Origin of the sequence: Mycobacterium montefiorense (assembly GCF_003112775.1) — a bacterium.
Classification (GTDB): domain Bacteria; phylum Actinomycetota; class Actinomycetes; order Mycobacteriales; family Mycobacteriaceae; genus Mycobacterium; species Mycobacterium montefiorense.
Map to the genome: position 1 here is coordinate 62,083 of NZ_BFCH01000011.1, position 113,071 is coordinate 175,153.

A 113,071-nucleotide genomic window follows, 5' to 3' on the forward strand; every position below is an offset into this window, starting at 1 on the left:
GGCGGGGGCGGCGGCTTGGTCGTGGTGATTTCGTCCTGCACCGGCTGCGTGGACGGCGTGCTGGTGCCCGGGTTGGCGAGTTTATTGGCGTCGGTGCGCGCAAACAGCAGTGACACCGAAACCACGAGCGCAATCGCCGCCACGATGGCCGCAACCCCGACCACCCAGGGCCAGCGCGGGGTGCCGTCGTCGTCATCGTCATCGTCGTCGTCGGGTGTCTCGTAGTTCTCGTAGTCGTAGAGCCTCAGATCGGCCGGCACATACGGGCCGCTGAGGAAATGCTCGGACTCGGGTGCGGAGTAGGCCTGCGAATACGCGTCCGTCTCACCGGTCTGGTCGGCTGCACCTATTGCGCCGCTGTCGGCGAAGGGTTCGAGTTCGTGATGGGAATGCAATTCGCCGTCGTGCTCGTCGACGGGCCCCAATTCATCGCCGGGCTCGCTGCTCGAATTCGGTTCGCGGCTGAGCTCACTGGCGGAATCGGATTCGTCAGGATCGGATCCCGGGGGTTTCGGCCCGCTCATGTCTGCCTGCCCTGTTCAACTGCATTACCTGCGCACGGGGCTTCAGGCGTACCTCGTGTCGCGCGTGCTCGGGAGATTCTCATGTGCCTGCGCAAACCCTACCGAACCGAGTGACGCAAAGAAGTCTTGGCAAACGGGCGGCGGCTCAACTGATGCCCGGATTGTTACCTTCGAGACGCAATTCAGTGCTTCTCCGGGCCCACGTAGTACTCAAAGACCAATCCGGCGGCCGAAGCCAGGATGAACACCACGCCGGCGACGATCAGCCACGGCAGCCATAGCGCGATACCGACCGCGGCCACCGAGCCCGACAACGCGACCAGCAGCGGCCACCAGCTGTGCGGGGCGAAGAATCCCAATTCGCCTGCACCATCGCTGATTTCAGCACCCTCGTAGTCCTCGGGCCGAGTATCGAGACGACGCGCGACGAACCGGAAGAAGGTGGCCGTGATCAACGCCAAACCGCCGGTGAGCGCCAACGCCGTGGTGCCGGCCCACTCTTCGCCGCCGGTGGCGAACATCGCTGTCAGTACCCCGTAGAGCACCGCGGTGACGACGAAGAACGCTGCGATGAACTCGAACAGCCTCGCCTCGATATGCATTGCGTGTCCTAACCTACTGGCTGCGTCAGTTCGCCGCGGCGGGTCTCGAACGGATGAGTGGTCACCGCTAGCGGGGACTGGGCAATCGCCTGCAACGCTTGGGCGTTCGTCTTTCCGTCGATCCGCTGCTGCAAATACGCCTTGAAGTCGTTGGGCTCGACCACCCGAACCTCGAAGTTCATCATCGAGTGATAGGTGCCGCACATCTCCGCGCAGTGGCCGACAAACGCCCCGGTCTTGGTGATCTCTTCCACCTGGAACACATTGACCGAGTTGTTTTGCTTCGGCCAGGCCATCACGTCACGCTTGAAGAGGAATTCCGGCACCCAGAATGCATGGATGACATCGGCTGAATTCAATTGGAATTCGATGCGCTTGCCGGCGGGCAGCACCAGCACCGGGATTTCGGTGGGCGTTCCCAGGGTTTCGACCTTGTCGAAGTTCAGGTAGGTCCGGTCCTCGGTGTTGAGCCCGTGCACCGGCCCCACGCGCTCCTCGCCGTGTTCGTCTTTGCCCTCCGGCTTGGAGACCATCGCCTTCTTACGGGCCTCGTCGGCTCCGTCGTAGCTCAGCGTGCCGTCCTTGAAGTTGACGCGCTGATAGCCGAATTTCCAGTTCCACTGAAAAGCCGTGACGTCGATCACAACCTCAGGGTTCTTGTCCAGGTGCAGCATTCTCTCCTGGACCACGACGGTGAAGTAGAAGAGCACCGAAATGATCAGGAACGGCGTGACGGTGAGCACCAGCTCCAGCGGCATGTTGTAGCCGAACTGCCGGGGCAGTTCGGTGTCGGTCGCCTTCTTCCGGTGGAAAACCGCCGACCAGAAGATCAGGCCCCACACGATGACCCCGACGACCAGCGAAGCGATCACCGCGCCGATCCACAGCTCCCGGTTGAGGTGGGCCTGCGGGGTGATGCCCTCAGGCCAACCCAGGGCAAACACCGTTTGCCAGCTGCAGCCGCTCAAAGCGAGCGCCAATACTGCCAGCGTCCCGGCCAGCGCCAGCGGTCGAAGACGACGCGAAAGACCCCGCGATGCATCTGACGAACGGCGCTGAAACATGCCCTGCGACAAACGCTGCGAACGGAACTGCCCGCCGGGTGTCACGTTGGCGCCTCCCTGCTCGAATGTCGAATACTACGCAGCGTAGACCACGCCGCTCAGCCCGGCGACGAAACCCCGACCGGCGCGGTGCGGCGCGCCCAAGCATTGGCGAAGTGCGGCATACTGAGGCGCCGTGTGTGGACTGCTGGCCTTTGTCGCGGACCCGGCCGGCCTGGACGACCAGGCGGCCGGCCCCGGCGCAAACGGGGACGACCACGCCGCTGCCGCGGCGCATGCCGCCCGAGCCGACACCGCAATCACCCGCGCTTCGCATCAGATGCGCCACCGCGGGCCCGACGAGCCGGGCACCTGGACGGATCCGGGCGCCGACGGGTCGGTCGTGTTCGGTTTCAACCGGCTGTCCATCATCGACATCGAGCACTCACATCAGCCGCTGCGCTGGGGGCCGCCCGAGGCGCCGGATCGCTACGTCCTGGTGTTCAACGGCGAGATCTACAACTACCTGGAGCTGCGCGCCGAACTGACCGCCCAGCACGGCGTCGCCTTCGCCACCGATGGCGACGGCGAGGCCATCGTCGCCGGCTACCACCACTGGGGCACCGCGGTGTTGACCAGGCTGCGCGGCATGTTCGCCTTCGCACTGTGGGACACCGTTACCCGCGAATTGTTCTGCGCCCGAGACCCTTTCGGTATCAAGCCGCTGTTCATGGCGACCGGTACCGGCGGCACGGCGGTGGCCAGCGAGAAGAAATGCCTGCTGGACCTGGTCGATCTGGTGAGGTTTGACACCGCGATCGACGAGCGCGCCGTGCAGCACTACACCGTCCTGCAGTACGTGCCGGAACCCGAGACGCTGCACCGCGGGGTGCGCCGGTTGGAATCGGGCTGCTACGCGCGGATCCGGCCCGGGCTGGCGCCGCAGATCACCCGCTATTTCGTGCCGAGGTTCGCCGCGGTGCCGATCAGCCGCGGCACCGAGCAGGCTCGCTACGACGAGATCACCGCGGTGCTCGAGGACTCGGTGGCCAAACACATGCGCGCCGACGTCACCGTCGGGTCGTTCCTGTCCGGCGGCATCGACTCCACCGCGATCGCGGCGCTGGCCATCCGGCACAACCCGCGGCTGATCACCTTCACCACCGGTTTTGAGCGTGAAGGATTCTCCGAGATCGACGTCGCGGTGGCCTCGGCCGAAGCCATCGGTGCCCGCCATATCGCGAAGGTGGTCAGCGCGGGCGAGTTCGTCACCGCCCTGCCCGAGATCGTCTGGTATCTCGACGAGCCGGTTGCCGACCCGGCGCTGGTCCCGCTGTTCTTCGTCGCGCGCGAGGCCCGCAAGCACGTCAAGGTGGTGCTGTCCGGGGAGGGCGCCGACGAGCTGTTCGGCGGGTACACGATCTATCGAGAACCGTTGTCGCTGAGGCCCTTTGACTACTTACCGCGGCCGCTGCGGCGTTCGGTGGGCCAGATGAGCAGACCACTGCCCGACGGCATGCGCGGTAAGAGCCTGCTGCATCGCGGTTCGCTGACGCTCGAGGAGCGTTACTACGGCAATGCCCGCAGCTTCTCGGATTCCCAGCTGCGCGACGTACTGCCCGGATTCCGCGAGGAATGGACGCATACCGATGTGACGGCTCCGGTGTACGCCGGATCCGCGGGCTGGGACCCGGTGGCCCGCATGCAGCATGTCGACCTGTTCACCTGGCTGCGCGGCGACATTCTGGTCAAGGCCGACAAGATGACGATGGCCAACTCGCTGGAGCTTCGGGTGCCGTTTCTGGACCCGGAGGTGTTCGCCGTCGCGTCCCGGTTACCCGTCGAGGCGAAGATCACCCGCACCACCACCAAGTACGCGCTGCGGCGCGCACTGGAACCTATCGTCCCCGCGCATGTGCTGCACCGGCCCAAACTCGGGTTCCCGGTGCCGATTCGGCATTGGTTGCGCGCCGGCGAGCTGCTGGAGTGGGCGTATGCGACGGTGGACGCCTCGCAAGCCGGTCATCTGGTCGACCTCGCCGCGGTACGCCGAATGCTCGACGAACACCGCAGCGGCACCAGCGATCACAGCCGCCGGCTGTGGACGGTGCTGATCTTCATGCTCTGGCACGCGATCTTCGTCGAGCACAGCGTGGAGCCGCAGATCAGCGAGCCGGTGTATCCGGTGCAGCTGTAGCGAATCAGTCCGCGGCCGGCCGTGCGCCTGTTAGGCGAACACCGCGGCGATCTCGGCGGCGGCCTCGTCACCGTAGGCATCGGCCAGCCGCGTCTTGGCGACGGCGCTGTCCCAATTCCACTCCTGCGTGCCGGTCGACTCCAGCACCAGCACGGCCACCAGGGAGCCCAGCTGCGCCGCACGCTCCAGGCTCAGCCCGGCGCTGCGGCCGGTGAGGAAACCGGCGCGGAACGCGTCGCCGACGCCGGTCGGGTCGGTGAGGCTGTTCTCCGGCACCACGCCGACGTGCGTGGTGGTGCCGTCGCGATCGACGATGTCGACGCCCTTGGCGCCGAGCGTGGTCACCCGCAGGCCGACCTTTTGCAGCACGTCGGACTCTGACCAGCCGGTCTTGTTGAGCAGCAGCTCCCACTCGTAGTCGTTGGTGAACAAGTAGGCCGCGCCGTCGACCAGCTTGTCTATCTCTTCCCCGGACAGGCGGGGCAGCTGCTGGGACGGGTCGGCGGCAAAGTCCAAGCCGAGCTTTCGGCACTCCTCGGTGTGCACCACCATGGCGTCGGGGTCGCTGGCCCCGATGATGACCAGATCCGGCTTACCCACCGACGAGACGACGTCGGCGAGCTTGATGTTGCGGGCTTCCGACATGGCGCCGGGGTAGAACGACGCGATCTGGGCCATGTCCTCGTCGGTCGTGCAGGTGAAACGGGCCGTGTGCGCGGTCTTGGAGATCAGCACGTTCTCGCAGTTGACGCCGTGCCGCTCGAGCCATTCGCGGTATTCGCCGAAGTCGTCGCCGGCCGCGCCTACCAGCGCGACGTCGCCGCCCAGCACGCCGATCGCGAAGGCGATGTTGCCCGCGACGCCACCACGATGAATCACCAGGTCGTCAACGAGGAAGCTGAGCGAAACCTTCTGCAAGTGCTCGGCGAGCAGATGCTCGGAAAACCGGCCAGGAAAACGCATCAAGTTATCGGTCGCAATCGAACCAGTCACCGCGATCGTCACGAAATCTCCACCCTTCATCGGTAAGCCCGTCCAGCCTACCCACGCGTTTCGGCCGTGCAGCCGACACCGCCAGCGTCCGCAGCCGCCGAAAGGTTGTGCGCTAGCCTGCCTAGGGAACTCACTCAAGTCGCCGGGACCGAAGACGCGGGCGGTACCCGCTCGTGGTCGGCGTCTACCACTGTAGGAGAACCACTATGGGCGGTCCGCACATGCCGAACCACACTGTCGGCGGCGACGGACCCGTGCCCTATACCGAACCGGTGGACTTCCCGCACGACCCTCCGCCCGGCGATGCAGCCTTCGCGCCCAGGTCAGCCAACGAACGGCCGCCAGGCGCATACCCCGGGCCGACGCCACCGGGTTATCCGAAGCGGCGATCACCGCGGCGGACGATCATCGGGGTTCTGTTGGCCATCGGGTTAGTGGCCGCGATGACAGCGGCGATTGTCTATGGCGTTCGCACCAATGGAGCCAACACCGGGGCCGCGTTCTCCGAAGCATCGGCGAGAACGGCGATTCAGGGCTACCTGAACGCACTCGAGAACCGCAACACCGACGAGGTCTCCCGCAACGCGCTCTGCGGCCTGTACGACGGCGTGCGCGACAAGCGGTCCGACCTTGCGCTGGCCAAATTGAGCAGCGACGCCTTCCGTAAGCAGTTCTCGCAGGTCGAGCTGACCTCGATCGACAAAATCGTGTACCTGTCGCAGTACCAGGCTCAGGCGCTGTTCACGATGCAGGTGTCGCCGGCCACCGGCGGAGCGATGCGCGGGCAAGTCCAGGGCGTGGCGCAGCTGCTATTCCAGCGCGGTGATGTATTGGTGTGCTCGTACGTGCTGCGTGCCGGGGGCTCGTACTAGCCCCCGGCACTAGCCGCTGAGGCTCAGTTGAAGGAATCCCCGCAAGCGCAAGAACCAGTGGCGTTGGGGTTGTCGATGGTGAAACCCTGCTTCTCGATGGTGTCCACGAAGTCGATCGACGCGCCTTCGACGTAGGGCGCACTCATCCGGTCCACCGTCAGCGTCACACCGGCAAAGTCGACAGTCAGGTCACCGTCCAGCGCGCGGTCGTCGAAGAACAGGTTGTAGCGCAGGCCGGCGCATCCGCCCGGCTGAACCGCGATACGCAGTGCCAGGTCGTCGCGGCCCTCTTGGTCCAGCAGAGACTTCGCCTTGGTAGCGGCGGCCTCGGTCAGGATTACGCCATGAGTCGTGGCGGTCGGCTCGTTTTGCACCGTCATTACTTCTCCTACATGCCTGTTGTTGGGTAGGTGCCCGGGCACCCGAACTACTCGGGTAGAACCCAATGCCTCAACGGTACCTCGCAGGACCGCTATTCCCGAGTCGCGCCGCCACCTGTGACGCTAATCCCATCAGCTGGTTCGCCGCGTCGGCCAGCGCCAATCCGACCGAGCCGGCATAGTCGGCCATCGACAGCGCCGACATGATGCCCGCCGTGCGCACCGAGGTTTTCTCCAGACCAACCTGCCCGGCCAGCACGATTATCGGAATCCCCAGCGGGCTGGCCGCAGCTGCGAGCGAGCCGACGACTTTTCCGTGCAGAGACTGCTCGTCGAATTTCCCTTCCCCGGTGATGATCAGCTCGGCAATCTCGAGGGCGTCCTCCAAGTGGGTGTGCTCGGCGATGATCGCCGCGCCGGACTCGCAGCGGCCCCCAAGCGCCAGCAATCCCGCGCCGATACCGCCCGCGGCGCCGGCCCCGGGCTCGGAGCTCACGTCTCGTCCGGCTGCCGCCTCCAGTTGCAGCGCCCACGCCTCAAGTCGGACTTCCAGCGCGGCGACCGTGACGGTGTCCGCGCCCTTCTGCGGCCCGAACACCCTGGCCGCACCCCAGGGCCCCACCAGCGGATATTCCGTGTCCGAAGCGGCGATCAGCTGCACAGCGGCCAGTTGCCGGCGCGCCACTTCCAGGCCGCCGAGCTCGGCGATCATGCCTTGCCCGCCGTCGGTGCACGCGCTGCCGCCCAGCCCGACCACGATTCGCTTCGGCCCGGACCGCAGCGCCTCGACGATCAGCTGTCCGACTCCCCGGCTGTGCGCCGCCAGCGCGGTCTCCGGGTCGGGCGGACGGCCAAGCCGCCCCAGGCCACACGCCTGCGCACATTCCAGGTAGGCGGTCGCGGACTCCGGGTCCCACACCCACTCGGCTTCCACGGTCTCGTCCAATGGCCCGGCCACCTCGATGGACCGCTTCTCCCCCAGCCGATTGATCAGCACGTCGAGGAAACCGGGGCCGCCGTCGGACTGCGGCGCCACCAGGAATTGGTCGCCAGGGCGTGACCGGACCCAGCCGGTGGCGATTGCGGCGGCAGCTTCTACCGCCGAGAGGCTGTCGCCGTAGCAATCCGGGGCCACCAGGACGCGCATGGCCGGCAACTGCAGACGACCCGGAGAAACGCCAACGGCACCTTCGTCCGAGGCCATCGAGCCGTCGTCCATCACCCGTAGCCGTTCATCACCGTTAAGGGTAGGTCCAAGTATCGCGCGGCCGCAGAGCTATCGCGATGCCTGACGGGCCCATTCGGGAAACGGGCCGGTCGCGAAGTAACCTGGCCCATGTGAAGTTGTTGGGCCGTAAGAAAACCCAAGCGGAGTTCCTGGACGGGGATCTGGTGACACCGGCTGCCGCCGATGCCGCCCCGGATGCAGAGACTCGCGCGACGCGCAGGACCGACCCCAAGGGCCGGCCCACACCCAAGCGCGAAGCCGCCCGACGAAATGCGAAGAAGGGCCCCGTCGCGCCGGCACCCAAGACCGCCGCCGAGGCGCGGGCACGCCGCAAGACTCTGGCCGGCCCGAAACTCAGCCGCGAAGAGCGCAAGGCCGAACGCACCGCCAGCCGAGCCCGGATGACCGACCGCCGGGAACGCATGATGGCCGGCGAAGACGCATACCTGCTACCCCGCGACCAGGGGCCGATACGCCGTTACGTGCGCGACGTGGTGGATTCCCGGCGCAACATGCTCGGCATGTTCATGCCCTCGACGCTGGCTCTGATGTTCGTCATGTTCGCGGTTCCGCAGCTGCAGCTCTACATCTCTCCCGCGATGCTGGTGATCACCGCAATCATGGGCGTCGACGGCGTGATCCTGGGCCGCAAAATCAGCAGGCTGGTCGACGCGAAGTTCCCGAGCAACACCGAAAGCCGGTGGAAGCTGGGCCTTTACGCTGCCGGACGGGCTTCCCAGATCCGCCGGATGCGGGCGCCGAAGCCTCAAGTCGATCGCGGCGCCAGTGTCGACTGACCGTCGCCGGAAAGCCATCTGACCCCAGTGCGTACCCTGGTGCTCGGCGGGATTAGGTCGGGCAAATCCCGATGGGCCGAGGAAGCGATCGCCACGTCACTGCTACCCGGCCAGCCGGTCCGCTACCTGGCCTCCGGGCGCAGCTACCAGGCCGATACGGACTGGTCACAGCGCATCGCGAAACATCGCGACCGCCGGCCCACGCACTGGTCAACGGTCGAAACCCAGGACCTCACAACCGAATTGCGGCAATCACCGGATACCCCGACCCTCGTCGATGACCTCGGCGCCTGGCTAACCGGCACGCTGGATCGCCACCAGGCCTGGGAGGACGGATCGATAGCCACTCCGGTCGAAGCGATGATCGGCGCGGTCGGCGCGTTTGAAGCCACGCTGGTGCTGGTCAGCCCCGAGGTCGGGTTGACCGTGGTGCCCGCCACCGCGTCCGGCCGCCGCTTTGCCGACGAGCTTGGTTCGCTCAACCAGCGCGTCGCGGCACTGTGCGAGCGGGTCGTGCTGGTGGTGGCCGGTCAGCCGGTATCGATCAAATCGCCAGGGACGTGATGGAATTCACGCCGGTCTCGCCGCCTGATCCTGCCGCCGCCGCGGCCGCCCGCGCGCGCCAGGACACCCTGACCAAGCCGCGCGGCGCACTGGGCCGTCTCGAGGATCTGGCCGTCTGGATCGCGTCCTGCCAGGGGCACTGCCCGCCACGGCAGTTCGAACGGGCCCGGGTGGTGGTGTTCGCCGGTGACCACGGCGTGGCCCACTCCGGGGTGTCGGCGTACCCGCCTGAGGTGACGGCCCAGATGGTCGCCAACATCGACGGCGGCGGGGCGGCGATCAACACCCTGGCCGGGATCGCCGACGCGACGGTACGGATCGCCGATTTGGCGGTGGACGCCGAGCCGCTATCCGAGCAGATCGGCGCCCACAAGGTGCGGCGTTCCAGCGGCGATATCGCCGTGCAGGACGCGCTGACCGACGAAGAGACCGCTAGCGCGATCGCGGCGGGCCAGCGGATCGCCGACGAAGAGGTCGACGCCGGCGCCGACCTGCTCATCGCAGGCGACATAGGCATCGGAAATACCACGGCAGCAGCGGTTTTGGTGGCTGCGCTGACGAACGCCGAGCCGGTCGCGGTGGTCGGTTTCGGATCCGGAATCGACGACGCGGGTTGGGCGCGCAAGACAGCCGCAGTCCGCGACGCCCTGTTCCGGACGCGGCCGGTGCTGCCCGACCCGCTGGCATTGCTGCGCTGTTGCGGTGGGGCGGATCTGGCCGCGATGGCCGGCTTTTGCGCACAAGCCGCGGTGCGGCGCACCCCGCTGCTGCTCGACGGCGTGGTGGTGACGGCCGCCGCTCTGGTCGCCGAACGCCTCGCACCAGGTGCGCGGCAGTGGTGGCAAGCGGGCCATCGCTCCACCGAACCCGCCCATACGCTGGCCCTGACCGCTCTGGACCTGGATCCGATTCTGGACCTGCGCATGCGGCTGGGCGAGGGCAGTGGCGCGACGCTGGCGCTGCCGGTGCTGCGCGCCGCGGTGGCCACATTGTCGTCGATGGCGACGTTCACCGAGGCCGGTGTCTCCGATCGGCTCGACGACGTTGCACCGTCCCCGTGATCCGTTCGCTGGCAACGGCTTTCGTATTCGGAACGGTGTGGCCGGTGCCGGCTTCCGGTAACGTGCCGATGGGCCGCGGCGCCATGACCGCGCTGCCGGTAGTCGGCGCAACCCTGGGAGCACTGGCCGCGGGCATCACCTGGGGCGGCTCGCTGGCATTCGGGATGTCCAGCCCGGTGCCGGGATTTCTTGCGGTGGCAGCGCTTTTGCTCGCGACCCGGGGACTGCACATCGACGGCGTCGCAGACACGGCCGACGGGCTGGGTTGCTACGGGCCGCCACCGCGTGCACTGGCGGTGATGCGCGACGGGTCGACCGGACCTTTCGGTGTCGCGGCCGTCGTGCTGGTGATCCTGTTGCAGGGGTTGGCATTTTCGGCGCTCGGCGTGACCTGGCAGCACGGGGTCGTCGCGATCATCGTGGCGGTCGTCATCGGGCGGGTGGCCGCCGTGCTGGCCTGCCGCCGCTCCGTGCCGGCGGCCGACGGCAGCGCCCTGGGTGTCCAGGTCGCCGGCAGCCAACCCATCGGCGTGGTGGCGGGCTGGATCGCCGTGCTGCTTGGGGTTTCGCTGCTGGCGGGTCCGCGACCGTGGCAGGGCCCGGCCGCGGTGGTGCTGGCGCTGTGCTGCGGCTCGGTGTTGGTGGCGCACTGCGTGCGCCGCTTCGGCGGGATCAGCGGCGACGTGCTGGGCGCCGCAATCGAACTCACCACGACAGTCAGCGCCGTGACGCTTGCAGCGCTGGGCCGCTTCTAACCCAGCCGGGACATCCAGCCGTGAGTGTCGGCGAAGGTGCCACGCTGAATACCGGTCAGCGTGTCGCGCAACGCCATCGTGACTTCACCGGGCTGACCGTCGGCGATGGTGAACTCGCTGTCGGCGTACTTCACCCGCGCGACCGGTGTGATGACGGCGGCAGTGCCACAGGCGAATACCTCGGTGATCTCCCCCGAGGCGGCCTTCTTCTGCCACTCGTGGATATCGATCTTGCGCTCTTCTATGGTGAATCCGGCATCGAGCGCCAACTGCAGCAACGAATCCCGCGTGATGCCCGGCAGCAGTGAGCCGGACAGTTCCGGGGTGACCAGCCGCGAGGTGCCGCCGCTGCCGAGCACGAAGAACAGGTTCATGCCACCCATCTCTTCGACGAAGCGACGCTCGACGGCATCCAGCCAAACCACTTGGTCGCAACCGTTTTCCGCGGCTTCGGCCTGAGCCACCAGCGACGCGGCGTAGTTGCCGCCGAACTTGGCCGCGCCGGTACCGCCGGGGCAGGCTCGCACGTAATCCGTTGACACGTAGACGTCGACGGGGTTGATGCCGTTTTTGAAGTATGCGCCCGCCGGTGAACCGATCAGCAGGTACCGGTAGTGCTTGGCCGGCCGTACCCCCAATCCCGGCTCCGTCGCGAAGATGAACGGCCGCAGATACAGCGCCTCTTCGCCGCCCGCCCGCGGCACCCATGCGTTGTCGACAGCGATGAGCTGACGCAGGGATTCGAGGAAGAGCTCGTCGGGCAGCTTGGGGATCGCGATCCGCCGGGCCGACGAGCGCATCCGGGCGGCGTTGGCGTCCGGGCGAAATGACACCACCGAGCCGTCGGCCCAGCGGTATGCCTTGAGCCCCTCGAACACTTCTTGCGCGTAGTGCAGCACGATCGCCGACGGGTCGAGCTGAATCGGGCCATATGGAATGACCCGTGCGTCGTGCCAGCCCTGGCCCTCGTCGTAATCGACCGAAACCATGTGGTCGGTGAAGAATTTGCCAAAGCCGGGGTCGGCCAGGATGGAGTCACGTTCTACGCCACTAGCGGGATTAGACGCGCGTTGAACGGTGAACTCGAGAAGGCCGCTCGTCATGCGGAGATTGTATATGCGCGTGCCAATGGCTTTTTGCCGCGTGAACGCGCGGCGGCTAGCGGGTTTTCAGCTCGACGAACGGCGGACGCACCACTTCGCATTCCGCAGCACGGCCACGCACGTCGACGGTGATTTGCTGACCGTCTTCCACGCCCGCGTCGGTGTCGATCAACGCGAGTGCGATGCCGGCCTGCACGGTCGGCGAAAACGTCCCGGACGTGGTGATCCCGACCGGCTTGTTCCCAGCGAGCACCGTCAGCCCGGGCCGCAAGACACCACGGCCCTGCATCCGCAAGCCCCGCAGCAGCCGTCGCGGCCCCGCCGACTTCTCGGACAGCAGCGCATTGCGACCGAAGAACGCGTCCTTCTTCCAGCCGATTGCCCAGCCGCAGCGGGCCTGCAGCGGCGAGATGTCGAGCGACAGTTCGTGGCCGTGCAGCGGGTAACCCATCTCGGTGCGCAGGGTGTCGCGGGCACCCAGGCCGGCCGGTTCGCCGCCCGCGTTCGACACCGCCGTCACCAGCGCGTCGAACACTACGCCCGCGGTGTCCCAGGGCGGCAGCAGTTCGTAGCCGTGCTCGCCGGTGTACCCGGTGCGGCAGACCCGCACCGGAACTCCCGAGAAGGAGGCGTCGGCGTAGGCCATGTAATCCATGTCGGTCGGCAGGCCCAGCTCGCCGAGCACATCGGTCGATCGCGGCCCCTGCACCGCAAGCACCGCGTAGGAGCGATGCTCGTTGGTGATCGTCAGGCCGGCGGGGGCGGCGGCCGCCAGCGCCTCGACCACTGCGGTGGTGTTGGCGGCATTGGGCACCAGAAAAATCTCGTCGTCGTCGACGTAGTAGGCGATCAGGTCGTCGATAACGCCACCGGATTCGGTGCAGCACAACGTGTATTGCGCCTTGCCCGGCGCGATCCGGCCCAGGTCGTTGGTCAGCGCGGAGTTGACGAACTGCGCGGCGCCCGGCCCGCGGATCAGCGCCTTACCGAGGTGACTGACGTCGAACAGACCCACCGCATTGCGCGTCGCGTTGTGCTCGCTGACGGTGCCGGCATACGACACCGGCATCAGCCAGCCGCCGAACTCGGCGAAATTGGCACCCAACTCGCGATGACGATCTTCCAGCGGTCCCTTGAGTGGCTCCGTCGCTGCGCTCACGACGACCAACCCTAATCGGCTCCGCACCTGGCAGACTTCTGTAGGTGTCCGATTCGCCCGACTTCGAAGCGCTTGCGGCCGCCGGAATCGCGGATCCGCGCGAACGGGCCGACCTGATCAAGTATCTGGACGACCTCGGGTTCACCGTCGAGGAGATGGCCGAAGCCGAACTCCGCGGCCGGCTGTTCGGACTGGCCGGGGACGTTCTGTCGTGGTCGGGCCGGCCGATCTACACGTTGCAGACCGCGGCCGAGGAGCTCGGGATCACAGCCGACGAGGTCGCACGCGCCTGGGCTTTGCTCGGCCTCACCGTCGCCGGTCCCGAAGTTCCGGCGCTGAGCCAGGCCGACGTCGACGCCCTGGCCACCTGGCTCGCGATCAAGGTGGTGGTCGGCCAGGACGGCGCATTGGGACTGTTGCGGGTGCTGGGGGCCGCGATGGCCAGGCTGGCTGAAGCCGAGTCGACGATGATCCGTGCCGGAACGCCGGACATCCAGATGACCCACACCCGTGACGAACTCGCCACTGCGCAGGCATATCGCTCGGTCGCCGAGTTCGTCCCCCGGATCGGGGCGCTGATCGACATCGTGCACCGCCACCATCTGTCCAGTGCTCGCACCCACTTCGAGGGTGTCCTTCGCGACACCTCGGCCTCCGTGGTGTGCGGTGTCGGTTTTGCGGATCTTTCCGGCTTCACCGCGTTGACTCAGGCACTGACGCCGGCGCAGTTGTCGCATTTGCTCAACGAATTTGCCGGCACCGTCTCCGACGTGGTGCATGCGGACGGCGGCCGGGTGATCAAGTTCATCGGCGACGAGGTGATGTGGGTGAGCTCGTCGCCCCGGCAACTGGTGCGGGCGGCGGTTGATCTCGTCGAGCACCCCAAGGCGCGCGAGGAAGGACTCCAGGTGCGCGCCGGCCTCGCCTACGGCACGGTCGTGGCCATCAACGGCGACTACTTCGGCAACCCGGTCAACCTGGCCGCCCGACTCGTGGCGGCGGCGACGCCGGAACAGATCCTGGCCACACCCGCACTGCGTGACGAGCTGCCCGACTGGCCCGCCGTCGCCTATGGCCCGTTGACCCTCAAAGGGTTTGAGGACCCGGTGACCGCGTTCGACCTACACGCCCGGACGCTGCCGAGCTAAGGACCACTCCCGGTGACTAGGGTGACTACGCGTGAGTACCGAACCGGGATACCAGGCTCCTTCCGTCACTGTCGCCGCGTCGCTGCCGAAACGTGCTGCGGGATCGTCGGTGTTACTCGTGCCGGTCGTCTCGACCGGTGACGAAGACCGGCCGGGCGCGACGCTGCTGGCCGCAGAGCCCTTCCTGTCCGCCGAGGCGGTCGCCGAGATAGAAGCCGGCCTGCGGGCGCTGGACGCGACCGGCGGCAGCGAGCAGGCGCACCGCCTGGTGGTGCCGTCACTTCCGGTCGCCAGCGTGCTCACGATCGGCCTGGGCAAGTCGCGATCCGAATGGCCCGCCGACACCATCCGGCGTGCCGCCGGGGTGGCCGCACGCTCGCTGAGCGGAGCCGAAACCGTGATCACCACCCTGGGCGAGCTGCCCGGTGAAGATGTCGCCGCCGCCGCGGTCGAGGGACTGATCCTGGGCAGCTACCGGTTCACCGCTTTCCGCAGCGGCAAGACCGCGCCCAAAGACAAAGGGCTGAGCAAGATCACCGTGCTGGCCTCGGAAAAAGTCGGGGCTAAGGAAGCCAAGAAGCAGAGCGCGCACGGTGCGGCCGTCGCCACCGCCGTCGCCACCGCGCGCGACTTCGTCAACACCCCACCCAGTCACCTCTTCCCCGCCGAATTCGCCAAGCGGGCAAGGGCTTTGGGCGAATCCGTTGGCCTCGAGGTGGAAGTGCTCGACGATAAGGCACTGCAAAAGGGTGGCTACGGCGGGATCGTCGGCGTCGGGCAGGGCTCGTCGCGGCCACCGCGGCTGGTGCGGTTGATCCATCACGGTTCGAAGCTGGCCAAGAAACCCAAGCAGGCCCGCAAGGTTGCGCTGGTCGGCAAGGGCGTCACGTTCGACACCGGCGGCATCTCGATCAAACCGGCTGCCTCGATGCACAACATGACCTCGGACATGGGCGGTGCCGCCGCGGTGGTCGCCACCGTCACGCTGGCCGCGCAGCTCGGGCTGCCGATCGACGTGATCGCCACGGTGCCGATGGCCGAGAACATGCCGTCGGGGACTGCGCAGCGGCCGGGCGACGTGCTGACGCAGTACGGCGGAATCACCGTCGAGGTGCAGAACACCGACGCCGAGGGCCGACTCATCCTGGCCGACGCCATCGTGCGGGCGTGCGAGGACAACCCCGACTATCTGATCGAGACGTCGACGCTGACCGGCGCCCAGACGGTGGCGCTGGGCGCCCGCATCCCCGGGGTGATGGGCAGCGACGAGTTCCGCGACCGGGTCGCCGCGATCTCGCAGCGGGTCGGCGAGAACGGCTGGCCGATGCCGCTGCCCGATGAGCTCAAGGACGACCTGAAGTCGACGGTGGCCGACCTGTCCAACATCAGCGGGCAGCGCTTCGCCGGCATGCTGGTGGCCGGGGTGTTCCTGCGCGAGTTCGTCGCCGACGGGGTGGACTGGGCGCACATCGACGTGGCCGGCCCGGCCTACAACACCGGCGGCCCGTGGGGGTACTCGCCGAAGGGGTCCACCGGTGTGCCGACCCGGACAATGTTCGCGGTGCTCGAAGACATCGCCGAGAACGGCTGAGCCTGCCTAGATCACCCGGAACCGCGCTGTGCTGCGCAGTGCCTGCGGCAGCAGCCGCGAAACACCATAGAGCGCATAGGCTTCCGGCGCCACCGGGCGAATCGGCTTGTTTTTCTGGACCGCCGACAAGATTGCGTCGGCGACCTTTTCGGGCCCGTACCGACGCAGTGCGAACATCTTGCCCAGCTGACCTCGCCGACCGTCGACCTGCCCGTCCTGTTTGCCGGAGGGCGCGTCGAACCGGGTGGCGTTGATGATGTTCGTATCGATGACGCCGGGGCAGATCGTGGTCAGCCCCACGTTGGCGGCGTCGAGTTCGGCGCGCAGGCAGTCGGAGAACATGTAGGTCGCCGCCTTGGACGTGCAGTAGGCGTTCAGCGACTGCAGCGGGGCGTAGGCAGCCATCGACGACACGTTGACGATGTGCCCGCCGGTGCCCCGCTCGACCAGGCGCCGCCCGAACGCCCGGCTGCCGTTGACGACGCCGCCGAGATTGACGTCGAGCACCCGGTCGAACTGTTCGGCAGGGGTGTCGAAGAACTGCCCCGCCTGCCCAATGCCCGCGTTGTTGACCACGATGTCGGGCACGCCGTGTTCGGTGCTGACCCGTTCGGCGAACGTTTCGACTGCGGCGGTGTCCGACACGTCGAGGACGTAAGCGTGCGCGACGCCGCCCCGCGCGGTGATCGCGGCAGCAGTCTCCTTGACCGCGGCTTCGTCGATATCGCTGACGACCAGCTCGGCGCCCTCCCGGGCGAAGGCGTAGGCGGTCTCGCGCCCGATTCCGCTGCCGGCGCCGGTGACCGACACCAGGGTGTCGCCGAACGCCCCGCGGGGACGGCCTATCTGCGCGCGCAGCAGCGCCCGGCTGGGCGGTTTGCCGTCGGCCAGGTCGGCGAACTCGTGCACCGCGGCCGCCATCACCTGCGGGTGCGACATCGGCGAAAAATGACCGGCCCTGATGTCGCGCCGCCACAGCCGCGGCACCCACCGTGCCGTCTCGTCGTAGCCGTACGGCCGGACGTATTTGTCGCGGGTGTTGACGATCAGCTGCACCGGCACATCGACGACGTGGATAGCCTGGCCCCGCTCGGAGAACGAACGAAAGTAGTTGGCGGGATAGGTTTTAACCGAGCTGGCCGCATCCGCGGCGATGCTCGCGGAGTGATGGATCTGCTCATCGGGAATATTATCGACGACGCTGCGCCGCACCGCGCGCGCCGAGAATGCGGCCCGAATCAGCAGCGGAGCCAGCACCGGGATCGAGAAGAAGACCATGTAGGTCAGCCGCAGCGCCTGACTGATCGAGCGGGCAAACCTGCGCGGGCGCCACGGTTGACGCAGACCACTGAAGATGTATTCGACCAGTTGCTGCTGGCTCGGCCCGGACACCGACGTGAACGAGGCAACCCGGTCGCCGGCACCAGGCCGTTTCAGGTACTCCCAGATGCCCACCGAACCCCAGTCGTGGGCCAGCACGTGCACCGGCTGGCCGGAGCTCAGTTCGCTTGTCACCGCCGCGAAGTCGTCGGCGAAGTGCGCCATCGTGTACGCCGAGACCGCCTTGGGCGCCCCCGACAGCCCGACTCCGCGGTTGTCGTAGCGCAGGATCCGGAACCGCTGCTCCAGCTGCGGCACGACGCCGTCCCACAGCACGTGCGAGTCCGGCCACCCGTGTACCAGCACGACCGTGGGGCCGTCGGGGTTGCCTTCTTCGTAGACCGCGATCCGGACACCGTCCGCACTGTCGACGAACTTCTGGGGTGCCTGTGTTGTCGGCATTGAACCTCCGCCTCCCCGCGGTTTCGCTCTGACTACCAGCGGCCACACTATGGCGAGCCGGGTCAGCCCTGGCTGTGTGCCGACGCAGAGGCAATGACAGGATAGTTTTGACGTCAACTTCCAGTACACCGCGGTGTGGTAAGTCAGATGTCGACCTGCGCCGGCCCACGAGCAATCGAGGAGTCAAAAGAGATGGCCTTCTCTGTCCAGATGCCGGCACTCGGTGAGAGCGTCACCGAGGGGACGGTCACCCGCTGGCTCAAGCAGGAAGGTGACACGGTCGAACTCGACGAACCGCTCGTCGAGGTGTCGACCGACAAGGTCGATACCGAAATCCCGTCGCCTGCGGCCGGTGTGCTGACAAAGATCGTCGCCCAGGAGGACGACACCGTCGAGGTCGGCGGTGAGCTGGCCGTCATCGGCGACTCCGCCGCGGACGGCGCCCCCGCGGCGCCCGCCCAGACGCCCAGCCAGCCGGCGGCCGAATCCGCACCGCCGCCGGAGCCCGAGCCCGCTCCCGCCGCACCGGCCCAACCGGAGCCCGAGCGTCAGCCCGAGCCCGCGGCGCAGGCCGCACCGGCGAGTTCCGGCGCGGGCAGTGCGACGCCGGTGCTGATGCCCGAACTCGGCGAGTCGGTCACCGAGGGCACCGTGACTCGCTGGCTCAAGAAGGTCGGCGATTCGGTTCAGGTCGACGAAGCGTTGGTGGAGGTGTCCACCGACAAGGTCGACACCGAGATTCCGTCACCGGTGGCCGGCGTGCTTCTCAGCATCACCGCCGACGAGGACGACATCGTGGCGGTCGGCGGCGAACTGGCCCGGATCGGCTCCGGTTCCGCCGCTCCGTCCGCTCCGCCGCCGCCCGCGCCGAAACCGGAGCCCACGCCCGAACCGGCACCTCAGCCCAGGGTCGAGGCTTCACCGGCGCCCGCCGCCAAACCCGCTCCTGCACCCGAGCCCGCGCCGCAACCCAAGGCCGGTGCCGCACCGGCTGCTGCGGCACCGGCGCCGAAAGCCGAACCGGCACCGCCGGCGGCAGCCCAGGGTGACGGCGCTCCGTACGTGACCCCGCTGGTGCGCAAGCTCGCCACCGAAAACAACATCGACCTTTCCCAGTTGAAGGGCACCGGTGTCGGTGGCCGCATCCGCAAGCAGGACGTGCTGGCCGCCGCGCAGCAGAAGCAGGAAGCCGCGAAGGCGCCCGCTGCCGCCGCACCGGGTACCGCCGCGCCGGCTGCCAAGGCCGCGGCGGCACCGACGCAGGCTCCCGCCCTGGCCCACCTGCGCGGCACCACGCAGAAGGCCAACCGCATCCGCCAGATCACCGCGAAGAAGACGCGCGAATCCTTGCAGGCCACCGCGCAGCTCACTCAGACCCACGAGGTCGACATGACCAAGATCGTGGGGCTGCGGGCCCGAGCCAAGACGGCGTTCGCTGAGCGCGAGGGCGTGAATCTGACCTACCTGCCGTTCATCGCCAAGGCGGTGATCGACGCGCTGAAGACGCACCCCAACGTCAACGCCAGCTACAACGAGGACTCGAAAGAGATCACCTACTACGACGCCGAGCACCTCGGCTTCGCCGTCGACACCGATCAGGGCCTGCTCTCCCCCGTGATCCACAATGCCGGCGACCTGTCGCTGGCCGGGCTGGCCCGCGCGATCGCCGACATCGCCGAGCGCGCCCGGTCGGGCAACCTGAAGCCCGACGAGTTGTCCGGTGGCACCTTCACCATCACCAACATCGGCAGCCAGGGCGCCTTGTTCGACACCCCGATCCTGGTTCCGCCGCAGGCCGCCATGCTGGGCACCGGCGCGATCGTCAAGCGGCCGCGCGTGGTGGTTGACGACAGCGGCAACGAGTCGATCGGGGTGCGCTCGATTTGCTACCTACCGCTGACCTACGACCATCGGCTGATCGACGGGGCCGACGCCGGACGATTCCTCACCACGGTCAAGCATCGGCTTGAAGAGGGAGCGTTCGAGGCCGACTTAGGGCTTTAGAAGGGGCTTGAGCAAATTGGCCAAGCCCGTCATCGCGATCGCGGGCTCGTCGGGCCTGATCGGCTCCGCCGTGGCTGCCGCCCTGCGCGCCGCCGACCATCGGGTGCTGCGCATCGTGCGTCGGACACCGTCGAACTCAGATGAACTGCACTGGAATCCAGAAAGCGGCGATTTCGATGCCGAGGCACTCACCGAGGTCGACACCGTCGTCAACCTGTGCGGCGTCAACGTCGGCCGGCGCCGGTGGTCGGGAGCCTTCAAGCAGAGCCTGCGCGACAGCCGCATCGCTCCGACGGAGGTGCTGGCCAGCGCGGTCGCCGACGCCGGCGTCCAGACGCTGATCAACGCCAGCGCGGTCGGTTTCTACGGGAACACCAGAGACCGCGTGGTCGACGAAAATGATGGGGCCGGAACGGGTTTCCTAGCCCGACTCTGCGAGGACTGGGAGGCTGCGACGCTGCCGGCTCAATTCGGCGGTACCCGGGTGGTGCTGGCCCGCACCGGCCTGGTGATGGCCGCGGCCGGCGGCGCGTTGCGCCGGATGCGACCGTTGTTCTCGGTGGGCCTCGGTGCCCGGCTGGGCAGTGGCCGTCAGTACATGTCGTGGATCAGCCTGGAAGACGAGGTGCGGGCCTTGCTGTTCGCGATCGCGCACCCGACGCTGTCCGGCCCGGTGAATATGACCGGACCCGCGCCCGTCACCAACGCCGAGTTCACCACGGCCTTAGGCAGCGCGATCAACCGTCCGACCCCGATGATGCTGCCTGCCTTCGCGGTGCGGGCCGCGTTCGGCGAATTCGCCGACGAGGGGCTGCTGACCGGTCAGCGGGCCATCCCGTCCGCGCTGGAGCGCGCCGGTTTTCAGTTCCACCACAACACAATTGGCGAGGCGCTCGGCTACGCCACCGCCCGGCGAGATCAGGACTAGACATGTATTTGATTACCGGTGCGGGCGGCGGCATTGGCGGCGTAAGTCGCATGGTGGTCGAAGAGTTGCGCTCGCGCGGTGAGCAGGTGCGCGCCATGGTGCACCGCGATGACGAACGAGCCGACGCGCTGCGCGCGTTGGGCGCCGAGGTGGTGGTCGGCGACCTGACCGAACCGCGCGACGTCGTCGACGCGATGGCCGGAGTCGACCGGATGTTCTTCTCGATGAGCGTCTCGCCCGACTACCTGCAGGCGACGGCGGTGGTGTGCGCGGCGGCGCTGGAATCTGGTCGGCTCGAAGTGATTGTGAACATGTCGCAAATGACGGTGTCGCAGATGACGCTGACGAGCACCGACGAATCTCGTCAGCATCGCCTGCACTGGCTCGCTGAGCGGGTGACGAATTGGTCGGGCGTGCCGGCAGTGCACATCCGGCCGACGACGTTTTTGGACAACCCGATCTTCACCGCCCTGGCCGCGCCCGCCTTGCGGGAACGGAATGTCTTGCAGCTGCCGTTCGGGACCGGCCGGACCTCGCCGATCGCCGCCAGCGACGTGGCCCGCGTGGTTGCCGCGGTGCTGCTGAATCCGGCGGATCGCATCGGCGCTGTCTACGAGTTGACCGGCCCGGCAAGTCTGGACATCGACGAGCTGGCCGCCCAGTACGCCCGCGCTTTGCACCGCCCGATCACCGGCGCCGACGTCGCGCACGACACCTGGGTCAAGGAGGTTCTGCAACCCCTGGGCCTTCCCGCACACGTCGCACAACACCTCGCGACAATGGCGAAGTTGCACCGCGCGGGCCGCTACGACCGGTCCACCGACGACGTCCGGCAGATCACCGGCCAACCCGCGTTGAGCGTCGAGCAGTACGTCGCGGCGAATCCACAGCTGTTCGCGTAGCGTTGACCAGCGTGATGAGCTCCATCCGGTCGCAGACCACCGCGATCGACGTCCGTCAGCTGGGAACCGTCGAATACCGCACCGCCTGGGAACTCCAGCGTGATCTGGCCGACACCAGGGTGGCCGGCGGCAACGACACGCTGCTCCTGCTGGAGCACCCCGCGGTCTATACCGCCGGACGGCGCACTGAGCCGCACGAACGACCGGTGGACGGCACTCCAGTCGTCGACACCGACCGCGGCGGCAAAATCACCTGGCACGGTCCCGGACAGCTGGTCGGCTACCCGATCATCGGCCTGGGCGAACCCCTCGATGTGCTCAATTATGTCCGGCGCCTTGAGGAATCGCTGATCAAGGTGTGTCGCGATCTGGGCCTGGACGCGGGCCGGATCGACGGCCGCTCCGGTGTTTGGCTACCCGGCCGGCCGGCGCGCAAGATCGCCGCGATCGGAGTACGGGTGTCGCGGGCCACCACGCTGCACGGCTTCGCACTGAACTGTGACTGCGACTTGGCCGCGTACTCCTCGATCGTGCCCTGCGGCATCACCGATGCCGGAGTGACGTCGTGCTCCGCCGAATTGCGGCGCACCGTCACCGTCGACGAGGTCCGCGCGGCCGTCGCCGAGGCGGTGTGCGATGCCCTCGACGGCGTCTTGCCGGTGCGGGAGCACGACGCCGCCCGCGTAGCATCAGCGATGTGACTGTCGTACCCGAAGGCCGCAAACTGCTGCGGCTGGAAGTGCGCAACGCGCAGACCCCGATCGAGCGCAAGCCACCGTGGATCAAGACGCGGGTCCGAATGGGACCGGAGTACACCGAGCTCAAGAGCCTGGTCAAGCGCGAGGGTCTGCACACCGTCTGCGAAGAAGCCGGCTGCCCCAACATCTTCGAATGCTGGGAGGACCGGGAAGCCACCTTCCTGATCGGCGGCGACCAGTGCACCCGCCGCTGCGACTTCTGCCAGATCGATACCGGTAAGCCCGCCGAGCTGGACCGTGACGAGCCACGGCGGGTGGCCCAGAGCGTGCAGACGATGGGGTTGCGCTATGCCACCGTCACCGGCGTCGCCCGCGACGACCTGCCCGACGGCGGGGCGTGGTTGTACGCGGAGACCGTGCGTGCCATCAAAGAGCTCAACCCGTCGACCGGTGTCGAACTGTTGGTCCCCGACTTCAACGGCGAGCCCGCGCGTCTTTCGGAAGTCTTCGAGTCACGCCCGGAAGTGTTGGCGCACAACGTCGAAACGGTGCCGCGCATCTTCAAGCGGATCCGGCCGGCGTTCACCTACCAGCGAAGCCTGGGCGTGCTCACCGCGGCGCGCGACGCCGGCCTGGTCACCAAGAGCAACCTGATTCTCGGCCTGGGTGAGACCCCGGACGAGGTGCGCACCGCGCTGGCCGACCTGCACGACGCCGGCTGCGACCTCGTCACCATCACCCAGTACCTGCGTCCGTCGGCGCGCCATCACCCGGTGGAACGCTGGGTGCGGCCCGAGGAGTTCGACGAATTCGCGCAGCACGCCGAGGCGCTGGGCTTCGCGGGCGTGCTGGCCGGGCCGCTGGTGCGCTCGTCGTACCGCGCGGGCCGACTGTATGCGCAGGCCGTGCGCAGCCGCGCCTCGGACGCCCTGGGGTAACTCGGGCCATTGCCGGCCCGGCGCGTACGTATTCTTAGTGATTATGGCTAAACCCCGCACCACCGCCGAGAACAAGGCCGCCCGGGCAGCGGCGACCGCCGCCCGCAAGGCCGCGGCCAAGGAGCGCCGCGGCCAGCTGTGGCAGGCGTTCAACATGCAGCGCAAGCAGGACAAGCGCCTGCTCCCCTACATGATCGGCGCCTTCGTCGCGATCGTGGCCGTCTCGGTGACGGTTGGCGTGCTGGTCGGCGGGTTCACCATGATCATGCTGATTCCGCTCGGCGTGGTGCTGGGCTTGCTGGTGGCGTTCATCATCTTCGGCCGCCGTGCCCAGAAATCCGTCTACCGCCAGGCCGAGGGGCAAACCGGCGCGGCGGCCTGGGTGTTGGACAACCTGCGCGGCAAGTGGCGTGTCACTCCAGGTGTTGCGGCCACCGGCCACTTCGACGCGGTGCATCGGGTGATCGGCCGCCCGGGCGTCATCTTCGTCGGTGAGGGATCGACGGGCCGGGTGAAACCGCTTCTGGCCCAGGAGAAGAAGCGAACCGCGCGGCTGGTCGGCGACATCCCGATCTACGACATCGTCGTCGGCAACGGCGACGGCGAGGTTCCGCTGAGCAAGCTCGAGCGGCATCTGACCCGGCTTCCGGCCAACATCAGCGTCAAGCAGATGGACACCCTGGAGTCGCGGCTGGCCGCGCTGGGGTCACGGGCCGGGGCCGCCATCATGCCGAAGGGCCCGCTGCCTAACGCCGGCAAGATGAAGGGCGTGCAGCGCACCGTCCGCCGCAAGTAGCCGCTTTAGCGGCCGGGATCAGCGGCGCACCACGGCCGTATTGGTCACCCGGTCTTGGATTCCTCGCCCGTCCCAGTCGGTGAACAACGCCGGGATCACCAGGGCAACCAGCAGCCCGCGCGCGATTGCCCGGCCAATGCCGAGGTGCCCGTCCAGCGCCACGACCCCAAGGCCGAGCGCCAGCTGGCCCGGTGTGAATGCGAACAGCCGCACCGCCACCAGGCCGAGCAGAAACCAGATCACCAACACCGCCGTCGACAACACCCGCTCGGAGAACAAGCCGAACACCATGGCCAGCGCCGCCAGGCCGTAGGCGATCAGCCAGTCGATCGACAGTGCCGCCAGGCGGCGGCCCATCGACGCCAACGATCCCGGCCCGCTTTGCGGCAGGCCGAGCGGCTCACCGGGGTATGTCGGACGCGACTGGGCCATCAGCGGCCTTTCGCCGGGTCGGGAGCCATGTCGGCAGCCATGAAGCCCACCTGCATCGGGGGCCGGGACTGTCTGCTGCGCCCATATGGCAGACCAGATACGATCTTGCGATCCATGGGCCTCACAATAGAACCCGCCGTTGCTCCACTTGAGATCTGTGGGACGCGTGGTCACGTAACCTCCGCGCAACACGGGGTTGACGGGCGGGCAACATCATCTCCATAGCGTCAGGCCGCGGATTATCAAGCAAAGGAGCAATTCAGTGACGGAAAAGACGCCCGACGACGTCTTCAAGCTGGCTAAGGACGAGAACGTCGAATTCGTCGACGTCCGGTTCTGTGACCTGCCCGGCATCATGCAGCACTTCACGATTCCGATTTCGTTCTTCGACCAAAGCGTTTTCGACGACGGTTTGGCCTTCGATGGCTCGTCGATTCGCGGATTCCAGTCAATCCACGAGTCGGACATGCTGCTCCTCCCCGACCCTGCCACCGCGCAGATCGACCTTTTCCGTGAAGCCAAGACGCTGAACCTGAACTTCTTCGTGCACGACCCGTTCACCCTGGAGGCCTACTCGCGCGACCCCCGCAACGTCGCGCGCAAGGCGGAGAACTACCTGATCAGCACCGGTGTTGCCGACACGGCGTACTTCGGCGCCGAGGCCGAGTTCTACATCTTCGACTCGGTGAGCTTCGACTCTCGCACCAACGGCTCGTTCTACGAGGTGGATGCGATCTCGGGTTGGTGGAACACCGGCGAGCCGACCGAGAACGACGGCACCCCCAACCGCGGCTACAAGGTCCGTCCGAAGGGTGGCTACTTCCCGGTTGCCCCCGTCGACCACTACGTCGACCTGCGCGACAAGATGTTGCAGAACCTGATCACTGCGGGCTTCAGCCTGGAGAAGGGCCACCATGAGGTGGGCACCGGCGGTCAAGCCGAGATCAACTACAAGTTCAACACGCTGCTGCACGCGGCCGACGACATGCAGCTGTACAAGTACATCGTCAAGAACACGGCCTGGCAGAACGGCAAGACCGTCACCTTCATGCCCAAGCCGCTGTTCGGTGACAACGGCTCCGGCATGCACTGCCACCAGTCGCTGTGGAAAGACGGCAGCCCGTTGATGTACGACGAGACCGGATACGCCGGCCTGTCGGACACGGCTCGCCACTACATCGGCGGCCTGCTGCACCACGCGCCGTCGCTGCTGGCGTTCACCAACCCGACGACGAACTCGTACAAGCGCCTGGTGCCCGGCTTCGAGGCCCCGATCAACCTGGTCTACAGCCAGCGCAACCGATCGGCATGTGTGCGTATTCCGATCACCGGCAGCAACCCGAAGGCCAAGCGGCTGGAGTTCCGCTGCCCGGACTCGTCGGGCAACCCGTATCTGGCGTTCGCGGCCATGCTGATGGCCGGCCTGGACGGCATCAAGAACAAGATCGAGCCGCAGTCTCCGGTCGACAAGGACCTCTACGAGCTGCCGCCCGAAGAGGCCGCCAACATCCCGCAGGCACCCACCCAGCTGTCCGCGGTGATCGACCGGCTGGAAGAGGACCACGAATACCTCACTGAGGGAGGCGTTTTCACGCCCGACCTGATCGAGACGTGGATCAACTTCAAGCGTGAGAGCGAGATCCTGCCGGTCCAGATCCGGCCGCACCCGTACGAGTTCGCGCTGTACTACGACGTGTAACCACGTCGAAAACCACTAACGGCCACCCGGTCGGCGATCAGGCCCACGATCGCTCACCGGGTGGCCTATTGGTATCCGGTCCTGCCCAGCATCGCGGCGAGCTGCCGGAGCAGCGCGGTCCGGAAGCGATCCGCCGACGGGCTGGGAAAGCGCAACACCCGGGGAATCATGGCGCCGACGAGCGTGGCGAACAGCAGATCGACGACGTCCTCGGGCGACACCACCGGCGTGAAGACGCCGGCGTCCCGGCCCTCGATCACTGTTCGCACAAACGGCGCCCGGTAGCGAAACCAGCCTTCTTCGCCGCCGTCACGCAACTCCGCGTCACGGATGCCGGAGCGCCAGAACTCGATCAGCAACTGGTGGTTGCGAACGGAGGTGTTCAGGTTGCGGTCAACCATCGCTACCAGGCGATTCCACGGGTCACCCTCGGCATCGGCCACCGCCTCGAAAGCGGCAACCTCCACCTCGGTCGCGTGCTGCATCGCCTCGATCAGCATGTCCTCGCGCGAGCCGAAGTAGTTCTGCAGCGTGCTGATGGCCGTCCCGCTGGCTCGTGCTACATCGGCAAAACGGGAGTTTTCGTAACCCCGCTCGGCCAGCACCCCGGCGGCCGCTTCGACAACCGCAGCCCGCCGCGTACCCCCGGCGCGACGCGTTCGACGTTCAACAGGCATTTTTGTATGGTACGCAGATACTGACATCGAGCAACCTCCTCACGCCAGGAATCGACCCGCGGCCTTACGCGGCGACGATCGGCGGGATGTTGTGGTTGAGCCGAAATCTGTTGTACGGGTCGTAGATCGCCTTGGCCGTCCGCAATTTCTCGTAGACGGTGGGATCATAGGCCTGCCTGGTGCGATCCTCCGGCGTGTCGGCGGGGCCGACAAAGCTTGGATTGGACCTGTCATGCAGCCAAGGGCTCAGTGCCGCAAGAAGTTCCCGCCCGGAGTCGCGGTAGGTCGCGACATCTTGCCCGGGCGGCACGACGGTCAGGCCGAACATGGCATAGGCGGCATCGCGCGCGCCCACCGCGTTCGGGAAAGGCGCGGGCTTGCTGAAAGCTCCTTGCAGATGGCGGATGTCGACGATGTTGATCGTGCTGCCGGAATCGGGGCCGACTGTGTCGACGATGTTGATCGTGCTGCCGGAATCGGGGCCGACTGTGTCGACGATTGCCTTCGCGGTGTCTTCGTTCAATTCGCGTAGCAACCCGAAATGCTCGACGGCCGGCGCGGGATCGGTGGGATCGTTGCTGATGGTCGCGAACTGGGTGTACGGGATGCTGGCGACGCTGTCGGCCAGCATCGGAGCCGCGGTGCGCAGTGGGTCGATCAATTGGGCGCCTACGTGGGCGTCACCGACATAGGAGACCCGGACCGATACGGTCAACTTCCCCTGCATGAATGGCGGAAGGCCGGGCAGCGGCGGAAAGTTCAGCAGCGCGAATCCGGTTGTCAATTCGTCGGGCGCCGACGCGGTGAGTTCTCGGTAGGCGTCCAGCACTTGCCGGGTGTGCTCGCCGGAGTAGAAGAGCGCACCGGCGTACAACCACGTCACCGGGAAGAGCGCGAACTTCATCGCCACCACGACACCGAAGTTACTCTTCCCGCCCAGTAGCGCACTGAAGAGATCCGCTTCATATTCGGCTGATACATAACGTAATTGGCCATCCGCGGTCACCACGTCGATGCCCGTGACATGATCGGAAGCCCAGCCGTACTTGCGTCCCATCGTCGAGCTCGCCCCACCGCCGAGGGTGTAGCCGACAACGCCAACCCCGGGCGAGGAACCGGGCAGCGGAGCCAGCCCGTACATCGCGGCGGCATCCACCAGACGACCGAAGCGAACTCCGGCATCGACTTTCGCACAAAGGTTTTCGGCGTCAATCGTAAGGCCGGACATCCGCCCAGTCGTGATCATCAACGTGTCCGCATCCGCAGCGACGGTCGGCCCGTGGCCGGTGTTGAGGACGGCGATGTTCAGATTGTGGCTGCCGGCGAACCGGACTGCCTCGGACACGTCCGTGGCGTTGGCAGCGCCGACCACGACCGCGGGGCGGTGCCGCACCGCCATGTTGAACACCGCCACTTCCTCGTCATAGCCCGGGTCGTCCGCCGTTATGACAGGTCCGTGCACAACGCCCCGAAGCTCCGAAAGTTTGTCACGCCACGATTCCATAGCCGGTACCCCTCGGTCTGATCAGAAGATTGATCGGTATGTTTATATGGTATGGAAATACCGATTATTTGGGCACGAATATGGGCAAAATCACAGAGGTATGCGCTGCGGCGCCGGGCAACGTCCCCGGCCGCCTCTACCGGTGGTGGCCGCAGTCCGGATTGGCCGGCTTGGCCGGCCACGCGCACGCGTCGATATCGGTGGTGCCGCCGTAGCCGCCGCCGGAGAACACTCCGTAGGAGTTGCCATTGGTCCCGGTGTAGGTGGCGCCGCCGCCTTCCCCGCCGCCACCCGAACTCACCACGGTCACCACCCAGCTCGCGCCCTCCAAAGCGGATTTATAGCCGCCCATGGCGTCGCTCGGCGACCCGTTGACCAGGAAGTGCAGATGGATGCCGTTGTCCGCGATGGAATCGGGGCCGTCGGTGCGTTGGGCGTTCGCCGGCGTGGGAATCAGCGACCGCAGATCCGTCGGGGCGTTCGACGTCGTCGTGGCTTGCGACACCGTGGTCGTGACCGTCTTGGCACTCGTCGTACTGGTGCCCGACGCCGCGCCCGGATGGGGCGAACTGGTGCAGGCTGCCGCGACCACACCGATGGTCAACGCCACGGCCGCCGAGACGAACGGTTGATGTCTCATGTTCTCTCCCTGTGCACGAGTTACGGGCCTGCGGCGAGGGCCGCGCCTAACGAGAAGGTCTAACGGCCAGGACCCCTCGCGACGCGTTGGCGGGCTGCCCCTCGGCCATTTCGACAAGCTCTAGCCAACTGCCCGGAGCGATGTAGTGGCGGCTCACATCTTCGCGATGCATGTCGATGACCAACACGCCCGCATCCGTGACCTCGTACTTGTCGAATACGCCGTAATCGCGCGGTTCGCCGTTGCTGAACACAACCGTGAAGGGCATGCGTCGAGTATGGCCGCGAGGCAACCCGTCGTCTAGCCGTCGAGCGCGAGATCCTTGCGGAAGCGCTGCATGCCGTCGATCTTGTCGTCCAAGGTGGCGTCGGGTCCGGTGTAGAACATCCACGGCATCGTGATGATGCCGGTGATTCCGGCATCGGCGACGCGCTGATAGTCGGCGGTGGTGAACGCATCGGTGAGCGGCGTCAGGATGGTGAAATCATCCATGGTCAAACCGTTTTCGAGGCGCAGGTCGCGCAGCTTGCCCACCGCCTCGATGGCGTGTTCGGTCTTGATCAGGTCGCCGATCCAGCCGTCGTTGCGAGCGGCGCGGCGCAATGCGGCGTCGCTGAGCCCACCGGCGTAGACCGGTATCGGCGGCGGAGTCGGTTGCATCTCCAGCCGTGGCGTCTTGTAGAACTGGCCGTCGAACTCCGTCCAGCCCGGCGCCCACAGCTCCCGCATCAACTCGATCATCTCGTCGGTGCGTTTGCCCCGGGCGTCGAATTGTTCGCCCATCAGCGCGAATTCCTCACGGCACCAGCCGACTCCGATGCCGAGTTCGATCCGCCCCGACGCCAGAACTGCCGCGGTGCCAATGGCTTTGGCCGCCGAATAGGGGTTGCGCATCGCGGGAATGTAGACCGTGGTGACGAACCGGAGCCGGGTGGTGACCTGGGCGAGCGCGCCGGCCAGTACCCAGGGGTCGGGCCAATCGGTAAACGGCTGCCAGCGTCGTTCCCCGTCTTTGGTGTACGGGTACGGCGTATCCAGGGTCTCCAGGTTCACCACGTGATCGGGGATGCCCATGCCGTCGTAGCCGAGCTCGTCTGCGGCCTTGGCGATCTCGACGATCTCCCGGGTGTTCAGGAAGGCGCTGCTGATGTAGAACTTCACGAGCTTTCCCGCGCTCATGCCGGTTCGATGAAGACGCCTTCTGCCTCCACGGTCACCCCTTCCGCATCCGAAATAGTGCCCCGTGCAAACACTTTGACGCCCTCGCTGCGATCAATCCAAGCATCGCAACGCAGCGGGCCCAAGGGTATTCCGCGCAGGTACTTCACGCTGATGGTTCCGGTGAAACGTGCCTTGGACAATCCGTCGCTGGCCGCCTCTCCGAGCATGTGGTCGAGCACCAGTGCGCTGACGCCACCGTGCACGCGGCCCGGCGGTCCTTCGTAGGCTGACCCGAGGACGAACTCGCTATGGCAGCGCCCGTTGCCGTCGTGGTGGACGACGATCGGCGGGGCGATCGGGTTGCACACGCCGACCACGGCATTACCCAACGGCAGCGGACGCTCGTCGACGCGAAAGCTCACTCCGATCGGCCGGGTCCGCTGGCGCAGCAGCGCGGTGATGGCCTCGATCTCGGTGCGCGCGTGCGCGACGACGTCGTCGTCGGCCTCGGTTCGGATGGTGGCGTCGACGAGTTCCCGGACCGCATCGGCCAACGGAGCGTAGAGCGCCGTCACTCGGTCAGCCTCTGTCGCGCTGAGCACCTCGAACATCGCGTCGAACGCGCCGGCTCCCTGACTCAACTCCCGAACACCTTGCGCACCACCGCTTTTGCACGTCGCGTCACTCGCAGATAGTTGTCCAAGAACTCACTTCCATCATCGTTGTGCCAGCCCGCGGCCACTGCCACCGCATTGAGCTGACGTCCGGGCCCCGGCAGCTGGTCGGTGGGCTTGCCCCGGACCAGCACCAGAGCGTTGCGAGCGGCCGTGGCGGTCAGCCAGGCCTCGCGCAGCAGGTCCACCTCGTCCGCGGGGACCAACCCCTGCTCGGCGATCACGTCGAGCGACTCCAGGGTCGAGGTGTTGTGCAGCGCCGGGATCTCGTGCGCATGCTGCAGTTGCAGCAACTGCACCGTCCATTCGATGTCGGCCAGTCCCCCGCGCCCCAGCTTGGTGTGCGTGTTGGGGTCGGCACCGCGCGGCAACCGTTCGGATTCCACGCGGGCCTTGATCCGGCGGATCTCGTGCACCGCTTCCGCGGACACACCGTCGGACGGATAACGCGTCGTGTCGGCCATCAGCATGAACCGCTGACCCAATTCGGTGTCACCGGCGACCGCATGCGCGCGCAACAGCGCCTGGATCTCCCAGGGCTGCGCCCACTGCTCGTAGTAGGCGGTGTAGGACCCCAGGGTGCGGACCAGCGCGCCGCTGCGGCCCTCGGGGCGCAGGTTCGCGTCGACTTCCAGTGGCGGGTCGACGCTGGGTGTCCCCAGCAGGGTACGAACCTGCTCGGCGACCGTCGTCGACCATTTGACCGCGGCCGAATCTTCGACGCCAGCGGCCGGCTCGCAGACGAACATCACGTCGGCGTCGGATCCGTAGCCCAGTTCGGCGCCGCCCAACCGGCCCATGCCGATGACCGCGATGGCCGCGGGTGCTTTTCCGTCTTCGGGCAAATTGGCCCGGATCAGCGCGTCCAGCGCCGCCTGCAGCACCGCGACCCATACCGACGTGAGCGCCTTGCACACGTCCCGTACTTCGAGCATGCCGAGCAGATCCGCGGAACCGATGCGGGCCAGCTCTCGGCGACGCTGGGTGCGGGCGGCGGCGATTGCCCGCACCGGGTCCGGATGGCGGGCCGCCGAGGCGATCAGCGCCCGGGCGACGACCTCGGGCTCGGTCTCGATCAGTTTCGGGCCGGCCGGCCCATCGCCATAGTCCTGAATCACCCTGGGGGCCCGCATCAATAGGTCCGGCACGTACGTGGAAGTCCCCAGTACGTGCATCAGCCGTCTGGCCACCGCGGGTTTGTCGCGCAACGTGGACAGGTACCAGTTTTCCGAGCCCAGCGCCTCGGACAGGCGCCGGTAGGCCAGCAACCCGGCGTCGGGGTCCGGGGTGTACGACATCCAGTTCAGTAGCCGGGGCAGCAGCACGGACTGCACGCGACCGCGGCGGCCGCTCTGGTTGACCAACGCCGACATGTGCTTCAGCGCGGTTTGCGGCCCCTCGTAGCCGAGCGCAGCCAGCTGCCGCTCCGCGGCTTCCGACGTCATGCCGTGCGAGATCTCCAAGCCGGCAGGCCCGATCGATTCCAGCAGCGGCTGATAGAAGAGCTTGGCGTGCAGCTGGGACACCCGCACGTTCTGGTGCTTGAGTTCCTCGCGCAGCACGCCGGCCGCGTCGTGCCGGCCGTCCGGGCGGATGTGGGCCGCGCGCGCCAGCCAGCGCACCGCCTCGTCGTCGTCGGCCTCCGGCAGCAGATGGGTGCGCTTGAGCCGGTGCAGCTGCAGCCGGTGCTCGAGCAATCGCAGAAACTCATAGGAGGCAGTCAGGTTCGCGGTGTCCTCGCGGCCGACGTAGCCACCCGCGCCCAGCGCGGCCAGCGCATCGACCGTGGAAGCCACATGCAGCGATTCGTCGCTGCGGCCGTGCACCAACTGCAGCAGCTGCACGGCGAACTCGACGTCACGTAATCCGCCACTGCCGAGCTTGAGCTCGCGGTTGCGAACATCGGAAGGCACCAGCTGTTCCACCCGGCGCCGCATCGCCTGCACTTCGACCACGAAGTCCTCACGCTCGCAAGCGATCCAGACCATGGGCATCAACTCGGCCAGGTAGCGTGCGCCGAGTTCGGCATCTCCGGCGGCGGCGCGGGCTTTGAGCAACGCCTGGAACTCCCAGGTTTTTGCCCAGCGCTTGTAGTAGGCGACGTACGATTCGACCGTGCGGACCAACTCGCCGCTGCGCCCTTCGGGCCGCAGCCCGGCATCCACTTCGAAGCATGCCGTCGACGCCACTCGCATCATCTCGGTTGCGATCCGGGTGGACAGCGCGTCGGCCTGCTCGGCGACGAAGATGATGTCGACGTCGCTGACGTAGTTCAGTTCGCGGGCACCGCATTTGCCCATCGCGATGACCGCCAGCCGGGGCGGTGTGCGGTCGCCGCACACGGTTGCCTCGGCCGCGCGCAGCGAGGCCGCCAGCACTGCGTCGGCGGTGTCCGACAGCTGGGCGCCAACCACGGTGAACGGCAGCACCGGCTCGTCCTCGACCGTCGCGGCCAGGTCGAGCGCCGCCAGCACCAACAGGTGGTCGCGGTACAGGGCGCCCAATCGGGGCACCACCGAATTCGGCTCGGCCAACGCGTCGTCGACGCAACCGCTGAATGCTTGCTGCAGTTCGTCACGAGTGGGCAGTTTGACCTTGCCCCGCAGTAGCTTCCATGACTGCGGATTGGCAACCAGATGGTCGCCGAGGGCCAGCGACGAACCCAGCACCGAGAACAGGCGCCCGCGCAGGGCGGGCTCACTGAGCAGCGCGGTGTTGAGCTCGTTCCACCCGGTATCCGGATTCTCCGCGAGCCGAACCAGGGCGCGCAGCGCGGCGTCCGGGTCGGGGGCTCGCGACAACGCCCACAACAGGTCGACGTGTGCCTTGTCGTCGTGAGTCCAGCCCAGTTGCGCCAGGCGCTCACCGGCGGGCGGATCGACCAAACCGAGCCGGCCGACGCTGGGCAGCCGGGGGCGCTCGGTGGTGGGTTTGGTCACGACCTGAACGGTAGCGCAACCCGCCGATCTGTCAGACCATCCGGGAGCCCCTGTGAGCTAGAGCGACAGGTAGGTGTTCAGCTCGTAAGGCGTGACGTGGCTGCGGTAGTTCGCCCATTCCGCGCGCTTGTTCCGAAGGAAGAAGTCAAAGACGTGCTCCCCCAACGTTTCCGCGACAAGCTCCGAAGCCTCCATGGCGTGCAGCGCGCTGTCAAGGCTGGTGGGCAGCTCGCGGTAGCCCATCGTGCGGCGCTCTTCGGGGGTGAGGTCCCAGACGTTGTCCTCAGCCTGCGGCCCCAGCACGTAGCCCTTCTCCACCCCACGCAGTCCGGCCGCCAGCAGCACGGCGAATGCCAGGTAGGGGTTGCACGCCGAGTCGGGGCTGCGGACTTCGACCCGCCGCGACGACGTCTTGTGCGGCGTGTACATCGGCACCCGCACCAGGGCGGACCGGTTGGCTGCGCCCCATGACGCCGCGGTCGGCGCCTCGCCGCCGTGCACCAGGCGCTTATAGGAGTTGACCCATTGATTGGTGACCGCGCTGATCTCGGAGGCGTGCTCGAGAATCCCCGCGATGAACGACTTGCCGACATCCGAGAGCTGCAGTGGATCGTCGGGGCTGTGGAAGGCGTTGACGTCGCCCTCGAACAGGCTCATGTGGGTGTGCATGGCCGAGCCCGGGTGTTCGCCGAATGGCTTGGGCATGAAGGACGCTCGCGCACCGTTTTCGATCGCGACTTCCTTGATGACGTAGCGGAACGTCATGACGTTGTCGGCCATCGACAGCGCGTCGGCGAAACGCAGGTCGATCTCCTGCTGGCCGGGTGCACCCTCGTGGTGGCTGAACTCCACTGAGATTCCCATGAATTCGAGAGCCTCGATCGCGTGCCGGCGGAAGTTCGACGCCGAATCGTGCACGGCTTGGTCGAAGTAACCGGCGTTATCGACCGGGATGGGCGGTGTTCCGTCGTTGGGGCCGGGCTTCAGCAGGAAGAATTCGATTTCGGGGTGCACATAGCAGGAGAAGCCCAGGTCGTTGGCCTTCTGCAGCTGGCGGCGCAGCACGTGCCGCGGGTCCGCCCAGGACGGCGAGCCGTCGGGCATGGTGATGTCGCAGAACATCCGCGCCGAGTGGTGGTGGCCACTGGGCGAGGCCCAGGGCAGCACTTGGAAGGTCGACGGGTCGGGGTTGGCCACGGTGTCGGATTCCGAGACCCGCGAGAAGCCCTCAATTGAGGACCCGTCGAAGCCGATGCCCTCTTCGAAGGCGCCTTCGAGTTCGGCCGGGGCGATGGCGACCGACTTGAGGTAGCCGAGCACGTCCGTGAACCAAAGCCGCACGAAGCGAATGTCCCGCTCCTCCAATGTGCGGAGGACGAATTCCTTCTGTCGATCCATACCCCGAACACTAGGCAACGGCTGTTACTTCTGTGTTACAGGAGTGCTGATTAGCGTCCACCCGGATTAAAAACACGCAGGTCAGCAATGGGCACCCGGCCCACCGACACAACTGCGCAAGGCATCCTGACCGGGTGGAAGCGGCAGACGTCGTTCGCTGGCGGCGATGCCGGTCTTTCGGTATTTGCCATCGGCGCTGGCGCTCCAGCGAACTTTCCTTGCTACCGTCACCCATGGGAGGAGCCAGCCATGTTCGAGATCGAAGGCACGTTCGAGATTCCGAGGCTGGAGCGTCCAAGCCGCCGTGAGTTCGAGGAGCGTTTCCTGTTGCCGCAGCGCCCGGTGGTCGTTTGCGGCGCTATGGAGGATTGGCCCGCGCGCAAGCAATGGACCAACGACTACCTCACGGAGAAAGTGGGCGCCCGCACCATTCAGCCCTCAACAGCTAACAACGAGGGCAGGCACCTCCATGCGAGCCCGAAGAAGTCGATCGTCGTCACCACGTCGTCGATGAAACTCGCCGACTACATCGAGCTGGTTGCAGGCGGCGACCTCTCCGATGGCCAGCTCTACGTCGTCCAGTTGCCCATCAAGACAGGCCTGCCCGAGCTCTGGCCCGATATTCGTTTTCCGCCCTTCGTGGATGAGCAGAAGTACTCCGCCGTCAATTTGTGGTTCGGCCCGGGCAACAACGTCACACCGCTGCATTACGACCTCCCCAACAATCTGCTCACCCAAGTCCGCGGCCGAAAACAAGTGGTCCTCTGCCCGCCCCGGGAGATCGCCCGCGTCTACCCTTTTCCGTTCGGTTACCTGGGCAACCACATCTCGCAGGTCAATGTCGCCGACCCCGATCTGACCCGGTTCCCGGCCTGGGCCGACGCCGATCGCGCTCTCGTCGAGCTCGGCCCGGGTGACATGCTCTTCATCCCCGCCTGCTGGTGGCACGCGGTCTGCGGCATCGACCAGAACATATCGATCAACTACTGGTGGCGTTGCCGCAGCATCAACTACCTCAAGCTCCCCCGCCAGATGGCCCGTCTGGTCGCACAGGCCGGACTTACTGTCGGCTCTGCGTTGGCGCAAAAGGTCATCCGCAGCGCCGGACGCCAATCTTCCAGCGGGCAGGCCGGCGAGCAGGCGCAGTCCCGGGCGTAATCGTTGAACGCGGGACCGACCATCGGGTCGATGCCCCGTCGAACACCATCGCGCGGACGCGGTCGCGGAACGCTACAGGCCGAATTCCGATGATTTCTCAGCGCTGATTCAACGACGAATCCCTACCGTCGGGCGCAGTGAGCAACACCGGGTTACGTCTCGCGCCGCCAACCCTGTAACCGACATGTGCGGTTACCGTTCTCGGTTCGAAATATGTAACCTGCTAAAGTAGTTACACAAGCACGTCGGATGCGCAGGAGGTAGGACCAAATGATCACCAAACTTCTAGCCGTTGGAGCTATTGGTATCGGTGTCGTGATGGGACAAGCGACCGGTCAGGCCGCTCCCGTCGTCGCGGACCCCGCGTTCAACGACCTCGGCTGCACCTGCCAGACGCCGCCCCCGGTCCCCGGCCAGACCAGCGAAGACCGGATCAATCAGGGTCTGCACGACGCGTTCACCCGGTGACTCATCGTGTGGCTCAGGGCTGGCAATGCAGCGACGCCGGCGGCACCGCCCCGGTGACGAAGTAGTGAATTACCGCGTTATCGACGCACTCGTTGCCGCCGAACACCGCGGTGTGCTGGGTTCCGTCGAACGTGATCAGTGGAGCACCTAGCTGGCGAGCCAGGCTGACCCCTGCCTGATACGGCGTCGCAGGATCGTGCGTCGTGGACACCACGACGACCTTGCCGAGCGCCTCCGGTGGCGTGGTGTGCGGAGCCGACGTCGCCGGCACCGGCCACAGCGCGCACAGATCGCGGGGGGCGTTGCCGGTGAACTGCCCGTAGCTCAAGAACGGCGCGGCCGCACGGATCTGTTGATCGGCAGCCACCCAGACCGCCGGATCCGTCGGCGCCGGCGCATCGACGCACCGAATGGCGTTGAACGCGTCCTGATCGTTGTCGTAGTGCCCTTGCTTGTCGCGGCCTTGGTAATTGTCCGCGAGCAGCAGCAGGTCGCCCGCGTCGGTGCCGCGCTGCAACCCGAGCAGACCGCTCGTCAGATACTTCCAGTGCTGCGGCGTGTAAAGCGCGTTGATGGTGCCGGTGGTGGCGTCCGCGTAACTCAGACCGCGCGGATCCGACGTGCGCCCAGGCTTTGCGACGAGCGGGTCGATCAGCGCGTGGTAGCGGTTGACGAACTGGGCCGGGTCAGTGCCCAACGGGCAGGCCGGCGAGCGGGCACAATCCGCGGCGTAATCGTTGAAAGCTGTTTGAAATCCTGCCGTCTGGCTGATGTTTTCCTGGACCGGGTCGATGGTCGGGTCGATCGCGCCGTCGAGCACCATCGTCCGGACGTGATCGGCGAAGTGTTCCAGGTAGGTGGTGCCCAGCTCGGTGCCATAGCTGTAGCCGAGGTAGTTGAGCTGATCGTCACCCAGCGCCTGACGCACCATGTCCATATCGCGCGCAACGGACGCGGTGCCGGCGTTGGCCAAGAACCCCTTGCCCATCTTGTTCACGCATTCGGCGGCCAATTGCCGGTTGATCTGCTCGATGTGCGCCACACCCGCCGGGCTGTAGTCGACCATCGGTTCGGTTCGGTACGCGTCGAACTCGGCATCGGTGCGGCAGCGCAGCGACGGGGTGGAGTGGCCCACGCCCCGCGGGTCGAAGCCGACTAGGTCGAAGCCACGGGCGATGTCGGTGTTCTGCAAGTCCGGGGCTATCCCTGCCACCATGTCGACGGCCGACCCGCCGGGACCGCCCGGGTTGATCAACAGCGACCCGATCCGATGGCCGGTGGCCGGCACCCGGATCACCGCCAACTTCGCTTGTGCCCCAGTGGGATCGTTGTAGTCAATCGGGACCGACACGGTGGTGCACTGTGCGGTGGGGACGTCGCTGCTGTCGGTGAGAATTTGGTTGCAGCTGCCCCAGTTCAGCGTCGACGCCGCGGCCGGCGGCGCCGGGTTCGGGGTCTGACCGGCGCCGGGTTCCGGAGTTGCACCGGCCTTTGGCAGCACCGGTTGCACTGCGAGCAACAGGCCTAACGACAGCAGCGCCGAGCTCAACGATCTCAGGCGCGACATGGATGTCAATCGTGGCAGCTTCGAATACCTGTCACGGCGCGAATCGGTCACGCCTTGATCTCGGGCCCGACGCATCAGCGCGCGGCGGCAGCTAGCATTTGGCGCCGCTCGGCGGCGTGGTGCCGCCGATCAGATATGCCGTGACGTAGTCGTCGACACAGCTGTCGCCCTGGAAGACGACCGTGTGCTGGGTGCCGTCGAAGGTCAGCAGCGAACCGCGCAGCTGGTTGGCCAGATCCACCCCGGCCTTGTACGGCGTCGCCGGGTCATGCGTGGTCGACACCACGACGGTCGGGGCCAGGCCGGGCGCCGAGACGGCATGCGGCTTGCTGGTGGGCGGCACCGGCCAGAACGCGCAGGTGCCCAGCGGCGCGTCACCGGTGAACTTCCCGTAGCTCATGAACGGGGCGATCTCGCGGGAGCGGCGGTCTTCGTCAATCACTTTGGCGCGCTCGGTAATTGGCGGCTGGTCAACGCAGTTGATCGCAACCCGCGCGTCGGTGGCGTTGGTGTAGTGGCCGTGCGGGTCGCGGCGCATATACATATCGGCCAGGGCGAGCAGGGTGTCGCCATGGTGGTTGACCAGTTCACTGAGGCCATCGGTGAGGTGATGCCACAGCGTCGGCGAGTACAGCGCCATGATCGTGCCGATGATCGCGTCGCTGTAGCCCAGCCCGCGCGGGTCCCTGGTGGGCACCGGCCTGCCGACCAATTGGTTGTTCGGGTCGACCATCGGGTCGATCAGGCTGTGGTAGACGTCGACGGCTTTGGACGGATCGGTGCCCAGCGGACAGCTCGACTGCTTGGCGCAGTCGGCGGCGTAGTCGTTGAACGCGTCCTGAAATCCCTTGGCCTGACGCAGGTCAGCCTCGATCGGATCGGCGTTGGGATCGACCGCGCCGTCAAGGATCATCGCCCGCACGTTGTGCGGGAACGCCTCGGCGTAGGCCGCGCCGATCCGGGTGCCGTATGAGTAGCCCAGGTAGGTCAGCTTGTCGTCGCCGAGGGCCGCGCGAATGGTGTCCAGATCCTTGGCGACACTGACCGTCCCGACGTTGGCCAGAAAGTCCTTGCCCATCTTGTCCGTGCAGCGGCCAATGAACTGCTTGGTCTCGTCCTCCATGTGGGCGACACCGGCCGGGCTGTAGTCGACGTTCGGCTCGGTGCGCAGCCGGTCGTTGTCGGCGTCGGAGTTACACCAGATCGCCGGCCGCGACGACGCCACACCGCGTGGGTCGAAGCCGACCAAGTCGAACCGCTCGCGGACCCGCTTGGGCAGCGTCTGCACGACGCCCAGGGCGGCTTCGATACCGGATTCGCCGGGGCCGCCGGGGTTGATCACCAGCGAGCCGAGCTTGTCTCCCGTCGCGGGGAAACGAATCATCGCCAGCGTCGCGACGTCGCCGCCCGGGTTGTCGTAGTCGACGGGCACGGCGAGCTTGCCGCACATGGCGCCGCCCGGAAGCTTCACCGACCCGCTGGCCACCCGGCACGGTGTCCACTCCACCGGCTGCCCCAATTTGGGCCCCGCCATCAGCGGGTGTCCGACGACAACGCGCACGCAGCCCCCCAGAAGCAGCGCCACGGCAGCGATCGCTGTCGAGACAACAAGCATGCGCGCGAACTTGTCGCGGCGAGTCAGACCCATGCCAACACATGCTGCCAGAGACAACCTGAGACTTGCGTGAGCGGCCACCGCCGACCGGCTACCGGGTCGCTACCAGTAGTTCTTCCGCGCCGCCCGCGAAATTGAATGGCGCGTCTCACACTGCCGCGACGGTGCAAACGCATAGCAGAGATGGCAAAATAGCGGAAGTCAGACGAACCCGGGGACCTGAATGGCCACGAGGATCGACCCGACCACCTTGAGGGACAATGATGTCTGAGCAGAACGTTTACGGTGCAAACGCGGCGGCGCCTTCGGCGCCCAGGACCAAGATCCGCACCCACCACCTACAAAAGATGAAGGCCGAAGGCCACAAGTGGGCCATGCTCACGGCCTACGACTATTCGACTGCCCGCGTCTTCGACGAGGCCGGTATCCCGGTGTTGCTGGTCGGCGACTCGGCCGCGAACGTCGTGTACGGCTACGACACCACGGTGCCAGTCTCCATCGACGAGCTGATCCCGCTGGTCCGCGGCGTTGTCCGCGGCGCTCCGCACGCCCTGGTCGTCGCCGACCTGCCGTTCGGCAGCTACGAGGCCGGACCCGCCGCCGCGCTGGCCGCCGCCACCCGGTTCATGAAGGAAGGTGGCGCGCACGCCATCAAGCTCGAGGGCGGTGAGCGGGTGGCCGAGCAGATCGCCTGCCTGAGCGCAGCCGGCATCCCGGTGATGGCACACATCGGCTTCACGCCGCAAAGTGTCAACAGCCTGGGCGGCTTCAGGGTGCAGGGCCGCGGCGACGCCGCCGAGCAGACCGTGCACGACGCGATCGCCGTCGCCGAAGCCGGCGCGTTCTCCGTCGTCATGGAGATGGTGCCCGCCGAATTGGCCACCCAGATCACCGGCAAGCTGACCATCCCGACCGTCGGAATCGGTGCCGGCCCGGACTGCGACGCGCAGGTCTTGGTCTGGCAGGACATGGCCGGGATGAGCAGTGGCAAGGCGGCGCGATTCGTCAAGCGATTCGCGAACGTCGGCGACGAATTACGCCGGGCCGCTGCCCAATATGCGGAAGAAGTGGCCGGCGGCGTTTTCCCCGCCGACGAACACTGCTTCTGAGTTACTGCATTTGGCACCGATTTTTGAAATCGGTCAGCGGCTGGCGAATCCCTTCGAGGTCGGCGTGCGCCTGCGGGTTGGCATCCATGTACTGCTTGAGCTGATCGCCAATCTCGCTGCGCGGCTGTCCTTTCAAGCTGGTGAAGTAGTCGTTGACGTCCGGATGGCTGAACAAATACACCGACGTCGCCGCGGCGACGCCAGAGGACACCTGAGCGAGATCGGCTGCCGTGCAGTTCGGTGGCGGCGCCGGTTCGGGGTCCGCTGCGGCTGAGCCGACGGCGGTGAACAGCATGGCGGCGCTGATCGCGCCGGCCGCAATTCCGCCGACGACTGCGCGCGAAGTAGCGATTGCGAAAAACACCATCGGTCACTCCTCCATCAGGTATTCGAAAACCCGCACGCAAACCATAAGCGGTTTTGGCGCGGCCCATGCAACAAATCCACTCATGTGGCAAAGGGGCAAAAGCCCGCCCCGGCAGGTACCGGGGTCGATATACTCCAAATCTCTATCCGCCCAGCGCACAGGAGTTGTGAGATGAATTGGCGCCGCTGGATCGGAGCACTGCTGGCAGTGCTGGCGATAGCCCCGATTGCCGGAATCGTGGCCGCGACGGGATCTGCCGGGCAGGCCGAGGCCAGCGTGTGCGTCGGCGCGGGCCGACGTGTGTCAGTCAGTGGTTGCGCCAATGTCGCCGACGCGATCCAGCGCTACGTCCCGCCGCCGGCGGATTACGCGCCGATGCCGGAAGACCCTCCACCGCCGCCGCCCCCTCCCCCGTAATCACCCGGTCAGCCAAATCCGCTCTCCCAGGCGGCCGACGGACACGCCGCGCAGAGGTTCGCTACCTGCCGTTCAACCGCGGTGTGGCACCCTATGGATAACCCTTTACGACCCCTCGTGACCGGCAAATACCGCGGCGATGAACCCCCTACGGAGCCGAATAAAAATGCCAGAACCCTCGCGCCACCTGGAGGTGGAGCGCAAGTTCGACGTCCTCGAATCCACGGTCTCACCGTCGTTTGAAGGCATCGCGGCGGTGGGCCGGGTGGAGCAGTTGCCGACGCAATCGCTGGACGCGATGTACTTCGACACCCAGACACAAGACCTCGCACGAAACAAGATCACACTGCGGCGCCGCACCGGTGGCCACGACGCGGGTTGGCACCTCAAATTGCCGGCCGGCCCCGACGCCCGCACCGAGATCCGCACACCCCTGGGGTCCGCGGACGACGACACCGTCCCCAGTCAGTTGTTGGACGTGGTGCTGGCGATCGTTCGTGACAGGCCGCTCAAACCGGTCGCCCGAATCACCACCCAACGCGAAAGTCAGGTGCTGTACAGCGTCCAGGGCGCACCGTTCGCGGAGTTCAGCAACGACCACGTCCGCGCATGGTCGGCCGCCGGCACCGATAGTCCCGACTCGGAGCCCGTCGTGCAGGAGTGGCGCGAGTGGGAATTAGAGCTCGACGAATCACTTGGGGCGCCCGACGCCGAGCTGCTGAACCGGTTGAGTAACCGGCTTCTGGATGCTGGCGGCGAACCCGCCGGCCACGCATCCAAGCTCGCGCGGGTGCTCGGGACGACGTTGCCGTCCAACGGCACCCGGCCACCCGAAGACCCGGTGCAGCGCGCGGTGGCCGAACAGATCGACGAGCTGGTGGTGTGGGATCGCGCGGTGCGCGCCGACGTCGACGACTCGGTGCACCAAATGCGGGTCACCACCCGCAAGATCCGCAGCCTGCTGAAGGACGCGCAAGCGTCTTCGCGACTGTCTGAGGACACCCACGCCTGGGTGCTCGACGAACTGCGCGAGCTCGCCGGCGTTTTAGGCGTGGCACGCGACGCGGAGGTGCTCGAGCAGCGTTATGAGCAAGAGCTGGACCGGCTGTCGCCGGAGTTGGTGCGTGGACCGGTGTCCGAACGCCTGGTCGAGGGCGCCAAACGCCGCTATCAGGCGGGGTTGCGCCGGTCGTTGATGGCGATGCGGACACAGCGCTACTTCCGGCTGCTCGACGCACTCGATTCGATAGTGGCCCAAAGCCCGGCCACCGCGTCTGGCGAACAACCGGCGCCGGTCACCATCGACGCCGCCTACAAAAAGGTGCGTAAAGCCGCAAAGGCGGCCGCCGAAGCTGAGCAGGCCGCCCTCCAGGATCACGTCGAGCCGTCCGCCGACGAGGACGATCAGGACGACGAAGAGCACGATCGCGACGAGGCGCTGCACGTAATTCGCAAGCGCGCCAAGCGACTTCGTTATACCGCGGCAGCGACCGGCGCGGACGACGTGTCCAAGCAGGCAAAGGCCATCCAGTCGTTGCTCGGCGATCATCAAGACAGCGTGGTCAGCCGTGACCACCTCACTGTGCAGGCCGACGCCGCCTACGCCGCGGGTGAAGACACCTTCACCTACGGTCTGCTCTACCAGCAGGAGTCCGACCTAGCCGAGAGCTGCCGTCAGCAGCTCGACGCGGCCTTGCACAAGCTCGACAAGTCGGTGAAAAAAGCGCGCTGAACCGCGGCGGGGCGGACGAGTTGGCCTGTAAGCCGGATTCTGTTCCCCACCGCCGCGGCGTAAGCAACGGCGGCACGGCGGCGACCATCCATCTGGACACACCGTTGCCGGGTGCCTCAAGCGGCCTACCCGCAGGCTCGGGCGAGCAACCCTCGATCGCCTGCGCGGCCGCACCTTTCGGTGCGGCCTTCTTGACCTTGCTCCGGGTGGGGTTTGCCTAGCCACCCCGGTCACCCGGGATGCTGGTGCGCTCTTACCGCACCGTTTCACCCTTACCACCGCGAGGGTGGCGGTTTGTTTTCTGTGGCACTTTCCCGCGAGTCGCCTCGGATTGCTGTTGGCAATCACCCTGCTCTGTGAAGTCCGGACTTTCCTCGACTCGTTGCCGCATGAGCACGAGCCGCGGCCGCCCAGCCAACTCGTCCGCACGAACACGGTACTCGCTGGTCAATCTCCTGGCCAGCGACCACCCCGGGGCCTATTCGACCATTGCCCAATAACAATGTTGGTGTCACGCTGTCGAGATGACCGAAGCCGATGCTTACGTCGACCAGGCGGTGCGGGGCATCGCGGAGCCCCAGCCGATGTACAAGGCGCTGCGCGAGTCGACCCCGGTGTTCCGATCGCCACAGGCCGTCGTGCTCAGCCGCCTGGCCGATATCGAGATGGCGCTCAAACACACCGAACTGTTCTCGTCGAACATGGATGCGGTCGATCTGGGCAACGTTCGACCGCTGATTCCGCTGCAAATCGATCCGCCCGAGCACGCGAAGTACCGCCGCATCCTCGATCCGCTGTTCACTCCGCGCGAGATGGCCCGACGCGAGCCACTGGTCGCCGAGCTGGTGAACCAGATGATCGACCGCTTCGCCGGCCGGGGCGAATGCGACTTCCACGAGGAATTCGCGGTACCGCTGCCATGCACCGTTTTCCTGCAGTTGCTCGGCCTGCCATTGGCAGACCTCGACCAGTTTCTGCTGTGGAAGGACGGCGTGATCCGCCCCGAGGGCGACTCCGGGTATGACCGGCGCCATGAATCCACGGCACCGGTAGCCCAACAGATTTACGAGTACTTCGACCGCGCCATCGACGACCACATCGCCAGCCCACGTGACGACGTACTGTCGTCGATGATCGCGGCCGAGGTCGCCGGCGAACCATTGTCGCGCGACGAGCTGCTCGACATCTGTTTCCTGTTCCTGATCGCAGGCCTGGACACCGTCACCGACTCACTCGACTGCTTCTTCGTCTACCTGGCGCAACACCCCGACCACCGTCATCAGCTCGTCTCCGAGCCCGACGTCCTGCCGCATGCCATCGAAGAGTTATTGCGCTGGGAGACACCGGTTCCCGGAGTGGTTCGGATCGCCATGCAAGACGTCGAGGTCGGCGGCTGCCCGATCAGCAAGGGCGAACGGGTCAGCCCGCTGCTCGGCGCGGCCAACACCGACCCCGCCGAGTTCCCCGACCCCGAGGTGGTGGATTTCAACCGCAGCCCGAACCGGCACCGCGCGTTCGGCGGCGGGCCACACCGCTGCCTTGGGTCGCATCTAGCCCGGATGGAGCTGCGCGTCGCATTGCGCGAATTCCATCGGCGTATACCGGATTACGAGATCAAGCCCGGCACCGAGCTGACCTACACCGCGGCGCTGAGATCGGTGGAGTCGCTGCCGCTGATCTTCGGAGTGCCCTCATGACCCACGTGGAGGTCGACGCCGACCTGTGCACCGGCCACGGACGCTGCTACAGCCTGGCGCCCGACGTGTTCGACGCCGACGAAGTCGGCCACTCCGTGGTGCTCGTCGAGGACGTCTCGGGTGAGCTCGAAACGGAGGCCGTTGCCGGGCAGCGAAACTGCCCGGAGCAGGCAATCACGCTGTCGCGCTGAATAGCTCAGCTGACTGCCCCGCCAAGGCGACGGCGGAATTTGGGCGCCTATTTGCGGGCGATCGCGTGCCATGCCATGTCGGCGATGGCCGCGGAGTAGTCGTCGTCGATGCGAGCATCCGAGTACAGCGCGCGAATGTTGATCGGCGCCAACACAATCTGCACGGCTGCCAACGTGCTTACCCCGTCCCGCAATTCCCCGCGGTCCCTGGCCCGATCTATCAGCCTGCGGACTACGGCGAAGCGTGCCCTCCAGAACATCATTCGGGTCTCTTCGTCGTGACGCCCACCGTGCCCCATCACCAGCGCGCGCAGGAAGGTGCGGCCGATCTCGGTGTTGATGCGTGCGGTGACATTCTGGGCCAATGCCTCCAGGTCTCCGCGCAACGAGCCGGTGTTTGTTGCCACATCCCAGGACTCGAGGTCGGCCAGCGCCGCATCGACGATCAGCCGTTGACGATCGCCCCAGTGGCGGTAAATCATCCCGGCATCAAGGTGGTGGCGCTCGGCCAGGGCCTCGACACTGAAGCGTTCGACGCCCCAGCGGGCCAACTCGTCGAGCACCGCGGGCATTACCTGCGCCCGGACATCCGCCGGAACGGCGTCCGGCGATTCGTCGGGTTGTTGATCCGGCGGCATCTGTGGCTCCTAGCGGCTAAAGATAGCCTGTCTGATTCACGAGTCGCACCGAAGAGGCCCCGTCCGAATAGAACTCAGCAATACTCAAGGATGCCAGGTCGAGATGCATTCGGTACAGGATTTCGGGCCCGGCATCCAACGCGAGTCGTAACAACATCTTGATCGGCGTGACATGCGATACGACGAGCACGGTGGCGCCCTGATAGCTGGCGATGATTCGTTCCCGCGCCCGGCACACCCGCTCGAGCGCGGCATCGAAACTCTCGCCACCCGGCGGCTCCGTGGCCGTGTCGCGCAGCCAGCGCGTATGTAGTTCGGGATCGCGTTCGGCGGCCTCGGCGAACGTCAGCCCCTCCCAGCCACCGAAGTCGGTCTCGATCAAGTCGTCGTCCACGGTCACGTCCAGGCCCAGTGCCTTGGCCGCCGCCGTCGCGGTGTCGTAGGCGCGTTGCAGTGGCGAGGCGACCACCGCGGCGATGCCGCCACGCTCGGCCAGATACCGCGCCGCGGCTTGCGCCTGCTGACGTCCCAGGTCCGTCAGCTCCGGGTTGCCGCGCCCGGAGTAGCGGCGCTGCACCGACAGCGCGGTTTGCCCATGGCGCAGCAACAGCATCCTGGTCGGCACGCCGCGGGCACCGGTCCAGCCGGGCGACGAGGTCTGCGCCGCAGCGCTTTTGGTGGCCTCGGCTTTCGCGGGTTTGGCAACCACAGGCTCAGAATCGTCGGCAGCGACCTCGGCTGCGGCGTCCATCGCCTCGTTGGCCAGCCGATCGGCGTGCTTGTTGCGTGCACGCGGCATCCACGTGTAGCGGATCCAGTCGAACCGCGCCGCCAGCTTTCGGGCCTGAGCGTGTAACTCAATGAGGTCGGGATGCTTGACTTTCCACCGCCCGGACATCTGCTCCACCACCAACTTGGAGTCCATGAAGACATCGGCTTCACTGGCACCCAGCCGCACGGCGTCTTCCAAACCGGCTATCAGCCCACGATATTCGGCGACGTTGTTGGTCGCCCGGCCGATGGCCTGCTTACTTTCGGCCAGCACCGTCGCGCGGTCCTCGGCGTGCACCACCGCGCCGTATCCGGCCGGCCCCGGATTACCGCGAGACCCGCCATCGGCTTCAATGACTACCTTCACCGCGCGGGCCCCTTGACGCGCAACAAGATCGCCCCGCATTCCGGGCAACGCACCACGTCGTCGTCGGCGGCCGCTGAGATGCGTGCCAGTTCACCCCGATCGATCTCGATCCGGCAGGCCCCGCACCGGTGCCCCAGCAGCGGCCCGGCACCCGGTCCTCCGCCGGCGCGTTGTCGTTCGTAAAGGGCAGACAGAACGGGGTCCAGTGCCGCGACCAACGTGTCACGCCGCGACGCGTGGTCCTCACGTGTCTCATCGATTTCGGCCATAGCGGCGTCGAGGGCCTGCTGCGCGCCGGCCAGGTCGGACTGCAGCGTTTCGATGACACCCTGCTCGGTGGTCCGCTGGCCCTGCAACTCCTCACGGCGTTCCATGACTTCCAGCAGCGAATCTTCCAGGCTGCTCTGACGGCGGACCAGAGTTTCCAGCTCGTGCTGCAGATCCGTCAACTGCTTGGCATCGGTTGCCCCCGACGTGAGCAACGACCGGTCGCGGTCTTCGCGCTGACGCACCGACGCGATCTCCGACTCGTACCGAGACACCTGCGCGTCCAAGTCCTCCAATGCGATTCCCACCGTGCCCAGCCGGTCGTTGGCGGCGTCGTGTTCAGCACGCATCCGCTCAATGGCCTCGCGCTGCGGCAAGCGAGTCGCCCGGTGTGCGATCCGGGACAGCTCGGCGTCGAGCTCGGACAACTCTAACAGCGAAAGTTGCTGTGCTACTTCTGCTTTCATGATTGATCTCCACATGTCTGGTGGCCTGGGTGCTCCATGTTCCAAGGGTCGGTGCGCGTGGTGGATACGCGCACCGGCAGCGCCTCCCCGAAGCGGGACCGCAGCACCTCGGCGGCTTGTGCGCACCAAGGGAATTCGCTGGCCCAGTGCGCGACGTCGATCAGCGAAACCTGCGAGGCCCGGCGATGCTCATCGGCGGGGTGATGGCGCAGGTCGGCTGTCAGATAGGCCTGCACATCGGCGCGGGCCGCAATGCTCAGCAGCGAATCCCCCGCGCCCCCGCAGACCGCGACCCGCGACACCACGCTGTCGGGGTCGCCGGAGGCCCGCACGCCAGCGGATGTCTGCGGCAACGCGGCGCCAACGCGCGAGACGAAGGTGCGCAACGATTCGGGTTGGGACAGCGTGCCGATGCGGCCCAACCCGGCGTCGCCGGGCAACGGCACCAGAGCGAAGACGTCGAACGCGGGCTCTTCATACGGGTGTGCGGCGCGCATCGCCGCCAGCACCGCTGCCCGGACCCGCGCGGGTGCGATGACCTCGACCCGGTCCTCGTCCACGCGCTCGACGGTGCCGACGGTGCCCACCGCGGGTGTCGCCCCGTCGTGCGGCAGGAACTGCCCGATACCGCTGACGCTCCAGCTGCAGTGCGAGTAGTCGCCGATCTGGCCGGCGCCGGCCTCAAACATGGCCGTCTGCACCGCTTCTGTGTTTTTCCGCGGCACATAGATGACCCACTTGTCGAGATCAGCCGTGTCCGACAGCGGTTCGAGCACTGCTTCGACGGTGAGGCCGAGGGCGTGCGCCAGGGCGTCGGAGACGCCGGGTGATGCCGAATCGGCATTGGTGTGCGCGGTGAACAGCGAACGCCCATTTCGGATCAACCGATGCACAAGCGCACCCTTGGGCGTGCTGGCCGCAACCGTATCGACCCCGCGCAGCAACAGCGGGTGATGAGCCAGCAGTAAGCCCGCTTCGGGGACTTCGTCGACGACCGCCGGTGTCGCGTCAACGGCGACCGTGACCGACTCCACCATGTCGTCGGGGTCGCCGCACACCAGTCCGACCGAATCCCACGCTTGGGCAAGCCGAGGCGGGTAAGCCTCATCCAGCACTTCGATCACGTCGGATAGCCGTGCACTCACCGCTGCCTCCCGCTGTTCGAGACGGGCATGGACTCCGAGATCGCTTGGACCAGCAGCGGCCATTCCGGGCGTACCGCGGCCCGCAGATACCGCTCGTCCAGGCCGACGAAGGTGTCACACCGGCGCACCGCAATCCCTTTGTCGTGCAGACTCTTTCGTATCTGAACGGCATCGGGGCAACGGAACAGCACAAACGGGGCCTGGCCGTCGGCCACGTCGGCGCCCATCGACATCAGACCGGCCACCATCTCGGTGCGCAGTTGAGCCAGCCGCACCGCGTCGGCTTGGGCGTCGGCGACCGCGTCAGCGGCAGAGCAGGCGACGATGGCCGTCAACTGCAGCGTGCCCACCGGCCAGTGCGCGCGCGCAGCGGTCAACCGCGCCAACACCTCTGGCGCGCCAAGGGCGTAGCCCACCCGCAAACCGGCTAGCGCCCAGGTCTTGGTCAGGCTGCGCAGCACCAGCACGTCAGGCAACGAGTCAGCGGCGAGCGACTCCAGCTCACCTGGAGCCGAATCCGCGAAAGCCTCGTCGACCACCAGGATCCGCCCGGGCCGGCGCAACGCGAGAAGCTGCTCGCGGCGGTGCAGCACCGAGGTGGGGTTGGTCGGATTGCCCACCACCACGAGGTCGGCATCGTCGGGGACCATCCCGGCCTGCAAAGCGCCATCGAGGACGAAGGGCGGCTCGAGGACGACGTGATGCACCGGCACTCCGGCCGCGCTCAGCGCGACGGCCGGCTCGGTGAACGAGGGCGCGATGACCGCCGCTCGCCGGGGCCGCAGGCTGGGCAGCAAGGCGAACCCCTCCGCGGCCCCGGCCAGCGGCAGTACCTCGTCGCGATCCCGCCCGTGCCGCAGCGCGACCGCGCCTTGCGCCCGGTGCAGGTCTTCGACGCTGGGGTAGCGCGCCAGGTCCGGCAACCGTGCGGCCAGCTGTTCGATCAGCCATTGCGGCGGCTGCGCATGACGGACGTTGACCGCGAAATCCAGCATTCCCGGCGCGGCGGCCTGATCACCGTGATACCGCGCCGTCACCAGCGGGCTCGGGTCCGGACTCGCCATTCGAGAAACACTAGTGCGCCGCCGGACAGCGGATCATCGGGCGGGCGGCGACTACGGCTGCTTGTCGATTTTGCCGGCGAGTTGTTGCGCACCGTCAGAGCCCGCTGAAAGCTGATGGTCATCGCACCGGGCTGGCCATTCATGCCGAGAATCGTCGTCGGTGTGACGCTCAAGGTTCCGTTGACATTGCCTGAAGAAAGCCAGCCCGCTGCGGCGCCATCACCCCGTAACCGACAATGGTGAGGTGACAGGCACAGCCTCGCTGGCTCAGCTGGTGATCTTCGATCTCGACGGCACCCTGACCGATTCCGCGGAAGGGATCGTGACCAGCTTCCTGCATGCACTGAGCCACGTCGGTGCGCCGGTGCCCGAGGGCGATCTGGCCGCCTGGATCGTCGGCCCGCCGATGGACGAAACGTTCCAGACGATGGGCCTTGGCGAGGATGCCGACGCGGCGTTCCTGGCATTCCGAGCCGAGTACGGCGCCCGGGGCTGGGCGATCAACAGCCTGTTCGACGGGATCGAGACTCTGCTGGCCGATCTGCGGGCTGCCGGGGTGCGGCTGGCTGTGGCCACCTCCAAGCTGGAACCGACGGCCCGTCGCATCCTCGCCCACTTCGATCTCGACCAGTATTTCGAGGTCATCGCCGGCGCATGCCCGGACGGGTCGCGCAGCAGCAAGGAGGAGGTGCTGGCCCACGCACTTTCTCAGCTGCAGCCGCTACCCGAGCGCGTGCTGATGGTTGGCGACCGCAGCCACGACGTCGATGGCGCGGCCGCGCACGGCATCGACACCGTCGTCGTCGGCTGGGGCTACGGCAAGGCCGATTTCGCCGACGGCTTCGCCGCGACCGGCGTGACACATGCCGCGACCATCTCCGAGCTGCGGAGGGCGCTGGGTGTCTGAGTCGAATCCTTTGCACGTCACCTTCGTCTGCAGCGGCAACATCTGCCGCTCTCCGATGGCTGAGAAAATGTTCGCCGACCAGCTGCGGCAACGCGGGCTTGCCGACGCGGTACGCGTGACCAGTGCGGGCACCGGCAACTGGCATGTCGGCAGTGGCGCCGACCAGCGGGCGGCCAAGGTTTTGCGTGCCCACGGCTATTCCACCGACCACCGCGCCGCGCAGGTAGACGACGACCACCTGGGCGCCGACCTGGTAGTGGCCCTGGGCCGCAACCACCTTCGGATGTTGCAGCAGCTCGGTGTCGACACCGACCGGATCAGGATGCTGCGCTCGTTCGACCCCCGCTCGGGCGCCCATGCCCTCGACGTCGAGGATCCGTACTACGGCAACCACGCCGACTTCGAAGAGGTTCTGACCGTCATCGAGGCCGCGTTGCCGGGCCTGCACGACTGGGTCGACGAACAACTAGCGCAAAACGGGCACGGTTGATGCCACGTTTCCTGGCAAGGCTGGCGTTCCTGCTACGACCAGGCTGGATAGCGTTGATCCTGGTGGTCATCGCCTTCACCTACCTGTGTTTCATGGTGCTCGCGCCGTGGCAGCTGGGAAAGAACACCCGCACGTCACGGGAGAACCACCAGATCGAGAACTCCCTCAATACCGCTCCCGTTCCGTTGAAAACCTTGTTGCCGCAGCAGGATTCGTCGGCGCCGGCCGCGCAGTGGCGCCGGGTTACCGCAACCGGGCACTACCTGCCCGACGTTGCGGTGCTGGCCCGCCTACGTGTCGTCGAGGGAGATCAGGCCTTCGAGGTGCTGGTCCCGTTTGTCGTCGACGACGGGCCGACCGTGCTCGTCGACCGTGGCTACGTGCGTCCCGAGCCCGGCTCACACGTCCCGCCGATCCCCCGCCCGCCGCAAGACACGGTGACCATCACGGCACGGCTGCGAGACTCCGAGCCAGTGCTTGCGGACAAGGAGCCGTTCTCCAGAGACGGTGTGCAACAGGTGTACTCGATCAGCACCCAACAGGTGTCGGTGCTGACCAAAGTCCCCTTGGCCGGGTCCTATCTGCAACTGGTCGAAGACCAGCCCGGCGGGCTCGGCGTGATCGGTGTGCCGCATCTCGACGCCGGGCCGTTCCTGTCCTACGGCATTCAGTGGATTTCGTTCGGCATCCTGGCGCCGATCGGGCTGGGCTATTTCGCCTATTCCGAGATCCGGATCCGGCGGCAAGAAAAGCAAGCGAAGGCCACCGAAGCCCCGATGACCGTCGAGGAGAAACTCGCCGACCGCTACGGCCGCCGGCGGTGAGAGTGTGCGCTGAAGGCGCCCTAGCCGCACACTCACCGCCGCCAATGCACAGCCGATAACGCGGCGAGCGACAAGGCGGCCGCCAGCTGCACAATCCGCGACAGCCCCACCGCGCGGCGCAAATCGGCCGCGGTGGGCTCTCGCCCGACGCCGAGGCTGGGCCGAATCTGCAGCTCGTGGCGGTATTGCGTGGGCCCGCCCAGCCGCACGCCCAGCGCCCCGGCGAACGCCGCCTCGACAACCCCGGCGTTGGGACTGGGATGACGGATCGCGTCGCGACGCCAGGCACCGACCGCACCGGCCGGCGATCCGCCGACGAGCGGCGCGCATAACACCACCAGCGTCGCGGTCACCCGGGCGGCCAAGTAGTTGGCCAGGTCATCCAATCGTGCTGCGGCCCAACCGAATCGGATGTAACGCGGCGAGCGGTGGCCGATCATCGCATCCAGGGTGTTGACGGCGCGGTAGACGAGCACAGCGGGCACCCCGCCCGCGGTCGACCACAACAGCGGCGCCACCTGGGCGTCGGAGGTGTTCTCGGCGACGGATTCCAGCGCCGCCCGGGTCAGCCCCGCGCCGTCCAGTAGGGCCGGATCGCGTCCACACAACGACGGCAGCAGTCGTCGTGCGGCCGCGATGTCGTTGCGGTCAAGCAGCTGCGCCATGTCCAGACCCGTACGCGCCAGTGACGTTCCACCCAGCGCGACCCAGGTGGCAGCGGCGGTGGCGGCGATCGACCAGACCGGGTTCCGGCGCGTGGCGGCCTGCTGCACAGCAGTTCCGAGCAGCCCCACCGTGCCGACAGCCAGGCCCACGTGCAGCACACCGGCGATCTTGGCGTCGCGGTAGCTGAATTGCTCCAGCTTGGCGGCGGCTTCGCCGAATACCGCGACGGGGTGCCCGCGTTTGGGGTCGCTCAGCACGAGGTCGGTCAGACAACCGACCAGCACACCGACGATCCGGGTCCGTGTCGCTAGCACTTCGGCAGCGTCTCACACGCGCCGCTCTCCGAAGGAACTGACGTCTGGGCCGTCGACCATCACCGTGTGACGTGGTCTACTCGGTTACATGAAGCCCGTCACCCGGGTCGCTGACCTGCTCAACGCGGCGGCGCTGCTGCTGCCCGCGGCAAACGTGATCATGCAGCTGTCCTTGCCGGGCGTCGGTTACGGCGTGCTGGAAAGCCCGGTGGATAGCGGCAACGTCTACAAGCATCCGTTCAAGCGGGCCCGCACCACCGGCACCTACCTCGCGGTGGCGACCATCGGGACCGAATCCGACCGGGCGCTGATCCGCGCCGCGGTCGACACCGCCCACCGCCAGGTGCGGTCGATGCCGACCAGCCCGGTCTCCTACAACGCCTTCGACCCCAAGTTGCAGTTATGGGTCGCTGCGTGCCTGTATCGCTACTTCGTCGACCAGCACGAGTTTCTGCATGGCCCGCTCGATGACGCCAGCGCCGACGCGGTGTATCAGGACGCCAAGCGGCTGGGCACCACGCTGCAGGTGCCGGACCGGCTGTGGCCGCCGGACCGGGTGGCGTTCGACGAGTACTGGAAGCGTTCACTCGACGAGCTGCGCATCGACCCGCCGGTGCGCGAGCATTTGCGCGGTGTGGCCGCAATGGCGTTTTTGCCGTGGCCGCTACGAGCATTGGCGGGTCCGTTAAACCTGTTCGCGACGACGGGGTTTTTGGCCCCGGAATTCCGCTCGCTGATGCAGCTGGACTGGTCGGAGCGTCAGCAGCGCCGGTTCGAGTGGCTGGTGTCGGCGCTGCAGCTGGCCGATCTGTTCATTCCGCATCGCGTCTGGATCTTCGGCTATCAGCTTTACCTGTGGGACATGCGATCTCGCGCGCGCCGCGGCCGGCGGATCGTCTAGATGGGACAGGGCCGGCTGGCCGGCAAGGTCGCCATCATCACCGGTGCCGGCTCCGGTATCGGGTGGGCAGCGGCCAGCCGATTCGCCGACGAAGGCGCCCGCGTCGTCTGCGCCGACATCAGCGGGCGCGAGCATGAGATCGCCGACCGGCTCGGCGATGTCGCGGTGCCGGTGCGCGTCGACGTCACCGACACCGACGATGTCGGGCGCATGGTCGCCACCGCCGTCGACCGGTTCGGTCGCCTCGATGTGTTGCTGAACAATGCCGGATTCGGTGGGCCGCACGCGGCGTTGGCCGACACCGACGAAGCGTTGTTCGACAAGATCCTGGCGATCAATCTCAAAGGCGTATTCCTCGGCATGAAATACGCGATCCCCGCCATGCTCGACAACGGTGGTGGTGCAATCGTCAACACCGCCTCGGCGTCCGGACTCGTCGGCTGGAAAGGGCTGTCCTGCTACGCCGCGGCCAAAGCCGCCGTGGTGCAGCTGACGAAATCCGCGGCGCTGGACTACGCCAAGACAAACGTGCGCATCAACGCGATCTGCCCCGGCATGACCTACACCGGCCTGGCCGGGGCAAAGCCCGACGACGAAGTACCGCCGGGTGGTTATCTGCCGACACCGATGGGCCGCTGGGGCGAACCCGCGGAACTGGCCGCCGCCGCATTGTTTCTCGCCAGCGACGAAGCCTCGTTCGTCACCGGCGCTGCGCTGGCTGTCGACGGTGGATACTCGGCCAGCGGCCCGATGCTGGGCCCCGCCCGTAAAGTCAAATCATGACCTTCCCTGCCCTCAACCACGTCGCGGTCACGGTGCGTGACATCAGCGTCAGCGGCCCTTGGTACCGCAACCTGCTCGGCACCGATCCCATGCTCGACGAACACACCAACGGCGGATTCCGTCATCAGGTGTGGATGCTCGAGGGTGGCACGGTGTTCGGCATCCATCAGCACGATCACGAGGCGCCCGACGAGAAGTTCAGCGAGCATCGCGTCGGCCTGGATCACGTGGGATTCGGCTGCGCCAGCCGCGACGAGCTGCAGAGCTGGGTCGACCGGCTCGCCGAACTGGGCATCCCGAACGGCAGCATCGTGGACGAGCCTTACGGCTCCGGGTTGAGCTTTCGCGACCCCGACGGCATTGCGCTGGAGTTCTTCGCGCCGCCGGGGTCTTAGCGCACTGTCGCAAAAAACGCGCGCAGGTCCTCGACGAACAACTCGGGTTGTTCGAACGCCGCGAAGTGACCACCGCGCGGCATGTCGGTCCAGTGCGTGATGTTGTAGTTCGGCTCGCACCACTTCCGCGGTGACTTCAGCAGCTCACCGGGGAAAGCGGCTACGCCGGTGGGCAATTCGACGCGACTGCCGCCCCGCCAGACCCGGAAGCTCTCCCAGTACAGGCGGGCGGACGACGCGGCGGTGTCGGTTACCCAATACACCATCACGTTGTCGAGGAGCTCGTCTCTGCTGACCGCGTTCTCGGGGTGCCCGTCGCAATCGGCCCAGTCCCAGAACTTCTCGACGATCCAGGCCAGCTGTCCGACCGGGGAGTCGGCCAGACCGTAGCCCAGTGTCTGGGGCCGGGTGGACTGCTGCTTGGAATAACCGGTGCCCCACTTGCGGTGGTTAGCCAGCCCGGCCAGGGCGGCCTTCTCGTCGTCGGTCGGGTTGTCGAGATTGCCCGGTGCGCCGATCGGCATATTCAGATGGATGGCCGCGCAGTGGCCGCCGTTTCGGCCGATCTGCGTGGTGACCGCCGCACCCCAGTCGCCGCCCTGGGCGCCGTAGCGGTGGTAGCCCAGGCCGAGCATCAGCTGCTCCCAGGCGTCGGCGATCTTTTCCACGCCCCAGCCGGTACGAGTGGGCTTACCGGAAAAGCCATATCCGGGCAGCGACGGGCACACGACATGAAAAGCGTCTGCTGCGCGCCCCGAGGCCGGGTTGGTCAGCGGCTCAATCACCTTGTGGAACTCCACAATTGAGCCCGGCCAGCCGTGCGTGATCACCAGCGGGAAAGCGTTCTCGTGCGGGGATCGCTGGTGAATGAAATGAATGTCCAGCCCGTCGATGTCGGTGATGAACTGGTCGAAGCGGTTGAGGGCGGCCTCCCGGGACCGCCAGTCGTATTGGTTGGCCCAATAGTCGGCCAGTTCACGGGTGTAGGCCAGCGGCATGCCCTGGCTCCAGTCGTCCACACATTCGGCTTCCGGCCATCGAGTGCGCGCTAAGCGCGACCGCAGATCATCGAGTACGTCGTCGGGAACGTCGATTCGAAACGGCTTCACGCATTCATAGTGCCGCCGCGGGTGAACCCGCCGACAGCCGCCCCGTCCGCGGTTGCACTCCCGCGGTGCTGCCCGGCGCTTATCTCAGGGCGCGAGCCTGACAAAGCCCGGCGCCGTGGGTGGCGGCGGCGCCGCCGGTGACGGCGGTGGCGGTGCGGGTGGCGCGGGCGCCGGCTCTGCTGGAAGGCCCCCGCCAATGCCATCCGGGCTACCACTGCCGCCGCCGGGAGCGGCCCCCGGCTGCGGAGCCACGGCAGGCGGCGGCGCCTCTTGGGGTGGCGGTGGTTGCTGCGGTCGGGGCGGTGGCTGCTGTGGTCGAGGCGGCAGCGGTTGCGGACGGGGCGGTGTCTGAAGATGCTCCACCGGCGGCGACGGCACCGGGAGCTGCGGCGGGTTCGGCTCGGTGATCCCTCCGGGAGGAATTGCTCCGATCAGCGAGGCCAGCGCTGTGGCATGCACCTCAAAATCCGACGGGTGAATGCGGTGGGCCGCAGGGCCCGTCGGCTCATTCCAACTCGACTTCGCACTCGACGCGGGATGATGAGTGACGAGGGACCCGAGCTTGCTTCGTTCCCATGGGCAGTAGGCCCCCACCGCCGCGACGATGAATCGCCCTTCGGTGCGCGCCAGACGGCCGGGTGCGTATTGACGCTCGGCCGGATCGTTGCTCTCCGCGTACTCGACCAGCGCATCCCTTATCCGGTCCGCTGGAACCCCGGCATCCAGTGCGCGACAAACTTTATGAGCTGTGTCGACTAGGCTCGGCACGCCTTCGAGGGCTGGAATGCCTTGCTGGGCAAGCAATGCTAAAAACTGATCGTCTTGATTTGCGTCCGCCGCTGCCGCTGGGCCGCGCAGAATTGCGCCGCCACTCAGCAACGCAATGGTGGTAACCAGAACGCCGGCGTGGCTGGTAATGCCGTTGAACCTAGTGGTGCCGGTAAACATTAAGGATTTCCGTTCTGCAAGAGCCCGTCGCCCCACGGACTTTGGATAGTCACCTACGCCGCAGCTGTGATCGCCTGCGGAACCAGCACGCCCCATCGCAAGCTCGTGACGGGTGTGTCGCTGGCGTTAGTGGAGCGCACATCGCGGCTATTGCCGGTCGCTGCAGCAGCCTTGTTTCGAAGTCGCCACAGTCATTGACTCGCACCACGTTAAGACGCCTCTGCGCGACCGCTGGACCGGCCTCTCTGATGAGACGTCGGCAGTAGACGTCGTCCGCGCAGACACCGGCGCTCAATATTTTGAGCGCTTCGCCATGGGGCAAACGGGGATGCTGGGTGAAGTAAACCTCGCCCATACCAATACATCCCAGCAACCGCAGGATGCTATGCCCAGCAAACGCACGACCGCTGGCCCACGGCATGTCGGAATCGTACCGCCGGTATTCCGTATTAGTTAGCTGTCATCCGTGCAGCGAAAGGCGCCTTTCGCATCGCGAAATATCAACTGAAAAAGCGCTATTGGATGCATCGGATAGTTTTGAAGCCAACACTTCGCGGACGCCGGGGTTAGCGCGCTCACGAACCCAGACAAGGTCATGCTGTCCGGTTGGCACCACCGCATTCAGCCGCTACAGCCGGCCATCCATGAGGATTGGCGGTTTGGCCCGCCCGAACAGCCGCCGGGTGGTCGCCCTGGCGTCATAGCCGGGGTCCTTCATCAGTTGCATGAGCACGAAGCCTGATGCGGCCGGCATCACCAACCACATCCCGTTGAGGCCGAAAAACTTCAGATAACTGATGGCATCCGGGCGGATGTCGGCCAGGTTGCGCGCGATCTCCGAGATGAAGAAAACCGAAGTCCCGTAGAACTGGAAACAGCCGGCTGCGATGAAGAACCGGACGGCCGCGCTGAGCTTGTTGGACAAGAACAGTCCGAGGAAAACGATCTCCACCACACCGATAACTCCGGACCAGTACTCGACGATGACCATCAGCGGCTCGCTGCGCAGAAAGCGGGTGTCGGCGACCGCGTAAGCCCAGAAGTACCATTTCGACGCATCCGCGGCGGTGGCACCGTAAACCCAGTGATGCAGTATCGCCCAAGGCAGGTCCCAGCTGAGCGGAAAGGCGATGGCGATCGCCGACCATAGCAATACGAAGCCCGTCCGGCGGGCTTGGCGACTTGCGTCGCCGCCGAGTACCCACGGTGTCAGCAGGCCGCCGATCCAACATGCCAGTGTTGCAGGCAGGGCAATATCGCTGAGCAGCAACGGGTCGCCGACGCCGGCTGAGGCAAGAACCAGGCCGACGGTCGGGAAGACGAACGAGGCGGCTAGCCAACACAGTTGGAGCCGAAAAAAGGCGGGCACGGCAGTCCTCCGCTCGAGTGTTGGATCGTTCGCGCCTCGGTTCGACCGTATCGACCGAGTCGGTGGACAGCACGTGGGTTCCGGGCGGTGTCCATCCGCGACCGACAGTAGTCGGCGACCGACAGGCTTTCGAGAAGGTTATTCCTAGGTGTTGATTGCCTTTTGATCCCAAGCCTGCACTCGCGCTCGGGGTGCGCACCCAGTTGGCGATATCTGCGCCTGACTGGCCCACGGCCCGTCGCCGAAATGTACTGATCCCGTCGGCGGGGACCAACCGGTCCGTGCTTTACGGTCGGGTGTCGAAGTCCACTTCCACCCGGAAAACGTCGGCACGCAGCCAGGAGATGGTGAGCTCTATCGGCCGGTGGTCGTGTGCGGCGGCGTCGGTGCGGCTTCGGATCGCGATGACCGGTGGGTGTCCAGTCAGGCCCAGGTGGCGTGCGACTTCGGGCGGTGCTGGGTCGATCGCGACGCCGAACCAGCCGCGCACGGGTTTCAGGCCGTAGTGCTGGTCGAGCGCGTCGTGCAGCGATCCTGCCGGATCAAGCACTTGCGGTAGGTCGGGTAACAGGTGCGGCTCGAGCCAGGTGTCGGCGAAGCCGACCAGTTCGTTGTCGACGTAGCGGTCGCGGGAGACCGCGAGCAGTTGGCGGCGCGCTCCGATTCCCATGCGGCGCCGTACTTCTGCCGGCGGCTTGTCGAGCCGCCACCCGGTGGTGCGGATGGTCGGTGTGCGGCCGGCATGGCGCACGCTGGCGCTCCAACTGGGTGGCGTGTTTCGGGCGATGGTGTATTCGATGCGCCGCGAAACGAAGGTCCCGCTTCCCTGCCGGCGGCGCACCAGATAGCGGCTTTCCAGCTCGGCGAGCGCGGCGCGCACGGTCAGATGGCTGACTCCCAGGTCGTGGGCGAGTTTGTCTTCCGCGGGAAGGCGGGTGCCGACCTGCATGCCGGTTATCTGCGACGCGAGCGTTTCTGCCACGCACAAGTACACCGGTAGCCGCGACGTGGGTTGCTCGAGTTGTGCGCCGCCGACGAGCGGTTTCATGGCATCGGGCGGCTTGTGGTGAACGGTCGTGCGCCGCCGGTGTTGTTGACGGCCCCGTCGGGCACGTCGCCGGCCAGGGCATGCAGGATCGAGGTCGCTGCCCGGCGTTCGATCGCCAAGCGCACCGGGCCGACGGCGGATCCCAGGTGGGGAGTGAACAGCGTCTCGTCCAGCAGGTCGATCAAGTCTGGGTGCGGGTGTCCCGGCCGTTGCGGACGTGAGACGTCCTCGAACTCGAACACGTCGGCAGCGTATCCACCCAAGTGGCCGGCGCGCAGCAAGTCCGCGACGGCGCGCTCGCACACCACCGAGCCTCGGCCGACGTTGACCAGCAACGCGCCGGGGCGCGTCGAGGCGAGGGCTTGGCGGTCGAGCAGGTGCGCGGTGCTGTTCAGCAGCGGGGCGCAGACGATGACGGCGTCGCAGGATGTCAGCAGCTCGGTCAGCGTCACCCGCTCGAGCCCGAGTGCGTCGGCGGTCTGGTGTGGCACGGGTTGGGGGTCGCTGTAGCGCAGGCGGGCATCGAACCCGCGCAGCAGCCGGGCAACGGCTTGACCGACGGCGCCGGCGCCGACGATGCCGATGCTGGCGCCGATCAGGGAGCGCCCGTAGAGCACGGGACGCCAGCCCGGGAAGCCAGCGCGGACGCGGCGATCCCCGGCAATCACGTTGCGGGCCAAGCCGATTAGCAGTCCGACGGCGAGCTCGGCGGTGGGACCGGTGAGGAGGTCCTCGACGCAAGTCAGCCAGATGCCCCGGGCGGTACACGCGTCGACGTCGATATTGTCGTAGCCCTTCAGCGCCGCTGCGATCACACGCAGCCGTGGGCATGCGTCGAGGAACTGCGCGTCGATGCGATCGGGCATGAACACCATCAACGCGTCGGCGGTCGCGGTGCGCCGCTGTAGCTCTGAGGCGGAGAGGCTGCCCTCATTTTGGTTCGGTACCACGTCGCAGGTTCGGTCGAGCAGCTCGAGCACCGCTGGATGGACGCGATGGCTGAGCACGACGATCTGGCGTTGCTGCGCGCTCATGCAAACCGCTTCCGTAGCAGGCCACCGAGGATGTCCACCACGGTGACAGTGGCGAGGATGACCAACAGGATGGCAACGACTTCGTGATATTGCAGGGTGCGCAGCGCGACGATCAACTGAAAGCCGATGCCGCCGGCGCCGACGACGCCGACCACGACCGAGGCGCGGAAGTTGTATTCCCACCGATATATGGTCACGTCGGCCATCTGTGGCAGGACCTGAGGCAGCACCCCGTGCAGAATCACCTGAAGCGGCGTTGATCCGACCGCACGCGCTGCTTCGATCGGGGCCGGATCGGCATGTTCGACGGCTTCAGCGAAAAACTTGCCGACCATACCGGCCGAGTGGATGCCGAGCGCGAGGGCCCCGGGTAGGGCACCGAATCCGACCGCCGCGACGAACACGATCGCCATGATCAGCTCGGGCACCGACCGCAGGCCGTTGAGCACCATGCGCGCTGCCCAGTACACGCCCGGATGTGGAGCGGTGTTGCGAGCGCCCAGCAGGGCCAGCGGCGCCGACAGCAGGACCGTGATCGCGGTCGCGGTCACGCTCATCGACAGCGAGTCCCATAGGGGAAGCCACCAGGAATTGAGCTCGGTGAAGTCGGGCGGCATGGAGTGGTCCAGCAGGTCGATGATGTCAGCCAGCCCGGCGGCCAGCCGCTGGGCGTCGAGTAGCCCGACAGCGTGGGCGCACACGACGATGAGGACCAAGACCGCGCCCACCTCCGCGCAGGCTCGGCACCAGCTGAGCCGAGCCGTGCGCGAGATGGACTTGAACTGCGTCTCCCGTCGCTGCGCCCCGATGCGCGACGCGAGGATGCTCATTTGCTCAAGTCGGCAAGGTTGATACCGAGCAGCGGGGCTAGCTGACGCACGACGTTGTAGTCCTGATCGGTAACCGGTGCAAATCCCGCTCCCTTGAACGGCTTAAGCACCGACTGGTCGTCGAGATCAAGGAATGCCGCGCGCACCTTGGCTTTGAATTCCGCAGGCAGGCTCGCCTGGATCGTCCACGGATAGTTCGGATAGGGCACCGACTCAGCGATCACCACCACTTTGTTCCGGTCGATCGTCCCGCTTTCGATCAGCCGCTCGTAGATGGGTTTGCTCAGCCCTCCGGCTTGGGCATTGCCGTTTTGCACCGCCAGGGCGACCGCGTCGTGGGCCCCTACGAACTGCTGCTGGTAATCACCGTGGTCAACCCGCAAGCCTGCCTTCGCAAGCATCGCTTTGGGGATCAGGTGGCTCGATGTGCTGGCAGGATCGCCCCAGGCGACCGTTTTGCCGGCTACATCGTGGAGGGTCTTGATGCCGGACGCCGGGTTGGCCACCAAGACCGACTGATAGGTGGGCGGCTGGCCCTTGACTTCCTGCAGAGCCGCAAAGGGCTCGATATCCGACTTCTGTTTGGCCAGAAGGTAAGACAGCGGTCCGAAGTAGGCGAACTCAAGTCGGTCGTGCGCCATCGCCTCGATCATCGAGGAGTAATCGGTGGTGACGACCAACTCCACCTTCCGCCCCAGCTTGCCCTCAAGGTAGGTCTTGAGCTGCTGGTTCTTCTTCAACACCTCGCCGGCGTTCTCGTCGGGCAGCAGCGCCACCCGCAGGGTGTCCGGCACGGCGCCGCGGGCCGGGGTGGAACTCGAGCTGCATCCGGCCAGCGCCAGCACCAGGGTGACGATCATCGCCAGGACGGCGACACAGTGGGTTCGGTTGAGCCACTTGGACATAGACGTTCCTTCACTCAGTCGATGGTCGATATGTTGGGGGTGCTGATGGTTGGGGTGAGCGCGCCGGTCAGCCTTGGGTGGCTGGGCGCGCCTTCGTAGATCTGCTGCAGCACCCGGCCGGAGACGTCGGTGCTCGGGCCGTCGTAGACGATCTGGCCATGGGCGAGTCCGATGATCCGGTCGGCGTGCTCGAGCGCGAGTTCAACCTGGTGCAGGCTGGCTACCAGCGTGATCCCGTTTTGAACGCAGACGCCGCGCAGTAGTGCCATCACCCGCTGGGCGGTGCCGGGGTCGAGGCTGGCCACGGGTTCGTCGGCAAGGATCAGACGGGGCTGCTGGGCGAGCGCGCGAGCGATGCCGACGCGCTGCTGTTCCCCGCCGCTGAGACTGCCCGCCCGCTCAAGGGCCTTGTCGAGCAGCTCAACTTGGGTGAGCGCGTCCATCGCAATGCATTGGTCGGCGCGCGACGCCGGCAATAGTCCGCGGGCCAGGCCGTGGTAGCCCGTTCGGCCGAGCAGCACGTTGTGCAGGACCGTGCAGCGCGCGATCAGGTGATGATGCTGAAAGACCATGCCCGTCCGGCGGCGGTGCTCACGCAGGGCTCGCCGCGAGTCGAGCGCGGGCAGCGAGTCAGCGCGCACGATGCCCGTCGTGGGCTGGACTAGCAGGTTCATACAGCGCAGCAGCGTGGACTTGCCCGCCCCCGATGGCCCGAGCAACACCGTCACCTGGCCGGGTTCGATCGACAAATAGGTGGGTGCCAGCGCTTGCACACCGCGGCCGTAAGTCTTGCTCACCGCGGCCAGTTCCAGCACAGCTAACTCCTATATAGGACTAGATCAACTACTCGTATTCCTATGGAGGAATTGTGACGTCGGACGAAGGCCGCGGTGAACGAAAGATGAAGCCATACCGACCATCTGCTACCGAAATATGCAGGGGTGCAGCGCAATTAATTTGCTGACTGGTCAGCGCCACCGTTCGGCCTGGGTCGATGTCATTTCGGTATCGCGGGGTGCGGAACAGGTCTTGGACACGCGTGACGGGCTGCCAAAGACTCGGAAGCACAGGTAGCGACGAGAGAAGCGAGATCGCCGAGGTGAGCGGGTACAGCCAGAACGTCTCTTCGTCGCGGGACGCGTTCGATTACGTCATCGTCGGCGCCGGCAGCGCAGGCTGCGTGTTGGCCAATCGGCTCTCGGCGGATCCGTCGGTCCAAGTGTTGTTGCTCGAGGCCGGCCCGCCCGACACCCTGGACACCATTCGGATGCCCGCGCTGTGGAGCGGGTTGTTCGGTTCGGAAGTCGATTGGGATTACCGCCTCGAACCCCAACCGCATTACGCCGGATCTGACCTGTACCCCCGGGGAAAGACGCTGGGCGGTTCGTCCGCGATCAACGCGATGATCTACATTCGCGGTCACCGCACCGACTTCGACTGCTGGAGCGAGAAAGGTTGCCGGGGTTGGGATTACGACGGGATATTGCCCTACTTCGTCAAGGCCGAGAGCAATAGCCGACTCGCGGCACCATTTCACGGCAAAGAAGGCCCGCTGCACGTCGAGGACATGCTGTTCACCCACGAACTCTCGTACAACTGGATCGACTCGGCCGTCGGGTGGGGTCTGCCGTTCAACGACGACTTCAACGGATCGAGCCAAATCGGTTCGGGCGCCTACCAAGTGACGTGTCATCAGGGGTGGCGATGGTCGGCAGCCGACGCGTATCTGAAACCCGTGCACGATCGACCCAACCTGACAGTGCGGGGCAATTCGCCGGCCACCCGGATCCTGTTTGATGGTCAGCGGGCCTGCGGGGTGGCCTATCTGCATGCCGGCATCGAGAACACCGCGCGCGCCGATGCGGAGGTGATCCTCAGCGCAGGAGCGATTAACTCCCCGCAGCTGTTGATGCTGTCGGGCATCGGTGGAGCCCCGCAGTTGCGCGCACACGACATCGCGGTCAAGGTCGACCTGCCCGGCGTTGGAGCCAACCTCAACGACCACACCATGACCCCCATTGTCTGGGCGACGAAAGACTCGACAGATCTGCTGCAACTGGCCACCCCGGAAAACATGACCCGCTGGCAGCAGCGCGGTGGTGGCCCGTTCTGCTCCGTCGCTGCCGAAGTCGGCGGTTTTCTCTGCACCAACGGCAATGACGTCCCCGATGTTCAATTGACCTGTGGACCAACCGCATTGGTGCACCATGGCCGATTCAGTCTGCCGCTGGAGAGCTTCACCATGCTGGTATCAGCCACGCATCCGCGCAGCCGAGGTCGACTGACCTTGCGTTCCAGCGATCCGCTCGGCGCACCCCGCATCGACGCCGGCTACTTCAGCGAGCCCGCCGACCTCAAGGTCGTCATGCAAGGCCTGCGCGCAGTACTGGAAATAGCCGACCGTCAACCGCTCAAGGACAACCTCGGTGCGCTGCGGCTGCCCGACAGTGTTCCCGACGACGCTGCGCTCGCCGAACACATCCGGCGTTGGTCACAAACCCAGTACCACCCGGTCGGGACCTGCGCGATGGGCGTCGATGAAGATTCCGTCGTCGACCCCGAACTCCAGGTGCGCGGAGTCGACAACCTTCGGGTGATCGACGCCTCGGTAATGCCGTCCATCATCGGCGGCAACACCAACGCGACCACCATCGTGATCGGCGAAAAGGGCGCCGATCTAGTGCGGGCCAAGCAGTCCAAGGAAGGCGCATCATGACAACGTTTCGCGCGGCCCAAGTGACCTCGCCGCGAGGACGATTGGCCGTCACCGATCGAACACTGACCGATCCTGTACCCGGCACTGTGCGGGTCGCCGTGGAAGCTTGCGGCATCTGTCACTCCGATGCGATCTTCGTCGACGGCCAGTGGCCGGGTCTGCAGTTCCCGCTCACGCCGGGGCACGAGATCGCCGGGCGCATCGACGCGCTGGGCGAGGGTGTGCAGGGTTGGCGCGAGGGTGACCGGGTGGCGATCGGCGCGTCGGGCGGCTATTGCGAGCACTGCCGTAGCTGTCGGCGCGGCGATTTGGTGCACTGCGAGGCTCACATGGTCACCGGCGCAACGTTTCCCGGCGGATTCGCCGAATACGTCGTGGCGCCGGCGAACGCACTGGCCCGTATTCCCGATGAAATATCGGCGGTTGACGCCGCGCCGCTCGCATGCGCGGGCCTGACCATGTTCAATTCGCTGCGCAGCACCGCCGCTGGGCCCGGCGACTTGGTCGCCATCCTCGGGATTGGCGGCCTTGGTCATCTCGGGGTTCAGTTCGCGGTCAAGATGGGTTTTTGCACCGTCGCGATCGCGCGCGGCCGAGAAAAAGGTTCCTTCGCCCGCGTACTCGGCGCGCATCACTACATCGACTCGCTCACCAGCGACGTGGCCAGCGAACTGCAGAGCCTGGGTGGGGCGCGGGTCATCGCGGCCACCGCCACCAACGCCGAGGCGATCTCCGCCGCGATCGGCGGGCTGGGACTGCACGGCGAACTGCTGCTGCTGGCTCTCTTGGCCGAACCCGTGCCGATAAACCCGATCCAGCTGATCAATACCTCGGGCACGGTTCGCGGCCATCCGGTAGGTGACTCGAACGACCTTGAGGACACCCTCAATTTCGCTGCGCTGCAGGGCATTAAGCCGATGGTGGAGGTTCTGCCGTTGGAGAAGGCCGCCGACGGCTACCAGCGAATGCTGGACAACCAGGCCCGCTTCCGAGTTGTACTCACCACCGAGGCGAACGGCACGTGTGTTTCCTCCCCCAACGTTCTGGTGGGCTGAGTCGTGACGGCCACCGCGGCAGGCGACGTCGACCTGGCCAACCCCGATACCTTCGTCAACGGCGTACCGCACGACGCGCTGACGCAACTGCGGCGTACTGACCCGGTGCACTGGCAGCCCATGGCGGGTGAGCCCGGATTTTGGGCGGTACTACGCCACGCCGACGCGGCTCATGTTGCCCGCCACCCGGAGATCTTCTCCTCAAGCGAGGGCGGCTTCGTCCTCGAGGATCTCCCACCCGAACAGCTGGCAATGATGCGCAACATGCTGTCGGCGATGGATCCCCCCGTCCACACCGTGCATCGCGCGGCGCTGTTACCGCACTTCCGGGCGCGTGTGATGGCCGGGATCGAGGACCAGGTGCGACAGATCTGCCGAACCGTAATGGCCGAAGCGCGGGAGCTTCGCGAGGTGGAGTTTGTCCATGATGTCGCGGCACCACTTCCGTCGAAGGTGATCGGTGAGTTGTTCGGCTTGCCGCCTGAAGACTGGGACTACATCCATGCGTTGGCCGGGCGCATCACCTCGAACCAAGAGCCGGAATTCGTTGGGGCAGAAGGCGACGCTCGCGCCGCCACCATCGAGATGGCCATGTACGGGATCGGACTCGCAGCGGTCCGCCGCCAAAACGACCGGACCGACGACCTCGCTAGCGTGATCCTGCACACGGACTTCGGCGGCCAGCCGATGAGCGATATCGACTTCGGCAGCTTCTTCCTGCAACTGATAATCGCGGGCAACGATACGACGAAGGGGATGCTCTCGTCGGGGCTTCTTAGCCTGGTCCGGCACCCGAAGCAGCTGGCCGAGCTGCGTGCGGACCCCTCCCTGATACCGGGGGCGGTCGAAGAGATCATTCGCTATGACAATCCGTTCCACTGCTTCCGGCGGACCGCGTTGTCGGACACCGAACTCTCGGGCACCCGCATCGCTGCCGGCGACAAGGTGGCGATGTACTACTCGTCCGCCAACCGCGACGAGGAGGTATTCGACGATCCGCAGGCGTTCGACATCCACCGCAGCCCCAACCCGCATCTATCCTTCGGGATCGCCGGCCATTTCTGCCTGGGCGTTCACCTCGCACGCCTTGAAGGCAGGGTCTTCTTTGAGGAACTGCTCGACGCGTTCCGCACGATCGATCTCAATGGCGAACCCGTCAGAACCCGGTCCAACCTGACCAATATGTTGCGACTGCTACCGGTCCGTCTAACCGCCTGAGGGAGTCTGGGCACCGAATCGTATGACCCCACTACACCCGTTCGACAATGCCATCCACCTTGACACCATCGACAGAAACGTCAGGCGCGGCCGTACCCATCCCGAGTGGGCCAACGTGGTCGGCCCGTACGGCGGGATCACCGCCGCCGTCATGCTGCGTGCCATCCAAACGCAGCCCGACTGGATCGGTGAGCCACTGGCGCTGACCGTCAACTTCACGGCGCCCATCGCCGACGGCGATTTCGACATTGCGCTTCGGGCGGCGCGCACCAATCGCACCACTCAACACTGGATCGCCGAACTCAGTCAGCACGGCGCGATCACAACCACCGCGACCGCGGTATTCGGCATCCGACGCGATACCTGGGCTAGTACCGAAGCGCACCCACCGACCGCGCCGCCGCCAGAACAGCTGATCGCCGGTAGCCCCGGTCCGGACGACTTCATCGTCTGGGGACGGCTATACGACGTGCGGTACGTTGCAGGCGCCTATCCGGGCGAACACACGCAACCCGACGCATTGTCGACGAGCACCCTGTGGATGCGCGACAACGCACAACGCCCTGTCGATTACCCGGCCCTGGCCGCCCTGTGCGACATCTCCTACCCGCGAGTGTTCTTGCGTCGCGGCGGATTCGTCCCGTCCGGAACCATCTCGTTGACGACGTATTTCCATGCCGATCAGCAGCAGCTTGACGCCCTGGGCGCTGACTTCGTCTTAGGAACCGCCCACGCCAACCAATTCTGTGGACTCGCGACCGAGCACTGCTGGCGACATCGCACCAAATCGTCTACTTCAAGACCGAACAGCGTCAGGGGTGAGTGTTCGGTTCGCGCCGCGCATTGCGCCGCAACCGCCGAGCAGCAAACGCGTGGATCCGGACTACCACGCTGGCCCAGAGATCCCTGGGAGACAGCAGGCCTTGTCCACGAGCTCGCGATCGGACTTGGCGAGGCGACCCAACAGGGGCACGGATGTAGCGATGATCCAGCGGAATCTGTCTACCAACTGGTCGACCGTCATGCCGAACCTGGGATAGACATCCTCCTCCCGCATCTCACCGTGGGGCGCCGATAGCAGAATGTAGCGAACGATCTCACGATCGAACCAGTCCAATTGATCTGCGCAAGTGGAATTCTCGGTCAACCGACGGCGCGGCGCGCATCTTGACGGCGTACGGTGCGGCCGCGAGGCCGTCTTGTTCGGCGGATCCTCATGGAACTGGCATGCCACCTCTCCGTAGCAAATGGCGAGCAACAGATATCGCAATTGACCGCGGGCGCGGCGCAGCAGTGACATCACCGCGCTGACCGACCGATTGATGATCTCGGCGATCTCCTGGTAGGAGAAGTCCTCCACGTCGGCGTAATACACCACCATGCGGGTGTCTCGTCCCAATTCCTGCAGGGCTTCGGCGATCACCGCAGCCGGCAACGCCTCGAACGCTGCCACCTCCGCCCAGCTCAGCCGAGTCCATGGATGCTCTCCAGCAGTCACCAATTGCACATCGGTAATCGAATCCGTCTGGCCCTCGATCAGCTGGCGGTGTCGACCGCGACAACTGCTGATGTAGGTGTTGGTCAAGGCTTGATACAACGCGATCCTCAGGCTGGCGCCTTCAGGAAATGAGGCGAAACGCCGGTAGGCGTTCATCATCGTCTCCTGCAGGAGATCCTCGGCCTCTAGTCGATCTCCGGTGAGCGCTAGCGCACCCCGGTAGAGCGGGTCGAGCAGTGGGAGAGCCTCGCGCTCGAAACGCGCCGTAAGTTCAGCGTCGGTCTCGCACGCTAGTGGGGAGGATGACCGAGCCGGAACGTCGGAATCGACCATCGTCATCTCGCCCGGGCTGTCATCCGGCCACCCCAGTACCCACGTGCTGCGGCGTAAACCCAACGACAGGAATGTATCTGGATTTGGCGGCAGCGGCTTGCTCGTACTTGGCGTAGGGCCCGGGAGCGTCTTTTGCCCGCTGTAACAGGCGGTTGCGTTCGGCACCCTCGATCTCCTCGGCCCTGAATTGGCCACGGATACCGCGGCCGTACAGCGTCACGATCGGATTCGCTTTAACGTTGTGGTACCAAGCCGGATTTCGGGATCCACCGAAGTTCGAAGCAATGAGGATGACGCGCCCTCGATCAGTGAAGTACACCAGCGCACTGTTGCGGGTTGCGCCGGACTTGGCGCCCACGTGCGTCATAACGATCGCGGCGACAGGCCAAACGCAGGAAACCCGCCCTCGCGTGTACCGGAGCAATATCGGATCGGCTCGGGAGCCGATGTCGCGGAGGAAGCAACCACCCAGTCGCGTCAGAGCCACCCGACCGACGATCCGATGGGCAACTGAGCGGCCCAGATTCACGACAGGAACGGACATGTGCGGTCAGAATCCTTTCATTTCGAATGAACAGCAACAGGTTTCGAGTGATGATCGCGCCGAGCCCTCAATCACGGCGCCGTCTTCGGGTTCCGCCAGGTCGGTCATGGGATTACCTGTCTTTCCGCACCGGCCGTAATGCCTGGCATCGAAACTGGCTGCGCCAGAACATATCTGCTATCTCGCAGCGGCTTTGCTTCGTCTCGGTGAGCGCCGCAATGTTGTCGAGTAGTCGGAGCGTTTCCGATTCGGGCCTGATGGAAAGCAAGATGAACGCTCGTTCTACGCCGTGCTGACGGTAAGCGTCCAGAACAGCGGGTTCGACGCTTTCAGGGACGATGACGCTGACTGGAATGTCGGTGGCACCTTCAAGAAGGCTCAGTTGCGCGGGGACCATCTCCGCGGCCGGCACGCTCATGGGCATCCATCCACCGTGATGCCGCCGCGCTCGAGATACCGTCGCCCTGGTGAATCCGCCGAAGTAAATCTTCGGATGCGGCTTCTGGACGGGCTTGGGCCAGCAGTAGGTGGCATCGAAATCGACGTACCGGCCATGAAACTCGGCTTGGTCGTTGGCCCACAGTTCTTTCATGGCGGCCAATTTCTCGTCAAGCAGTTTGCCGCGCAGTGTGGCGTGAACGCCGTGATCGGCAGCCTCTTCGAGATTCCACCCCAGGCCCAGGCCGAGCAGCACCCGACCCGCGGATATCTGATCGAGGCTGGAAATCGCCTTCGCCGTTTGAATCGTGTCCCGTTGCGGCAGAAGAAGTACTCCAGGCCCAATCAGGAGTTTGGATGTCGCGAGAGCGGCCGCTGTCAGCGCGACGAAAGGGTCGTAGCACCGATAGTACTCACGAGGCAACTCGCCACCCGCCGGGAACGGCGTCGCCCGACTTGCCGGGATGTGTGAATGTTCAGCCACGACAAGGGAGTCAAAGCCCCGGTCTTCCAATGCTTTCGCGAGTACGTCCGGGCGGATGCCTTCATCGGTGATGGCGGTGGCGACGCCGAGTTTCATTGGCTGCCCCCGGTCACGCTGGCAACAAACGCCATGGACGATCTTTCTGATCGCGTCCTACTCATGTCATCGAGTCAATGCCGCATTGCGTTGCGTGTCCAAGACCTGTTTAACAATGCGCGATGCAAATCAGGCATCGTTGCTGTCCCAGATGCCGAGACACTCGGAGGACTACAGTGAGCTCATGACTGATTCGGCATCGCGGGTGGTAGACCTCGATCTGCGACTGGTCGGATACTTCGTCGCGGTGGCTGAGCACCGGCACTTCGGCCGCGCCGCGGCAGCGCTGCGCGTTGCGCAGCCTTCGCTAAGCCGGCAGATCCGTCGCCTGGAGCAGCAGATGGGCGTCCGCCTGTTTGACCGCTCGCCGCAAAGCACCAGGCTCACCGAGGCAGGCGAGGTATTCCTGCCTCGAGCGAAGACGCTACTGCGCTCGGCCGCCCAAGCCACCGCGCAGGCCCGGGACGCCGCCAAGCCCGGCCGTATAACCATCGGCTACACAACAGGTATGGTCATCACCCCGGTGGTGCGCGCGTTGCGTCGCGAGCACCCCTACGCGGATGTACAAGCCCTGCACCTGAATTGGAACCAGCCGCGCGATGCACTGCTCGACCACCGGGTGGACGCGGCGGTTTGCGCACTGCCTTTTTCCACCGACCAGCTGCATGTCACGATCCTCTGCGACGTGCCCCGGGTGGTGCTCATGCCCCGCGACCATCGCCTCGCGGGCAGGCAATCGGTCACCATCGACGACATCGCCGACGAACCCATACCGAAATTTCGCGACTGCGACCCGGCCTGGAATGCCTTCTGGCGCATCGATCCTCGGCCTGACGGGCGCGCGGCACCCGAAGGTCCACTCTTCGATACTCTCGAGGACGGGTTAGAAATCGTTGCCGCCGGGCAGGCGGTTGCCGTCACGACCGGTTTTCACGAACGCTTGCGACCTGACATCACCACCGTCCCCTTGGAAGGCGTCGAACCCGGCCATATCATCGTGGCGAGCCGCGCCGGGGACCGCAGCCGTCTGGTGGCGGCTTTTCGTGAACTCGCCGTGGTGCACTTCACCGCTCCGGCGCGGAACTAGCGACTCGAGCGCCGACATTCAGCTGTTCCACTAGTAGTTGTTGTATTCCGAGAAGACAACCGCGTTGCCTTCGCTATCGGTCGCGAGCAGCGTCAAATAGTTTCCCTCATCGTCGGTGCCGCCTCTCGAATTGATGGACGGAATCACCGGAAAAGTCGATCCCATCGACTCGAGTTGGGCGTGCGTATCTTGCAGGGAGTCGACGACCAAGCTGGCTGAGCTGTTGGCGCGCCCCGGCGCAACGCCCTCCGCGCGATCCGCGGCATAGATACCGAATACGGACTTGATACCCCAAAAGCCGTACCAGGATTCGTCCGAGTACGGCTTCCCGAAGCTCATCGTGTCGCCGTAGAAGTTCCTTGCGGCTTCCAGATTCGGCTCTGGTGTCTCGACGTAGTCCAAGTTCTTCACCTCGCCCGTGGGTTGGTGCATTTTGGTGATGAAGGTTTCAAAGAGTTGCATGCCGCCCTGGGCGCCCGTTTCGAAGATGTGCGTCACGAAGGCGACCTGCTTGAAGGGATGCTCACCCTGACCCGAAAGCTCTCGTTGGTAGGTGACGATCGCACCTGCGCCGAAGCGCTTGGCGCGCAGAGCTCGGATGGTCATGCTTGCGGCCAGACCGGACTTCGAGCGGTCGTACTGATTCCAGTTCGCAGCAAGACCGTCTCGGATACCGGTTGGGCCGCAATCGATGCCGCGATCATTGATCCGGCTGCTATCGAACCACCGGCTGTCGTTCCCTATTCCCGCGGCCATGACGGCGCGGGGATCGGTTCGCAGCCAGGCGTTCTCGAGCGCTTGGACCGCGGCGACGACGTCCGCGGGCGTGCCGTCCTGAGCCTGCACGGAGGGTACATCCGGCGCGGGATGGTCACCAACGGGGTAGACCCGTTGCATCAGTACGAAGACGTTTGCGGCGGGGTCGCTTCCCACCGCGTAAAGGTCGGAACCTCGACGTCGTATGCCGGTGAGGAATGTGGTGCCGGCGGCCTCAAGGCGCGCAACGGTTTTGACGAGATCGTCCACATCTATCGTATTGTATCCATTCGGGAGGCCCGGCCGGACCGGTGCGAATCCGTCGAGGCCGGTGTTGTCGAGAACCAGACGCGGACCGCCCATGTCGAATGCGGCATATGTCGGAGTCTGGACCTCTGGTTCCCCAACGAACTTTGAGTAGAACCGGACGGCGCGCGCTAGGTCAGTGACCGGATAGGTGAAGTCGTAGCGGAAGCTCGCCGTGCCCGACTTCGCCGGCATCTTGGTCACCGGGTCGTAGGACAGCCACCACGAGTCCGACTCGTGCGAGAGCTTCCAGCAGCCGCCCTCTTTCACGAATGCCTGCAGGATCAGGCCGCGGTTGCCGTAGGCCCAGTCGCTGACATGGTTGGCAACGCTCGTTATCTCTCCGGACACCAGATCTGCCCAATAAAGCGCGGTGGCGGTCTGGCCCTGGACAGACACTTCGGCGCGGCGGATGGTCATGTTCGCCGACCGCGTGTGACCGTCGGGGGCGAGCTCGAGGAAACCCCACTCGTCGGGCAAGCCGCGCGCCACCTCCTGCGGGCCGGACTGGATACCTGCAGACCACGACGTCAGGCGCGTCACGTCCGGCGTGACTCGGTCCACGTATGCGGCAGGATCAGCGCCGATCCAGGACTGGTGCAATGCCACGATGGTGTCCATGACGCCCCGAACGTCCGCGTTCGAGGCATCCGCGGCGACGAGCTCGGATGGGTCGAAACCGACCCTGCCTGCTGCGCCCGCCGGCGGCGTCGTTGTGGGGCAGGAGCCGGGCGCGGCCGGCTTGAGTGCTTGCCACCAAGGTCGGGACGCGGAACAGCCGACGAGCGTTGTCGTGACCAAGCACGGGACGAGCGCTGCCACGAGCACGCGATTTGGCATGGCACTACCTCGAAGTCTTTCAGCAGGCAGCTCCTATTCAAACGCGCCGGCGCGTTGGTTGGCGACGCGACCGCCACATTGCGCGGCATCTAGGATGAAGGAAGCGCGAACTTGTCAATGAGCGGGCGGCAACCCCACGGTCGGTGCCTCTGGTTTCGCGCCCGAATACCGTGATGGTGCGTCAGCGGCCAACTTGGTTTGTTAGTCGAACATATGTTCTAATGGAGTCCCCTGCCCGGCCCGCTCGCTGCGGGTGATGTTCAGAAGGAGATCGCCGAACGATGACCGTAGACACTCTGTCAGCTGAAGCGCCGTCCACCGACTCCGACACTCCCGCCGCCACGGCTGCATTCGTTGAGCCCACCGCGGTTGGCGCTACGCCGGCGTCCGACGCGGCAACCCCTGAAGCTTCCGCCGGCCAGAAGCCAAGGAAGGCCCCGGCCAAGAAGGCGACCAGCAAGAAGGTCAAGTCTCTTGAGCTGACCCTCACTGTCACCGGCACGGCCGACGGCGAATGGCGCGCGGAGCTAAAGCAGGGCACCACCTACCTGGCCCGCAACCTCGCGGTCGCGGCCGCCGCCGTCTCGCGCGCCGCCAAGGAACTGCATGAGGAGCTCGCCACCCCAATCGACGAGGTAATCGAAGAGGCGCGGTCCCAACAAGCCGCCAGGGTCGTCGCCCTCGAAGCCGAACTGGAAGCCGCTCGCAAAGTCCTCGCCGACCTGGACTGAGGTTCCCGAGCGGTTTGCACGTCACAGTTTCACGGTCTTACGCATCGAGAGGCGCCGCCGGGCACTGCGAACACCTTGCGAGGCAACACCTTCGGGTGCCCTCCTAGCGCCAGGTGATCAACGACCAGCACATCGACCCGGTCATGATCACTTCGGTGGGCGCGGACGGTATCGAACCGCCGACCGCTGGTGTGTAAAACCAGAGCTCTACCACTGAGCTACGCGCCCTATATGCCCGCCGCAGGCTACACGCCTGGACGCCCGGACCTCAAACTCTCAGACCCGCAAGGCCGCCAGCGCATCGGTCCACAATCGCTGATCGCGAGCCTCGCCGGGCTCTTTCATCTCGGCGAATTGGATGATCCCGGATCGGTCGACGACGAACGTGCCGCGATTCGAATAGCCGGCCTGGTCGTTGAACACGCCGTAGGCCTGGGCGACCTCGCCGTGCGGCCAGAAATCCGATAGCACCGGAAACGTGAACCCGCTTTCGATGGCCCAGATCTTGTGCGTCGGTGGCGGACCCACCGAGATCGCCAGTGCCACGCTGTCTTTGTTTTCGAATTGGGGCAGGTGATCGCGCAGCAGGTCCAGTTCGCCCTGGCAGATCCCGGTGAACGCCAGCGGGAAGAACACCAGCAGAACGTCCTTGTCGCCGCGATAGCCGCTCAGCGTGATGCGCTGCTGGTTTTGGTCGCGCAGAGTGAAATCGGGGGCTGTCGTCCCGACCGGCAGCATTAACGCTTCCCGGCGCGCGACTTCGGTTGCACCAACCGGCTGGCGCTCCAATCCCCCAGGTTGACCGACGACGTCGGCATCAGGCCGGCGGTCGGAGCAGCCTCGGCGATCTCCGCGGGCAGAACGTGGCCAGGCTTACCGGTCTTGGGGGTCAACACCCAGATCACGCCATCCTCGGCCAGCGGGCTGATGGCGTCCATCAGGGTGTCCACCAGGTCGCCATCGCCATCGCGCCACCACAGCAGCACGACGTCGACGACCTCGTCGGTGTCCTCATCGAGCAGCTCGGAGCCGCAGGCTTCCTCGACCGCCGCGCGGATGTTGTCGTCGGTGTCCTCGTCCCAACCGAACTCCTGGACAACCTGGTCTCGTTGCACGCCCAGTTTGCGAGCGAAGTCCGAGGCGTCATCCGCCGCGACCACCGTGGATCCTCCTTAACAACACACCGTGCGCGCCATGCGATTGGGGATTATCGTCGCACAGCCAGAACCTGGTTCACACTCCACCTCAGAAGGACGCCAGGCAGAGTTTCAGCGCCTTGGTCTTGGTGTCGTTGAGTTGATCGACCCGCCGGTTGAATTCACCGGTCCCCGCGTGGGTGCCGATCGCGTTCGCCACCCCGTGCGCCGCGTCGATATAAGAGTTGAATGCGTCCTTCAGCTGCGACGACAGGGCATCGTTGAAATTGTTGCCCACCGTCGAGGCGCTGTTGTTGAGCGCATCGATCGCCGGGCCTTCGAACGGGCCGGTACCGCGGCCGCCGTTGAACGCCCCGACATAGGCATTCACCTTGTCGATCGCTTCCTTGCTGGTGGTCGCCAGCGAGTCGCACGAGCTGCGCACCGCCTTGGTCGTCAGCGACTGTTGCCGCTGGGACTCCCGAACGCTCGACGTCGCGATCGAAGCGGACACCGATGACGACACCGACTGCCGGTAAGCCGGCGCGACCTTCGTGTCGGGTGTCGCCGTGCCGTTGGTGACAGTGGTGCACCCCACGATGCCCATCAGCGCGGTTGCGATGCAGCCAAGCGCCAGCACGCCACGCTTGGGGAACTCTCCCCCACGCGTGCGCGGGACGACTTTCCATCCGGTGAGCACGGGTTCTGACGTTACCGGGTGGGCGATTGCTGTTGCCCCCGACGCACCGAGGTTTGGTGTCGGCGGGTGACCCTTGGCAGGCGAACCGATTGCGGCTACCCGCCCGAAGCGCCGGTACGGCACGATAGAAGACGAACACGCATGCAGGTAACCGCCGAGAGCAGGAGTAGTGCGTTGACGACCGAGTTCGCACGCCACGATCTGGCCAAAACCCCAAGCAACGGAAGCGAACCCGATCGCGTCCGGGTGATCCGCGAGGGCGTGGCGTCGTATCTGCCCGACATCGACCCCGAGGAAACCTCGGAGTGGCTGGAGTCCTTCGACGACCTGCTGGCGCGCTCGGGCCCGGCGCGGGCGCGCTACCTGATGCTGCGGCTGCTGGAGCGAGCGAGTGAACAGCGGGTGGCCATCCCGGCACTGACGTCGACCGACTACGTCAACACCATTCCGACCGAGCTGGAACCGTGGTTCCCCGGCGACGAGGACGTCGAGCGGCGCTTCCGCGCGTGGATCCGGTGGAATGCCGCCATCATGGTGCACCGCGCCCAGCGTCCCGGAATCGGCGTGGGCGGCCACATTTCGACGTACGCCTCGTCGGCGGCGCTGTACGAGGTCGGTTTCAACCACTTCTTCCGTGGCAAGACGCATCCCGGTGGCGGGGACCAGGTGTTCATCCAGGGCCACGCGTCGCCGGGGATTTACGCGCGCGCTTTCCTGGAGGGCCGGCTGACCACCGACCGGCTCGACGGCTTCCGGCAGGAGCACAGCCACCCGGGCGGCGGCCTGCCGTCCTACCCGCACCCGCGGCTGATGCCCGATTTCTGGGAGTTCCCGACGGTGTCGATGGGCCTCGGCCCGATGAACGCCATCTACCAGGCCCGGTTCAACCACTACCTGCACGACCGCGGCATCAAGGACACCTCCGATCAGCATGTGTGGGCGTTCCTCGGCGACGGCGAGATGGACGAGCCGGAGAGCCGCGGCCTGATCCAGGTCGCCGCCAACGAGGCGCTGGACAACCTGACCTTCGTCATCAACTGCAACCTGCAGCGGCTCGACGGTCCGGTGCGCGGCAACGGCAAGATCATCCAGGAGCTGGAGTCCTTCTTCCGCGGCGCCGGCTGGAACGTCATCAAGGTGGTCTGGGGCCGCGAGTGGGACGCCCTGCTGCACGCCGACAAGGACGGCGCGCTGGTGAATTTGATGAACACCACGCCCGACGGCGACTACCAGACCTACAAGGCCAACGACGGCGCCTACGTCCGCGACCACTTCTTCGGCCGCGACCCGCGCACCAAGGCCCTGGTCGAGCCGATGACCGACGCCGAGATCTGGAACCTCAAGCGTGGTGGCCACGACTACCGCAAGGTCTATGCCGCCTATCGGGGCGCGGTAGACCATAAGGGACAGCCGACGGTGATCCTGGCAAAGACGATCAAGGGTTATTCGCTGGGTGCTCACTTCCAGGGCCGCAACGCCACACACCAGATGAAAAAGCTTGCGATAGAAGACCTTAAGTACTTCCGCGACGCCATCCGGATTCCGATCAGCGACGCTCAGCTGGAGGAAGACCCCTACCTGCCGCCCTACTACCACCCGGGACCCGACGCCCCCGAGATCCGCTACATGCTGGACCGGCGCCGCACGCTGGGCGGCTTCCTGCCAGAGCGCCCGACCAAGGCCAAGGCGTTCAAGCTTCCGAGCCGCGACATCTACGCCGCGCTGAAGAAGGGCTCGGGCACCCAAGAGGTCGCCACCACCATGGCGACGGTCCGAACCTTCAAAGAAGTGTTGCGGGACAAGGAGATTGGCCCGCGTATCGTGCCGATCATCCCGGACGAGGCACGCACGTTCGGGATGGACTCGTGGTTCCCGTCGCTGAAGATCTACAACCGCAACGGCCAGCTCTACACGGCCGTCGACGCCGATCTGATGTTGGCGTACAAGGAAAGTGAAGTCGGGCAGATCCTGCACGAGGGCATCAACGAAGCCGGGTCGGTGGCCTCGTTCACCGCGGCCGGCACGTCGTATGCGACGCACAACGAGCCGATGATCCCGATCTACATCTTCTATTCGATGTTCGGGTTCCAGCGCACCGGCGACAGCTTGTGGGCCGCGGCCGATCAGATGGCGCGCGGCTTCTTGCTCGGGGCCACCGCTGGACGCACCACCCTGACCGGTGAAGGCCTGCAGCACGCCGACGGACATTCGCTGCTGTTGGCCGCCACCAATCCGGCGGTGGTGTCCTACGACCCGGCGTTCGCCTACGAGATCGCCTACATCATCGAGAGCGGGCTGGCGCGGATGTTCGGCCAGAACCCCGAGAACGTCTACTTCTACATCACGATCTATAACGAGCCGTATGTGCAGCCGCCGGAGCCGCACAACCTCGATCCCGAAGGCGTGCTGCGTGGGATCTACCGCTACCAAGCGGCCACCGAGCAGCGCACCAACGCCGCGCAGATCCTGGCCTCAGGGGTCGCGATGCCGTCGGCGGTCAAGGCCGCCGAGCTGCTCGCCGCCGAATGGGATGTGGCCGCCGACGTGTGGTCGGTGACCAGCTGGGGTGAACTGAACCGCGACGGGCTGGCGATCCAGCGCGAGCAGCTGCGCCACCCCGAGAAGACGGCCGGCGTCCCCTACGTCACGAAGGCGCTCGAGGGCGCAACCGGACCGGTGATCGCCGTATCAGACTGGATGCGGGCGGTGCCCGAGCAGATCCGGCCGTGGGTGCCCGGCACTTACGTCACGCTGGGCACCGACGGGTTCGGCTTCTCCGATACCCGGCCGGCGGCCCGGCGGTACTTCAACACCGACGCCGAGTCGCAGGTGGTGGCGGTGCTCGAAGCGCTGGCCCGCGACGGCGAAATCGACCCGTCGGTGCCGATCGCGGCGGCGCGTCAGTACCAGATCGACAACGTGCAGGCCGCCCCGAAGCAGACGTCCGATCCCGGGCCCGGCGCATAGGTCGGCTTCCGCCGAACGTGACACTGCAGTCACGGTGGGCACCGAGCGTGGCTGCAGCGTCACGTTCGGCCGGGGGTGCTTGCCCGTACCCCGTGACACCCCGGTAAGACCCCGCCTGCTTTATGGGAAAGTTCCAGAAATCAGGCGTAGCTTTTAGGGGTGAATGACAACCCCTTCGCTGGCCCATTTGCCAAGCATCCGAGGTCACCCCTCGAAACCTTGGATACGGTCCCGGAATCCGTGCTGCGTCGGCTGAAGCAGTATTCCGGCCGGTTGGCCACCGAAGCAGTGTCGGCCATGCAGGACCGACTGCCGTTCTTCGCCGAACTGGAAGCCTCCCAACGCGCCAGCGTGGCGCTGGTCGTGCAGACGGCCGTCGTGAACTTCGTCGAGTGGATGCACGACCCGCACAGCAATGTCAGCTACACCGCACAAGCCTTTGAGCTGGTGCCCCAGGACCTGACCCGTCGGATCGCGCTGCGCCACAGCGTGGACATGGTGCGGGTAACGATGGAGTTCTTCGAGGAAGTCGTGCCACTGCTGGCCCGCTCCGAAGAGCAGTTGACCGCGCTGACGGTGGGGATCTTGAAGTACAGCCGCGACCTCGCGTTCACCTTCGCCGGCGAGTACGCCGACGCGGCCGAAGCACGGGGCAGCTGGGACAGCCGGATGGAGGCCAGCGTGGTCGACGCCGTGGTGCGCGGCGACACCGGCCCCGAGCTGTTGTCCCGAGCGGCCGCGCTGAACTGGGACACCACCGCGCCGGCGACGGTGGTGGTCGGGACGCCGGCTCCCAACCGTGACAACACCAACAGCGAGGGTGCCAGCGAGCGGGCCAGCCAGATCGTCCGCGACACGGCCGCTCTGCACGGCCGCGCGGCCCTCACCGATGTGCACGGCACCTGGCTGGTGGCCATTGTGTCGGGGCAGTTGTCGCCGACGGACAAGTTTCTGGGCGATCTATTGAGGGCGTTCGCCGACGGCCCGGTGGTCATCGGGCCCACCGCGCCGATGCTGACCGCGGCCTATCACAGTGCAAGCGAAGCCATCTCGGGGATGAACGCCGTTGCCGGCTGGGGCGGTGCACCGCGGCCCGTGCTGGCGCGTGAGCTGCTGCCAGAACGTGCGCTGATGGGAGATGCGTCGGCCATCGTCGCGTTGCACACCGACGTGATGGGGCCACTGGCCGACGCCGGGCCCACGCTGATCGAAACTCTTGATGCTTACTTAGATTGCGGCGGCGCGATCGAGGCTTGCGCCCGCAAGTTGTTCGTTCATCCAAACACCGTGCGATATCGACTCAAGCGCATCACCGACTTCACCGGGCGTGATCCCACGCAACCACGCGACGCGTACGTGTTGCGAGTGGCCGCGACGGTCGGCCAACTCAACTACCCCACCCATCCCTCTAGTGTTGGTACCAGCGCGATGCCGGCGGTCCCGCTGCCGGTCAGAGGGGGTTCTGCGACGCCTTCCATGCGATAGTGATTCAGGCAACAGATCGCGGCGCGGTATCAAATACGTAGCTTGTCGAGCGGTTTTGTGGGGTTTCCACAAAAACCTAAGACGAGGTTCATAATCTGTTACACCCGCCAAAACCGTTTCCACAGTGTTCTCTTAGACACGTGATTGCATTACTCGCGCCCGGACAGGGTTCGCAGACGGAGGGGATGCTCTCGCCGTGGCTGGAATTGCCAGGGGCGACAGAGCAGATGACTCTGTGGTCCAAGGCCAGCGGCCTGGACCTGGTCCGTCTGGGCACCACCGCGTCGAACGAAGAGATCACCGACACGGCGATCACCCAGCCACTGGTCGTCGCGGCCACCCTGCTCGCGCATCAGGAGCTGACCAAGCGCGGCGTGTTCGCCGGCGAGGACTTCATCGTGGCCGGCCACTCGGTCGGCGAGATCGCCGCCTACGCGATCGCCGGTGTGATCGCGGCCGATGACGCCGTCGCGCTGGCCGCCACCCGTGGCGCCGAGATGGCCAAGGCGTGTGCCGCCGAGCCGACCGGCATGTCCGCAGTGCTGGGCGGCGACGAGACCGAAGTCCTGACCCGCCTCGAGCAGCTCGATCTGATCCCCGCGAACCGCAATGCTGCCGGCCAGATCGTCGCCGCCGGCCCGCTGACCGCGCTGGAAAAGCTCGCCGAAGACCCGCCGGCCAAGGCCCGGGTACGCGCTCTCGGTGTGGCCGGAGCGTTTCACACCAAGTTCATGGCGTCCGCGCTGGACGGCTACGCCGCTGCGGCGGCCGCTATCGCGACCGCCGAGCCCACTGCCACCCTGCTGTCCAACCGCGACGGAAAGCCCGTCACTACGGCGGCGGTGGCGATGGAAACGCTGGTCGCTCAGTTGACCCAGCCGGTGCGGTGGGACCTGTGCACCGCAACGATGGCCGAGCACAGTGTCAAGGCGATCGTCGAGTTCCCGCCCGCGGGCACGCTCGCCGGCATCGCCAAACGTGAACTTCGGGGGGTGACGGTCCGTGCCGTCAAAACGCCCGCAGACCTGGACGCGCTGGCTGACATCTAACGCCAGCTCGGCCAGTTGTAGCCAGTACAACCGCATAAGAGCACATCAATCCGATTTGCACACAACACATTACGAAGGGAAATAAGGCTGTGTCTGTTAGCCAGGAAGAAATCATCGCCGGTATCGCCGAGATCATCGAAGAGGTCACCGGTATCGAGCCTTCCGAGGTCACCCCGGAAAAGTCGTTCGTCGACGACCTGGACATCGACTCGCTGTCGATGGTTGAGATCGCCGTCCAGACCGAGGACAAGTACGGCGTGAAGATCCCGGACGAGGACCTTGCCGGCCTGCGCACCGTTGGTGACGTCGTCTCCTACATCCAGAAGCTTGAAGAAGAGAACCCCGAGGCCGCCGAGGCGCTGCGCACCAAGCTCGTCGCCGAGAACCCCGACGCTGCTGCCAACGTTCAGGCAAGGCTGGAAGCGGACAGCAAGTGACCAAGCCTTCCACTGCTAACGGCGGTTACCCCAATGTTGTGGTAACCGCTGTCGCGGCGACGACGTCGATCGCGCCGGACATCGAGAGCACGTGGAAGGGCTTGCTGGCTGGCGAGAGCGGCATCCGCGTCCTCGAAGATGAGTTCGTCACCAAATGGGACCTGCCCGTCAGGATCGGTGGGCACCTCAAAGAGCCGATCGATGACCACATGAGCAGGCTGGACATGCGGCGCATGTCGTATGTCCAGCGCTTGGCCAAGTATCTCTGCGGCCAGCTGTGGGAGTCGGCGGGCAACCCGGAGCTCGATCCGGACCGGTTCACCGTCGTGGTGGGCACCGGTCTAGGTGGCGCCGAGCGGATCGTCGAGAGCTATGACCTGATGAACGAGGGCGGCCCCCGCAAGGTGTCGCCGCTCGCCGTTCAGATGATCATGCCCAACGGTGCCGCTGCGGTCGTCGGTCTGGAGCTCGGAGCGCGGGCCGGGGTCATCACCCCGGTGTCGGCGTGTTCGTCGGGCTCCGAGGCAATCGCCCACGCCTGGCGCCAGATCGTCATGGGTGATGCTGAGGTCGCCGTCTGCGGCGGTGTCGAAGGGCCGATCGAGGCGCTGCCCATCGCGGCGTTCTCGATGATGCGGGCCATGTCGACTCGCAACGACGAGCCCGAGCGGGCGTCGCGGCCGTTCGACAAAGACCGCGACGGCTTCGTGTTCGGCGAGGCCGGGGCGCTCATGCTCATCGAGACCGAGGAGCACGCCAAGGCCCGCGGCGCCAAGCCGTTGGCCCGGTTGATGGGTTCCGGCATCACCTCGGACGCCTTCCACATGGTGGCGCCCGCGGCGGACGGTGTTCGCGCCGGTCGGGCGATGACCCGGGCGCTGGAGCTGGCGGGCTTGTCCGCCAAGGACATCGACCATGTGAACGCACACGGGACGGCGACGCCGATCGGCGACACCGCAGAGGCCAATGCCATCCGGGTTGCCGGATGCGAACGGGCCGCCGTGTACGCGCCGAAATCGGCGCTGGGGCACTCTATCGGCGCGGTCGGGGCGCTCGAGTCGGTGCTCACGGTGCTGTCACTAAGGGATGGGGTCATTCCGCCGACCCTGAACTACGAAACCCCCGATCCCGAGATCGCGCTGGATGTCGTTGCGGGCGAACCTCGCACCGGTGATTTCCGTTATGCGATCAACAACTCATTCGGGTTCGGCGGCCACAACGTGGCCCTCGCCTTCGGGCGTTACTGAGCACGAGAGGAACGTTCGTCACTCCCATGACAGAACTGGTTACGGGGAAAGCTTTCCCCAATGTGGTCGTCACCGGCATTGCCGCGACGACTGCTTTGGCACCCGATGCGGAAAACACCTGGAAGTTGCTGCTAGACGGCCAGAGTGGAATCCGTACGCTCACCGACCCGTTCGTCGAACTGTACGACCTGCCGGTTCGCATCGGCGGGCATCTGGTGGAGGAGTTCGACAGTCAGCTCACGCGTATCGAGCTGCGTCGCACCGGCTACCTGCAGAGAATGTCCACCGTCGTGGGCCGCCGGGTGTGGGAGAACGCCGGTTCGCCTGAAGTCGACACCAACCGGTTGGCGGTGTCGATCGGCACCGGCCTCGGCTCGTCCGAGGAACTGGTGTTCAGCTACGACGGCATGCGCGAGCGCGGCATGAAGGCTGTCTCGCCACTCGGCGTGCAGAAGTACATGCCCAACGGAGCCGCCGCGGCGGTCGGCCTGGAACGGCATGCCAAGGCCGGGGTCATGACGCCGGTCTCGGCGTGCGCATCCGGCTGCGAGGCCATCGCCCGGGCGTGGCAGCAGATCGTGCTGGGCGAAGCCGACATCGCCATTTGCGGCGGCGTCGAGACCCAGATCGAGGCGGTGCCGATCGCGGCGTTCGCCGCGATGCGCGTCGTCATGTCGACCACCAACGACGACCCCGCCGGCGCGTGCCGCCCGTTCGACAAGGACCGGAACGGCTTCGTGTTCGGTGAGGCCGGCGCGCTCATGGTCATCGAGACCGAGGAGCATGCGAAAGCCCGCGGCGCCAATATCCTGGCCCGCATCATGGGAGCCAGCGTGACCTCGGACGGATTCCACATGGTCGCACCGGATCCCAACGGCGAACGTGCCGGGCATGCGATGACGCGGGCGATCCAGCTCGCGGGCATCACCCCCACCGAGATCGACCACGTCAACGCCCATGCCACCGGCACCCAGGTCGGCGACCTTGCCGAGAGCAAGGCCATCAACCGGGCTTTGGGCAACCACCACCCCGCGGTCTACGCGCCCAAGGCGGCGCTCGGCCACTCGGTGGGTGCGGTCGGTGCGTTGGAATCAATCTTGACGGTCCTCGCGTTGCGGGAGCAGGTGATCCCGCCGACACTGAATTTGGTAAACCTCGATCCAGAAATCGATTTGGACGTGGTGGCGGGTAAGCCGCGGCCGGGCAACTACCGGTTCGCGATTAACAACTCGTTCGGATTCGGCGGTCACAACGCGGCGATCACCTTTGGACGGTATTAAACCCAGCGGTATTGATTCACCGGAAACAGGAGACCTGCGATGACACTCATGGCCCCCGAGGCAGTTGGCGAGTCGCTCGACCCCCGCGACCCCTTGCTGCGTCTGAGCAATTTCTTCGACGACGGCACCGTTGCCTTACTGCACGAGCGTGACCGTTCCGGTGTGCTTGCGGCATCGGGCACCGTGAATGGTGTTCGCACCATTGCCTTCTGCACCGACGGAACGGTGATGGGCGGCGCGATGGGCATCGAAGGCTGCACGCACATCGTCAACGCCTACGACACCGCCATCGAGGAGCAGAGCCCGATCGTGGGCATCTGGCACTCCGGTGGTGCCCGGTTGGCCGAAGGTGTCAAGGCACTGCACGCGGTTGGCCTGGTGTTCGAGGCCATGATTCGGGCTTCGGGCTATATCCCGCAGGTCTCGGTGGTCGTCGGCTTCGCGGCCGGCGGTGCCGCCTACGGACCGGCGCTGACCGACGTCATCGTGATGGCGCCCGAAAGCCGGGTGTTCGTCACCGGGCCGGACGTGGTGCGCAGCGTCACCGGCGAGAACGTGGACATGTGCTCGCTCGGTGGCCCCGAAACTCACCACAAGAAGTCCGGGGTGTGCCACATCGTCGCCGACGACGAGCTCAACGCTTACGAGCGTGGCCGCCGGCTGGTTGGATTGTTCTGCCAGCAGGGGCATTTCGACCGTAACAAGGCCGAAGCCGGTGACACCGACATCCACGCGCTGCTGCCGGACTCGGCGCGGCGCGCCTACGACGTCCACCCGATCGTGACTGCGATCCTCGACGACGACACACCGTTCGACGAGTTCCAGGCCAACTGGGCGCCGTCGATGGTGGTCGGCCTGGGCCGGCTGTCCGGCCGTTCGGTGGGCGTGCTGGCCAACAACCCGCTGCGGCTAGGTGGTTGCCTGAACTCCGAAAGCGCCGAGAAGGCAGCCCGTTTCGTGCGGCTGTGCGACGCGTTCGGGATTCCACTGATCGTGGTCGTCGATGTGCCGGGTTACCTGCCCGGTGTCGACCAGGAGTGGGGCGGCGTGGTTCGCCGCGGCGCCAAGCTGCTGCACGCGTTCGGTGAGGCCAGCGTTCCGCGGGTCACGCTGGTCACCCGAAAGACCTACGGCGGGGCCTACATTGCGATGAACTCGCGCTCGCTGAACGCGACCAAGGTGTACGCCTGGCCGGACGCCGAGGTGGCGGTGATGGGCGCCAAGGCCGCGGTCGGCATCCTGCACAAGAAGAAGCTGGCCGCCGCGCCCGACCACGAGCGCGAAGCGCTGCACGACGAGTTGGCCGAGGAGCACGAGCGGATCGCCGGCGGCGTGGACAGCGCCATCGAGATCGGCGTGGTCGACGAGAAGATCGATCCGGCGCATACCCGCAGCAAGCTCACCGAGGCGCTGGCGGAGGCACCTGCACGTCGCGGGCGCCACAAGAACATCCCGCTGTAAATCTCTTCCCGCGAGCGTAAGCCCACTGCGAAATATCACACCGAATTTCGCAGTGGGCTTACGCTGGCGAGCCGCTCGCCAATTCTTCGGCTTCCGCCTCGGTCTCGACCGCGGGACCGGACCCGGGCAACGGCTTGCCGGCCACCTCTGGCGTGAACCGTAGGGTGATCACGCCGACCAGGCCCGCGAACATCAGCATGTAGGCCGGCATCATCTCATTGCCGGTGCTCGATACCAGCGCTTCAGCAATCAACGGAGTGGTGCCGCCGACGCTGGAGATCGACAGGTTGTAGGAAATGGCCAACGCTCCGTAGCGCACCCTGGTCGGGAACAGTGCCGGTAACGCCGACGGTGTCGTGCTGTCGAAACAGAGTTCCATCAGCCCGATCAGCAGCACCCCAAGGAAGATCACCGGATAGATACCGCCGTGGCGCATCAGCAGAAACGCCGGGATCGAAGCCGCGATTAGCAGGACACAACCCGTCCGCATGATCGGCTTCACGCCGATACGGTCGGATAACTTCGCGACGAACACGATCGTGGCCATCAGGATGGCCAGGGTGACCAAGATCAGTACCAGCGCCGGGGTTTCCCCAAGGTGCACAACCGTTTTCAGATATGTCGGCAGGTAGCCGGTGACCATGAAATCGGCGACCTGGGAGGTCAGCACCAGGGCGGCGCAGATCAGCATCGGCCGCCACTGCTCCATGACGGTGTGCCGAAACTGGTGACGGCCGCCCTCTTGGACGGCATCGGATTTCTGACTGATCTGGGTGAAGGCCGCTGACTCATGCAGTCGCAGTCGCATGTAAAGCGCGATCAGCCCCAACGGTGCGGCCAACAGCAAGGGCACCCGCCAGCCCCAAGCCAGCCAGTCGTGACGTGGCAGCCACGCCTGCAGCCCCGTCACCAGGAAGCCAACAACCACAAAGCCGATCAGGTTGCCCAACGGCAGGAACCCGACCAGCATGCCGCGCTTGCGGTCTGGTGACTGCTCCACCAGGTATGTCATCGCACCGACGAATTCGCCGCCGGTGGACAACCCCTGGAACACGCGGGCGACGACGAGCAGGATCGGCGCCCAGATGCCGATCTGGGCATAACCAGGCAGCAGGCCGCTCATCGTGGTGCCGGCCGTCATCATCAGGATCGTGATCACCAGCACCCGCTTGCGGCCGATGCGATCACCGAGCGGGCCAAAGATCATGCCGCCCAGCGGACGCACCACAAACGCCGCCGCCACGGTGCCAAAGGTGGCAATCAAGTGCACAGCGCTCACGCTGTTCCCGGGATAAAACACCTGCGCGATGGTGGTGGCAATGTAGCCGTAGACGCCGAAGTCGTACCACTCCATGACATTGCCGATCGCGGTGGCCGCAATGGCTTGGGACATCGCACGCGGATCGGTGACCGTGATCTCGTCGCGCGCCCACTTCTGCTGAGCGCCATCGATGTCCATCGCAGTGCTAGTTACCCGCACCCGGCCGGATCCAAGCAGGGAGACAGGATTAACCCTTGACCGCGAGCAACTCCGCCGCCGCGGCGACCGCTCGCTCCCGATCGCGGGTCACCAGGCCGATCCGGGTCCGGCGATCGAGGATGTCGTCGACGTCGAGTGCGCACTCGTGAGTGACGGCGTACTCGAACTCCGCGCGGGTCACGTCGATGCCCTCGGCGACCGGCTCGGTGGGACGCTCGCAGGTGGCGCTGGCGATGACGTGGGGCGCCTCGGCGCCATAGCGCGCCACCAGCGACGCCGGCAGTCCGGCCCCTGGACCGGCCCCAGCACCCGCGGCCGGTCCGGGGTTGGACGGCGCGCCGATCAGCGGCAGATTGCGGGTCCGGCAGCTCCCGGCCGGCAGGTGTCGCAGGCTGACAGCACGGTCCAGCACGTCCTGCGCCATGTAGCGGTACTCGGTCAGCTTGCCGCCGATAATGCTGATCACCCCGGACTGCGACTCGACGACCGCGTGCTCACGTGACACGTCGGCGGTGCGGCCCGCACCGGTGTCGATCAACGGCCGCAGGCCGGCGTAGGCGCCGACGACATCGGTGGTTCGCAGCGCGGTTCCCAGCGCGGTGTTCACCGTGTCCAGCAGGAAGGCGGTCTCTGCGTCGGACGGTTCCGGCACATCGGGAATCGGACCCGGGGCGGCTTCATCCGTCAGCCCGAGGTACACGCGGCCCAGTTGCTCGGGCATGGCGAACACGAAGCGGTTCAGCTCGCCGGGAATCGGAATCGTCAGTGCCGCAGTCGGATTGCCCAGGGCGTTGGCATCGAAGACCAAATGGGTCCCGCGGCTGGGCCGCAACCGCAACGAGCCGTCGATATCGCCTGCCCACACCCCGGCAGCGTTGATCACCGCGCCGGCCGACACATCGAACGACTGCCCGGTGCGCTGATCGGTCAAGCGCACCGAGCTGCCGGTGGCCTCGGATGCCGCGACGTAGGTGAGGATCCGGGCGCCGTGCTGGGCCGCGGTGCGGGCGACGGCGGTGACCAGCCGGGCGTCGTCGATCAGCTGCCCGTCGTAGGCCAGCAGTCCCCCGTCGAGGCCGTCGCGGCGCACCGTGGGCGCCATCTCGACGACGCGTTGCGCCGACACCCAGCGCGAGCGGGGGAGGGTCGACGACGGCGTTCCCGCAAGCATCCGCAACGCGTCACCGGCGACGAATCCCGCGCGCACCAACGCGCGCTTAGGATGGCTCATCGACGGCAGCAACGGCACCAGCTGCGGCATCGCATGCACGAGGTGAGGGGCGTTGCGCGTCATCAGGATTCCGCGTTCGATGGCGCTACGGCGGGCGATCCCCACGTTGCCAGTCGCCAGGTAGCGCAGACCACCATGGACCAGTTTGGAGCTCCAGCGGCTGGTGCCGAACGCCAAGTCGTGTTTCTCGACCAGCGCCACGCGCAGGCCCCGCGACGCGGCGTCGAGCGCGATCCCGACGCCGGTGATCCCGCCGCCGATCACCACCACGTCCAGCGGCTCGCCGTCGGCAAGCGCGTGCAGGTCGGCGGTGCGGCGGGCAGCATTCAAGGCGGTCATCAGGACAGGTATCCGTTCAGCGAGTGGGCGAGTTCGGTGGCTAGCGCGTCGGCGTCAAGGATCGGGCGCACGATCTGCTCGGACTGGATAGTCGACTGGGCGATCAGCAACACCATGGTGGCCAGCTGCAGTGGGTCGCCCGCGCGCACGGAGCCGTGCCGCTGGGCCACCCGCAACCGGTCGGCAAGCGCGCCGATCAGCATCTGCTGGCTCTCCCCCAGGCGGTCGGTGATGTAGACCGGCGCCAGCTGCGAATGCATCACCGACATGATCAGCTCGTCGCGACGCAGCAAGTCGGCCACCGAAACGATCTGGCGCACAAGCGATTCGCGGTCGTCTCCCCGCAATGGCGCGTCCTGCATCACCCCCTTGATGCGCTGGGTCAGCAGCGCAGCCACGATCGACTGTGTGTCCGGCCAGCGGCGGTACACGGTCGGCCGGCTCACGCCCGCGCGCCGGGCAATTTCGGCGAGGGTCACCCGGTCTATCCCGAAATCGGCCACGCAGCTAGCGGCCGCCGCCAGGATCCGCTCGCCGACATCCAATCCAGCGTTACTGATTGACAGCATATGTAATACTGTAACGCATGACGCATCCCGAGCAACTCCTTCCGCCGATGAATTGGAACGCGTGGGGAGATCCCGCTAGCGCCAAACCCCTCTCCGACGGCATCCGGGCGCTGCTGAAACAAGCCGTCGGCCTCGAAGAGTCCCAGGCGCCCCAACTCGGCGCCGACCAGGTACAGCTGCGCCCGTCGGCGCTGTCGAAGGCGGATTCCGATGCGCTCGCCGCGATCGTCGGCGCCGACTATTGCCGCACCGACGATCGCGATCGGCTGCTGCATGCCGGTGGCAAGTCCACCCTGGACCTGCTGCGGCGCAAGGACACCGGAGTACAGGATGCGCCCGACGCCATCCTGCTGCCCGGCGATGACGACGCCGTCGCCGCGATCCTGCGCTACTGCTCCGAGCACGCCATCGCCGTCATCCCGTTCGGCGGCGGCACCAGCGTGACCGGCGGACTCAATCCCACCCGCGGCGACTTCGGCGCCGTCGTCTCCGTCGACCTGCGTCGGTTTGACCAGCTCATCTCGCTTGACGAGGTATCCGGGCAGGCTGTCCTGGGGGCGGGCCTCACCGGCCCGGACGCCGAACGCCTGCTCGGCGAGCGAGGTTTCTCGCTCGGACATTTCCCGCAGAGCTTCGAATACGCCACCATCGGCGGCTTCGCGGCGACCCGCTCCTCGGGTCAGGACTCGGCCGGCTACGGCCGGTTCAACGACATGGTGCGCGGGCTGCGGATGATCACCCCCGCGGGAACGTTGGAGCTGGGCCGCGGACCGGAATCGGCCGCCGGCCCCGACCTACGTCAACTGCTGATCGGGTCGGAGGGCACCTTCGGCGTGATCACCCAGGTGCGGCTGCGGGTGCACCGGACACCGGAAGCCGTCGGCTACGAGGCCTGGTCGTTCCCCGACTTCGCGACCGGAGCGGCCGCGCTGCGCGCGGTCACCCAGAACGCGACCGGCCCCACCGTTGTTCGGCTCTCCGATGAGGCCGAAACCGGGGTCAATCTGGCCACCACCGAGGCGATCGGCGAAAACCAGATCACCGGCGGTTGCCTGGGAATCACCGTGTTCGAGGGCACCAGGGAACACGTCGAGAGCCGGCATGCCGAGACCCGCAAACTGCTGACCGCCCAAGGCGGTACGTCGCTGGGTGAAGGTCCCGCCCAGGCGTGGGAGCGCGGCCGGTTCGGCGCACCGTACCTGCGCGATTCACTGCTGGCCGCGGGTGCGCTCTGCGAGACGCTGGAGACCGCCACCGATTGGTCCAACATCCCGGCGCTCAAGGCCGCCGTCACCGAAGCGCTCACCACCGCGTTGGCCGAAACCGGGACACCGGCGCTGGTGATGTGCCACATTTCGCACGTGTACCCGACCGGCGCATCGTTGTACTTCACCGTCGTCGCCGGGCAGCGCGGCAATCCGATCGAGCAGTGGCAGGCCGCCAAGACGGCCGCATCGGACGCGATCATCGCCACCGGCGGCACCATCACGCATCACCACGCGGTCGGTGCCGATCACCGGCCCTGGATGCGCGACGAGGTCGGCGATCTGGGCGTGCAGGTGTTGCGCGCGGTCAAAGCGACGCTGGATCCGGCGGGAATCCTCAATCCCGGCAAGCTGATTCCGTGACAGGCCTGCGCCGGCGCGAGATCAGCAAGGTGACCGCGTTGACCAATCCCCTTTCAGGGCATGGCACCGCGGTGCAGGCGGCGCAGGCCGCCATCGCGCGGCTGCACGCTCGCGGTGTCGAGGTCGTCGAGATCATCGGCGACGACGCCGAAGACGCCCGTCATCTCGCGGCCGCCGCAATCGAGCGCGGCACCGACGCGGTGGTGGCCACCGGCGGCGACGGCGTCATCTCCAACGCGCTACAAGTGCTGGCGGGCACCGACATTCCGCTGGGCATCATCCCGGCCGGCACCGGCAACGACCACGCTCGCGAATTCGGCATTCCGACAAAGGATCCCGAGGCCGCCGCGGACATCGTCGCGGACGGCTGGACCCAAACCATCGACTTGGGCCGCATCCGGGATAGCAAGGGTGTCGATAAATGGTTCGGCACCGTGGCGGCCACCGGATTCGATTCCCTGGTGACCGATCGCGCCAATCGAATGAGCTGGCCGCACGGGCGGCTGCGCTACTACGTCGCAATGCTCGCCGAACTCACCCAACTGCGGAAGTTGCCGTTTCGCTTGGTGCTCGACGGCACCAGGGAGATCGACGCGGATATCACGCTGGCAGCCTTCGGAAATACCCGAAGCTACGGCGGCGGGCTGCTGATCTGTCCGAACGCCGATTACACCGACGGCCTGCTCGACATCACGATGGCGCACACCGCATCCCGGACGAAATTCGTCCGGCTGTTTCCCACCGTGCTGAAGGGCACCCACGTCGAGCTCGACGAGGTGTCCACGGCACGCGCTACGACGATCCACGTCGAATGTCCCGGCATCAACGTCTACGCCGACGGCGACTTCGCCTGTCCGCTGCCCGCCGAGATTTCCGCGGTGCCTGGCGCGCTGCAGATCCTGCGCGCGGGCGTGTAACAACTCGGGCGACAAACGCGACATCTGGGCAGATAGGCGCCGTGGGAGCGCTGCCCTGGGAGGAACGATGTCGGGTCGTCGCAGAACCGCGGTTATCGCTTTGGCGTTCGTGTCGTCGGGGGCGTTATCGCTTGCCCCCGCGGCGTTCGCAGCCGACCCGCTCTGGAACGGGCAGTACATCCTGACGTTGTCCGCCAACGCGAAGAACGGCACCAGCATCGCCGCCCGCCAACCCGAATACGCTCACCGGGCCAGCGTCTCGATCACCTCGAAGTGCACGGCCGGTGCCTGCACCGCCACGGTGAACGACCCACCGCCGCCCAAAAACGACTCCATGCCACCGACGATCGAGTTCACCTGGAATGGGTCCCAGTGGGTGCGCGAGATGACCTGGCAATGGGACTGCCTATTGCCCGACGGGACAACCGAATCCGACCCCGCGAAATCGATCACGGCGTACACGCCCGGGCCGAATGGCGTCCTGACCGGCGTTTTTCACACTGATATCAAAAGCGGTGCCTGTCAGGGCAATGTCGATATGCCAGTGTCCGCCGCGCCGGCGAATCCGCCCGTCGTGTAGCGAGTGGCCTAGCCGACGCCCCGGCTGAGCCAGGTCACCTCGCCGGCCTCGCCGCCGTCGCGGTAGGCCTCGAGCGCCTCGTCCCACGCGGTGCCCAGCACGGAATCCAGCTCGGCGGCCAGCGTGTCGGCGCCCTGCGCCATCATCGCCCGCAGCCGCATCTCGCCGACCATGATGTCGCCACTGGCGCTCATTGCGCCGGTCCACAAGCCCAGTTGCGGGGTGTGGCTGAAGCGGTGGCCGTCGACTCCGGGGCTTGGGTCCTCGGTCACCTCGAACCGCAGCACCGACCAGGACCGCAGCGCGTTGGCCAACCGGGCACCGGTACCCACCGGACCGACCCAGTTGGTGACGGCACGCAGCTGTCCCGGCATCGCCGGCTGCGGTGTCCACACCAAGTTGGCTTTGGACTGCAGGGTCGACGACAACGCCCACTCAACATGCGGGCACACCGCCGCGGGCGAGGCGTGCACGTACACCACACCAGCCGTCACGTCGGCGAATTGATTCGACGCACGCATCTACCTGCTCCTTCGGTTCCACGAGGGACGTCTTCCCCAACGACCTGGCGAACCGACAAGCTGGATTATTTAGATGCGATTGTTTCGTACGTGTCTATTGTGCCCTGTGATACCCGTGTTGCGCTAGTGCTCGATGGTTATTTCATGTATTGGAGCAGCACCGCGTCGGCGACGGCCGGCCACAGGTCGAGTGCCCAGTCGCCGAAATCGCGGTCTGTCAGGGCCACCAGCGCCAGGTCCGCATCGGGATCTGCCCAGATGAAACCGCCTGCTTGACCGAAATGGCCGTAGGTCCGCGCCGAGTTGTGCGCCCCCGTCCAATGCGGCGATTTGGCATCCCGGAGCTCGAAGCCCAGCCCCCAATCGTTGGGCCGCTGCACGCCATAGCCGGGCAACACGCCGTCCAGGCCGGGAAACTGCACGGTCGTCGCGTCGGCGTGCAGCTGCGGCGAGACGATCGACGGGCGCAACAGGTCGCCGGCGAATGCCGCCAGGTCCGTCACCGTCGAGGTGCCGCCGAAGCCGGCTTCCAGCGCGCCGCCATCCAGCCGGGTCGCGGCCATGTTCAACGGCTCGGACACCGCCTCGGCGAGATAGCGGCCGAACTCGATGCTCGACTCTCGCTCCACGGTCTGGGCCAGCACGGCAAAGCCGTAGTTGGAATACATGCGCCGGGTGCCGGGCTTGGCCTGCACCCGATCGGAGTGCATCGCCAGGCCCGACGCGTGCGCCAGCAGATGCCGGACCGTCGAGCCGGGCGGGCCGGCAGGGCTGTCCAGCTCGACGACGCCCTCTTCGATCGCGACCTGCGCGGCGCGGGCGACCAGCGGCTTGGTGACCGACGCCAGCTCGAACACCCGCTCGGTGTCGCCGTGGGTGGCCAGCACCCCGGCGGGCCCGATCACCGCGGCGGCGGCGGCCGGAACCGGCCAGTCATCGAGAAGATCGAGAGCGGCCATTAGGTCCGGCGCGTCACTTCGTGGCGATGTAGTAGTTGTTGATCGGGTCGGACTCGATCTCGGCGACCTGCACGTCACCGAATCCGGCGTCGCCGAGCATCGAGATGGCCAACTGAGATCCCCAGGCCGTGCCCAGCCCGGCGCCGTCCAGCGCCAGCGACACTGTCATGCAGTGCATCAGCGAGACGGTATAGAGGTAGGTGCTCATCGGGATGTCGACGTTCTCCTCGAGCCGGCTGGACGCCTTGATGTCGGCCATCAGGAACACGCCGCCGGGTCGCAGGGCGCGATAGATGTTCTCCAGCACCTGCGCCGGCTGGGCCTGATCGTGGATGGCGTCGAAGACCGTGATCACGTCGTAGGCATCCGTCTTGTCCAGCGCGGTCAGGTTGTGGCTCTCGAAGGTCGCGTTGGTCAGGCCGAGACGAGCCGCCTCCTGGACGCCGGTGGAGATGGCCTGCTCGGAAAAGTCGATGCCGGTGAACCGACTGTTTGGAAACGCCTGGGCCATCACGTTGATCGCATGACCGCTGCCGCAGCCGAGATCGGCCACATCGGCTCCGGAGCGCAAGCGTTCCGGCAAGCCGTCGACCAACGGCAGCACGACGTCGACCAGCGCCAGGTCGAACACGGTTGCGCTCTGTTCGGCCATCAGCGCGTGGAAGCGCGGGAACTCGCTGTACGGCAGGCCGCGACCCTCGCGGAAACATCGGACAATCTTCTGCTCGACCTCGCCGAGCTGCGGGAGAAACAAGGCCACCAGCGCCAGGTTGTCCGGCCCGGCGGCACGGGTCAGCACCGCCGCGCGGTGGGCCGGCAGTGCGTAGGTTCCGGCGCCGGCGTCGTAGTCGACGACGTGTCCGGTCGTCATGCCGCCCAGCCACTCTCGGACGTAACGCTCGTTGAGGCCCGTGGCGTCGGCGATCTGCGCGCTGGTGGCCGCCCCGAGTGCGGCCATCTTGTCCAGCAGACCGGTCTGGTGCCCAATACTCAGCAGGATTGCGAGGCTTGCGCCATCGATGGTTGCGACCATCCGGTCGGCGAATTCTTCGGTGGTTTCCACGGCCGTCACGCTCACGGACGCTACACCCGCTCGCTGTCGCGCCGGTTGACAAAGGCTGATGGGTGGACGCCCGGCCGCGCAGTGTATGGCCTTCGACAGTAGGTTGTAGGCCATGAGTCAGACAGTGCGCGGAGTGATTTCACGCAAGAAGGGCCAGCCCGTCGAACTGGTCGACATCGTCGTCCCGGACCCCGGTCCCGGAGAGGCCTTGGTCGACATCATCGCCTGCGGGGTGTGCCACACCGATCTGACTTATCGCGAGGGCGGCATCAACGACGAGTATCCGTTCCTGCTCGGCCACGAAGCCGCGGGCACGGTCGAAGCGGTCGGGCCGGGCGTCACCGCCGTCGAGCCGGGCGACTTCGTGATCCTGAACTGGCGCGCGGTGTGCGGCCAGTGCCGAGCCTGCAAACGTGGCAAGCCACACCTGTGCTTCGACACCTCCAATGCCACCCAGAAGATGACGCTGACCGACGGCACCGAGCTGACCCCCGCGCTGGGCATCGGGGCCTTCGCCGACAAGACGCTGGTCGCGGCCGGTCAGTGCACCAAGGTCAATCCCGATGCCGACCCCGCGGTCGCCGGGCTGCTGGGCTGCGGCGTGATGGCGGGCATCGGCGCCGCGATCAACACCGGCGCCGTCGACCGCGACGACACCGTCGCGGTGATCGGTTGCGGCGGTGTGGGCGATGCCGCGATCGCGGGTGCCGCGCTGGTCGGCGCGAAAAAGATCATCGCCGTCGACACCGACAACACCAAGCTGGACTGGGCCCGTAAGTTCGGCGCCACCCACACCCTCAACGCCCGCGAACTCGACCCCGGAAAGGACGTGGTCGAAACCATCCAGGACCTCACCGACGGCTTCGGCGTCGACGTGGTGATCGACGCGGTCGGCCGGCCCGAGACGTGGAAGCAGGCCTTCTACGCTCGTGATCTCGCCGGCACCGTGGTGCTGGTAGGTGTGCCGACGCCGGATATGAAGCTGGAGATGCCGCTGGTCGACTTCTTCTCTCGCGGCGGGTCGTTGAAGTCGTCGTGGTACGGCGACTGCCTACCCGAACGCGACTTCCCCACCCTGATCGATCTGTATCTGCAGGGCCGGCTTCCGTTGGAAGAGTTTGTTTCGGAACGAATCGGGCTAGACGGCATCGAGGAGGCGTTCGAGAAGATGCATGACGGCAAGGTGCTGCGTTCGGTAGTGGTGCTGTAGATGGTCGACATCGATCGGGTCGTCACGCACGGCACCTTCGAACTCGACGGCGGCAGTTGGGAAGTCGACAACAACATCTGGTTGATCGGCGACAACTCCAACGTGGTGGTGTTCGACGCGGCTCACGATGCGACGCCGATCGTCGACGCTGTGGGAGGCCGCCATGTGGTGGCGGTGGTGTGCACGCATGGCCACAATGACCATGTCACGGTGGCGCCCGAACTCGGCAAGATACTCGACGCACCGGTGCTGCTGCATCCCGCCGACGAAGAGCTATGGCGAATGACCCACCAGGACAAAGACTTTCGTGCCATCTCCGATGGGCAAAAGTTGAACATCGCCGGCACCGAGCTAACCGCGCTGCACACCCCCGGCCACTCCCCCGGATCGGTGTGCTGGTACGTGCACGACCTCGGTGTCGTGTTCAGCGGCGACACCCTGTTCGCCGGCGGCCCCGGCGCCACCGGGCGCTCGTACTCCGATTTCCCGACGATCCTGCAGTCGATCTCCGAGCGGCTCGGCAAGCTGCCCGGCGAGACCGTCGTGCACACCGGCCACGGCGACAGCACCATCATCGGCGACGAGATCGTGCACTACCAGGAGTGGGTGGCGCGGGGCCACTGACCCGGCGGTAACTCAGTGACCTTCGAGGATTCGCTGCTTCTCGATCTGAAACTCCTCTTCGGTCAACGCCCCGGAATCTCGCAGCGCCGCCAGCGTTTTGAGCCGCTCCAGCCGAACGCCCTCATCGGTGGGTTCGTACGCCACGGCGGGCGGCACCATGGGCGCTGACACCGGCACGACGGGCCACTCGGTGGGCCCGGACAGCTGGGATGCCTGCACCACCGCCGCTGCCGCCCGGCGCCGGGTGCGGGACAGCCACAGTCCCGACACGATCGAATCAACCAGGCCCACAACGAACATCGCGACAAACACCCACACCAAAAAGCCGTAGGAACTCGCGTGGCCGAAGGCCAGTCGGGGCGCGATGAATCCGTTGACCTGGCCGTCGGTGGTGATGTTGTACGTGCCCGCGGCGGGAATCTGAGCCACCCACACCCGCACGTGTGCGTCGTTGTTGACTGTTGTTGTGCTGCCGATATTTTCGGTCATCGACGGCTGTGCCATCCCGTCGGGCGGGCTGATCGTTACCCCCAGCGGCGGCACCGGCAGGCCGCCGCCGTTGGGGCCGCCGATCACCACGGCGTGCAGGCTGACGGTGACCTCGCCGGCGGGCAGGTACACGCTGCCCGAACCCGGGATCGGGACCTCGCCGTAGGCGTTGTACTTGTCCAGGAAAAACGCGTTCAGCACCAGCGTGACGATAAAGCCGCCGATCGACACGATGATCATCGCGATGGCAGCGGCCAGCGAAATCTTGGCAATCCGTCTGCTGCGCATCCACGCAGTGTGTCATTGCTAGTGACCCGGGGCCAGCGAAAGAGCACACTGATAGCCATGTCCAACGATCTCGTCGCCACCGTGCCAGACCTGTCCGGGAAACTGGCCGTCATCACCGGAGCCAACAGCGGTCTGGGTTTCGGGTTGGCCCGCCGACTCTCGGCGGCCGGCGCCGACGTGGTCATGGCGATCCGCAACCGGGCCAAGGGTGAGGCGGCAGTCGAGCAGATCCGCGACAGCGTGCCGGATGCCAAGCTGACGATCAAATCCCTCGACCTGTCGTCGCTGGCCTCGGTCGCCGCGCTGGGCGAGCAACTCAACGCCGAAGGCCGGCCGATCGACATTCTGATCAACAACGCCGGGGTGATGACACCACCGGAACGCGATGCCACCGCCGACGGCTTCGAATTGCAGTTCGGCAGTAACCATCTCGGGCACTTCGCGCTGACCGCGCATCTGCTGCCGCTGCTGCGCGCCGCGGAGCGCGCCCGAGTCGTCTCGTTGAGCAGCCTCGCGGCCAGCCAGAGCGGCAAGGTCCACTTCGACGACTTACAGTTCGAAAAGTCGTACGCGCCGATGCCGGCTTACGGCCAGTCCAAGATCGCGGTGCTGATGTTCGCCCGCGAGTTGGACAAGCGCAGCCGCGCCGGCGGCTGGGGCATCGTCTCCAACGCCGCACACCCCGGCCTGACCAAGACCAACCTGCAGGTCAGCGGACCGTCCTATGGCCGCGAAAAGCCGGCGCTGATGGAGCGCCTGTACAAGGCGTCGTGGCGTTTCACGCCCTTCCTGTGGCAGGAGATCGACGAGGGGATTCTGCCCGCCCTGTATGCCGCGGCCACCCCGGCGGCCGAGGGCGGCGAATTCTACAGACCACGCGGATTCATGGAACTCGCAGGTGGCGGGGTGAAAGTTGCCAGCACGCCCGCGCGTGCCCGCAACGACGACGACTGCCGGCGACTGTGGGAGATTTCCGAGAAGCTCACCGGCGTCAGCTACCCAGCAACCAATTAGCAACTCAGACAAGGCTTTTCAGCCTCACCCTGCTTATGACCGCTGGTCAGGCAAAAAGATCGCGGTGACCAGAGTTTCGGCACCGCGCGGCAACGGGTAACCGACAGCGAATCGGGGGTCGAAACTGCAACTCGCAAGGGGGACGTCAAATGAGCGTGCAGGATGACAAAACAGCTGGCCAAGAAGCCGACCAGCAGGCAGCTGAGCAGCCTCAGGACGCCGATCAGCAGCTAACGGAGAAGCCGAAGCCGGGCGAGGAACAAAAAGAAAAAGCCGCCGAAATGATGACGGCCTACGAGGACCGGCCCACCTTGGTGCTGCCGGGATCCGGCGGGGCAGTCTCGGGGACCGCGATCGGCGCCTGGCTGGACGATGACGGCAACCCAAAGAACAACGAAAGCCCGGACGGCAAGGGTTCAGGCGACGACAAGGCCCAGAAAGAACAAATCGAGAAAGACAAGGCCTTGAACGAAGAACTCAAGAAACTGGCCGCCGAGGACAACAAGGGCGAGAAGCGGCCTGCGGCCGGCGGCAGGCCGTCCTAGGAACCCCCAAGTCCTGGAATTGGCATGCCAAATCCAGGAATACGTGGGATGGGCGGAATCGCCGGGATCGGCGGGACCCGCGGTGCGGGCGCCGGTATTTGGGGCACCGGCGGCGGAGCCGGAGCCTCGACCGGTGGCGAGGGTGCCGCCGGGACCGGCGTATCGACGGCCGCGGGCGGCGGAGTGTCCACTGCCACCGGAGCCGGAGCAGGCGCGTCGGCCGGTGGCGGCGCGGCGGGCTCTGCTGGAGTCGCGGCCTGACCGGTGATCGGCGCCTGGCTCGCCGGGGCGGGTTGTGGCGCCCCACTGTTGGGTGGTGGCGCGGAAACCGGACTCGTTCCCACGCCGGGGCTCGGCGTCGTGGCCGGTTTGTTGTCGGAGAGGCCGATCGCCAACGCGACGCCAACCAGCAACACCGCCACTGCCGTGCTGATGATCACCATCCCCGGCATCCGATGCCAGGGAATGACTGAGGTCTTTTTCTCCCGCTGTGGCCGCTCGGGCTGGTCGAAGTTCATGGCGGGGCGCGCCGACGTATAGCCGGACCCGCCACCATGAGTCGCGGCGCCGACGGGCATGACGCGCGAATCGTCGGCCGCCTCAGACCAAGCCAGCGCGGGCATCAGGCTCGATACCGGCTCCGAGGGCGGCGCCTGGGTCAGCACGGACTTGTGTTCCTCCACCGCCACGGGAGCGGCGACCGCCGCCGCTACGGCCGCTGCCGTGGCTCGGGAGGCGGCCGGGGTCAGCAGGGTCGCGCTGGTCTCGCCCGGTCCACGCGTCGCGCGCAACGCCCCACCGATGGCCGGCGCCAGATGCGGCCGCGGCATCGTCACAACCGGAACTCGCAGGTGACCGGAGAGCATCGTGGTGACCGCCGGGATGTTGGCGCCACCTCCGACCGAGACCACCGCGACCAGATCGCGAATCCCGTTGCGCGCCAGGGTTTCATCCAGGACCGTCACAAAGTTGGTCAGCGACGTGCGGATCGCGTCGTCCAGTTCGTTGCGGGTGAGCCGGACCTCGCCCGGTATCCCCGGTAGCCGCTCGGACAGCGTGGCAACCGTGCTCGACGAGAGCTGCTCTTTGGCGTTTCGGCAACCGGTCCGCAGCCGGCCCAGCGGCCCGATCGCCGAGGTGCCGGACGGATCGAAGGAAGCGGCGCTGGGCAGGTTGGCCAGAACGGTCGTCAACAGCGCCTGATCGATCAAGTCGCCGGAGAAGTCGAGGTGCCGCACGGTCGGCGCAAGAGGGTAGTAGTCACCCGCGGCGTCCATCAGCGTGATGCTGGTGCCGCTGCCGCCGAAGTCGCAGACGGCCACGGTCCCGCGCGCCGGGATGCCCGGGTTGGCCCGCACGGCGAACAGCGTCGCGGCGGCATCGGGGATCAACGTCAGCGGCTGGGCACGGTTTGTCCATTCGGGCACCCGGCTCAGCGCGGAACCCAGCGCGTTGACCGCGTTCGATCCCCAGTGCGCGGGGTGGGTCACCGCGACGTTTTCGGGTAGCTCGCGCCCGGCGGCGGCGTAGGCCAAGGCACGCAATCCGTCGGCGGCCAACGCCTCGCTCTGGTGCACCGAGCCGTCGGCCGCCACGATGCCGATCGGATCGCCGACCCGGTCGACGAAGCCGGTGATCACCAAGCCTGGCTGGTCCAGTCGGGGATTCTCGGCCGGCACCCCGATCTCGGGTAGACGCTCGCGGTACAGCGTCATGACGGGCTTACGTGTAACGGCGTGATCGGCGGTGACCGCGGCGAAATTAGTCGCACCAATCGAGAGCCCCAGCGCGGGCGCAGCTCCGTCTGACATGGTCCATCCCCGTATATCGAGCGGAATGCCCCCGCATCCGCCAAAGCCCGATTTTATCGCCTATACCTATAGCCAATCTCTGCATTGGCTATGCGTGAGCTGTATAACGAATCGGCCACAGCATCCGCGCTGGTCAGCGTATGTTGCCTGCTCCTGCGATCAGCGGAAGGTCCAGCGGGGTGACCCAGCCGGGCCGCAAATCGTTGACTGCCGGCACGGCATTCAACGCGCGCAACCCGGTCGCCAGGCACCCGGCGGCGGCCGCGTCCCGGCCCGAGCCGTCGGTGAACCGGAACGCGGTCTCCTGGAAGATGCTCGGGGTTCCTTCGATGTCAACGCGATAGACGTCGTTGTCGTTGCCCGTCGGCCAGTCGGGCGCGGCGTCGAGCCCGATGCGGTTGACGTGTTCGAGCTGGATGCGCGTTTCGCCCTGGTAGACGCCGTTGATGGTGAACCGGACGGCGGCGACGTGACCGGCTTTGATCACGCCCCGGGCGGAGTTGCGCTCGGTCGGGGTCACCCACTTGTCCCAGGTGGTGGTGATCTCGTCGAGCATGATCCCGGCGGCGTGCGCGATCATCGGGATGGTCGCACCCCAGGCGAAGATCAACACGTCGCGGTTTTCCAGCATCGGGCTGTACTCGGGCTCGCGGCCGATGCCCATCTCGACTTCGTAGTCGCCTTCGTAGTTGGTGTAGTCCAGCAGCTCCGACGCCCGGACCTTGCGGATCTCCGATGTCAGCCCCATCAGCGTCATCGGGAACAGGTCGTTGGCGAATCCCGGGTCGATGCCCGTGGTGAAGCAGGACGCCTGCCCCAGCTCGCACGCTTCGGTGATCGGCTCGATCCAGTTCGGCAGGTTCAGGTGCATGGTCGGCCACACCCACGGCGTCATCGCCGTCGAACACACGTCGATGCCGGCCCGCAGGAAGCGGGTGATCAGCGAGATGTTCTCTTTGGCGTGCATCGCCGTCGGGCCGTAATGCACCAGAGCGTCGGGCTTCAAGGCGATCAGGGCGTCGATGTCGTCGGTGGCCACAACACCCACCTGCTCGGGCATCCCGCAGATCTCCCCGACGTCGCGGCCAACCTTGTCCGGATTGCTGACGCCCACGCCGACCAACTCAAACAGCGGGTGCTTGACGATCTCCGGGATCACCATCCTGCCCACGAAGCCCGTGCCAAACACCACCACACGCTTTGAGCCGCTTATCGACATACCAAACCTTCCGTTCGCCGGCCCCCGCTTGGCTTCACATTAAGCGCGCACAGTGTGACCTCTAGCACCCTGTCCCGCTAAGTGACACGATGCATTTCATGACAAAGCACCTCGCCGCACCGTCGATGCTGCTGGCCATCGGTTTCGGGTTCGCAAATGCCTGCGGCGTCGCCCACGCCATACCCCAGATGCCCCAGGTCCGCTACGAGATCAACGGGCCCGCGGTGGCCCAGGTCATCTACTACCAAACCGACACCGGGCAGCTGCACCAGATCAATGCGCCGCTGCCCTGGTCCACGGAGTTCACCGCGTACGGCGGGCAGGTGTTCACTCTCAGCGCGCAGGGACCGGGCCCCATTTCCTGCAAGATTCTGCTCGACGGCAACGTGGTCAGCGCTGCGACGGCGACGACGGGAGTTCCGGCGAGAACCGTCTGTACGCACTGATCCGGGTTTAAGCTCTGCCGTGTCACTTCTTCAACGGCGAAGGAGAGTTAAGTGAGCCTGGAGACCGGTATCGCGGCGCGCCCAAATGGGACGCCACCGCCCGAAATTCCGCTTGCCGATGTCCATCTCGAGTCGCTGGACTTCTGGGTACACAACGACGACATCCGCGACGCCGCTTTCGCCGCGTTGCGCCGGGAAACTCCGATCTCGTTCTGGCCCGTGATTGAGATGGAGGGGTTTGAATCGGGCACCGGCTATTGGGCGCTGACCAAACTCGACGACGTCCACTTCGCCAGCCGTCATCCCGAGATCTTCAGCTCCGCCGGCGGCATCACGGTCAACGACCAGACAGCCGAGTTGGCCGAGTACTTCGGCTCGATGATCGTGACCGACGACCCACGACACCAGCGGCTGCGCTCGATCGTCAGCAGGGCCTTCACCCCGAAAGTGGTTGCCCGCATTGAGGCTTCGGTGCGAGAACGCGCGCACCGACTGGTCACCTCGCTGATCGCCAACCATCCCGACGGCCACGCCGACCTGGTCACCGAGCTCGCCGGGCCGCTGCCGCTGCAGGTGATCTGCGACATGATGGGAATTCCGGAAGAGGACCATCAGCGAATCTTCCACTGGACCAACGTGATTCTCGGTTTCGGCGATCCCGATCTGACCACCGACTTCGAAGAGTTCATGCATGTGTCGATGGACATCGGCACCTATGCCACCGCGCTGGCCGAAGACCGCCGATCCAACCACCACGACGATCTGACCACCAGCCTGGTCGAAGCCGAGGTCGACGGCGACCGGCTCACCTCCCAGGAGATCGCGTCGTTCTTCATCCTGCTGGTGGTGGCGGGCAACGAAACCACCCGCAACGCGATCAGCCACGGCGTGCTGGCGTTGTCCCGTTTTCCCGAGCAACGGCAGAAGTGGTGGGCCGACTTCGACGAGCTGACACCCACGGCAGTCGAGGAGATCGTGCGGTGGGCATCGCCGGTTATCTACATGCGCCGCACGCTGACCCGTGACTTCGAGTTGAGCGGCGTCAAGATGGCGGCCGGTGACAAGGTCGCGTTGTACTACAACTCGGCCAACCGCGATGAATCACGGTTCGACAACCCGTGGGCGTTCGATGTCGCGCGCAATCCCAACCCGCATCTGGGCTTCGGCGGCGGAGGCGCGCACTTCTGTTTAGGTGCCAACCTGGCTCGTCGCGAGATCCGGGTCGCCTTCGACGAATTGCGCCGTGAAATCCCGGACATCACCGTGACCGGTAAACCGGCGCGGCTGCTGTCGCAGTTCATTCACGGCATCAAGACCCTGCCGGTCTCCTGGACTCCGCCGAGCTCATAGGAACGAATTCTCGGCGCTGAGGCCAAGTTCGGGCATCGCACCGAACGCGAACGTCTCGGCGTTGCCCATCCCGACCCCGCCACCGACCGGATCCTCGACACGCACCAGCAGGTCGCGCAATTGGTGCACCTTACGGGCGATTTCGGGATGGTCGCAGTTCGGTGTGTGGTATCCCTCCACCTTCAGGTCCCCGACCCACTGCCCATAGACCCAGTCATTCCAGCCGTAGTAACCCGCGGTGCCGAGGTGAAACCCGGTCGGCCCGGCGGCGGTGATCGTCAAAGGCCGCTTGGTGCCATCGGTTTCGGTCAGCGTGATGGTTCCGTGAGTCAGCCGGCGGTTGGAATCCTCGAAGTGCAGCTCCTGGTCGACGGCGGTGAAGCGGACGGCGGTGCCGTCGCCGTTCTGCTGTTCGGCTTGGTAGCGGGTCGATTCGAATCCGTCGCCTTTCTCGTGTTGAAGGAACACGAACAGCGAGTAGGCCGATCCGTCGGGCCGGACCATCGTCATCGGGCACCAGGTCATGAACATCTGGTCGATGCGGCGACCGCCGCGGGGCAGCCCGGGGATGGGCTTGCCCACGCCGGGGCGCAGCCCCCACGAGTGGTCGCGGATCGAGATCCATTCGCCGGGATCGATTTCGGTGCGCTCGCCGTCAAGCTCGACCCAACCCGACGCGACGCCAATCTGGTGGTAGCGCAACACATTATGCGTGACCCGGTAGCCGTCAGGGCTGCGGTCGGGCCACGGGTCTTCCAATGTCGCGGGAAAGCTGCCCCGCATCTCGACGTCGAAGGCGATTGGGGCATGTTCGGTCTTGTCGAGCCTGATCCGAATCGATTTCAGTGGCTCGACCACGCTGTAGTGGATGGGCCCGACGTCGGTGCCCGATGGGTCCGACGACAGCCGTCGACCACCCCGCACGGTCCACTGTTCGGTCCCCCGGCACACGCCCGCCGCACCGTCGAAAACACCTCTGTTCGTGTACTTTCCGATGCCGAGCGCGACTTGCAGGGAGTTGTCGCGGGCGTGCGCGGTGCTCCAGATCTTCTCCGTCCAGGACGGATCCGATTGGCTCACCGTGGCGAAGGTGTCGACGATCTGATGCGTGAGGAGTTCGTCCTCGGGCACTAGGCCGCCGTAGTTGGTTGACAGCACAGGCATTCACCCTTTCCCGACGAAGGTCGTCATATCGGTGCCGCGGTCGTATTCGCGCATCCATGTTGCGGCCCAGGCGGGCAGCGGTTGGTCGGCCGGATCGTGGTGCGGCATCTGCGACAGCGCCAACCTCCACAGCATCCTGAGCAGGTCTGCGGAGGGCACGGCGTGAAATACCGGCGGCGAACCCGACCGTCTGCCCATCCGGTAGCGGAATTCACGACGCAGCGCCGAGGCCATCACGTCCTGCGCGCAGGCACCCCGCTCGGCGAACGGAATGTGTTCGTCGATGGCCTTGGCGACCGCCGCCGCGATCGTGCCGACATGCCGGAAGGTCTGGCGCACGTGTTTGACGCGATACCAGGGGTTCGGCATCAGATGCCGGTAGAGCTTCAGTCCCGAGCTGCGATGCTCGATCTCCTCCACGAAATGCCACATCATCAGCGACGCCACCCGGGTGTCGGCGCCGCCGAACAGCGAATCCCGGTGGTCCAGGATCACTTTGAACATCGGCGTGAAAGTGGCCTCCAGGTTGGCGATGTAGGCGGCGTGAAACTCGACCGGATGCGCGGCAATCAGGTCGTTGTAGGACGCCACGGTTTGGTCGTAGCACTGTTCGAGGCCCGGGTATTGCTCGATCAGCGCGATCATGTGCTTGCGGTGTGCGGCCGCGTGCTGGGCCTCTTGCCGCAGGAAGGCCTCGGCTTCCTGCGCCACGGCGGTGTCGGTGCTCAGCCGGTCCTGGGCCCGACGAAGCGCGGCGATGATGTATTTCTCGAACGGCACCGCGATGAACGTGAACGCGTTGCAAAAGATCGCGAACTCCGGGTTGGCCGGTTGCCACAGGAACGGCACCTTGGACGCCGAAGCGTCGAATTGGAATGCCATCTTGCGGACGACCAGGTCTGTCATCGGTGACTACCTCGTGTTGACGTTCAAAGTCCGGCTGTAACGATTGGCAGTGTGACATTTCGACCCCGAGATGTAAAGTGCTCGGTGTGGCTACCCGCATACCCCCCGCCGCCGAGCAGTCGACCCGGCGACGCATCCTGGCCGCCACTTTCGTGGTGCTCGCCCGTAGCGGGCGCAAGAAGTTGATGCTCTCTGACGTCGCCGCCGAGGCCAAGGTATCGCGGCCGACGCTGTACCGTTACTTCCCCTCCAAGGAGGCGTTGCTCGACGCGTTCGGCCTCTACGAGCAGGACAATTTCGATGCCGGGATTTCGTCGGCCATGGCGGGACTGCGCGGCCAGGAAAGACTAGACGCGGCTTTGCAATTCGTCGTCGACTTCCAGCGCACCTATTCACTGGGTTTCCTGGTCGACACCGAGCCCGAGCACGTGCTGTTCCAGATGAAGCGAGTGATACCGATCCTGCACGGGCGGATCGCGCGCCTCGTCGACGGCGACAACGCCGATCTAGCCGCAGCAACGGTGGTGCGAGTTACGGTGTGCCACTATCTCATTGGCGACGACGACCGCGAGCGTTTCCTCACCGAGCTGCGCTATGCGGCCGGAATCAGTCCGCGGCAGGCGTCGCGGCCCGCGACGGCGAGTTAGCGTCCAGCCAGCCGCAGATCCGTTCGGCGATCAGATCGGGCTTCTCCAGATGCAGGAAATGGCCTACACCGTCGATCATTTCGAATGACGATCCGGGTGCCGGTAGGTGTTCGCCCGCGTTGGCAACCACCTCTGCACCGAGCCCACCGTCATCGGTGCCATGCAGGTACAGGGTCGGTATCGGAGGCGGTATCAGTGTGGCTGCGGCCTCTGCTTCGGCGTCGGGGTCGGCGAACTCGGGGTTGAACATGGCGCGGTACGGGCCGATCACCCCGGCGATGTTCTCGGCGGTGACATATTCGCGCAGCCACGAAATATCTTGGTGAGCATCATATTCGGGTGACCAATCCGCCCACAGCGACTCCCAGAAGCCGGGCTCGATCAGCAGGTTTTCGGCCAGTCCGACCTGCTGGATGAGCCAGATGTAGAACGACCGCTTGAGCTGGGGGTAGCTGAACATGGAGTTGACCAGCGCGGCCGACGGCGGCACGGCCAGCGTCACTAAACGGCTGAAGGCACTCGGATCTGCGCCAACCAGTCCATACGCGGTGTGGGCGCCCCAATCGTGGCCGATCAACACCGCACGGGCGTCGGCCTTTAACGCCTTACGGACCGCGCGGATCTGCCGCACATAGGTGCCGACACTGACGGGTCCGGTCGCCGGCGCTTCGTAGCCGGGCAGCCACGGAGCCGCCACCCGGTAGCCGTGGTCGGCGAGCACCGGACCCAGATGCCGCCAGGTGTGCGGCGTATCCGGGAAACCGTGCACGGCGATGGCCAGCGGCCGGGCGGTGTCAGCGATATCCCCGAACGTCAGCGGCAAGTGTATGGCCATCGCGATCTCCTTTGGCTTGACATGCGACATCGTAGATGTAACCCGACATCTGTTTACATTTGATAGTCCATATGTAAATGTTTGTCCATGGCTGGACTGTCTCTGGGCCGACGCGACCTGGCCGCCACTCGTCTGCAACTCGGCCGGTGGTTCGAGCACAAGTTCGGCGACCCGGTCGACATCGGCGAAATGCGCCCGGCCAACCGCGCGGCGGGCTGGTCCAGCGAAAGCCTGCTGTTCAGTGTCGATGGCGCTCGGGAGTTCGTCGCACGAATCCCGCCGACCGGCGGTGGCATCTACGCCGAATACGATCTGGCCGGCCAGACCCGAACCCAGCAGCTGCTGCACAACTACGGGATCGCCACTCCCGCACCGATCCGCTACGAGGCCGACAGCTCGTGGCTCGGATCGAATTTTCTGGTGATGCCACGCATCGTCGGGCACACGCCGTCGGACACGTCGTACGCGGTGAAAGGCTGGCTGCACGGGGCCGGCGTCGACGTGCAGCGCCGGGTGCACGATTCGTTTCTCGACACACTTGTTGCGTTGCAACGGGTTCCGATCGAGGAGGCGCCTTGGCTCAAGCGCGCGCAAGGTGTGGGCAATGACGGTGAGCTCGGCTGGTGGCGCGACTACATCGAGTGGGCCACCGACAAGCAGGTGCCCGCCGTCATCACCGATGCGTTCGACTGGCTGTACCGCCACCAGCCTTCAGAGCAGCCGGACCTCGCGATCTGCTGGGGCGATGCCCGGCTGTCCAACGCCATCTTCGACGACACCGGCCAGATCGTCGGCGTCCTGGATTGGGAACAGGCGTGCCTGTGCCCCGCGGAGACCGACTTCGCCTGGTGGTTGGCCACGCGGCGGCAGACCATGGAGGTCAACGGCATCGACGCCGACCCCGAGCTGCCCGGCTTCGACAGCCAGGGACAGGTGGTCCGTCGCTTCGAGGAGTTGATCGGGCGTCCGCTGGTCGACTTGAGGTGGTACGAAATCTTCGCCATGGTGCGGATGGGCTGTTGCATCCTGCGGGTGCAGTGGTTGCTGCGCAGCATGGGCCAGGGCAACCACGGACTCACCCGCGCGCCGATCATGCCGGCCTGGGCCATCGAGGCAATTCGGTAGCGGCGCGTTCTGATATCGCATGCGATATCGGAATTACGCTGACCAGATGACAGCCCCCGCGTTTCCCGCTCCCGAGGTGCTGGCCGCGCGCCAGAAACTCGTGCTCGACCATTTTCACGACGAGGTCCGCCAGGACTGGGACGACGTGCTGGCGACGTTCCCGCACCCCCACTACGAGCTGATTCCGCAGATGATCATCCACGACGGAAACGAGGCGGTGCGTGGCTACTACAACTACACCCGCACCGCGTTTCCCGATCAGGACCACGAGATCATCGCGCTGCGGCACAGCGCCGACGCGGTGATCGTCGAGTTCTGGTTGATGGGCACGCATCGCGGCTTCCTCGGCAAAGTCCCGCCCACCGGCAGCCGGTTCCGGGTCCGCATGAACGCGTACTTCGTCTTCGACGACACCGAAACGCTTGTCTGCGAACGTATTTACTTCGACACGTTGACCATGATCAAACAGCTCCTCGGCGGGCTGGACATGAAGAAGCCGTCGAACTGGCTGCTGGCCGCGCGTTGTGTGCGGGGGCTGTTGTCGATGTCGTCGGAAAAGCCGGACCCGGCACTGACCTCTTCGGTGAATTCGCCTCTCCCGAACGTCGGAAATGCCTAAACTGCAACGCTAACCGGTGGAATCGAGGAGGCTGCGATGCGGCGCAGAAGCCCTCATGCGTTGTGCGGCCTGGCCGCCGTCACACTGCTCGCCGGGTGCGGCAGCGATCCAGCCAGAAACACCATCACCCCGCACGCGACGGCGAAGCCGTCCACCACGACGGCCGCCGAGCTTGGCTCGCACACCGAAAAGTGGATCAACCTGCAAGTCGGCGATTGCGTCGCCGACCTTCCGCCGGCGGACCTCAGCCGGGTGACGATCACGGTCGTCGATTGCGCCACAGCGCATTTGGCCGAGGTGTATCTGCGCGCGCCGATGGCCGTGGACACCGCCATCGTCAACGTCGCCAACCGGGACTGCTCCGCCGGGTTTGCCCCTTACACCGGCAAACCGCTGGGCAGCGGCGCGTTTTCGATCACGTATCTGATCGACTCGAACCAGGATCGCACCGGTGCCGACCCCACCCCCAGCACCCTGATCTGCCTGCTGCAATCCGGCAACGGTCAACCGCTGACCGGATCCGCGCACCGCTGACGCCTTAGCAGCCGAGCTGATCGGCGAGGTCGAAAAAGTCCGACGCGTTCACGTCGAACTCGTCGCAATAGGCGACATCGGCGTCGCCGCCCACCCCGAATTCCAACGGGCGCGCGATGAAGGCGGTACGAAAGCCGAGCGCGGCCGCCGCCCGAATGTCGTATTTGTGGCTTGCCACCATCATGATGTCGGCGGGATCCAGACCCAGGTAGGTCGCGGCCATGTGATAGACCGCCGGCTCAGGCTTGAACACACCGGCCATCTCCGCAGCAAAGATCGCATCCCACGGCAGCCCGGCTCGCTTGGAGATGTTGACGACCGCGGACACGTCGGCGTTGGACAGCGTGGCCAACGTGAACGAGCTTTTCAGCCGGGACAGCCCCGCCACCACGTCCGGCCACGGCCGCAGCCGTTGCCAGGCGAACGTCAGCTCTTCGCGCTCGGCGTCCGAAAAGCCGCCGATGGCGGACTCGTTTAGGACCGTCTCCAGAGCGGCCCGATACACCGAGTGCACCGAGACCCATCCGCTCTGGCGACTGCGCGCGGCCTGGAGCGCGTCGAAGTAACCTGCGCGCCAACGCCGCACCAGGTCCGGCCAATCGACCTCGGCGTGCCGCCCGGCGCTGATCCGCCGCGCCTCGTCACAGACGGTCGAATGGAAATCCGTCGCGGTGCCTTGCACGTCGAACAACAGCGCCTCAACCACAAGCTTCATCATGCAGCGGTTCGGTGAACACCCGTCGTGGCGGGCCAGACGGTTAGTTAAAATCAGCGATATAGAAATGCTTGTCCATACATCCCATGCGAGGTAGGTAGTGGCCGATAACACCATCACGCCCGCCGGCGAACGTCACGATGCCGGCGCGGAAGAATCCGAACCCGACTACCGGTTCACCATGGCCAACGAACGCACATTCCTGGCTTGGCAACGCACGGCGCTGGGATTGCTCGCCGCATCGGTCGCCCTGGTTCAACTCGTGCCCGAGCTCGCGATCCCCGGGGCACGCCGCCTGCTCGGTATTGGTCTGGCGGTGCTGGCGGTCCTGACCAGCGGGATGGGGCTGCTGCGCTGGGAACAGGCGGATCGCGCGATGCGCCGCGGCGACCCGTTGCCCCGTCATCCCTCGCCCGCCTATCTCGCGGTCGGCCTCAGCCTGGTCGGGCTGATCGCGCTCGGCTTGGTCGTCCTCAAGGCGGTCTCGGGTTGACCCAGGCGTCAGCGCACTATCCGGGAGGCGGGCTGCAGGCCGAACGCACGACACTGGCGTGGACCCGGACGTCGTTCGCGTTCCTGGTCAACGGAGCCCTGCTGACCGTCAAGGACTTGCACGGTGTCAAGGGCGCGGCGGCGCTGACCGCGGCGGGCCTGGCTCTGGCCGCGGCGTTGTCCAGCTACCTAATCGCCTTACAACGCCAACGAACACTGCAGCTGCGACCGCTTCCGGCGCGAATCACTCCGCGCCGTCAGGTCTATACCGTCGGGGTGGCCGCGTTGCTGCTCATCTTCATGACCGCGCTCTTAGTCGCATTACATGCTCGCCCGGCATAGTCGCACGCGATGAAGATCGCGATCAGCGGCGCCGGGATCGCCGGCCCAACCTTGGCGTATTGGCTGGGCCGCACCGGGCACCACGCCACCCTGATCGAGAAAGCCCGGGCATTGCGAACCGGAGGCTACGTCGTCGACTTCTGGGGCGCGGGTTATCGGATCGCCGAACGAATGGGCCTCGGCCCGCAGTTGCAGACAGCCGGATATGCCGTGCGCGAGGTGCGGCTGGTCGACCGGCGCGGCGACAAGGTGGGCGGCTTTCCCACGGACGGATTCCGGCGCATGGCCGCGGGGCGATTCACCAGCCTGGCTCGCGGCGATTTGGCGGCCATGATCTACGGCACTCTCGCCGACGACGTGGAGAGCCTCTTTGCGCAGAGCATCGCGACCATCGAGCAGGACGACACCGGGGTACGGGTCGGCTTCCACAGCGGTGCATCGCGCGAATTCGATCTTCTGATCGGCACTGGTGGTTTGCATTCGCCCGTGCGGAGTTTGGTGTTCGGTCCCGAGGCGGGCTTCGAGCGCGACCTCGGTTATCGCGTTGCCGCATTCGAGGCGCGTGGTTACCGCCCGCGCGATGAGCTGATCTATGTGTCCTATGGCATCCCGGGAGGCATGGTCAGCCGGTTCGCCATGCGCGATGACCGCACCATGTTTCTGTTCGTCTTCACCAGGGAGCAGATCGGTGGCGCCGACCCCCGGGGTACCGATGAGGTCAAGAGGCTGCTCGGTGCGGTGTTCGGCGGGACGGGTTGGGAATGCCCGCGCATCCTGCAGGCGATGGACGACT

110 protein-coding genes, 1 tRNA gene, 1 other RNA gene and 3 pseudogenes (1 of these 115 cut by a window edge) are annotated in these 113,071 nt (G+C 66.1%); 58 read left to right on the forward strand and 57 right to left on the reverse strand.

Going from position 1 to position 113,071, the window contains the following annotated elements; all coding sequences use genetic code 11:
* From DB708_RS27565 to ctaC, 3 genes and pseudogenes are all read right to left on the reverse strand, one after another.
* Nucleotides 1-524 (reverse strand): annotated as a pseudogene (locus DB708_RS27565) (MmpS family transport accessory protein); the annotation flags it as partial.
* Between the two features lie 182 nt (nucleotides 525-706).
* The gene (locus DB708_RS07890) at nucleotides 707-1,126 is read right to left on the reverse strand and encodes a cytochrome c oxidase subunit 4 (protein WP_108921402.1); all 420 of its coding nucleotides are present in this window, start codon (nucleotides 1,124-1,126) and stop codon (nucleotides 707-709) included.
* An 8-nt stretch (nucleotides 1,127-1,134) separates the two neighbouring features.
* Entirely contained in the window at nucleotides 1,135-2,235 is a 1,101-nt protein-coding gene (gene ctaC, locus DB708_RS07895; RefSeq protein ID WP_108921403.1) for an aa3-type cytochrome oxidase subunit II, read from the reverse strand.
* Nucleotides 2,236-2,365: 130 nt separating this feature from the next.
* Here ctaC and asnB point away from each other — a divergent pair, with 130 nt between their 5' ends.
* Entirely contained in the window at nucleotides 2,366-4,366 is a 2,001-nt protein-coding gene (gene asnB / locus DB708_RS07900) for an asparagine synthase (glutamine-hydrolyzing) (RefSeq protein WP_108921404.1), read from the forward strand.
* Nucleotides 4,367-4,396: 30 nt separating this feature from the next.
* Here asnB and DB708_RS07905 read toward each other — a convergent pair whose 3' ends face one another.
* A complete protein-coding gene (locus DB708_RS07905; protein ID WP_108921607.1) occupies nucleotides 4,397-5,371 on the reverse strand; it encodes a carbohydrate kinase family protein in 975 nt (324 codons plus the stop codon).
* 194 nt (nucleotides 5,372-5,565) lie between these two features.
* Here DB708_RS07905 and DB708_RS07910 point away from each other — a divergent pair, with 194 nt between their 5' ends.
* Complete coding sequence (locus DB708_RS07910; RefSeq protein ID WP_108921405.1) at nucleotides 5,566-6,231, forward strand: Rv0361 family membrane protein; 666 nt, start codon at nucleotides 5,566-5,568, stop codon at nucleotides 6,229-6,231.
* 23 nt (nucleotides 6,232-6,254) lie between these two features.
* On the opposite strand, the gene DB708_RS07915 is transcribed toward DB708_RS07910, so the two are convergent.
* Entirely contained in the window at nucleotides 6,255-6,611 is a 357-nt protein-coding gene (locus DB708_RS07915; RefSeq protein WP_108921406.1) for a HesB/IscA family protein, read from the reverse strand.
* A 70-nt stretch (nucleotides 6,612-6,681) separates the two neighbouring features.
* A complete protein-coding gene (locus tag DB708_RS07920; protein ID WP_165839778.1) occupies nucleotides 6,682-7,758 on the reverse strand; it encodes a glycerate kinase family protein in 1,077 nt (358 codons plus the stop codon).
* Between the two features lie 191 nt (nucleotides 7,759-7,949).
* Between DB708_RS07920 and DB708_RS07925 the strand changes: the two genes are divergently transcribed.
* From DB708_RS07925 to DB708_RS07940, 4 genes are read left to right on the forward strand one after another with little or no spacing between them, the layout of a single operon-like run.
* Nucleotides 7,950-8,636 carry a DUF3043 domain-containing protein gene (locus DB708_RS07925; protein ID WP_235616678.1) on the forward strand — a complete coding sequence of 229 codons (687 nt, stop codon included), beginning with the start codon at nucleotides 7,950-7,952 and terminating at the stop codon, nucleotides 8,634-8,636.
* Nucleotides 8,637-8,663: 27 nt separating this feature from the next.
* Nucleotides 8,664-9,200, forward strand: a complete 537-nt coding sequence (gene cobU, locus DB708_RS07930; RefSeq protein ID WP_108921409.1) for a bifunctional adenosylcobinamide kinase/adenosylcobinamide-phosphate guanylyltransferase — start codon at nucleotides 8,664-8,666, stop codon at nucleotides 9,198-9,200.
* Nucleotides 9,200-10,261, forward strand: a complete 1,062-nt coding sequence (gene cobT, locus DB708_RS07935) for a nicotinate-nucleotide--dimethylbenzimidazole phosphoribosyltransferase (protein WP_108921410.1) — start codon at nucleotides 9,200-9,202, stop codon at nucleotides 10,259-10,261. The genes cobU and cobT overlap by 1 nt, the downstream gene beginning before the upstream one ends.
* On the forward strand, nucleotides 10,258-11,016 hold the full coding sequence (locus DB708_RS07940) for an adenosylcobinamide-GDP ribazoletransferase (RefSeq protein WP_108921411.1): 759 nt from the start codon (nucleotides 10,258-10,260) through the stop codon (nucleotides 11,014-11,016). Before cobT ends, DB708_RS07940 begins: the two co-directional genes overlap by 4 nt.
* Here DB708_RS07940 and DB708_RS07945 read toward each other — a convergent pair.
* Both DB708_RS07945 and gcvT read right to left on the reverse strand, forming a co-directional pair.
* Nucleotides 11,013-12,119 (reverse strand): branched-chain amino acid aminotransferase, encoded by a 1,107-nt coding sequence (locus DB708_RS07945; protein WP_108921412.1) that lies wholly within the window; start codon nucleotides 12,117-12,119, stop codon nucleotides 11,013-11,015. The genes DB708_RS07940 and DB708_RS07945 overlap by 4 nt on opposite strands.
* Before the next feature lie 55 nt (nucleotides 12,120-12,174).
* Entirely contained in the window at nucleotides 12,175-13,278 is a 1,104-nt protein-coding gene (gene gcvT / locus DB708_RS07950; RefSeq protein ID WP_108921413.1) for a glycine cleavage system aminomethyltransferase GcvT, read from the reverse strand.
* Nucleotides 13,279-13,322: 44 nt separating this feature from the next.
* On the opposite strand from gcvT, the gene DB708_RS07955 reads away from it, so the two are divergent.
* Together DB708_RS07955 and DB708_RS07960 are read left to right on the forward strand one after the other, a co-directional pair.
* A complete protein-coding gene (locus DB708_RS07955) occupies nucleotides 13,323-14,426 on the forward strand; it encodes an adenylate/guanylate cyclase domain-containing protein (protein ID WP_108921414.1) in 1,104 nt (367 codons plus the stop codon).
* 31 nt (nucleotides 14,427-14,457) lie between these two features.
* Complete coding sequence (locus tag DB708_RS07960) at nucleotides 14,458-16,017, forward strand: leucyl aminopeptidase (RefSeq protein WP_108921415.1); 1,560 nt, start codon at nucleotides 14,458-14,460, stop codon at nucleotides 16,015-16,017.
* 6 nt (nucleotides 16,018-16,023) lie between these two features.
* On the opposite strand, the gene DB708_RS07965 is transcribed toward DB708_RS07960, so the two are convergent.
* Nucleotides 16,024-17,799, reverse strand: a complete 1,776-nt coding sequence (locus tag DB708_RS07965; RefSeq protein WP_108921416.1) for an SDR family oxidoreductase — start codon at nucleotides 17,797-17,799, stop codon at nucleotides 16,024-16,026.
* 192 nt (nucleotides 17,800-17,991) lie between these two features.
* On the opposite strand from DB708_RS07965, the gene sucB reads away from it, so the two are divergent.
* The 6 genes from sucB to DB708_RS07995 are packed head-to-tail and all read left to right on the forward strand — an operon-like array spanning nucleotide 17,992 to nucleotide 24,065.
* Nucleotides 17,992-19,803, forward strand: a complete 1,812-nt coding sequence (sucB, locus tag DB708_RS07970) for a 2-oxoglutarate dehydrogenase, E2 component, dihydrolipoamide succinyltransferase (RefSeq protein ID WP_108921417.1) — start codon at nucleotides 17,992-17,994, stop codon at nucleotides 19,801-19,803.
* Between the two features lie 16 nt (nucleotides 19,804-19,819).
* Nucleotides 19,820-20,731 (forward strand): TIGR01777 family oxidoreductase, encoded by a 912-nt coding sequence (locus DB708_RS07975; RefSeq protein WP_108921608.1) that lies wholly within the window; start codon nucleotides 19,820-19,822, stop codon nucleotides 20,729-20,731.
* 2 nt (nucleotides 20,732-20,733) lie between these two features.
* On the forward strand, nucleotides 20,734-21,633 hold the full coding sequence (locus DB708_RS07980) for an NAD(P)H-binding protein (protein WP_108921418.1): 900 nt from the start codon (nucleotides 20,734-20,736) through the stop codon (nucleotides 21,631-21,633).
* Nucleotides 21,634-21,644: 11 nt separating this feature from the next.
* Complete coding sequence (gene lipB, locus DB708_RS07985) at nucleotides 21,645-22,334, forward strand: lipoyl(octanoyl) transferase LipB (protein ID WP_108921609.1); 690 nt, start codon at nucleotides 21,645-21,647, stop codon at nucleotides 22,332-22,334.
* On the forward strand, nucleotides 22,331-23,269 hold the full coding sequence (gene lipA / locus DB708_RS07990) for a lipoyl synthase (RefSeq protein WP_108921419.1): 939 nt from the start codon (nucleotides 22,331-22,333) through the stop codon (nucleotides 23,267-23,269). Before lipB ends, lipA begins: the two co-directional genes overlap by 4 nt.
* Nucleotides 23,270-23,312: 43 nt before the next feature.
* Nucleotides 23,313-24,065, forward strand: a complete 753-nt coding sequence (locus tag DB708_RS07995; protein ID WP_108921420.1) for a DUF4191 domain-containing protein — start codon at nucleotides 23,313-23,315, stop codon at nucleotides 24,063-24,065.
* A gap of 18 nt (nucleotides 24,066-24,083) precedes the next feature.
* Here DB708_RS07995 and DB708_RS08000 read toward each other — a convergent pair whose 3' ends face one another.
* A complete protein-coding gene (locus DB708_RS08000; protein WP_108921610.1) occupies nucleotides 24,084-24,500 on the reverse strand; it encodes an RDD family protein in 417 nt (138 codons plus the stop codon).
* Nucleotides 24,501-24,759: 259 nt separating this feature from the next.
* Between DB708_RS08000 and glnA (DB708_RS08005) the strand changes: the two genes are divergently transcribed.
* Entirely contained in the window at nucleotides 24,760-26,196 is a 1,437-nt protein-coding gene (gene glnA / locus DB708_RS08005) for a type I glutamate--ammonia ligase (protein WP_108921421.1), read from the forward strand.
* Between the two features lie 65 nt (nucleotides 26,197-26,261).
* Here the strand turns inward: glnA (DB708_RS08005) and DB708_RS08010 are convergent, their stop codons facing one another.
* The 8 genes from DB708_RS08010 to glnA (DB708_RS08045) form a co-directional block, all read right to left on the reverse strand.
* Nucleotides 26,262-26,873, reverse strand: coding sequence for a TetR/AcrR family transcriptional regulator (locus DB708_RS08010; RefSeq protein ID WP_165839765.1), 612 nt, complete (start codon nucleotides 26,871-26,873; stop codon nucleotides 26,262-26,264).
* Between the two features lie 64 nt (nucleotides 26,874-26,937).
* On the reverse strand, nucleotides 26,938-28,377 hold the full coding sequence (locus DB708_RS08015) for an FAD-dependent oxidoreductase (RefSeq protein WP_108921423.1): 1,440 nt from the start codon (nucleotides 28,375-28,377) through the stop codon (nucleotides 26,938-26,940).
* A 136-nt stretch (nucleotides 28,378-28,513) separates the two neighbouring features.
* A complete protein-coding gene (locus tag DB708_RS08020; protein WP_108921424.1) occupies nucleotides 28,514-29,017 on the reverse strand; it encodes a hypothetical protein in 504 nt (167 codons plus the stop codon).
* Nucleotides 29,018-29,063: 46 nt separating this feature from the next.
* The gene (locus DB708_RS08025; protein WP_108921425.1) at nucleotides 29,064-29,285 is read right to left on the reverse strand and encodes a hypothetical protein; all 222 of its coding nucleotides are present in this window, start codon (nucleotides 29,283-29,285) and stop codon (nucleotides 29,064-29,066) included.
* A gap of 32 nt (nucleotides 29,286-29,317) precedes the next feature.
* Nucleotides 29,318-30,178 carry a TIGR03619 family F420-dependent LLM class oxidoreductase gene (locus DB708_RS08030; RefSeq protein WP_108921611.1) on the reverse strand — a complete coding sequence of 287 codons (861 nt, stop codon included), beginning with the start codon at nucleotides 30,176-30,178 and terminating at the stop codon, nucleotides 29,318-29,320.
* A gap of 14 nt (nucleotides 30,179-30,192) precedes the next feature.
* A complete protein-coding gene (locus DB708_RS08035; protein WP_108921426.1) occupies nucleotides 30,193-30,819 on the reverse strand; it encodes a PaaI family thioesterase in 627 nt (208 codons plus the stop codon).
* Entirely contained in the window at nucleotides 30,816-33,791 is a 2,976-nt protein-coding gene (locus tag DB708_RS08040; RefSeq protein ID WP_108921427.1) for a bifunctional [glutamine synthetase] adenylyltransferase/[glutamine synthetase]-adenylyl-L-tyrosine phosphorylase, read from the reverse strand. The genes DB708_RS08035 and DB708_RS08040 overlap by 4 nt, the downstream gene beginning before the upstream one ends.
* Nucleotides 33,792-33,848: 57 nt before the next feature.
* Nucleotides 33,849-35,189, reverse strand: a complete 1,341-nt coding sequence (glnA, locus tag DB708_RS08045) for a type I glutamate--ammonia ligase (protein ID WP_108921428.1) — start codon at nucleotides 35,187-35,189, stop codon at nucleotides 33,849-33,851.
* A 249-nt stretch (nucleotides 35,190-35,438) separates the two neighbouring features.
* Between glnA (DB708_RS08045) and DB708_RS08050 the strand changes: the two genes are divergently transcribed.
* Both DB708_RS08050 and DB708_RS08055 read left to right on the forward strand, forming a co-directional pair.
* On the forward strand, nucleotides 35,439-36,347 hold the full coding sequence (locus DB708_RS08050) for a cupin-like domain-containing protein (RefSeq protein WP_165839766.1): 909 nt from the start codon (nucleotides 35,439-35,441) through the stop codon (nucleotides 36,345-36,347).
* A gap of 270 nt (nucleotides 36,348-36,617) precedes the next feature.
* Complete coding sequence (locus DB708_RS08055; protein ID WP_108921430.1) at nucleotides 36,618-36,815, forward strand: hypothetical protein; 198 nt, start codon at nucleotides 36,618-36,620, stop codon at nucleotides 36,813-36,815.
* Nucleotides 36,816-36,828: 13 nt separating this feature from the next.
* Here the strand turns inward: DB708_RS08055 and DB708_RS08060 are convergent, their stop codons facing one another.
* Nucleotides 36,829-38,382 carry an alpha/beta hydrolase gene (locus tag DB708_RS08060; protein ID WP_409347572.1) on the reverse strand — a complete coding sequence of 518 codons (1,554 nt, stop codon included), beginning with the start codon at nucleotides 38,380-38,382 and terminating at the stop codon, nucleotides 36,829-36,831.
* A 91-nt stretch (nucleotides 38,383-38,473) separates the two neighbouring features.
* Nucleotides 38,474-40,030 (reverse strand): alpha/beta hydrolase, encoded by a 1,557-nt coding sequence (locus tag DB708_RS08065; protein ID WP_108921431.1) that lies wholly within the window; start codon nucleotides 40,028-40,030, stop codon nucleotides 38,474-38,476.
* A gap of 230 nt (nucleotides 40,031-40,260) precedes the next feature.
* On the opposite strand from DB708_RS08065, the gene panB reads away from it, so the two are divergent.
* Nucleotides 40,261-41,106 carry a 3-methyl-2-oxobutanoate hydroxymethyltransferase gene (panB, locus tag DB708_RS08070; RefSeq protein WP_108921613.1) on the forward strand — a complete coding sequence of 282 codons (846 nt, stop codon included), beginning with the start codon at nucleotides 40,261-40,263 and terminating at the stop codon, nucleotides 41,104-41,106.
* Nucleotide 41,107: 1 nt separating this feature from the next.
* Here the strand turns inward: panB and DB708_RS08075 are convergent, their stop codons facing one another.
* On the reverse strand, nucleotides 41,108-41,473 hold the full coding sequence (locus DB708_RS08075) for a heme-binding protein (RefSeq protein WP_108921432.1): 366 nt from the start codon (nucleotides 41,471-41,473) through the stop codon (nucleotides 41,108-41,110).
* A gap of 171 nt (nucleotides 41,474-41,644) precedes the next feature.
* Between DB708_RS08075 and DB708_RS08080 the strand changes: the two genes are divergently transcribed.
* Nucleotides 41,645-41,890, forward strand: a complete 246-nt coding sequence (locus tag DB708_RS08080; protein ID WP_108921433.1) for a hypothetical protein — start codon at nucleotides 41,645-41,647, stop codon at nucleotides 41,888-41,890.
* 166 nt (nucleotides 41,891-42,056) lie between these two features.
* Complete coding sequence (locus tag DB708_RS08085) at nucleotides 42,057-43,622, forward strand: CYTH and CHAD domain-containing protein (RefSeq protein ID WP_409347573.1); 1,566 nt, start codon at nucleotides 42,057-42,059, stop codon at nucleotides 43,620-43,622.
* A gap of 12 nt (nucleotides 43,623-43,634) precedes the next feature.
* On the opposite strand, the gene rnpB is transcribed toward DB708_RS08085, so the two are convergent.
* Nucleotides 43,635-44,044: RNase P RNA component class A (rnpB, locus tag DB708_RS08090), an RNA gene on the reverse strand.
* A gap of 102 nt (nucleotides 44,045-44,146) precedes the next feature.
* Here rnpB and DB708_RS08095 point away from each other — a divergent pair.
* Nucleotides 44,147-45,319 (forward strand): cytochrome P450, encoded by a 1,173-nt coding sequence (locus DB708_RS08095; RefSeq protein ID WP_108921435.1) that lies wholly within the window; start codon nucleotides 44,147-44,149, stop codon nucleotides 45,317-45,319.
* Nucleotides 45,316-45,510, forward strand: a complete 195-nt coding sequence (locus tag DB708_RS08100; RefSeq protein WP_108921436.1) for a ferredoxin — start codon at nucleotides 45,316-45,318, stop codon at nucleotides 45,508-45,510. The genes DB708_RS08095 and DB708_RS08100 overlap by 4 nt, the downstream gene beginning before the upstream one ends.
* 47 nt (nucleotides 45,511-45,557) lie before the next feature.
* Here the strand turns inward: DB708_RS08100 and DB708_RS08105 are convergent, their stop codons facing one another.
* From DB708_RS08105 to cobC, 5 genes are read right to left on the reverse strand one after another with little or no spacing between them, the layout of a single operon-like run.
* On the reverse strand, nucleotides 45,558-46,148 hold the full coding sequence (locus DB708_RS08105) for a TetR-like C-terminal domain-containing protein (RefSeq protein WP_108921437.1): 591 nt from the start codon (nucleotides 46,146-46,148) through the stop codon (nucleotides 45,558-45,560).
* 16 nt (nucleotides 46,149-46,164) lie between these two features.
* Nucleotides 46,165-47,286 (reverse strand): bifunctional RNase H/acid phosphatase, encoded by a 1,122-nt coding sequence (locus DB708_RS08110; RefSeq protein WP_108921438.1) that lies wholly within the window; start codon nucleotides 47,284-47,286, stop codon nucleotides 46,165-46,167.
* Entirely contained in the window at nucleotides 47,283-48,020 is a 738-nt protein-coding gene (locus tag DB708_RS08115; RefSeq protein WP_108921439.1) for a zinc ribbon domain-containing protein, read from the reverse strand. The genes DB708_RS08110 and DB708_RS08115 overlap by 4 nt, the downstream gene beginning before the upstream one ends.
* Nucleotides 48,017-49,165, reverse strand: a complete 1,149-nt coding sequence (locus tag DB708_RS08120) for a Nif3-like dinuclear metal center hexameric protein (protein ID WP_108921440.1) — start codon at nucleotides 49,163-49,165, stop codon at nucleotides 48,017-48,019. Before DB708_RS08120 ends, DB708_RS08115 begins: the two co-directional genes overlap by 4 nt.
* Complete coding sequence (gene cobC, locus DB708_RS08125; protein WP_108921441.1) at nucleotides 49,162-50,229, reverse strand: Rv2231c family pyridoxal phosphate-dependent protein CobC; 1,068 nt, start codon at nucleotides 50,227-50,229, stop codon at nucleotides 49,162-49,164. Before cobC ends, DB708_RS08120 begins: the two co-directional genes overlap by 4 nt.
* Nucleotides 50,230-50,503: 274 nt before the next feature.
* On the opposite strand from cobC, the gene DB708_RS08130 reads away from it, so the two are divergent.
* From DB708_RS08130 to DB708_RS08140, 3 genes are read left to right on the forward strand one after another with little or no spacing between them, the layout of a single operon-like run.
* Complete coding sequence (locus DB708_RS08130; protein WP_108921614.1) at nucleotides 50,504-51,136, forward strand: HAD-IA family hydrolase; 633 nt, start codon at nucleotides 50,504-50,506, stop codon at nucleotides 51,134-51,136.
* Complete coding sequence (locus DB708_RS08135; protein WP_108921442.1) at nucleotides 51,093-51,626, forward strand: low molecular weight protein-tyrosine-phosphatase; 534 nt, start codon at nucleotides 51,093-51,095, stop codon at nucleotides 51,624-51,626. The genes DB708_RS08130 and DB708_RS08135 overlap by 44 nt, the downstream gene beginning before the upstream one ends.
* An 11-nt stretch (nucleotides 51,627-51,637) precedes the next feature.
* Nucleotides 51,638-52,450 (forward strand): SURF1 family cytochrome oxidase biogenesis protein, encoded by an 813-nt coding sequence (locus DB708_RS08140; RefSeq protein ID WP_108921615.1) that lies wholly within the window; start codon nucleotides 51,638-51,640, stop codon nucleotides 52,448-52,450.
* A 32-nt stretch (nucleotides 52,451-52,482) separates the two neighbouring features.
* On the opposite strand, the gene DB708_RS08145 is transcribed toward DB708_RS08140, so the two are convergent.
* On the reverse strand, nucleotides 52,483-53,430 hold the full coding sequence (locus DB708_RS08145) for a cobalamin biosynthesis protein (protein WP_108921443.1): 948 nt from the start codon (nucleotides 53,428-53,430) through the stop codon (nucleotides 52,483-52,485).
* Between the two features lie 88 nt (nucleotides 53,431-53,518).
* On the opposite strand from DB708_RS08145, the gene DB708_RS08150 reads away from it, so the two are divergent.
* The 3 genes from DB708_RS08150 to DB708_RS08160 are packed head-to-tail and all read left to right on the forward strand — an operon-like array spanning nucleotide 53,519 to nucleotide 55,509.
* Nucleotides 53,519-54,331: an oxygenase MpaB family protein gene (locus tag DB708_RS08150; protein WP_201263453.1), complete on the forward strand. Its 813-nt coding sequence runs from the start codon at nucleotides 53,519-53,521 to the stop codon at nucleotides 54,329-54,331.
* A complete protein-coding gene (locus DB708_RS08155; protein WP_108921444.1) occupies nucleotides 54,332-55,114 on the forward strand; it encodes an SDR family NAD(P)-dependent oxidoreductase in 783 nt (260 codons plus the stop codon). It begins immediately after the preceding gene.
* Entirely contained in the window at nucleotides 55,111-55,509 is a 399-nt protein-coding gene (locus tag DB708_RS08160; protein WP_108921445.1) for a VOC family protein, read from the forward strand. Before DB708_RS08155 ends, DB708_RS08160 begins: the two co-directional genes overlap by 4 nt.
* Here DB708_RS08160 and DB708_RS08165 read toward each other — a convergent pair.
* The gene (locus DB708_RS08165; protein WP_108921446.1) at nucleotides 55,506-56,618 is read right to left on the reverse strand and encodes an epoxide hydrolase family protein; all 1,113 of its coding nucleotides are present in this window, start codon (nucleotides 56,616-56,618) and stop codon (nucleotides 55,506-55,508) included. The genes DB708_RS08160 and DB708_RS08165 overlap by 4 nt on opposite strands.
* Nucleotides 56,619-56,737: 119 nt before the next feature.
* Between DB708_RS08165 and DB708_RS27570 the strand changes: the two genes are divergently transcribed.
* Nucleotides 56,738-57,025: a hypothetical protein gene (locus DB708_RS27570; RefSeq protein ID WP_235616704.1), complete on the forward strand. Its 288-nt coding sequence runs from the start codon at nucleotides 56,738-56,740 to the stop codon at nucleotides 57,023-57,025.
* Between the two features lie 181 nt (nucleotides 57,026-57,206).
* Here DB708_RS27570 and DB708_RS27575 read toward each other — a convergent pair.
* From DB708_RS27575 to phnC, 7 genes and pseudogenes are all read right to left on the reverse strand, one after another.
* Nucleotides 57,207-57,662, reverse strand: a pseudogene (locus DB708_RS27575) (DUF732 domain-containing protein); the annotation flags it as partial.
* A 532-nt stretch (nucleotides 57,663-58,194) separates the two neighbouring features.
* Complete coding sequence (locus DB708_RS08175) at nucleotides 58,195-58,935, reverse strand: hypothetical protein (protein WP_165839767.1); 741 nt, start codon at nucleotides 58,933-58,935, stop codon at nucleotides 58,195-58,197.
* Nucleotides 58,936-59,221: 286 nt separating this feature from the next.
* Complete coding sequence (locus tag DB708_RS08180; RefSeq protein WP_235616680.1) at nucleotides 59,222-59,983, reverse strand: GntR family transcriptional regulator; 762 nt, start codon at nucleotides 59,981-59,983, stop codon at nucleotides 59,222-59,224.
* Complete coding sequence (locus DB708_RS08185) at nucleotides 59,980-61,017, reverse strand: phosphonate dehydrogenase (protein WP_108921449.1); 1,038 nt, start codon at nucleotides 61,015-61,017, stop codon at nucleotides 59,980-59,982. Before DB708_RS08185 ends, DB708_RS08180 begins: the two co-directional genes overlap by 4 nt.
* The gene (gene phnE / locus DB708_RS08190) at nucleotides 61,014-61,847 is read right to left on the reverse strand and encodes a phosphonate ABC transporter, permease protein PhnE (protein WP_108921450.1); all 834 of its coding nucleotides are present in this window, start codon (nucleotides 61,845-61,847) and stop codon (nucleotides 61,014-61,016) included. The genes DB708_RS08185 and phnE overlap by 4 nt, the downstream gene beginning before the upstream one ends.
* Nucleotides 61,844-62,707, reverse strand: coding sequence for a phosphate/phosphite/phosphonate ABC transporter substrate-binding protein (phnD, locus tag DB708_RS08195; protein WP_108921618.1), 864 nt, complete (start codon nucleotides 62,705-62,707; stop codon nucleotides 61,844-61,846). The genes phnE and phnD overlap by 4 nt, the downstream gene beginning before the upstream one ends.
* A gap of 59 nt (nucleotides 62,708-62,766) precedes the next feature.
* Nucleotides 62,767-63,567, reverse strand: coding sequence for a phosphonate ABC transporter ATP-binding protein (phnC, locus tag DB708_RS08200; RefSeq protein ID WP_108921451.1), 801 nt, complete (start codon nucleotides 63,565-63,567; stop codon nucleotides 62,767-62,769).
* Between the two features lie 284 nt (nucleotides 63,568-63,851).
* Between phnC and DB708_RS08205 the strand changes: the two genes are divergently transcribed.
* The 4 genes and pseudogenes from DB708_RS08205 (at nucleotide 63,852) to DB708_RS08220 (ending at nucleotide 68,563) form a co-directional block, all read left to right on the forward strand.
* Nucleotides 63,852-65,468, forward strand: a complete 1,617-nt coding sequence (locus DB708_RS08205) for a GMC family oxidoreductase (protein WP_201263457.1) — start codon at nucleotides 63,852-63,854, stop codon at nucleotides 65,466-65,468.
* Nucleotides 65,465-66,523 carry an alcohol dehydrogenase catalytic domain-containing protein gene (locus tag DB708_RS08210; protein ID WP_165839768.1) on the forward strand — a complete coding sequence of 353 codons (1,059 nt, stop codon included), beginning with the start codon at nucleotides 65,465-65,467 and terminating at the stop codon, nucleotides 66,521-66,523. Before DB708_RS08205 ends, DB708_RS08210 begins: the two co-directional genes overlap by 4 nt.
* Nucleotides 66,524-66,526: 3 nt before the next feature.
* Nucleotides 66,527-67,741, forward strand: a complete 1,215-nt coding sequence (locus DB708_RS08215; protein WP_201263458.1) for a cytochrome P450 — start codon at nucleotides 66,527-66,529, stop codon at nucleotides 67,739-67,741.
* A gap of 22 nt (nucleotides 67,742-67,763) precedes the next feature.
* A pseudogene (locus DB708_RS08220) lies at nucleotides 67,764-68,563 on the forward strand (acyl-CoA thioesterase).
* A gap of 61 nt (nucleotides 68,564-68,624) precedes the next feature.
* On the opposite strand, the gene DB708_RS08225 reads toward DB708_RS08220, so the two are convergent.
* The 3 genes from DB708_RS08225 to DB708_RS08235 form a co-directional block, all read right to left on the reverse strand.
* Nucleotides 68,625-69,578: a sigma-70 family RNA polymerase sigma factor gene (locus DB708_RS08225; protein ID WP_108921454.1), complete on the reverse strand. Its 954-nt coding sequence runs from the start codon at nucleotides 69,576-69,578 to the stop codon at nucleotides 68,625-68,627.
* 13 nt (nucleotides 69,579-69,591) lie between these two features.
* Entirely contained in the window at nucleotides 69,592-70,116 is a 525-nt protein-coding gene (locus DB708_RS08230; protein ID WP_108921455.1) for a nitroreductase family deazaflavin-dependent oxidoreductase, read from the reverse strand.
* Between the two features lie 112 nt (nucleotides 70,117-70,228).
* Nucleotides 70,229-71,134, reverse strand: coding sequence for a TIGR03619 family F420-dependent LLM class oxidoreductase (locus tag DB708_RS08235; protein WP_108921456.1), 906 nt, complete (start codon nucleotides 71,132-71,134; stop codon nucleotides 70,229-70,231).
* Between the two features lie 184 nt (nucleotides 71,135-71,318).
* On the opposite strand from DB708_RS08235, the gene DB708_RS08240 reads away from it, so the two are divergent.
* Nucleotides 71,319-72,221 carry a LysR family transcriptional regulator gene (locus DB708_RS08240; RefSeq protein WP_108921620.1) on the forward strand — a complete coding sequence of 301 codons (903 nt, stop codon included), beginning with the start codon at nucleotides 71,319-71,321 and terminating at the stop codon, nucleotides 72,219-72,221.
* Nucleotides 72,222-72,251: 30 nt separating this feature from the next.
* Here DB708_RS08240 and DB708_RS08245 read toward each other — a convergent pair whose 3' ends face one another.
* On the reverse strand, nucleotides 72,252-73,892 hold the full coding sequence (locus DB708_RS08245; RefSeq protein WP_165839769.1) for a VOC family protein: 1,641 nt from the start codon (nucleotides 73,890-73,892) through the stop codon (nucleotides 72,252-72,254).
* Nucleotides 73,893-74,419: 527 nt separating this feature from the next.
* Here DB708_RS08245 and DB708_RS08250 point away from each other — a divergent pair.
* Nucleotides 74,420-74,854: a DUF6319 family protein gene (locus tag DB708_RS08250; protein ID WP_305803562.1), complete on the forward strand. Its 435-nt coding sequence runs from the start codon at nucleotides 74,420-74,422 to the stop codon at nucleotides 74,852-74,854.
* Nucleotides 74,855-75,010: 156 nt separating this feature from the next.
* On the opposite strand, the gene DB708_RS08255 is transcribed toward DB708_RS08250, so the two are convergent.
* The 4 genes from DB708_RS08255 to DB708_RS08270 form a co-directional block, all read right to left on the reverse strand.
* Nucleotides 75,011-75,082 (reverse strand) — tRNA-Val (locus tag DB708_RS08255).
* 48 nt (nucleotides 75,083-75,130) lie between these two features.
* A complete protein-coding gene (locus DB708_RS08260) occupies nucleotides 75,131-75,592 on the reverse strand; it encodes a peroxiredoxin (RefSeq protein WP_108921459.1) in 462 nt (153 codons plus the stop codon).
* Nucleotides 75,592-76,014: a DUF3052 domain-containing protein gene (locus DB708_RS08265; protein WP_108921460.1), complete on the reverse strand. Its 423-nt coding sequence runs from the start codon at nucleotides 76,012-76,014 to the stop codon at nucleotides 75,592-75,594. The genes DB708_RS08260 and DB708_RS08265 overlap by 1 nt, the downstream gene beginning before the upstream one ends.
* An 85-nt stretch (nucleotides 76,015-76,099) precedes the next feature.
* Nucleotides 76,100-76,690 (reverse strand): hypothetical protein, encoded by a 591-nt coding sequence (locus DB708_RS08270; RefSeq protein WP_108921461.1) that lies wholly within the window; start codon nucleotides 76,688-76,690, stop codon nucleotides 76,100-76,102.
* Between the two features lie 174 nt (nucleotides 76,691-76,864).
* Here DB708_RS08270 and aceE point away from each other — a divergent pair, with 174 nt between their 5' ends.
* From aceE to DB708_RS08305, 7 genes are all read left to right on the forward strand, one after another.
* Nucleotides 76,865-79,657 carry a pyruvate dehydrogenase (acetyl-transferring), homodimeric type gene (aceE, locus tag DB708_RS08275; protein ID WP_108921462.1) on the forward strand — a complete coding sequence of 931 codons (2,793 nt, stop codon included), beginning with the start codon at nucleotides 76,865-76,867 and terminating at the stop codon, nucleotides 79,655-79,657.
* A gap of 159 nt (nucleotides 79,658-79,816) precedes the next feature.
* A complete protein-coding gene (locus DB708_RS08280; RefSeq protein ID WP_108921463.1) occupies nucleotides 79,817-81,142 on the forward strand; it encodes a PucR family transcriptional regulator in 1,326 nt (441 codons plus the stop codon).
* A 140-nt stretch (nucleotides 81,143-81,282) separates the two neighbouring features.
* Nucleotides 81,283-82,191, forward strand: a complete 909-nt coding sequence (locus DB708_RS08285; protein ID WP_108921464.1) for an ACP S-malonyltransferase — start codon at nucleotides 81,283-81,285, stop codon at nucleotides 82,189-82,191.
* Between the two features lie 89 nt (nucleotides 82,192-82,280).
* Complete coding sequence (acpM, locus tag DB708_RS08290; RefSeq protein ID WP_108921465.1) at nucleotides 82,281-82,628, forward strand: meromycolate extension acyl carrier protein AcpM; 348 nt, start codon at nucleotides 82,281-82,283, stop codon at nucleotides 82,626-82,628.
* Nucleotides 82,625-83,875 carry a 3-oxoacyl-ACP synthase KasA gene (gene kasA / locus DB708_RS08295; RefSeq protein WP_108921466.1) on the forward strand — a complete coding sequence of 417 codons (1,251 nt, stop codon included), beginning with the start codon at nucleotides 82,625-82,627 and terminating at the stop codon, nucleotides 83,873-83,875. The genes acpM and kasA overlap by 4 nt, the downstream gene beginning before the upstream one ends.
* Nucleotides 83,876-83,901: 26 nt before the next feature.
* Nucleotides 83,902-85,155 (forward strand): 3-oxoacyl-ACP synthase KasB, encoded by a 1,254-nt coding sequence (gene kasB / locus DB708_RS08300; RefSeq protein ID WP_108921467.1) that lies wholly within the window; start codon nucleotides 83,902-83,904, stop codon nucleotides 85,153-85,155.
* Between the two features lie 39 nt (nucleotides 85,156-85,194).
* Nucleotides 85,195-86,616 (forward strand): acyl-CoA carboxylase subunit beta, encoded by a 1,422-nt coding sequence (locus tag DB708_RS08305; RefSeq protein ID WP_108921468.1) that lies wholly within the window; start codon nucleotides 85,195-85,197, stop codon nucleotides 86,614-86,616.
* 58 nt (nucleotides 86,617-86,674) lie between these two features.
* On the opposite strand, the gene DB708_RS08310 is transcribed toward DB708_RS08305, so the two are convergent.
* From DB708_RS08310 to DB708_RS08320, 3 genes are all read right to left on the reverse strand, one after another.
* Nucleotides 86,675-88,009: an MFS transporter gene (locus DB708_RS08310; RefSeq protein ID WP_235616698.1), complete on the reverse strand. Its 1,335-nt coding sequence runs from the start codon at nucleotides 88,007-88,009 to the stop codon at nucleotides 86,675-86,677.
* A gap of 115 nt (nucleotides 88,010-88,124) precedes the next feature.
* The gene (locus tag DB708_RS08315; RefSeq protein WP_108921470.1) at nucleotides 88,125-89,666 is read right to left on the reverse strand and encodes a glycerol-3-phosphate dehydrogenase/oxidase; all 1,542 of its coding nucleotides are present in this window, start codon (nucleotides 89,664-89,666) and stop codon (nucleotides 88,125-88,127) included.
* Nucleotides 89,666-90,235: a TetR/AcrR family transcriptional regulator gene (locus DB708_RS08320; protein ID WP_108921471.1), complete on the reverse strand. Its 570-nt coding sequence runs from the start codon at nucleotides 90,233-90,235 to the stop codon at nucleotides 89,666-89,668. Before DB708_RS08320 ends, DB708_RS08315 begins: the two co-directional genes overlap by 1 nt.
* A 47-nt stretch (nucleotides 90,236-90,282) precedes the next feature.
* Here DB708_RS08320 and DB708_RS08325 point away from each other — a divergent pair, with 47 nt between their 5' ends.
* The 3 genes from DB708_RS08325 (at nucleotide 90,283) to DB708_RS08335 (ending at nucleotide 93,360) form a co-directional block, all read left to right on the forward strand.
* On the forward strand, nucleotides 90,283-91,863 hold the full coding sequence (locus DB708_RS08325; RefSeq protein ID WP_108921621.1) for an FAD-binding oxidoreductase: 1,581 nt from the start codon (nucleotides 90,283-90,285) through the stop codon (nucleotides 91,861-91,863).
* Entirely contained in the window at nucleotides 91,860-92,780 is a 921-nt protein-coding gene (locus tag DB708_RS08330) for a diacylglycerol kinase (protein WP_108921472.1), read from the forward strand. Before DB708_RS08325 ends, DB708_RS08330 begins: the two co-directional genes overlap by 4 nt.
* Nucleotides 92,781-92,847: 67 nt before the next feature.
* Complete coding sequence (locus tag DB708_RS08335; protein WP_108921473.1) at nucleotides 92,848-93,360, forward strand: Rv2253 family sensor-like surface protein; 513 nt, start codon at nucleotides 92,848-92,850, stop codon at nucleotides 93,358-93,360.
* Between the two features lie 8 nt (nucleotides 93,361-93,368).
* Here DB708_RS08335 and DB708_RS08340 read toward each other — a convergent pair whose 3' ends face one another.
* From DB708_RS08340 to DB708_RS08350, 3 genes are all read right to left on the reverse strand, one after another.
* On the reverse strand, nucleotides 93,369-93,881 hold the full coding sequence (locus DB708_RS08340; protein ID WP_108921474.1) for a DUF3145 domain-containing protein: 513 nt from the start codon (nucleotides 93,879-93,881) through the stop codon (nucleotides 93,369-93,371).
* 137 nt (nucleotides 93,882-94,018) lie between these two features.
* Complete coding sequence (locus DB708_RS08345; protein ID WP_108921475.1) at nucleotides 94,019-94,840, reverse strand: serine hydrolase domain-containing protein; 822 nt, start codon at nucleotides 94,838-94,840, stop codon at nucleotides 94,019-94,021.
* 13 nt (nucleotides 94,841-94,853) lie between these two features.
* Complete coding sequence (locus DB708_RS08350; protein WP_108921622.1) at nucleotides 94,854-95,873, reverse strand: class I SAM-dependent methyltransferase; 1,020 nt, start codon at nucleotides 95,871-95,873, stop codon at nucleotides 94,854-94,856.
* 142 nt (nucleotides 95,874-96,015) lie between these two features.
* Between DB708_RS08350 and DB708_RS08355 the strand changes: the two genes are divergently transcribed.
* Nucleotides 96,016-97,113 (forward strand): S-(hydroxymethyl)mycothiol dehydrogenase, encoded by a 1,098-nt coding sequence (locus tag DB708_RS08355; RefSeq protein ID WP_108921476.1) that lies wholly within the window; start codon nucleotides 96,016-96,018, stop codon nucleotides 97,111-97,113.
* Nucleotides 97,114-97,737: an MBL fold metallo-hydrolase gene (locus DB708_RS08360; RefSeq protein WP_108921477.1), complete on the forward strand. Its 624-nt coding sequence runs from the start codon at nucleotides 97,114-97,116 to the stop codon at nucleotides 97,735-97,737.
* Nucleotides 97,738-97,749: 12 nt separating this feature from the next.
* Here DB708_RS08360 and DB708_RS08365 read toward each other — a convergent pair whose 3' ends face one another.
* Nucleotides 97,750-98,514, reverse strand: coding sequence for an SHOCT domain-containing protein (locus DB708_RS08365; RefSeq protein ID WP_108921478.1), 765 nt, complete (start codon nucleotides 98,512-98,514; stop codon nucleotides 97,750-97,752).
* Nucleotides 98,515-98,571: 57 nt separating this feature from the next.
* Between DB708_RS08365 and DB708_RS08370 the strand changes: the two genes are divergently transcribed.
* On the forward strand, nucleotides 98,572-99,528 hold the full coding sequence (locus DB708_RS08370; protein WP_108921479.1) for an SDR family oxidoreductase: 957 nt from the start codon (nucleotides 98,572-98,574) through the stop codon (nucleotides 99,526-99,528).
* A gap of 149 nt (nucleotides 99,529-99,677) precedes the next feature.
* Nucleotides 99,678-100,073, forward strand: a complete 396-nt coding sequence (locus DB708_RS08375; RefSeq protein ID WP_108921480.1) for a hypothetical protein — start codon at nucleotides 99,678-99,680, stop codon at nucleotides 100,071-100,073.
* Here the strand turns inward: DB708_RS08375 and DB708_RS08380 are convergent.
* Both DB708_RS08380 and DB708_RS08385 read right to left on the reverse strand, forming a co-directional pair.
* Nucleotides 100,070-101,884, reverse strand: a complete 1,815-nt coding sequence (locus DB708_RS08380) for an Hsp70 family protein (protein WP_108921481.1) — start codon at nucleotides 101,882-101,884, stop codon at nucleotides 100,070-100,072. The genes DB708_RS08375 and DB708_RS08380 overlap by 4 nt on opposite strands.
* A 133-nt stretch (nucleotides 101,885-102,017) precedes the next feature.
* A complete protein-coding gene (locus tag DB708_RS08385; RefSeq protein ID WP_108921482.1) occupies nucleotides 102,018-103,103 on the reverse strand; it encodes an NAD(P)H-dependent amine dehydrogenase family protein in 1,086 nt (361 codons plus the stop codon).
* Between the two features lie 98 nt (nucleotides 103,104-103,201).
* Between DB708_RS08385 and DB708_RS08390 the strand changes: the two genes are divergently transcribed.
* Both DB708_RS08390 and DB708_RS08395 read left to right on the forward strand, forming a co-directional pair.
* Nucleotides 103,202-103,549: an MmpS family transport accessory protein gene (locus tag DB708_RS08390; protein WP_201263459.1), complete on the forward strand. Its 348-nt coding sequence runs from the start codon at nucleotides 103,202-103,204 to the stop codon at nucleotides 103,547-103,549.
* Between the two features lie 51 nt (nucleotides 103,550-103,600).
* A complete protein-coding gene (locus DB708_RS08395; protein ID WP_108921484.1) occupies nucleotides 103,601-104,899 on the forward strand; it encodes a cytochrome P450 in 1,299 nt (432 codons plus the stop codon).
* Here DB708_RS08395 and DB708_RS08400 read toward each other — a convergent pair.
* Together DB708_RS08400 and DB708_RS08405 are read right to left on the reverse strand one after the other, a co-directional pair.
* A complete protein-coding gene (locus DB708_RS08400) occupies nucleotides 104,894-106,063 on the reverse strand; it encodes a hypothetical protein (RefSeq protein WP_235616682.1) in 1,170 nt (389 codons plus the stop codon). The two genes, DB708_RS08395 and DB708_RS08400, sit on opposite strands and share 6 nt — an antisense overlap.
* Nucleotides 106,064-106,969 carry a metal-dependent hydrolase gene (locus tag DB708_RS08405; protein ID WP_108921485.1) on the reverse strand — a complete coding sequence of 302 codons (906 nt, stop codon included), beginning with the start codon at nucleotides 106,967-106,969 and terminating at the stop codon, nucleotides 106,064-106,066.
* A gap of 86 nt (nucleotides 106,970-107,055) precedes the next feature.
* Between DB708_RS08405 and DB708_RS08410 the strand changes: the two genes are divergently transcribed.
* Nucleotides 107,056-107,616 (forward strand): TetR/AcrR family transcriptional regulator, encoded by a 561-nt coding sequence (locus DB708_RS08410; protein ID WP_108921625.1) that lies wholly within the window; start codon nucleotides 107,056-107,058, stop codon nucleotides 107,614-107,616.
* Here DB708_RS08410 and DB708_RS08415 read toward each other — a convergent pair.
* Nucleotides 107,576-108,451 (reverse strand): alpha/beta fold hydrolase, encoded by an 876-nt coding sequence (locus tag DB708_RS08415; protein ID WP_235616683.1) that lies wholly within the window; start codon nucleotides 108,449-108,451, stop codon nucleotides 107,576-107,578. The two genes, DB708_RS08410 and DB708_RS08415, sit on opposite strands and share 41 nt — an antisense overlap.
* A gap of 87 nt (nucleotides 108,452-108,538) precedes the next feature.
* On the opposite strand from DB708_RS08415, the gene DB708_RS08420 reads away from it, so the two are divergent.
* Genes DB708_RS08420 through DB708_RS08430 form a run of 3 tightly spaced genes read left to right on the forward strand, consistent with a single transcriptional unit; the run spans nucleotide 108,539 to nucleotide 110,729 of the window.
* On the forward strand, nucleotides 108,539-109,576 hold the full coding sequence (locus DB708_RS08420; RefSeq protein ID WP_108921486.1) for a phosphotransferase family protein: 1,038 nt from the start codon (nucleotides 108,539-108,541) through the stop codon (nucleotides 109,574-109,576).
* Nucleotides 109,577-109,622: 46 nt separating this feature from the next.
* The gene (locus DB708_RS08425) at nucleotides 109,623-110,195 is read left to right on the forward strand and encodes an ester cyclase (protein ID WP_108921626.1); all 573 of its coding nucleotides are present in this window, start codon (nucleotides 109,623-109,625) and stop codon (nucleotides 110,193-110,195) included.
* Nucleotides 110,196-110,231: 36 nt separating this feature from the next.
* Complete coding sequence (locus DB708_RS08430; protein ID WP_201263460.1) at nucleotides 110,232-110,729, forward strand: hypothetical protein; 498 nt, start codon at nucleotides 110,232-110,234, stop codon at nucleotides 110,727-110,729.
* Nucleotides 110,730-110,733: 4 nt separating this feature from the next.
* Here the strand turns inward: DB708_RS08430 and DB708_RS08435 are convergent, their stop codons facing one another.
* A complete protein-coding gene (locus tag DB708_RS08435; RefSeq protein ID WP_108921487.1) occupies nucleotides 110,734-111,447 on the reverse strand; it encodes a haloacid dehalogenase type II in 714 nt (237 codons plus the stop codon).
* 178 nt (nucleotides 111,448-111,625) lie between these two features.
* On the opposite strand from DB708_RS08435, the gene DB708_RS08440 reads away from it, so the two are divergent.
* The 3 genes in view from DB708_RS08440 to DB708_RS08450 are tightly spaced (at most 9 nt apart) and all read left to right on the forward strand, a layout consistent with a single transcriptional unit that may run on beyond the window.
* On the forward strand, nucleotides 111,626-111,937 hold the full coding sequence (locus DB708_RS08440; RefSeq protein ID WP_108921628.1) for a YidH family protein: 312 nt from the start codon (nucleotides 111,626-111,628) through the stop codon (nucleotides 111,935-111,937).
* The gene (locus DB708_RS08445) at nucleotides 111,934-112,278 is read left to right on the forward strand and encodes a DUF202 domain-containing protein (protein WP_108921488.1); all 345 of its coding nucleotides are present in this window, start codon (nucleotides 111,934-111,936) and stop codon (nucleotides 112,276-112,278) included. Before DB708_RS08440 ends, DB708_RS08445 begins: the two co-directional genes overlap by 4 nt.
* Before the next feature lie 9 nt (nucleotides 112,279-112,287).
* A protein-coding gene (locus DB708_RS08450) for an FAD-binding domain (RefSeq protein ID WP_108921489.1) crosses the window boundary here: on the forward strand, nucleotides 112,288-113,071 show its 5' portion. It continues 401 nt past the right edge of the window; only the first 784 of its 1,185 coding nucleotides appear in the window; it begins with the start codon at nucleotides 112,288-112,290; its stop codon lies beyond the right edge, outside the window.

What these genes read in the sequence shown, in the direction of transcription:
- DB708_RS08405 (WP_108921485.1), bottom strand. Translation starts at nt 106,969, where the DNA reads ATGACAGACCTGGTCGTCCGCAAGATGGCATTCCAATTCGACGCTTCG.
- DB708_RS08380 (WP_108921481.1), bottom strand. Translation starts at nt 101,884, where the DNA reads ATGTCAGACGGAGCTGCGCCCGCGCTGGGGCTCTCGATTGGTGCGACT.
- DB708_RS08010 (WP_165839765.1), bottom strand. Translation starts at nt 26,873, where the DNA reads ATGCCTGTTGAACGTCGAACGCGTCGCGCCGGGGGTACGCGGCGGGCT.
- DB708_RS08340 (WP_108921474.1), bottom strand. Translation starts at nt 93,881, where the DNA reads ATGCGTGCGTCGAATCAATTCGCCGACGTGACGGCTGGTGTGGTGTAC.
- cobT (WP_108921410.1), top strand. Translation starts at nt 9,200, where the DNA reads ATGGAATTCACGCCGGTCTCGCCGCCTGATCCTGCCGCCGCCGCGGCC.
- DB708_RS08150 (WP_201263453.1), top strand. Translation starts at nt 53,519, where the DNA reads ATGAAGCCCGTCACCCGGGTCGCTGACCTGCTCAACGCGGCGGCGCTG.
- DB708_RS08385 (WP_108921482.1), bottom strand. Translation starts at nt 103,103, where the DNA reads ATGTCGATAAGCGGCTCAAAGCGTGTGGTGGTGTTTGGCACGGGCTTC.
- DB708_RS08105 (WP_108921437.1), bottom strand. Translation starts at nt 46,148, where the DNA reads ATGCCGCCGGATCAACAACCCGACGAATCGCCGGACGCCGTTCCGGCG.
- DB708_RS08355 (WP_108921476.1), top strand. Translation starts at nt 96,016, where the DNA reads ATGAGTCAGACAGTGCGCGGAGTGATTTCACGCAAGAAGGGCCAGCCC.
- DB708_RS08135 (WP_108921442.1), top strand. Translation starts at nt 51,093, where the DNA reads ATGCCGCGACCATCTCCGAGCTGCGGAGGGCGCTGGGTGTCTGAGTCG.
- phnD (WP_108921618.1), bottom strand. Translation starts at nt 62,707, where the DNA reads ATGATCGTCACCCTGGTGCTGGCGCTGGCCGGATGCAGCTCGAGTTCC.
- DB708_RS08305 (WP_108921468.1), top strand. Translation starts at nt 85,195, where the DNA reads ATGACACTCATGGCCCCCGAGGCAGTTGGCGAGTCGCTCGACCCCCGC.
- DB708_RS08230 (WP_108921455.1), bottom strand. Translation starts at nt 70,116, where the DNA reads ATGTCCGTTCCTGTCGTGAATCTGGGCCGCTCAGTTGCCCATCGGATC.
- phnE (WP_108921450.1), bottom strand. Translation starts at nt 61,847, where the DNA reads ATGAGCATCCTCGCGTCGCGCATCGGGGCGCAGCGACGGGAGACGCAG.
- DB708_RS08055 (WP_108921430.1), top strand. Translation starts at nt 36,618, where the DNA reads ATGATCACCAAACTTCTAGCCGTTGGAGCTATTGGTATCGGTGTCGTG.
- DB708_RS08180 (WP_235616680.1), bottom strand. Translation starts at nt 59,983, where the DNA reads ATGAAACCGCTCGTCGGCGGCGCACAACTCGAGCAACCCACGTCGCGG.
- DB708_RS07910 (WP_108921405.1), top strand. Translation starts at nt 5,566, where the DNA reads ATGGGCGGTCCGCACATGCCGAACCACACTGTCGGCGGCGACGGACCC.
- DB708_RS08025 (WP_108921425.1), bottom strand. Translation starts at nt 29,285, where the DNA reads ATGCCCTTCACGGTTGTGTTCAGCAACGGCGAACCGCGCGATTACGGC.
- DB708_RS08390 (WP_201263459.1), top strand. Translation starts at nt 103,202, where the DNA reads ATGACAAAGCACCTCGCCGCACCGTCGATGCTGCTGGCCATCGGTTTC.
- DB708_RS08320 (WP_108921471.1), bottom strand. Translation starts at nt 90,235, where the DNA reads ATGCTGTCAATCAGTAACGCTGGATTGGATGTCGGCGAGCGGATCCTG.
- DB708_RS07890 (WP_108921402.1), bottom strand. Translation starts at nt 1,126, where the DNA reads ATGCATATCGAGGCGAGGCTGTTCGAGTTCATCGCAGCGTTCTTCGTC.
- DB708_RS08065 (WP_108921431.1), bottom strand. Translation starts at nt 40,030, where the DNA reads ATGGGTCTGACTCGCCGCGACAAGTTCGCGCGCATGCTTGTTGTCTCG.
- DB708_RS07920 (WP_165839778.1), bottom strand. Translation starts at nt 7,758, where the DNA reads ATGCGCGTCCTGGTGGCCCCGGATTGCTACGGCGACAGCCTCTCGGCG.
- DB708_RS08440 (WP_108921628.1), top strand. Translation starts at nt 111,626, where the DNA reads ATGGCCAACGAACGCACATTCCTGGCTTGGCAACGCACGGCGCTGGGA.
- DB708_RS08020 (WP_108921424.1), bottom strand. Translation starts at nt 29,017, where the DNA reads ATGAGACATCAACCGTTCGTCTCGGCGGCCGTGGCGTTGACCATCGGT.
- DB708_RS08210 (WP_165839768.1), top strand. Translation starts at nt 65,465, where the DNA reads ATGACAACGTTTCGCGCGGCCCAAGTGACCTCGCCGCGAGGACGATTG.
- DB708_RS07995 (WP_108921420.1), top strand. Translation starts at nt 23,313, where the DNA reads ATGGCTAAACCCCGCACCACCGCCGAGAACAAGGCCGCCCGGGCAGCG.
- DB708_RS08335 (WP_108921473.1), top strand. Translation starts at nt 92,848, where the DNA reads ATGTCGGGTCGTCGCAGAACCGCGGTTATCGCTTTGGCGTTCGTGTCG.
- DB708_RS08160 (WP_108921445.1), top strand. Translation starts at nt 55,111, where the DNA reads ATGACCTTCCCTGCCCTCAACCACGTCGCGGTCACGGTGCGTGACATC.
- cobC (WP_108921441.1), bottom strand. Translation starts at nt 50,229, where the DNA reads ATGGCGAGTCCGGACCCGAGCCCGCTGGTGACGGCGCGGTATCACGGT.
- DB708_RS08345 (WP_108921475.1), bottom strand. Translation starts at nt 94,840, where the DNA reads ATGGCCGCTCTCGATCTTCTCGATGACTGGCCGGTTCCGGCCGCCGCC.
- glnA (WP_108921428.1), bottom strand. Translation starts at nt 35,189, where the DNA reads ATGGATCGACAGAAGGAATTCGTCCTCCGCACATTGGAGGAGCGGGAC.
- DB708_RS08095 (WP_108921435.1), top strand. Translation starts at nt 44,147, where the DNA reads ATGACCGAAGCCGATGCTTACGTCGACCAGGCGGTGCGGGGCATCGCG.
- DB708_RS08100 (WP_108921436.1), top strand. Translation starts at nt 45,316, where the DNA reads ATGACCCACGTGGAGGTCGACGCCGACCTGTGCACCGGCCACGGACGC.
- DB708_RS08085 (WP_409347573.1), top strand. Translation starts at nt 42,057, where the DNA reads ATGCCAGAACCCTCGCGCCACCTGGAGGTGGAGCGCAAGTTCGACGTC.
- DB708_RS07980 (WP_108921418.1), top strand. Translation starts at nt 20,734, where the DNA reads ATGTATTTGATTACCGGTGCGGGCGGCGGCATTGGCGGCGTAAGTCGC.
- DB708_RS08375 (WP_108921480.1), top strand. Translation starts at nt 99,678, where the DNA reads ATGAGCGTGCAGGATGACAAAACAGCTGGCCAAGAAGCCGACCAGCAG.
- DB708_RS08060 (WP_409347572.1), bottom strand. Translation starts at nt 38,382, where the DNA reads ATGTCGCGCCTGAGATCGTTGAGCTCGGCGCTGCTGTCGTTAGGCCTG.
- DB708_RS07945 (WP_108921412.1), bottom strand. Translation starts at nt 12,119, where the DNA reads ATGACGAGCGGCCTTCTCGAGTTCACCGTTCAACGCGCGTCTAATCCC.
- DB708_RS08350 (WP_108921622.1), bottom strand. Translation starts at nt 95,873, where the DNA reads ATGGTCGCAACCATCGATGGCGCAAGCCTCGCAATCCTGCTGAGTATT.
- sucB (WP_108921417.1), top strand. Translation starts at nt 17,992, where the DNA reads ATGGCCTTCTCTGTCCAGATGCCGGCACTCGGTGAGAGCGTCACCGAG.
- DB708_RS08370 (WP_108921479.1), top strand. Translation starts at nt 98,572, where the DNA reads ATGTCCAACGATCTCGTCGCCACCGTGCCAGACCTGTCCGGGAAACTG.
- DB708_RS08235 (WP_108921456.1), bottom strand. Translation starts at nt 71,134, where the DNA reads ATGAAACTCGGCGTCGCCACCGCCATCACCGATGAAGGCATCCGCCCG.
- DB708_RS08415 (WP_235616683.1), bottom strand. Translation starts at nt 108,451, where the DNA reads ATGGCCATACACTTGCCGCTGACGTTCGGGGATATCGCTGACACCGCC.
- DB708_RS08080 (WP_108921433.1), top strand. Translation starts at nt 41,645, where the DNA reads ATGAATTGGCGCCGCTGGATCGGAGCACTGCTGGCAGTGCTGGCGATA.
- DB708_RS08260 (WP_108921459.1), bottom strand. Translation starts at nt 75,592, where the DNA reads ATGCTGCCGGTCGGGACGACAGCCCCCGATTTCACTCTGCGCGACCAA.
- DB708_RS08015 (WP_108921423.1), bottom strand. Translation starts at nt 28,377, where the DNA reads ATGGAATCGTGGCGTGACAAACTTTCGGAGCTTCGGGGCGTTGTGCAC.
- DB708_RS08430 (WP_201263460.1), top strand. Translation starts at nt 110,232, where the DNA reads ATGCGGCGCAGAAGCCCTCATGCGTTGTGCGGCCTGGCCGCCGTCACA.
- DB708_RS08365 (WP_108921478.1), bottom strand. Translation starts at nt 98,514, where the DNA reads ATGCGCAGCAGACGGATTGCCAAGATTTCGCTGGCCGCTGCCATCGCG.
- DB708_RS08400 (WP_235616682.1), bottom strand. Translation starts at nt 106,063, where the DNA reads ATGCCTGTGCTGTCAACCAACTACGGCGGCCTAGTGCCCGAGGACGAA.
- DB708_RS08115 (WP_108921439.1), bottom strand. Translation starts at nt 48,020, where the DNA reads ATGAAAGCAGAAGTAGCACAGCAACTTTCGCTGTTAGAGTTGTCCGAG.
- DB708_RS08225 (WP_108921454.1), bottom strand. Translation starts at nt 69,578, where the DNA reads ATGACGATGGTCGATTCCGACGTTCCGGCTCGGTCATCCTCCCCACTA.
- DB708_RS08420 (WP_108921486.1), top strand. Translation starts at nt 108,539, where the DNA reads ATGGCTGGACTGTCTCTGGGCCGACGCGACCTGGCCGCCACTCGTCTG.
- kasB (WP_108921467.1), top strand. Translation starts at nt 83,902, where the DNA reads ATGACAGAACTGGTTACGGGGAAAGCTTTCCCCAATGTGGTCGTCACC.
- DB708_RS07915 (WP_108921406.1), bottom strand. Translation starts at nt 6,611, where the DNA reads ATGACGGTGCAAAACGAGCCGACCGCCACGACTCATGGCGTAATCCTG.
- panB (WP_108921613.1), top strand. Translation starts at nt 40,261, where the DNA reads ATGTCTGAGCAGAACGTTTACGGTGCAAACGCGGCGGCGCCTTCGGCG.
- DB708_RS08425 (WP_108921626.1), top strand. Translation starts at nt 109,623, where the DNA reads ATGACAGCCCCCGCGTTTCCCGCTCCCGAGGTGCTGGCCGCGCGCCAG.
- DB708_RS08240 (WP_108921620.1), top strand. Translation starts at nt 71,319, where the DNA reads ATGACTGATTCGGCATCGCGGGTGGTAGACCTCGATCTGCGACTGGTC.
- DB708_RS08310 (WP_235616698.1), bottom strand. Translation starts at nt 88,009, where the DNA reads ATGTCCCAAGCCATTGCGGCCACCGCGATCGGCAATGTCATGGAGTGG.
- DB708_RS08185 (WP_108921449.1), bottom strand. Translation starts at nt 61,017, where the DNA reads ATGAGCGCGCAGCAACGCCAGATCGTCGTGCTCAGCCATCGCGTCCAT.
- DB708_RS08075 (WP_108921432.1), bottom strand. Translation starts at nt 41,473, where the DNA reads ATGGTGTTTTTCGCAATCGCTACTTCGCGCGCAGTCGTCGGCGGAATT.
- DB708_RS08325 (WP_108921621.1), top strand. Translation starts at nt 90,283, where the DNA reads ATGAATTGGAACGCGTGGGGAGATCCCGCTAGCGCCAAACCCCTCTCC.
- DB708_RS08315 (WP_108921470.1), bottom strand. Translation starts at nt 89,666, where the DNA reads ATGACCGCCTTGAATGCTGCCCGCCGCACCGCCGACCTGCACGCGCTT.
- DB708_RS08050 (WP_165839766.1), top strand. Translation starts at nt 35,439, where the DNA reads ATGTTCGAGATCGAAGGCACGTTCGAGATTCCGAGGCTGGAGCGTCCA.
- DB708_RS08155 (WP_108921444.1), top strand. Translation starts at nt 54,332, where the DNA reads ATGGGACAGGGCCGGCTGGCCGGCAAGGTCGCCATCATCACCGGTGCC.
- DB708_RS07965 (WP_108921416.1), bottom strand. Translation starts at nt 17,799, where the DNA reads ATGCCGACAACACAGGCACCCCAGAAGTTCGTCGACAGTGCGGACGGT.
- DB708_RS08360 (WP_108921477.1), top strand. Translation starts at nt 97,114, where the DNA reads ATGGTCGACATCGATCGGGTCGTCACGCACGGCACCTTCGAACTCGAC.
- DB708_RS08435 (WP_108921487.1), bottom strand. Translation starts at nt 111,447, where the DNA reads ATGATGAAGCTTGTGGTTGAGGCGCTGTTGTTCGACGTGCAAGGCACC.